The 103,626-nt window shown below is 61.0% G+C and carries 98 protein-coding genes (1 of these 98 running past the window's edge); 53 read left to right on the top strand and 45 right to left on the bottom strand.

Annotated elements, in window-relative coordinates:
* Nucleotides 1–136: 136 nt before the first annotated feature.
* The 5 genes from glmU to F568_RS25425 form a co-directional block, all read right to left on the bottom strand.
* Complete coding sequence (glmU, locus tag F568_RS0112370; protein ID WP_019019049.1) at nucleotides 137–1,516, bottom strand: bifunctional UDP-N-acetylglucosamine diphosphorylase/glucosamine-1-phosphate N-acetyltransferase GlmU; 1,380 nt, start codon at nucleotides 1,514–1,516, stop codon at nucleotides 137–139.
* A 618-nt stretch (nucleotides 1,517–2,134) separates the two neighbouring features.
* Nucleotides 2,135–2,878 (bottom strand): hypothetical protein, encoded by a 744-nt coding sequence (locus tag F568_RS0112365; RefSeq protein ID WP_019019048.1) that lies wholly within the window; start codon nucleotides 2,876–2,878, stop codon nucleotides 2,135–2,137.
* Between the two features lie 81 nt (nucleotides 2,879–2,959).
* The gene (locus F568_RS0112360) at nucleotides 2,960–5,071 is read right to left on the bottom strand and encodes an adenosylcobalamin-dependent ribonucleoside-diphosphate reductase (RefSeq protein ID WP_019019047.1); all 2,112 of its coding nucleotides are present in this window, start codon (nucleotides 5,069–5,071) and stop codon (nucleotides 2,960–2,962) included.
* A gap of 478 nt (nucleotides 5,072–5,549) precedes the next feature.
* Entirely contained in the window at nucleotides 5,550–7,493 is a 1,944-nt protein-coding gene (locus F568_RS0112355; protein WP_019019046.1) for an aconitate hydratase, read from the bottom strand.
* Nucleotides 7,486–7,929, bottom strand: a complete 444-nt coding sequence (locus F568_RS25425; RefSeq protein ID WP_211213441.1) for a hypothetical protein — start codon at nucleotides 7,927–7,929, stop codon at nucleotides 7,486–7,488. The genes F568_RS0112355 and F568_RS25425 overlap by 8 nt, the downstream gene beginning before the upstream one ends.
* Between F568_RS25425 and F568_RS0112345 the strand changes: the two genes are divergently transcribed.
* Nucleotides 7,906–8,295 carry a SirB2 family protein gene (locus F568_RS0112345; RefSeq protein WP_019019044.1) on the top strand — a complete coding sequence of 130 codons (390 nt, stop codon included), beginning with the start codon at nucleotides 7,906–7,908 and terminating at the stop codon, nucleotides 8,293–8,295. The genes F568_RS25425 and F568_RS0112345 overlap by 24 nt on opposite strands.
* 111 nt (nucleotides 8,296–8,406) lie before the next feature.
* Complete coding sequence (locus tag F568_RS0112340) at nucleotides 8,407–9,321, top strand: MBL fold metallo-hydrolase (protein ID WP_019019043.1); 915 nt, start codon at nucleotides 8,407–8,409, stop codon at nucleotides 9,319–9,321.
* Nucleotides 9,322–9,418: 97 nt separating this feature from the next.
* On the opposite strand, the gene cysK is transcribed toward F568_RS0112340, so the two are convergent.
* The 4 genes from cysK to treF form a co-directional block, all read right to left on the bottom strand.
* Nucleotides 9,419–10,375, bottom strand: coding sequence for a cysteine synthase A (gene cysK / locus F568_RS0112335; RefSeq protein ID WP_019019042.1), 957 nt, complete (start codon nucleotides 10,373–10,375; stop codon nucleotides 9,419–9,421).
* 123 nt (nucleotides 10,376–10,498) lie between these two features.
* Nucleotides 10,499–11,614 carry an ion channel gene (locus tag F568_RS0112330; RefSeq protein ID WP_019019041.1) on the bottom strand — a complete coding sequence of 372 codons (1,116 nt, stop codon included), beginning with the start codon at nucleotides 11,612–11,614 and terminating at the stop codon, nucleotides 10,499–10,501.
* 123 nt (nucleotides 11,615–11,737) lie between these two features.
* Entirely contained in the window at nucleotides 11,738–13,270 is a 1,533-nt protein-coding gene (zwf, locus tag F568_RS0112325; RefSeq protein ID WP_019019040.1) for a glucose-6-phosphate dehydrogenase, read from the bottom strand.
* 76 nt (nucleotides 13,271–13,346) lie between these two features.
* A complete protein-coding gene (treF, locus tag F568_RS0112320; protein ID WP_019019039.1) occupies nucleotides 13,347–14,930 on the bottom strand; it encodes an alpha,alpha-trehalase TreF in 1,584 nt (527 codons plus the stop codon).
* Nucleotides 14,931–15,187: 257 nt separating this feature from the next.
* On the opposite strand from treF, the gene F568_RS22860 reads away from it, so the two are divergent.
* Both F568_RS22860 and F568_RS0112310 read left to right on the top strand, forming a co-directional pair.
* Nucleotides 15,188–16,030, top strand: a complete 843-nt coding sequence (locus F568_RS22860) for an HAD-IIB family hydrolase (protein WP_019019038.1) — start codon at nucleotides 15,188–15,190, stop codon at nucleotides 16,028–16,030.
* Nucleotides 16,031–16,088: 58 nt separating this feature from the next.
* The gene (locus F568_RS0112310) at nucleotides 16,089–17,744 is read left to right on the top strand and encodes a methyl-accepting chemotaxis protein (protein WP_019019037.1); all 1,656 of its coding nucleotides are present in this window, start codon (nucleotides 16,089–16,091) and stop codon (nucleotides 17,742–17,744) included.
* Nucleotides 17,745–17,899: 155 nt separating this feature from the next.
* Here F568_RS0112310 and F568_RS0112305 read toward each other — a convergent pair whose 3' ends face one another.
* Both F568_RS0112305 and F568_RS0112300 read right to left on the bottom strand, forming a co-directional pair.
* Nucleotides 17,900–18,670: a TSUP family transporter gene (locus tag F568_RS0112305; RefSeq protein WP_019019036.1), complete on the bottom strand. Its 771-nt coding sequence runs from the start codon at nucleotides 18,668–18,670 to the stop codon at nucleotides 17,900–17,902.
* 139 nt (nucleotides 18,671–18,809) lie between these two features.
* Nucleotides 18,810–20,429 (bottom strand): Na+/H+ antiporter, encoded by a 1,620-nt coding sequence (locus F568_RS0112300; protein WP_019019035.1) that lies wholly within the window; start codon nucleotides 20,427–20,429, stop codon nucleotides 18,810–18,812.
* A 267-nt stretch (nucleotides 20,430–20,696) separates the two neighbouring features.
* On the opposite strand from F568_RS0112300, the gene F568_RS26085 reads away from it, so the two are divergent.
* The 5 genes from F568_RS26085 to F568_RS0112275 all read left to right on the top strand — a co-directional run bounded on the left by F568_RS26085 (nucleotide 20,697) and on the right by F568_RS0112275 (nucleotide 26,568).
* Nucleotides 20,697–22,457 carry a methyl-accepting chemotaxis protein gene (locus F568_RS26085; protein ID WP_019019034.1) on the top strand — a complete coding sequence of 587 codons (1,761 nt, stop codon included), beginning with the start codon at nucleotides 20,697–20,699 and terminating at the stop codon, nucleotides 22,455–22,457.
* A 75-nt stretch (nucleotides 22,458–22,532) separates the two neighbouring features.
* Entirely contained in the window at nucleotides 22,533–22,925 is a 393-nt protein-coding gene (locus F568_RS0112290) for an MAPEG family protein (protein WP_019019033.1), read from the top strand.
* A 105-nt stretch (nucleotides 22,926–23,030) separates the two neighbouring features.
* Nucleotides 23,031–23,717: a DNA-binding transcriptional regulator CsiR gene (gene csiR / locus F568_RS0112285; protein WP_019019032.1), complete on the top strand. Its 687-nt coding sequence runs from the start codon at nucleotides 23,031–23,033 to the stop codon at nucleotides 23,715–23,717.
* A 207-nt stretch (nucleotides 23,718–23,924) separates the two neighbouring features.
* Nucleotides 23,925–25,364 carry an APC family permease gene (locus F568_RS0112280; RefSeq protein WP_019019031.1) on the top strand — a complete coding sequence of 480 codons (1,440 nt, stop codon included), beginning with the start codon at nucleotides 23,925–23,927 and terminating at the stop codon, nucleotides 25,362–25,364.
* A 184-nt stretch (nucleotides 25,365–25,548) separates the two neighbouring features.
* On the top strand, nucleotides 25,549–26,568 hold the full coding sequence (locus tag F568_RS0112275; RefSeq protein ID WP_019019030.1) for an Ldh family oxidoreductase: 1,020 nt from the start codon (nucleotides 25,549–25,551) through the stop codon (nucleotides 26,566–26,568).
* Nucleotides 26,569–26,576: 8 nt separating this feature from the next.
* On the opposite strand, the gene pdxR is transcribed toward F568_RS0112275, so the two are convergent.
* A complete protein-coding gene (gene pdxR / locus F568_RS0112270) occupies nucleotides 26,577–28,055 on the bottom strand; it encodes a MocR-like pyridoxine biosynthesis transcription factor PdxR (RefSeq protein ID WP_019019029.1) in 1,479 nt (492 codons plus the stop codon).
* 91 nt (nucleotides 28,056–28,146) lie between these two features.
* Here pdxR and F568_RS0112265 point away from each other — a divergent pair, with 91 nt between their 5' ends.
* The 11 genes from F568_RS0112265 (at nucleotide 28,147) to F568_RS0112215 (ending at nucleotide 38,218) form a co-directional block, all read left to right on the top strand.
* A complete protein-coding gene (locus F568_RS0112265; RefSeq protein WP_026300514.1) occupies nucleotides 28,147–28,596 on the top strand; it encodes a GNAT family N-acetyltransferase in 450 nt (149 codons plus the stop codon).
* A 12-nt stretch (nucleotides 28,597–28,608) separates the two neighbouring features.
* Nucleotides 28,609–29,064, top strand: a complete 456-nt coding sequence (locus F568_RS0112260) for a rhodanese-like domain-containing protein (protein WP_019019027.1) — start codon at nucleotides 28,609–28,611, stop codon at nucleotides 29,062–29,064.
* 9 nt (nucleotides 29,065–29,073) lie between these two features.
* Complete coding sequence (locus tag F568_RS0112255) at nucleotides 29,074–29,832, top strand: GNAT family N-acetyltransferase (protein WP_019019026.1); 759 nt, start codon at nucleotides 29,074–29,076, stop codon at nucleotides 29,830–29,832.
* 23 nt (nucleotides 29,833–29,855) lie between these two features.
* Complete coding sequence (locus F568_RS0112250) at nucleotides 29,856–30,488, top strand: FMN-binding negative transcriptional regulator (protein ID WP_019019025.1); 633 nt, start codon at nucleotides 29,856–29,858, stop codon at nucleotides 30,486–30,488.
* Between the two features lie 133 nt (nucleotides 30,489–30,621).
* Nucleotides 30,622–31,986 (top strand): Na+/H+ antiporter family protein, encoded by a 1,365-nt coding sequence (locus F568_RS0112245; protein WP_019019024.1) that lies wholly within the window; start codon nucleotides 30,622–30,624, stop codon nucleotides 31,984–31,986.
* Nucleotides 31,987–32,084: 98 nt separating this feature from the next.
* Entirely contained in the window at nucleotides 32,085–32,408 is a 324-nt protein-coding gene (locus F568_RS0112240; RefSeq protein ID WP_019019023.1) for a hypothetical protein, read from the top strand.
* 339 nt (nucleotides 32,409–32,747) lie between these two features.
* Nucleotides 32,748–34,523 (top strand): glyoxylate carboligase, encoded by a 1,776-nt coding sequence (gcl, locus tag F568_RS0112235; protein WP_019019022.1) that lies wholly within the window; start codon nucleotides 32,748–32,750, stop codon nucleotides 34,521–34,523.
* A 37-nt stretch (nucleotides 34,524–34,560) separates the two neighbouring features.
* Nucleotides 34,561–35,340 (top strand): hydroxypyruvate isomerase, encoded by a 780-nt coding sequence (hyi, locus tag F568_RS0112230; protein WP_019019021.1) that lies wholly within the window; start codon nucleotides 34,561–34,563, stop codon nucleotides 35,338–35,340.
* Between the two features lie 38 nt (nucleotides 35,341–35,378).
* Nucleotides 35,379–36,269, top strand: coding sequence for a 2-hydroxy-3-oxopropionate reductase (locus F568_RS0112225; RefSeq protein WP_019019020.1), 891 nt, complete (start codon nucleotides 35,379–35,381; stop codon nucleotides 36,267–36,269).
* Nucleotides 36,270–36,389: 120 nt separating this feature from the next.
* On the top strand, nucleotides 36,390–37,700 hold the full coding sequence (locus F568_RS0112220; RefSeq protein ID WP_019019019.1) for a glycerate kinase type-2 family protein: 1,311 nt from the start codon (nucleotides 36,390–36,392) through the stop codon (nucleotides 37,698–37,700).
* Between the two features lie 251 nt (nucleotides 37,701–37,951).
* The gene (locus F568_RS0112215; protein ID WP_019019018.1) at nucleotides 37,952–38,218 is read left to right on the top strand and encodes a hypothetical protein; all 267 of its coding nucleotides are present in this window, start codon (nucleotides 37,952–37,954) and stop codon (nucleotides 38,216–38,218) included.
* Nucleotides 38,219–38,293: 75 nt separating this feature from the next.
* Here F568_RS0112215 and F568_RS0112210 read toward each other — a convergent pair whose 3' ends face one another.
* Both F568_RS0112210 and F568_RS0112205 read right to left on the bottom strand, forming a co-directional pair.
* Complete coding sequence (locus F568_RS0112210; RefSeq protein ID WP_019019017.1) at nucleotides 38,294–38,848, bottom strand: CAP domain-containing protein; 555 nt, start codon at nucleotides 38,846–38,848, stop codon at nucleotides 38,294–38,296.
* Nucleotides 38,841–39,329, bottom strand: coding sequence for a pyridoxamine 5'-phosphate oxidase family protein (locus F568_RS0112205; RefSeq protein ID WP_019019016.1), 489 nt, complete (start codon nucleotides 39,327–39,329; stop codon nucleotides 38,841–38,843). Before F568_RS0112205 ends, F568_RS0112210 begins: the two co-directional genes overlap by 8 nt.
* Nucleotides 39,330–39,567: 238 nt before the next feature.
* Between F568_RS0112205 and F568_RS0112200 the strand changes: the two genes are divergently transcribed.
* The 4 genes from F568_RS0112200 (at nucleotide 39,568) to F568_RS0112185 (ending at nucleotide 42,848) form a co-directional block, all read left to right on the top strand.
* Nucleotides 39,568–40,557 (top strand): GlxA family transcriptional regulator, encoded by a 990-nt coding sequence (locus tag F568_RS0112200; protein WP_019019015.1) that lies wholly within the window; start codon nucleotides 39,568–39,570, stop codon nucleotides 40,555–40,557.
* Between the two features lie 59 nt (nucleotides 40,558–40,616).
* Nucleotides 40,617–41,837, top strand: a complete 1,221-nt coding sequence (locus F568_RS0112195; protein ID WP_019019014.1) for an MFS transporter — start codon at nucleotides 40,617–40,619, stop codon at nucleotides 41,835–41,837.
* A gap of 81 nt (nucleotides 41,838–41,918) precedes the next feature.
* Nucleotides 41,919–42,548 (top strand): LysE family translocator, encoded by a 630-nt coding sequence (locus F568_RS0112190; RefSeq protein WP_019019013.1) that lies wholly within the window; start codon nucleotides 41,919–41,921, stop codon nucleotides 42,546–42,548.
* 69 nt (nucleotides 42,549–42,617) lie between these two features.
* Nucleotides 42,618–42,848: a YMGG-like glycine zipper-containing protein gene (locus F568_RS0112185; RefSeq protein ID WP_019019012.1), complete on the top strand. Its 231-nt coding sequence runs from the start codon at nucleotides 42,618–42,620 to the stop codon at nucleotides 42,846–42,848.
* 31 nt (nucleotides 42,849–42,879) lie between these two features.
* Here the strand turns inward: F568_RS0112185 and F568_RS0112180 are convergent, their stop codons facing one another.
* Complete coding sequence (locus tag F568_RS0112180) at nucleotides 42,880–43,917, bottom strand: LacI family DNA-binding transcriptional regulator (RefSeq protein ID WP_026300513.1); 1,038 nt, start codon at nucleotides 43,915–43,917, stop codon at nucleotides 42,880–42,882.
* A 261-nt stretch (nucleotides 43,918–44,178) separates the two neighbouring features.
* On the opposite strand from F568_RS0112180, the gene F568_RS0112175 reads away from it, so the two are divergent.
* From F568_RS0112175 to F568_RS0112155, 5 genes are all read left to right on the top strand, one after another.
* Nucleotides 44,179–45,156 (top strand): TRAP transporter substrate-binding protein, encoded by a 978-nt coding sequence (locus tag F568_RS0112175; RefSeq protein ID WP_019019010.1) that lies wholly within the window; start codon nucleotides 44,179–44,181, stop codon nucleotides 45,154–45,156.
* Between the two features lie 65 nt (nucleotides 45,157–45,221).
* Nucleotides 45,222–45,737 carry a TRAP transporter small permease gene (locus F568_RS0112170; protein WP_019019009.1) on the top strand — a complete coding sequence of 172 codons (516 nt, stop codon included), beginning with the start codon at nucleotides 45,222–45,224 and terminating at the stop codon, nucleotides 45,735–45,737.
* 2 nt (nucleotides 45,738–45,739) lie between these two features.
* The gene (locus F568_RS0112165; protein WP_019019008.1) at nucleotides 45,740–47,032 is read left to right on the top strand and encodes a TRAP transporter large permease; all 1,293 of its coding nucleotides are present in this window, start codon (nucleotides 45,740–45,742) and stop codon (nucleotides 47,030–47,032) included.
* Nucleotides 47,033–47,097: 65 nt separating this feature from the next.
* Nucleotides 47,098–48,042, top strand: coding sequence for an NAD-dependent epimerase/dehydratase family protein (locus F568_RS0112160; RefSeq protein WP_019019007.1), 945 nt, complete (start codon nucleotides 47,098–47,100; stop codon nucleotides 48,040–48,042).
* Between the two features lie 117 nt (nucleotides 48,043–48,159).
* Nucleotides 48,160–48,900, top strand: a complete 741-nt coding sequence (locus F568_RS0112155; RefSeq protein WP_019019006.1) for a ParA family protein — start codon at nucleotides 48,160–48,162, stop codon at nucleotides 48,898–48,900.
* Nucleotides 48,901–48,905: 5 nt separating this feature from the next.
* Here the strand turns inward: F568_RS0112155 and F568_RS0112150 are convergent, their stop codons facing one another.
* Nucleotides 48,906–49,694: a sulfite exporter TauE/SafE family protein gene (locus F568_RS0112150; RefSeq protein WP_019019005.1), complete on the bottom strand. Its 789-nt coding sequence runs from the start codon at nucleotides 49,692–49,694 to the stop codon at nucleotides 48,906–48,908.
* Nucleotides 49,695–49,742: 48 nt separating this feature from the next.
* Complete coding sequence (locus F568_RS0112145; RefSeq protein ID WP_019019004.1) at nucleotides 49,743–50,420, bottom strand: GntR family transcriptional regulator; 678 nt, start codon at nucleotides 50,418–50,420, stop codon at nucleotides 49,743–49,745.
* A 152-nt stretch (nucleotides 50,421–50,572) separates the two neighbouring features.
* Here F568_RS0112145 and F568_RS0112140 point away from each other — a divergent pair, with 152 nt between their 5' ends.
* From F568_RS0112140 to gpgF, 7 genes are all read left to right on the top strand, one after another.
* Nucleotides 50,573–51,571, top strand: a complete 999-nt coding sequence (locus tag F568_RS0112140) for a TRAP transporter substrate-binding protein (protein ID WP_019019003.1) — start codon at nucleotides 50,573–50,575, stop codon at nucleotides 51,569–51,571.
* 88 nt (nucleotides 51,572–51,659) lie between these two features.
* Nucleotides 51,660–52,199, top strand: a complete 540-nt coding sequence (locus tag F568_RS0112135) for a TRAP transporter small permease subunit (RefSeq protein ID WP_040476282.1) — start codon at nucleotides 51,660–51,662, stop codon at nucleotides 52,197–52,199.
* Nucleotides 52,183–53,511 carry a TRAP transporter large permease gene (locus tag F568_RS0112130; RefSeq protein ID WP_019019001.1) on the top strand — a complete coding sequence of 443 codons (1,329 nt, stop codon included), beginning with the start codon at nucleotides 52,183–52,185 and terminating at the stop codon, nucleotides 53,509–53,511. The genes F568_RS0112135 and F568_RS0112130 overlap by 17 nt, the downstream gene beginning before the upstream one ends.
* 23 nt (nucleotides 53,512–53,534) lie before the next feature.
* The gene (locus F568_RS0112125) at nucleotides 53,535–54,893 is read left to right on the top strand and encodes a malonyl-CoA decarboxylase (protein ID WP_019019000.1); all 1,359 of its coding nucleotides are present in this window, start codon (nucleotides 53,535–53,537) and stop codon (nucleotides 54,891–54,893) included.
* Complete coding sequence (locus F568_RS0112120; protein ID WP_019018999.1) at nucleotides 54,890–56,422, top strand: malonate--CoA ligase; 1,533 nt, start codon at nucleotides 54,890–54,892, stop codon at nucleotides 56,420–56,422. Before F568_RS0112125 ends, F568_RS0112120 begins: the two co-directional genes overlap by 4 nt.
* A 135-nt stretch (nucleotides 56,423–56,557) precedes the next feature.
* A complete protein-coding gene (gene gpgS, locus F568_RS0112115; RefSeq protein WP_019018998.1) occupies nucleotides 56,558–57,676 on the top strand; it encodes an N-acetylglucosaminyl phosphatidylglycerol synthase in 1,119 nt (372 codons plus the stop codon).
* 4 nt (nucleotides 57,677–57,680) lie between these two features.
* Entirely contained in the window at nucleotides 57,681–58,679 is a 999-nt protein-coding gene (gpgF, locus tag F568_RS0112110; RefSeq protein ID WP_019018997.1) for a glucosaminyl phosphatidylglycerol flippase, read from the top strand.
* Here gpgF and F568_RS0112105 read toward each other — a convergent pair whose 3' ends face one another.
* Both F568_RS0112105 and F568_RS0112100 read right to left on the bottom strand, forming a co-directional pair.
* Complete coding sequence (locus F568_RS0112105) at nucleotides 58,680–59,246, bottom strand: phosphatase PAP2 family protein (RefSeq protein ID WP_019018996.1); 567 nt, start codon at nucleotides 59,244–59,246, stop codon at nucleotides 58,680–58,682.
* Entirely contained in the window at nucleotides 59,218–60,372 is a 1,155-nt protein-coding gene (locus F568_RS0112100) for a glycosyltransferase family 4 protein (protein WP_019018995.1), read from the bottom strand. The genes F568_RS0112105 and F568_RS0112100 overlap by 29 nt, the downstream gene beginning before the upstream one ends.
* Nucleotides 60,373–60,723: 351 nt before the next feature.
* Between F568_RS0112100 and F568_RS0112095 the strand changes: the two genes are divergently transcribed.
* Nucleotides 60,724–60,939, top strand: a complete 216-nt coding sequence (locus F568_RS0112095; protein ID WP_019018994.1) for a hypothetical protein — start codon at nucleotides 60,724–60,726, stop codon at nucleotides 60,937–60,939.
* A gap of 24 nt (nucleotides 60,940–60,963) precedes the next feature.
* On the opposite strand, the gene F568_RS0112090 is transcribed toward F568_RS0112095, so the two are convergent.
* From F568_RS0112090 to mntR, 5 genes are all read right to left on the bottom strand, one after another.
* Nucleotides 60,964–62,094 (bottom strand): metal ABC transporter permease, encoded by a 1,131-nt coding sequence (locus tag F568_RS0112090; RefSeq protein WP_019018993.1) that lies wholly within the window; start codon nucleotides 62,092–62,094, stop codon nucleotides 60,964–60,966.
* Complete coding sequence (locus tag F568_RS0112085) at nucleotides 62,094–63,239, bottom strand: metal ABC transporter permease (RefSeq protein ID WP_019018992.1); 1,146 nt, start codon at nucleotides 63,237–63,239, stop codon at nucleotides 62,094–62,096. The genes F568_RS0112090 and F568_RS0112085 overlap by 1 nt, the downstream gene beginning before the upstream one ends.
* Nucleotides 63,236–64,036 carry a metal ABC transporter ATP-binding protein gene (locus tag F568_RS22855; protein ID WP_019018991.1) on the bottom strand — a complete coding sequence of 267 codons (801 nt, stop codon included), beginning with the start codon at nucleotides 64,034–64,036 and terminating at the stop codon, nucleotides 63,236–63,238. Before F568_RS22855 ends, F568_RS0112085 begins: the two co-directional genes overlap by 4 nt.
* A 10-nt stretch (nucleotides 64,037–64,046) precedes the next feature.
* Entirely contained in the window at nucleotides 64,047–65,075 is a 1,029-nt protein-coding gene (locus F568_RS22850) for a metal ABC transporter solute-binding protein, Zn/Mn family (RefSeq protein WP_019018990.1), read from the bottom strand.
* Nucleotides 65,076–65,182: 107 nt separating this feature from the next.
* Nucleotides 65,183–65,629 carry a manganese-binding transcriptional regulator MntR gene (mntR, locus tag F568_RS0112070; RefSeq protein WP_019018989.1) on the bottom strand — a complete coding sequence of 149 codons (447 nt, stop codon included), beginning with the start codon at nucleotides 65,627–65,629 and terminating at the stop codon, nucleotides 65,183–65,185.
* Between the two features lie 203 nt (nucleotides 65,630–65,832).
* Between mntR and F568_RS24450 the strand changes: the two genes are divergently transcribed.
* The 4 genes from F568_RS24450 to F568_RS0112050 all read left to right on the top strand — a co-directional run bounded on the left by F568_RS24450 (nucleotide 65,833) and on the right by F568_RS0112050 (nucleotide 69,507).
* On the top strand, nucleotides 65,833–66,228 hold the full coding sequence (locus tag F568_RS24450) for a DUF2946 domain-containing protein (protein WP_083933030.1): 396 nt from the start codon (nucleotides 65,833–65,835) through the stop codon (nucleotides 66,226–66,228).
* A 127-nt stretch (nucleotides 66,229–66,355) separates the two neighbouring features.
* Nucleotides 66,356–67,699 carry a PepSY-associated TM helix domain-containing protein gene (locus F568_RS0112060; protein ID WP_019018987.1) on the top strand — a complete coding sequence of 448 codons (1,344 nt, stop codon included), beginning with the start codon at nucleotides 66,356–66,358 and terminating at the stop codon, nucleotides 67,697–67,699.
* Nucleotides 67,700–67,810: 111 nt separating this feature from the next.
* On the top strand, nucleotides 67,811–68,473 hold the full coding sequence (locus tag F568_RS0112055) for a DUF1007 family protein (protein WP_019018986.1): 663 nt from the start codon (nucleotides 67,811–67,813) through the stop codon (nucleotides 68,471–68,473).
* A complete protein-coding gene (locus F568_RS0112050) occupies nucleotides 68,458–69,507 on the top strand; it encodes a nickel/cobalt transporter (RefSeq protein WP_019018985.1) in 1,050 nt (349 codons plus the stop codon). The genes F568_RS0112055 and F568_RS0112050 overlap by 16 nt, the downstream gene beginning before the upstream one ends.
* 54 nt (nucleotides 69,508–69,561) lie before the next feature.
* Here the strand turns inward: F568_RS0112050 and F568_RS24990 are convergent, their stop codons facing one another.
* Nucleotides 69,562–69,873 (bottom strand): hypothetical protein, encoded by a 312-nt coding sequence (locus tag F568_RS24990; protein WP_156817433.1) that lies wholly within the window; start codon nucleotides 69,871–69,873, stop codon nucleotides 69,562–69,564.
* A 448-nt stretch (nucleotides 69,874–70,321) separates the two neighbouring features.
* On the opposite strand from F568_RS24990, the gene F568_RS0112045 reads away from it, so the two are divergent.
* Nucleotides 70,322–70,681, top strand: coding sequence for a hypothetical protein (locus F568_RS0112045; protein WP_019018984.1), 360 nt, complete (start codon nucleotides 70,322–70,324; stop codon nucleotides 70,679–70,681).
* A 249-nt stretch (nucleotides 70,682–70,930) separates the two neighbouring features.
* Here the strand turns inward: F568_RS0112045 and F568_RS0112040 are convergent, their stop codons facing one another.
* Nucleotides 70,931–71,311, bottom strand: a complete 381-nt coding sequence (locus tag F568_RS0112040) for a histone-like nucleoid-structuring protein, MvaT/MvaU family (RefSeq protein ID WP_026300511.1) — start codon at nucleotides 71,309–71,311, stop codon at nucleotides 70,931–70,933.
* A 391-nt stretch (nucleotides 71,312–71,702) separates the two neighbouring features.
* On the opposite strand from F568_RS0112040, the gene F568_RS0112035 reads away from it, so the two are divergent.
* The 3 genes from F568_RS0112035 to F568_RS0112025 all read left to right on the top strand — a co-directional run bounded on the left by F568_RS0112035 (nucleotide 71,703) and on the right by F568_RS0112025 (nucleotide 73,686).
* The gene (locus F568_RS0112035) at nucleotides 71,703–71,909 is read left to right on the top strand and encodes a DUF3820 family protein (protein WP_019018982.1); all 207 of its coding nucleotides are present in this window, start codon (nucleotides 71,703–71,705) and stop codon (nucleotides 71,907–71,909) included.
* Nucleotides 71,910–72,011: 102 nt separating this feature from the next.
* On the top strand, nucleotides 72,012–72,263 hold the full coding sequence (locus tag F568_RS0112030; RefSeq protein WP_019018981.1) for a hypothetical protein: 252 nt from the start codon (nucleotides 72,012–72,014) through the stop codon (nucleotides 72,261–72,263).
* A gap of 886 nt (nucleotides 72,264–73,149) precedes the next feature.
* Nucleotides 73,150–73,686 (top strand): cytochrome b, encoded by a 537-nt coding sequence (locus F568_RS0112025; RefSeq protein ID WP_019018980.1) that lies wholly within the window; start codon nucleotides 73,150–73,152, stop codon nucleotides 73,684–73,686.
* A 207-nt stretch (nucleotides 73,687–73,893) separates the two neighbouring features.
* Here the strand turns inward: F568_RS0112025 and F568_RS0112020 are convergent, their stop codons facing one another.
* The 10 genes from F568_RS0112020 to F568_RS0111970 all read right to left on the bottom strand — a co-directional run bounded on the left by F568_RS0112020 (nucleotide 73,894) and on the right by F568_RS0111970 (nucleotide 86,375).
* The gene (locus F568_RS0112020) at nucleotides 73,894–74,961 is read right to left on the bottom strand and encodes a tartrate dehydrogenase (RefSeq protein WP_019018979.1); all 1,068 of its coding nucleotides are present in this window, start codon (nucleotides 74,959–74,961) and stop codon (nucleotides 73,894–73,896) included.
* Nucleotides 74,962–74,991: 30 nt separating this feature from the next.
* A complete protein-coding gene (locus tag F568_RS0112015; RefSeq protein WP_019018978.1) occupies nucleotides 74,992–76,155 on the bottom strand; it encodes a mandelate racemase/muconate lactonizing enzyme family protein in 1,164 nt (387 codons plus the stop codon).
* Between the two features lie 39 nt (nucleotides 76,156–76,194).
* Complete coding sequence (locus tag F568_RS0112010; RefSeq protein ID WP_019018977.1) at nucleotides 76,195–76,650, bottom strand: tripartite tricarboxylate transporter TctB family protein; 456 nt, start codon at nucleotides 76,648–76,650, stop codon at nucleotides 76,195–76,197.
* Nucleotides 76,647–78,188, bottom strand: a complete 1,542-nt coding sequence (locus tag F568_RS22845) for a tripartite tricarboxylate transporter permease (RefSeq protein ID WP_019018976.1) — start codon at nucleotides 78,186–78,188, stop codon at nucleotides 76,647–76,649. Before F568_RS22845 ends, F568_RS0112010 begins: the two co-directional genes overlap by 4 nt.
* 104 nt (nucleotides 78,189–78,292) lie before the next feature.
* The gene (locus tag F568_RS0112000; protein ID WP_019018975.1) at nucleotides 78,293–79,252 is read right to left on the bottom strand and encodes a Bug family tripartite tricarboxylate transporter substrate binding protein; all 960 of its coding nucleotides are present in this window, start codon (nucleotides 79,250–79,252) and stop codon (nucleotides 78,293–78,295) included.
* Nucleotides 79,253–79,586: 334 nt separating this feature from the next.
* Nucleotides 79,587–80,348 carry a FadR/GntR family transcriptional regulator gene (locus F568_RS22840; RefSeq protein ID WP_156817432.1) on the bottom strand — a complete coding sequence of 254 codons (762 nt, stop codon included), beginning with the start codon at nucleotides 80,346–80,348 and terminating at the stop codon, nucleotides 79,587–79,589.
* A 753-nt stretch (nucleotides 80,349–81,101) separates the two neighbouring features.
* A complete protein-coding gene (locus tag F568_RS0111985) occupies nucleotides 81,102–81,560 on the bottom strand; it encodes a hypothetical protein (protein ID WP_019018972.1) in 459 nt (152 codons plus the stop codon).
* A 158-nt stretch (nucleotides 81,561–81,718) separates the two neighbouring features.
* A complete protein-coding gene (iadA, locus tag F568_RS0111980; RefSeq protein WP_019018971.1) occupies nucleotides 81,719–82,888 on the bottom strand; it encodes a beta-aspartyl-peptidase in 1,170 nt (389 codons plus the stop codon).
* A complete protein-coding gene (cphA, locus tag F568_RS0111975) occupies nucleotides 82,885–85,524 on the bottom strand; it encodes a cyanophycin synthetase (RefSeq protein WP_019018970.1) in 2,640 nt (879 codons plus the stop codon). Before cphA ends, iadA begins: the two co-directional genes overlap by 4 nt.
* Entirely contained in the window at nucleotides 85,521–86,375 is an 855-nt protein-coding gene (locus F568_RS0111970) for a cyanophycinase (RefSeq protein ID WP_040476278.1), read from the bottom strand. Before F568_RS0111970 ends, cphA begins: the two co-directional genes overlap by 4 nt.
* A gap of 353 nt (nucleotides 86,376–86,728) precedes the next feature.
* Between F568_RS0111970 and F568_RS0111965 the strand changes: the two genes are divergently transcribed.
* Both F568_RS0111965 and F568_RS0111960 read left to right on the top strand, forming a co-directional pair.
* A complete protein-coding gene (locus tag F568_RS0111965) occupies nucleotides 86,729–88,030 on the top strand; it encodes an ATP-grasp domain-containing protein (RefSeq protein ID WP_019018968.1) in 1,302 nt (433 codons plus the stop codon).
* A gap of 59 nt (nucleotides 88,031–88,089) precedes the next feature.
* On the top strand, nucleotides 88,090–90,132 hold the full coding sequence (locus F568_RS0111960) for a CocE/NonD family hydrolase (protein WP_019018967.1): 2,043 nt from the start codon (nucleotides 88,090–88,092) through the stop codon (nucleotides 90,130–90,132).
* A gap of 50 nt (nucleotides 90,133–90,182) precedes the next feature.
* Here F568_RS0111960 and hglS read toward each other — a convergent pair whose 3' ends face one another.
* Entirely contained in the window at nucleotides 90,183–91,544 is a 1,362-nt protein-coding gene (gene hglS / locus F568_RS0111955) for a 2-oxoadipate dioxygenase/decarboxylase HglS (RefSeq protein ID WP_019018966.1), read from the bottom strand.
* 44 nt (nucleotides 91,545–91,588) lie between these two features.
* A complete protein-coding gene (locus F568_RS0111950) occupies nucleotides 91,589–92,509 on the bottom strand; it encodes a LysR family transcriptional regulator (protein ID WP_019018965.1) in 921 nt (306 codons plus the stop codon).
* 168 nt (nucleotides 92,510–92,677) lie between these two features.
* Here F568_RS0111950 and aptA point away from each other — a divergent pair, with 168 nt between their 5' ends.
* From aptA to F568_RS0111935, 3 genes are all read left to right on the top strand, one after another.
* Nucleotides 92,678–94,021, top strand: coding sequence for an omega-aminotransferase AptA (gene aptA, locus F568_RS0111945; protein ID WP_026300509.1), 1,344 nt, complete (start codon nucleotides 92,678–92,680; stop codon nucleotides 94,019–94,021).
* Between the two features lie 33 nt (nucleotides 94,022–94,054).
* Nucleotides 94,055–95,545, top strand: coding sequence for a CoA-acylating methylmalonate-semialdehyde dehydrogenase (locus F568_RS0111940; protein ID WP_019018963.1), 1,491 nt, complete (start codon nucleotides 94,055–94,057; stop codon nucleotides 95,543–95,545).
* A gap of 253 nt (nucleotides 95,546–95,798) precedes the next feature.
* Nucleotides 95,799–96,050: a hypothetical protein gene (locus F568_RS0111935; protein ID WP_019018962.1), complete on the top strand. Its 252-nt coding sequence runs from the start codon at nucleotides 95,799–95,801 to the stop codon at nucleotides 96,048–96,050.
* A 37-nt stretch (nucleotides 96,051–96,087) separates the two neighbouring features.
* Here the strand turns inward: F568_RS0111935 and F568_RS0111930 are convergent, their stop codons facing one another.
* Nucleotides 96,088–96,987 carry a LysR family transcriptional regulator gene (locus F568_RS0111930; RefSeq protein ID WP_026300508.1) on the bottom strand — a complete coding sequence of 300 codons (900 nt, stop codon included), beginning with the start codon at nucleotides 96,985–96,987 and terminating at the stop codon, nucleotides 96,088–96,090.
* 157 nt (nucleotides 96,988–97,144) lie between these two features.
* On the opposite strand from F568_RS0111930, the gene F568_RS22835 reads away from it, so the two are divergent.
* Nucleotides 97,145–97,480 carry a DUF1127 domain-containing protein gene (locus F568_RS22835; protein WP_156817431.1) on the top strand — a complete coding sequence of 112 codons (336 nt, stop codon included), beginning with the start codon at nucleotides 97,145–97,147 and terminating at the stop codon, nucleotides 97,478–97,480.
* A 200-nt stretch (nucleotides 97,481–97,680) separates the two neighbouring features.
* Here the strand turns inward: F568_RS22835 and F568_RS0111920 are convergent, their stop codons facing one another.
* Both F568_RS0111920 and F568_RS0111915 read right to left on the bottom strand, forming a co-directional pair.
* A complete protein-coding gene (locus F568_RS0111920) occupies nucleotides 97,681–97,884 on the bottom strand; it encodes a cold-shock protein (protein ID WP_019018876.1) in 204 nt (67 codons plus the stop codon).
* 364 nt (nucleotides 97,885–98,248) lie between these two features.
* Entirely contained in the window at nucleotides 98,249–99,214 is a 966-nt protein-coding gene (locus tag F568_RS0111915) for a zinc-binding metallopeptidase family protein (RefSeq protein WP_019018959.1), read from the bottom strand.
* Between the two features lie 227 nt (nucleotides 99,215–99,441).
* Here F568_RS0111915 and F568_RS0111910 point away from each other — a divergent pair, with 227 nt between their 5' ends.
* A complete protein-coding gene (locus F568_RS0111910; RefSeq protein WP_019018958.1) occupies nucleotides 99,442–100,185 on the top strand; it encodes a Crp/Fnr family transcriptional regulator in 744 nt (247 codons plus the stop codon).
* A gap of 377 nt (nucleotides 100,186–100,562) precedes the next feature.
* Here the strand turns inward: F568_RS0111910 and F568_RS0111905 are convergent, their stop codons facing one another.
* Together F568_RS0111905 and F568_RS0111900 are read right to left on the bottom strand one after the other, a co-directional pair.
* Nucleotides 100,563–100,922: a hypothetical protein gene (locus F568_RS0111905; RefSeq protein ID WP_019018957.1), complete on the bottom strand. Its 360-nt coding sequence runs from the start codon at nucleotides 100,920–100,922 to the stop codon at nucleotides 100,563–100,565.
* 168 nt (nucleotides 100,923–101,090) lie between these two features.
* Nucleotides 101,091–101,630, bottom strand: coding sequence for an isochorismatase family protein (locus F568_RS0111900; protein WP_019018956.1), 540 nt, complete (start codon nucleotides 101,628–101,630; stop codon nucleotides 101,091–101,093).
* A 245-nt stretch (nucleotides 101,631–101,875) separates the two neighbouring features.
* On the opposite strand from F568_RS0111900, the gene F568_RS0111895 reads away from it, so the two are divergent.
* A complete protein-coding gene (locus tag F568_RS0111895; protein WP_019018955.1) occupies nucleotides 101,876–102,235 on the top strand; it encodes a hypothetical protein in 360 nt (119 codons plus the stop codon).
* 695 nt (nucleotides 102,236–102,930) lie between these two features.
* Here F568_RS0111895 and F568_RS0111890 read toward each other — a convergent pair.
* Nucleotides 102,931–103,188: a formate dehydrogenase subunit delta gene (locus F568_RS0111890; protein WP_026300507.1), complete on the bottom strand. Its 258-nt coding sequence runs from the start codon at nucleotides 103,186–103,188 to the stop codon at nucleotides 102,931–102,933.
* A gap of 90 nt (nucleotides 103,189–103,278) precedes the next feature.
* Nucleotides 103,279–103,626 carry the final stretch of a formate dehydrogenase subunit alpha gene (fdhF, locus tag F568_RS0111885; RefSeq protein ID WP_019018953.1) on the bottom strand. Its footprint extends 2,541 nt past the window's final position, so 348 of the gene's 2,889 nt are visible here — the last part of the coding sequence; the start codon falls outside the window, past its right edge; it ends in the stop codon at nucleotides 103,279–103,281.

Raw genomic sequence — 103,626 nt, 5'->3', positions numbered from 1 at the left:
TTGAGGCGTGCATCGTTCGAGAGCACGGCCATGCCGGCCGAGTCATAGCCCCGGTATTCGAGGCGCCTGAGCCCCTCGAGCAGAATGTTCTGAACGTTGCGTTCGGCCACCGCCCCCACGATTCCACACATCGTCTTTACTCCTTGGGTTCCGACTTGGGCTGTTTCCGCGGGCGCGGCCAGTCCGCCTTGGTGATCTGCCGGCCGCGGGCCACGCCCAGCGCCCCGGCCTCGACATCCCGGCTGATCGTGGAGCCGGCACCGATGGTGGCCCTCTCTCCGACCCGGACCGGCGCGACCAGCGCCGTATTGGAGCCGATGAACGCCGCGTCGCCGATCTCGGTGTGGTGCTTGTTCGCGCCGTCGTAGTTGCAGGTGATGGTACCGGCCCCGACGTTGACGTCGCGTCCCAGCCGGGCATCGCCGACATAGCTGAGATGGTTGATCTTGCTGCCCTCGCCGATCCGGGCATTCTTGGTCTCGACGAAGTTGCCGACCTTGGCCTGGCGGGCCAGGTGCGTGCCGGGGCGCAGGCGGGCGAAGGGACCGACCTGGCACTCGCCGTCGAGGATCGCGCCATCGAGCAGGCTGTGCGCCTCGATGACACAGCCAGGCCCGATGCGGCTGTCACGGATAATGCTGTAGGGCCCGACGCGCACCCCCTCGGCCAGTTCGACCTCGCCTTCGAAGACGCAGCCGACATCGATCTCGACATCCTGCCCGCAGCGCAGGCGACCGCGCACGTCGAGCCGCGCCGGATCGGCCAGCGTCACGCCCCCGGTCATCAGCCGCTCGGCCTCGGCCAGCTGATGGGCGCGCTCCAGGCGGGCCAGCTGCAGGCGGTTGTTGACGCCCTCGACCTCGGTGGCGGAGGCCGGCTGGGCGGTGGCAATGGCAGTACCTTCTTCGGCGGCCATGGCGATGACATCGGTCAGGTAGTACTCGCCTTGGGCATTGTCCGAAGAGAGGCGCGGCAGCCAACGGCGCAACTGGTCGGCGGTCATGGCCATGATCCCGGTATTGCACTCGGTGATGGCCCGCTCGGCCTCGGAGGCATCCTTGTGCTCGACGATCGCCGCCGCCTCGCCCCGGGCGTTGCGCTTGATGCGCCCGTAGCCCGTCGGATCGGCCAGGGCCACGGTCAGCAGCGCCATGCGTCGTTCATCGACCGCGTCGAGCAGGGCGCTCAGCGTGTCGCGCCGGATCAGCGGCACGTCGCCATACAGCACCAGCACCTTGCCATCGCCGAGCCCGTCCAGGGCCTGGGCCACGGCGTGGCCGGTGCCTTTCTGCTCGGTCTGTTCCGCGAACTGTAATGGGCATTCCGCCAGGCTATCTCGGACCTGTTGTGCCCCATGCCCGATCACCACATGCAAACGATCTGCCCCCAACCCCATGGCAGTATCGATTACATGGCGCACCATCGGTTTTCCGGCCAAGGGATGCAGAACCTTCGGCTTGGCCGAACGCATGCGGGTTCCCTGCCCCGCGGCGAGGATCACTACGTCGAGCGTCATGCCTTATCCTTAATGGATTCGATGAGTGGGCCGGATTCTAAAACCCGCTGGCATGAATAACTATCGCTGTTCTAGCGAACTCGACCAATACCTGTTATACGCTCGGATATAACCATTAACCTATTTACCCACAACGAGCGGAAACACATGAAATGAACAATATTTCTCACTGGATTTTTCTAATCTATAAACGGGGAATAATATAAATACACGAACAAACTACCCCACCGGACTCATGTGGCGTCAAGAACCGATACCTTTTTATTTATCAGACAAGACGAAAAACGAAAAAATCTTTATCGCTTTTTTCTACGACCTCAACCCTACCAAAATTGAGAACCCCAACTCGGCAAAGCTAGCCAGCGTTCAACCCCCATCTCTTCTCCACTTGGTCTTGGCAGTTATCGGGATACCTAACTTAGCAAGCACTACATAATATTTTAAAACCTGCCATCATGTGCTCTGACACTTATCAAGTCAGTACAGTACAAACATGCAGAACCATGGACAACCTCAGATAAAAAGGGCTGCCGCGCTTGATAATAGAGCCCCCTGAGCAAGAGCGCGAAAGGGGGCATAAAGTTACGTGTTAACGCTAGCTGTACGCAGTCCAGATGGTTAAGAGCACTTGGACCAGCCACAGCCGGTACAGGTCGGGCAGCCATCCATCATCACCAGCTCGCTACGACATTCGGGGCAGTGGCCGACGGTGGCTGACGCTTCACTCCCGCTAGTCGGCGTCGGCGTGCCCTTGCTGGTGATCTCGTCCTGGGCCGGCGGCTGCCAGGGGTGTCCATGGGTCATGCGATGTGCGTAGCGGCGTACCAGCTCGTCGACCGGCACCTGATTGCCGTCGATATCTAGAAAGCCGCGCCGATAAAGGATCTGCTGGATCGACCAGGCAATTGCCGCCACTTCGGAATCGTGGAACATGGGCTTGCCCCAGCGGTTCATGCCACAACGCACCAGGCCCTTGTCCCAGGCCACCTTGCGCAGGTCTGCCACCGCCTGGGTCACATAGCCGCCGCGTGCAGCCAGCGACAGGCTGCGCATGGTGGCGGTGATCCACTGGTGCTCGCTGGAGAGCTGGCCGGAAGGAAAGAAGAATTCCACCGGGCGCTCGATGACGACCCGCTTGCCGTTGATCACCCCCTCCACCGGCATGAACGACACCAGTAGATAGACCTTGCGCCGCCCCTCGGCACCGACATAGGAGATCTTTTCCGATACCGCTTCCAGCGTACCCTCGGGGCGCGAAGGGATGCGTACCGTGAGCGGGTCCTCGTCCGGCACCGGCGACGGCTCGGGAGCCGCCTGCTTGACGCTGCAGGCGACGATCCTGGAGGTTATTTCGACAGCCATGAGGCGACTCCTTGAGTTCGGGAAATCGGGGAACTCACGTTCGCGGGCAACACCGCCTCGCCAAACGCAGCAGGTCGTGGCTCACCACTTGCCATACGTCCCCTCCTTCAGCGCATCGTAGAGATTGGCCGCGTTATGCTCCTCGCCGTCGTAGATCACCGTCTCGTCGCCCTTGAGCTCCAGCCTCTCGCCATTTTCCAGTTCGAAAACGTAGGTGGTGTTCTTGAGATCCTCCTCGCGCACCAGCACGCCTTGGAAGGCCTCGGGGTTGAAGCGGAAGGTGGTGCAGCCCTTGAGCTTGCTGGCGTAGGCGTCCAGGTAAAGATCCTTGAACTGCTCAAAGGGGAACTCGGTGGGCACATTGACCGTCTTGGATATCGCCGAATCGACCCAGGTCTGCGCCGCGGCCTGCACCGCCACGTGTTGCTGCGGGGTCACCGCATCGGCGGTAATGAAGTAATCCGGCAGGTCGCTCTCCACCGCGTCCGCTGCGATAAAATGGCGATAGGCGGCCAGCTCGAAGGACACCACCTCGACCTGCTCCTTGGTCTTGCGTCCCGCCTGGATGACATTGCGGTAGTAGCGGTGCGAGAACGACGGCTCAATGCCGTTGGAGGCATTGTTGCCCAGGGACAGGCTGATGGTACCGGTGGGCGCGATCGACGAGTGATGGGTGAAGCGTGCGCCATGCTCGGCCAGCGCCGCGACCAGCTCCGGCTCGATCTCGGCGAGTTTCTGCATGTAGCGGCTATAGCGGGCGTGCAGGATACGCCCCGGCACCCTGTCGCCGACCTCGTAGCCGTCCTTGCCCAGTTCCGGCCGCTCGCGCAGCATCTTGGGGGTAATCTCGAATTCCTCGGCGAGGATCGGCGCCATGCCCTTCTCACGGGAGAGCTCCAGTGCCTGCTTCCAACCCTCCACGGCCAGCACCCGGCTGACCTCCTCGGTAAAGGCCAGCGATTCCGGCGAGCCATAGGGCATCTTGAGCATGGTCATTGTCGACCCCAGGCCCAGGAAGCCCATGCCGTGGCGACGCTTGGCCTCGATCTCGCGGCGTTGTCCCGGCAGCGGCAGGCCACTGATCTCGACCACGTTGTCGAGCATGCGCGTGAAGATCGATACTACTTGGCGATAGCGCTCCCAGTCAAAGCGTGGATTGTCGCCGAACGGATCGATCACGAAGCGAGTCAGGTTGACCGAACCCAGCAGACACGCGCCTTCGGGCGGAAGTGGCTGTTCGCCGCAGGGGTTGGTCGCGCGGATTTCCTCACAGAACCAGTTGTTGTTCATGCGGTTGACCTGATCGATCAGGATGAACCCCGGTTCAGCGAAGTCGTAGGTGGAGCGCATGATGGTGTCCCACAGCGCACGGGCGCGGATGCGCTCGACGACGCGGCATGCCACGCGGCCCTCGGCGTCGACGGTGTAGCCATCCTCGATCACCGGCCAGTCACGGTAGATGATCTCCTCGGGGCCGACGTCCTCCTTCTCGCCCGGATGCAGCGGAAAAACCAGCGGCCATTCGGCATCGTGCTTCACTGCCTCCATGAACTCGTCAGTAATCAGCAGGCTGAGGTTGAACTGACGCAGGCGGCCGGCCTCACGCTTGGCCTCGATGAACTCGCGCACGTCGGGATGGCCGACGTCGAAGGTGCCCATCTGTGCCCCGCGACGTCCGCCCGCCGACGCCACCGTGAAGCACATCTTGTCGTAGATATCCATGAACGCCAGCGGACCGTTGGTGCCCGCCCCGGCGCCAAAGACGAAGGCACCCTTGTGGCGCAGGGTGGAGAACTCGTAACCGATGCCGCAACCGGCCTTGAGGGTCATGCCGGCATCCACTACCGCCCCGAGGATGTCACGCATCGAATCGCGAATGGTGCGTGATACCGTGCAATTGATCAGGCTCACCGCCGGCTTGTAATCCTCCGCGCCAGCGTTGGACATGATCCGCCCCGCCGGGATGGCGCCGTTTTCCAGCGCCCAGCGGAACTTGGGCAGCCAGGCCTCGGCGTGGTCGCCCTCGACCTCGGCCAGGGCACGCGCCACCCGCTCCCAGGTATCGGCCACGTCCTTGTCCACTGGCGTGCCGTGGCGATCCTTGAGCCGGTACTTGGCATCCCAGATGGCTTGAGAGGGCGTTTGCATCGGCACCTCGTTGGACGTTTTGATGGCCTCGGCAGGCGAGTTCATGGTTGGTCTCCTGATAAGAAACATGGCTCATGGACCAGCGATTAGCCAAGCGTTCGAGGGGTGAAAGCCAGTCCTCCATCCAACTCCGGGCAATGCCTCCGTCCAGCCCGTTCAGCAGCCCCTTGGCCGTCATCCCCAGTTCGGCGTCACCCTCAATGCGCGCCGCCTGCTCATCGTGCTACCGAAAAGGCAACTCGAGCCTGGCATACTTCGAGGAAATCGCATTTTCAATTAACGACACCACACAATATATAGTGCACCCGCCACAGTATTACTGGCACATATAGTTAATTTTGTTTTCCGAACGGCAAGAGAAAAATACAGGGTGGCCACCTGGCCATCCTGTATCCGTGACAGAGCCTGGACAACACTCAGCTCACTCGGTGAGCGGCACGATACTGAAAAGATGGCTCGCCGCTTGATCGCCCGGCATCGGGGCGACCTCAACGATATCCGCACGAGCCGGGGGGCAAGGTACTCATGAGCGGCCTTCCATGTTCAGCCAGTTGATAACGCCGCCCTGTGAGAGAATCGCCTGTTGCCGCTGGCTGAGCTCATGGCACAGGTACAGCGTGCCGACGTCGTTGAGCGTGGCGACGATCCGCTGCCCCGCGGCGAGCTGCTGGCGCAGCCCGGCAATGTGCAGACGGTCGCCCTGCTGCAGCCGGTCGAGATCCGCCGGGTCCTCGAAAGTCAGCGGCAACACACCGAAGCATGGCAAGTTCTGCCAGTGGATACGCGCAATGCTCCTGGCGATGACCACCTGCAAGCCCAGGAAACGCGGCACCAGTGCGGCATTCTCGCGACTCGAGCCCTGCCCGTAATTGTCGCCAGCGACGATGATGTGCCCCGCGTTGCCGCGCTCCCGGGCGCGGTACACATAATCGGGGTCCACCGTCTCGAAGGTGAACTCGGCCGAGGCATGGATATTGCTCCAGATCGGCAGCACCCGGGCACCAGCCGGCATGATGTCGTCGGTGGAAATGTTGTCACCGGCCTTGAGCAGCACCGGGGCATCGATCGACTCGGGCAGTGGATCGAGTGCGGGCAACGGCGGAGTATTGTCGGTGGCGAGCAGCGACACGCCTCGCGCCTGCTCCGGCGGCAGCGGTGGCACGAACATCTGCTCGTTGGCGGTCATGTCCTCGGGTTCGCGGATCCGGGGATAGGCCATGCCCAACGTGCGAGGATCGGTGATCACGCCGTGCAGCGCCGAGGCGGCGGCCGTCTCCGGACTGCACAGGAACACGCTGTCCTCACGCGTGCCGGAGCGTCCCGGAAAATTGCGCGGCACGGTGCGCAGACTGTTGCGCCCCGCCGCGGGTGCCTGGCCCATGCCAATGCAGCCGTTGCAGCCCGGCTGGTGCAGGCGTGCGCCGGCAGCGACGAGGGATGACAGGTGTCCTTCGTCGATGAGCGCCGAAAGGATCTGCCGCGTGGATGGATTGATGTCCAGCGAGACGCCGTTGGCAACGTTGCGCCCCCTGACGATCTCGGCGACCACCGCGAAGTCGCGGTACCCCGGATTGCCCGAGGAGCCGATATAGGCCTGGTAGACCGGCTCGCCGGCGACCTCGCTGACCGACACGACCTTGTCGGGGCTCGATGGCAACGCAATCAGCGGCTGGAGTTGCGACAGGTCGATACGCTCATCGATGTCATAGGCGCATCCTGGATCGGCGGCCAGGGGGATCCATTCGGCCTCACGCCCCCGTGAGGCCATGAAGCGGCGGGTGACATCATCGCTGGGAAAGACGCTGGTGGTCGCGCCCATCTCGGTGCCCATGTTGGCCAGCACGTGACGGTCCATGGCATCCAGCCCGTCCAGGCCGGGACCGTAGTATTCGAGGATGCAGTTGCGCGCCCCGGCCACGCCATGCCGACGCAGCAGTTCGAGGACGATGTCCTTGGCACTCACCCAGACGGGCAGCTTCCCAACCAGCTCAACGCCGACGATGCGCGGCATGGGCAGGTACAGCGGCTCGCCGGCCATGGCCATGGCCACCTCGATGCCGCCGGCGCCGATCGCCAGCATGCCCAACGCGCCGGCGGCGGTGGTATGGCTATCACAGCCCACCAGGCTGTCGCCGGGCTTGCCGAAGCGCTCCATGTGCATCGGATGGCTGATGCCGTTGCCAGGACCGCTATACCAGACCCCGAGCCGTTCACAGGCGCTCTTCAGGAAAAGGTGGGCATCGGCATTGATGTTGTCCTGCTGGATCAGGGTATGGTCGATGTACTGCACGCTGGGCGAGGTCTTCACCCGCTCGATGCCCATGGCGTCGAGTTCGAGCATGACCAGTGTACCGAGGATGTCTTGCAGCAGGGCCTGGTCCATTCGCAGGGCGATTTCCCGGCCCGGCACCATGTCGCCCTCGATGAGGTGAGCGCCAATCAACTTGTGGCTGAGTGTCTCAGGCATGCGAGGTCTCCTTGCCTGCGGCGGGGTGGACGAGGCGGTAAGCGGCCTGGCAGGTTTCGATCAGAAATTGCAGGGCCAGCGCGCCAAAGCCGATCGGCAACAGCGCGTAGGGATAGACCATGGGCGTACCGACCACGGCGAGGTAGACCAGCAGTAAGGAGTTTATCTCCAGGCTCCAACTGGTCGGCGCGGCAAAGAAATAGCGCATGATGGCGTCGTAGCAGGCGCCGAGCTGTTCATGGGGGCTGCGTCCATGGAAGTCTGTTTCGTCGTCACGGGCCGCACCAGTTGCATACAATTTCAGCATAGAAGTGGAATGAATGCGGCGCGCATAGCGCTTTGGTCGCAAAAGTTGTATGCAATTCTTGCGATATGTGTTGACGGATTCTGCACAAGCCACCGGGAGAACGGCGTGGGCTACTTCTTCATCAAACACATCCACATGACCGCCGCAGGCCTCAGCCTGGCGCTATTCAGCCTGCGCGCCTGGTGGTCTGTGCGGGAGTCGCCGCAACTTCAGCGGCGTTGGGTGAAGATATTGCCGCACCTGATCGATACGGTACTTCTGGCTGCGGGGGTCACGCTGATGTTCATGCTGCGCGCCTGGCCAACGCAGCATCCGTGGCTGGCGGCCAAACTGGTCGGCCTGGTGGCCTACATTGTCATCGGCACGCTGGCGATCAAGCGCGGAAAGACATCCTCTATCCGAGCCGTAGCATCACTCGTCGCGATTGCCATCTTCCTGTATATCGTCGGGGCGGCGCTATCGCATCACCCCTGGTCGTGGTGGATGCGGTTTTAGCAGCATGGCCATTCAACGAAAGTGCCATTTCCGGCAAGGAGTCGCCTGCTAGGCTAAACGAACCAGTGCACGAATAGCGCACGCTTGTTCGCAAAACGAGATACCTACCCAATGACAAAACGCTACTCCTTCCTTGCGCTACCTCTCTCTACCCTATTGATGGCCTTCGCCCATCCCACCTTGGCAGACACCCAGGTTGTCATGCTCGGTACGGGCACTCCGGTGCCCAACGGTGAACGTGCTGGCGCCGGTGTTGCAGTCATTCATGACGGTGAAGCTTATCTCTTCGACCTGGGTGCCGGTGTCGTCGAGCGCGCTACACAAGCGGCCGAGAGGCTCGGCATCGATTCGCTATACCCTACTAATATTGAGCATTTGTTTCTGACCCACCTACATAGCGATCACGTGCTGGACTACCCGGAGCTGCTAGGCACCTATTGGTGGCGACGCGAAAATCCACTGCAGGTCATTGGCCCCAAGGGAACGCAGGGAATGAGTGAAGGCATATACACCATGCTGGCGGCGGATACCGAGACCCGCCTGAAGGACAAGAGTCCTATCACCAACCCCGATACCGCCTATGCTGAAGTGACCGAAATTTCCCAGCCCGGCACAGTCTATGAGACGGACGATATCCAGGTGGAGGCATTCCCCGTTTCCCACGGTGACTGGGACCTGGCCTATGGATACAGGATCACTACCCCTGACAAGACCGTGGTAATTTCCGGTGACACCTCGATCAACAAGGAAGTGGAGAAACAGGCAGCAGGCGCCGACATTCTGATCCACGAAGTCATCAGCCGCACCGGCTGGAAGGATCTTCCGAAGCAGTGGCAGGACTACCATCAGTACGCTCATACGCTGACGGATGAACTGGCCGAGCTCGCCAACCGGGCCCAGCCGGACCTGTTGGTGCTCACCCACGTACTGCATTACGGTGCGCCCATCGAGACGGTAGTGGAGGAGATCCAGCGCGACTACGCTGGTGAGGTTCAGCTGGCCGATGATCTGGACGTCTACGAGTAGCGCGGGCTTCAGATAGCGACCGTCAGCGTCTCAGTTTCTGCTACCGCCCGCCATCCACCAAGGCGGGCGGTAACTCGGCAGGCTCAGGCGGGCCGGGTTACGGGGCGTCAAACATGCCGGCGAACAGGGCGCTGGACAGGTAGCGCTCGCCGGAGTCGGGCAGGATGACCACGATGGTTTTATCCTTCATCTCGGGCTCGTCGGCCACACGCAGTGCGGCAGCTACGGCGGCCCCTCCGGAGATACCAGCCAGGATGCCCTCTTCCCGCATGAGACGGTGCGCCATGGCAATGGCCGCGTCGTTGTCGACCTGTTCGACACGATCGACAAGACTCAGGTCGAGATTCTTCGGCACGAAGCCGGCACCGATGCCCTGGATCTTGTGCGGGCTCGGCGTCGGCTCCTCGCCGGTCATTGTCTGGCGGATCACCGGCGAATCGGTGGGCTCCACCGCCACGCTGACAACCGATTTACCCTGGGTGTGCTTGAGGTATCGGCTCACCCCGGTGATGGTACCGCCAGTACCGACACCAGCCACGAACACGTCGACGTTGCCGTCAGTGTCGTTCCAGATTTCCGGCCCCGTGGTGCTTTCATGAATGGCCGGGTTCGCCGGGTTATCGAATTGCTGCAGCATCACGTAGCGTTCAGGGTCGCTGTCACGGATCTCTTCAGCCTTGGCAATCGCACCTTTCATGCCCTTGGCGGCCTCGGTCAGCACCAGGTTGGCCCCCAGCGCCTTGAGGATCTTGCGCCGTTCGAGGCTCATGCTCTCGGGCATGGTCAGCGTCACCGGGTAGCCGCGCGATGCGCCGACGAACGCCAGCGCAATGCCGGTGTTGCCACTGGTGGGCTCGATGATTTCCTTACCGGCACCGAGCAGGCCCTGCCGCTCGGCCTCCCAGACCATGCTCGCGCCGATGCGGCACTTCACCGAGTAGGCGGGATTGCGCCCTTCGGTCTTGACCAGAACATTGCCGTAGCCCAACCGGCCCAAGCGCACCAAGGGTGTGTTGCCGATAGAGAGAGAATTGTCATCGTAGATGCGTGCCATGCAGCCTCCTGCCATATGTTTTTTAATAATCGTGGTAAGGGGACGATAGCGTTGCTGCCTTCGCCTGTCAGCCTCAGTGTTTCGCCGACTCACGCCCTCTCTGCAACCGACATTAGCCGGACGTCACGTTTTCGCCTCATCCTGGCGAATACAGCGCTCGATGTCCTCGGTGGACGGCACGAATTCCTCCCGCACCATCAGGATCAACGCTTTGGCGCTGAACCTGTGATCATGAGCGGGATGACAGATAATGTCTCCATCCTCAGCGACGTAAGCCATGAGCGTGCCCATGCCTGCTGCCATGAGCCGGCAGGTCACGTCGGCCCATACGGCATTTTCCAACTGCACCGGATAGCGCATGGCGTGATCGTCATGGTGGGTGAACAGGTTCTCCAGGATTTTCTCCGCGCCTGGCGCTACCAGAGAACGAACGAGCATTTCGGGATAGGCGCGGATGGGGCGCAGGGTCGTACTTGCCCCAGCCAGTTCGGTACGGCGACGATTTCCCTCATGGACGCACTCCGCCACCGTGTAAGGCTGGGCATCGCCACAGCTGCCCTGCAGCTGCATCAGCACATCCAGCGTGATGCTGTCGGACACCCGGCTGTATTCATCGCGAGCCAGGATAATGATCGCCCGGGCCTGTGCAGGCGTGACGGCCTCCAGCGCCTGGGGGTCGGCAGGCTCACCATGGTGATGCACGACGCCCATCTCGCGCAGGCTCTCCGGCAGCCCATCGGGAAACGCATCGGTGAGAATCTGCACAGGCACGTCCCCAAGCTGCTCGGTCGTCCTCAGTTGCGCCACTAGCCGCTCGAAATAGACAGCCGCGTTATTGTTGGGGCTGTTTATGATCAGTACATGGTCTTGCATCTTCCACCTCCAGCGGCCCTTGATCATGGATTCCTTACGTTTGAGGCGGTAATCGATGTAGTCACTGGCCAGCTGTGCCAGCAATGTGATGCCCGCGACATAGAGCAACACGACGGTTGCAGTGCGGCCCAAAGGCGTCGCAGCCGAAAAATCGCCGTAGCCCACCGTAGTCATGGTGGTGAGCGTCAGCCAGAGTGCATCTCCCCAACCCAAGCCTTCGAAGGCCACCATCGCGATGGTATGCAAGCCGGTGAGTGTCATTAACCAGTAGAACGCGCGGCGCAGACGCGAGCGCATGTTAATGTCGAGCTGCTGGGAGAGCTGATTGCAGGTCTGGCGTCGGCGCAGTACACGAAGAAATAGCATGATGAGCGCACCCGGTAAGGTGCTGAGACTCCATGGGATGGGCAAGCCAGAACGGCGAAGTTGCCCCGATGCTACCCCACCGCCTGTGGGTTAGCCAATCAAGGGCATGCCACCCCGCGGGTATCAGCGTGGCTTCCGGGATGCTCCCAGCGTGTGCCATTGGCAGCCACCCCGCTCAATCAGCGCGTCGGCACTGGCTGGGCCATCCTGGCCGGCCTCGTAACCATCGACGCGGCTACCTTCTTGCCAGGCATCCAGAAACGGCTGCACCGCCCGCCAACCGTTCTCGATGGTATCGGCACGCTGAAAGAGCATCTGGTCGCCGATCAGGCAGTCATAGAGCAGCGTTTCGTAGCCTGTCGATGAGGGAAGATCGAAAAAGTCCTTGTAGGCGAAGCCTAACTGGATGGTCTCCATCTCTCGCATGAGCCCAGGGCGTTTAGCCTCGAAGTCCAGCCAGATCCCTTCATCCGGCTGAATCTGGATGATCAGGTAATTGGACTTGAGGTGATCCACCTCGGTATCACGGAACGGCGCATAGGGCGCCGGCTTGAAACAGATGGCGATTTCCGTATCCCGGGCTGACATCCGCTTGCCAGTGCGCAGATAGAAAGGGACACCCATCCAACGCCAGTTATCGATCATCAGCTTCAACGCGACATAGGTCTCGGTAGTACTGGCAGCGTCGACATCCGGTTCGTCGCGGTATCCCGGGACCGGCTTATCCTTGTAGCGCCCTGCCTGATACTGGCCGCGTACTGAGTTGTGCCGGGCCTCTTCCTTCGACCAGGGACGAATGGCACCCAGAAGCTTGGATTTCTCGCTACGCAGGGCATCGGCGGTAAAGGCAGCGGGAGGCTCTATCGCGACCATCGCCAGTAGCTGGAACAGGTGGTTGGGAACCATGTCCCGTAGCGCACCGTTCTTTTCGTAGAAACTGCCGCGCTGTTCGACACCGACGGTTTCGGCAGCGGTAATCTGAACATGGTCGATGTAATGGTTGTTCCAGAGCGGTTCGAACAGGACGTTGGCAAAACGGGCGACCAGTATGTTCTGAACCGTTTCCTTGCCAAGAAAGTGATCGATACGGTAGAGCTGGCTTTCCGACATGGCGGACAGCAGCCGGGCGTTGAGGGCCTGCGCCGAGGCGAGGTCATGCCCAAACGGCTTTTCCACCACGACGCGTCGAAACTGCGTATCGCTCTCGCGCAGTAGCCCAGCGGTCCCGAGCTGCTCGGCAATATCGGCAAAGAAACGCGGCGCGGTGGCAAGATAGAACAGCGCGTTGGCTGTCGTACTCGCCTGTATCGTCTCATCAATCGCCCGATAGGTCGCAGCTTGCGTGAAGTCGCCTTCGATATAGTGCAGACGCTGGGCGAAGTCCGGCCACTGCTCGAGATCGATCCCGCCCGCTTCCGCATCGGAGTCATCCGCCTGGTTAGCAAGAAAATCAGCGAGATTCTGGCGGAAACTGTCGTCACTGCCGGGTACGATATCGATGCCCACGATACGCAGTGCGGGATCGAGCAGCCCCATGCGTGAGAGCGAAAAGAGAGAAGGAATCAATAAGCGCTTGACCAGATCGCCACTGGCGCCGAACAGGAACAGCGTGGCTGGCGGTGCCGTAGATGTCTGTGGAGACTGGGATTGAGCCATGATGTCTTTCCTTACTGAAGGGCTTGGATAGCGTAACCGTCCCATTGGCTAGGGAACGGCGTCTGCCTGGGCGTGTCTACGGGCTCGCGGATCGGCTTTGGTTCGAGGGATGCTGGGGGTTGTCGCGAAGCAGCTTGCGTGTCACGCCGTTAGTCCAGCCGAAACCATCCTGCAGCGGATATTCCCCCCCGCCACCGCCAGCAGCCCCCGCCTGCAGCGGGGTGAGTACATACTTTTCGATGAGCTTGCTCTTACGCTCGAAGAGCCTGCCGACCATCGTCAGCCAGCGATCCGAGATATCCTGCGCCAGCGACGTTTCGCCATAACGCTTGAACCCGCGTATCGCCATCCACTGCAAGGGGGCCCAGCCATTCGGGTGGTCCCACTGCTGTTCGGTGCCAATCTCGGTAGTGGCGATGCCACCCGCGCTGAGTAGCCGCTGACGAACCGCCTGGGCAACGCGCTGTGCCTGCTCCCGGTCAGCGAGGCCTACGTAGAGTGGTGTGACGGTCGCCGCATTCAGCATCGTGCACAGCCGATCGCGCTGCCAATCGAAATCGAAAAAAGCACCCACGCGTTCGTTCCAGAATAGACGCCTGATTGCCTGGCTGCGCTCTTCTGCCTTGCGCTGGAACGCTTTGGCAGTTTCGATATCCCCGCTCATGGCACTGAGACTCGCAATCTGGGTTTCCAGCTTGAGCATGAAGCTGTTGAGATCGACCGGAAGCAAAGCCGTGGTGCGAATGCTTGCCAGCTGATGCGGATCGTCGAGCCAGCGAGAGCTGAAATCCCACCCCGAGGCTGCACCCGCGCGTAGATCTCGATAAACCTCCCGGGCCGGGCGGGTCGATTGCTGTCCCGTCAAGATATCCTCGAGGTAAGCCTCCTCGCGTGGCGTGTCCCGCTCATCCCAATAGCGGTTGAGTAATGTGCCGTCATTCAGTCGGACGCAGCAGCGGTGTGCCTCGCCGCGCTGTAGCGTTTCCGCGCCTGACATCCAGTAGGCGTGCTCCTTGCGTAGCTGCGGCAAATAACTGCGCGCACGTGTGATCACCCCGTAGCGTGTGAACAGGTCGACCATCAGTGCGAACACGGGGGGTTGGGAGCGGCTGAGATAGTAAGTGCGGTTACCGTTGGGCACGTGCCCGTAGGTGTCGATCAGGTAAGCGAAATTGCGCGCCATGGTACGCATGAGGTGCGGACGGCCGCTCTCGGCAAGACCGAGCATCGTGAAATACGAGTCCCAGTAATAAAGCTCTCGAAAGCGTCCGCCAGGCACGACATAGGCATACGGCAGCGGGAGCAGCGATGAGTAACGTGGGTGCTGTTGCGGACGGCGCGTGAGCACATCCCACAGGCCATCAATATGCGTGATCAGCCCTTGCTGGGGAGGCGAGACATAGTTGCTGACCGGCTCGCATTCCGGCGTGAAGTGATCGAGGACAAAAGCCGTCAGGTCGAAGCGCGGGTCATCCTTGCGTGCCCGGTAGGCCGACAGGATAGCATCAGGTTCCTGGCGAGGGATGCAATCGACGAAGGTCTTACTGTCATCGAAAACCCGGCCGCACTGCACATCGACGAATAGCTCTGCGTAACGGTCTGCAGGGGTCAATGAGTCGGCGGGTGCAACCTGTGCCGCCTGGGCCTGAGAATCGTCCATGCTGCCTCCTGCACGTTTCTGCCTTGTATGGCCGGCGGCATCCGGCAGAGTTCGAACCCCATCAATCAGCTGCTATTCAGGATAGCCACTTCGCTGGCAGCGTAGCACGTAAGGCAGCCTACCCAAGTGTAGAAAGGCCAATAGGCTTTCCTGCGCACGTTGCCTTTCGTAAATAAACCATGGGTAATATCAACGACTGCCAGCCCAGCCTCCCAGAGATAGGGAGCCTGACCTTACCCATTACCCCAGGGGGCGCTATGTCGGGCACCATGCCGCCATTTTCCACTATCGACAGCAATACCCTTCGCGACGTTGACGTCGTACTGACCGATGTTGACGACACCCTGACCAGGCATGGCAAGCTCTGTGCCAGCACGCTCAACGCCATGGAGCGTCTGGCAGCAGCAGGCATTCGCCTCGTCCCGGTGACGGGTGGCTGTGCTGGCTGGTGCGATCATATCGTCCGTGCCTGGCCCGTGGCGGCTGTCATCGGTGAAAGCGGCGCCTTCCGGTTCATCAAGCGGAGCGATGGCAGCCTGGATCAGCGCTTCGTGAGGCCCCGTGAACATTTGCGTGAAGAACAGCGGCGCCTGCTGCAACTCGCCGAGACAGCGATCTCGGCGGTCCCGGCCGCACGCCTGGCCGCCGACCAACCCTACCGGCTGGCCGATGTTGCCATTGACCATAGCCAGGACGTCGGCCCTCTGGGTAGTGCTGACATTGACCGCTTGATCGGCTACATGCGCAACGGTGGCGCTCGGGCCCGTGCCAGCTCGATCCATGTCAACGCCTGGTTCGGCGATCACGACAAGGCCAGCATGGCTGTCAGCCTGCTTGAAGAGGACTTCGGTTTTTCGGCACGCGAGCAGGAACGCCGCGTACTGTTCATTGGCGACGCCCCCAATGACGAATCGCTGTTTGCACGCTTTCCACTCAGTATGGGGGTGGCCAACATTTCTCAGCATCTTTCCACAATGCAATCCCACCCCAGGTGGATCTGCCAGGCCAGTCACGGTGCCGGCTTCGAGGAAATGGCAGAGCGATTGCTTGCTGCACGCAACTGCCTGGGACCAAGCCCGGAAAACAATACTTCAGCCTAATTGAATCCAGCCGATATCCAGTTACGCACGAAAACACACTGGTTATGGGAGATGCATCATGCTGTCTCGCTTCAGAATAGGCACGCGGCTTGGTGCTGCCTTTGGAATCATTACCTTACTGTTGCTGGGCACCTTTAGTGCAGGGTGGCTGGGACTGAGCGCAGTCAGGGATACGGCCCTTGGCATGCTCAACACCGACGTGAAGTTGGCACTCAATGCGTCAGACATACAGCGGCTTGCGCTGGAAGAGCGGCGGTACGAGAAGGACAGCTTCATCAACATTGGCAATGCCGAGAAGGTCAGCTCCTATCTGGAGAAGTGGCACCGAACCCGTGAAGAACTCGCCCATGCTCTACAGGCCGGAAAAGCGGTGGCTGGCACTGAGGAGCTTAAAAATCTCTATGCCGAGGCGGAAGATGCCCTGAAGGAATATGCCACGGGCTACCAGTCAGTCGTGGAAGGCGTTCAGGGCGGACAATTCACCGACGCTGCACAGGCCAACAAGGCGCTGAGCATTTATAAGGATTCCATCTATCGCCTGGAAGAGAAGGCCAACGCCATCGAGACTCTCGCCTTGGCCCAGACCGACAAGGCCAGCGAGATCATCGATGCGAATTATCACTATGCCTTGTCAGGCCTGCTGGGCTTCGCGGCCTTGGCTCTGGTGTTTTCGCTGACCCTGGCATACGTCATTACGAAGAGCATCGTTCTTCCGCTACGGCGCGCGCTTCAGGCAGCCCAACAGGTTGCCGATGGCGACTTGCGCCAGAAGATCGATGTCTCCGGAAAAGATGAGATCAGCGAGCTGCTCACCGCAATGGCCACCATGAGCCGCTCCCTCACCCAGCTTGTCATCTCCTTGCGCCATGCCGGTGAGAGCGTCTCGGTGGGCGCGAGAGAAATGTCACAGGGCAGTCAGGATCTTTCATCACGCACGGAGGAGCAGGCCAGCGCCCTGCAGGAAACGGCCTCCAGCATGGAGGAAATGGCTTCTACCGTCCGCCAGAACACCGAATCGGCTGTCACCGCTGATCGATTGTCGGCCAGTGCTTCCAAATCTGCCGAGGCTGGCGGGCAGAACGTAGAGCAGACTGCGCAACTCATGCGCAACATTGCCGACAGCTCAAAAAAGGTCAATGCCATCATTGGCGTGATCGATTCCATCGCGTTCCAGACCAATATTCTTGCCCTGAATGCCTCGGTCGAAGCGGCCCGTGCCGGCGAGCAGGGGCGCGGGTTTGCGGTAGTGGCCAACGAGGTTCGGTCACTGGCCAGTCGCAGTGCCGCATCCGCCAAGGAAATCCGCGCCATGATCGAGGAAACGACCATGCAGATCACGGCCGGCGCCGATCAAGCGGAACGAAGCGGAAAGACCATGAATGAGACTGTCGATGCCATTCGTCAGGTATCACTGCTGATCTCGGAAGTTGCCACGGCAACACGGGAGCAGAACGGCGGCATCGAGCAGATCAACGTTGCCATCACTCAGATGGATTCAGTAACACAGCAGAATGCCTCGCTGGTGGAACAAGCCAGTGCCGCTGCTGCCTCACTGGAAGAACAGGCGCAACAGTTGGCGGCGCTTATCGCCACCTTCAAGATCGACGAAGCCGAAGCAGACCGCGCCGCGCTACCGAGCTTGCCTGGCACGACTCGTCACGAGTCGGCCAGTCCTGCCAAGAAAGCGCTTACCGAGGAATGGGCGGCGTTCTGACATCTTGCTGCCATCGCCTTGAACAACGCCCCGCCTATGCGGGGCGTTTTACTGTTGCTCGCGTCATGTACCCGACCGCTCTATTGGCGGTGCGTGCCAGCCTGCATCTGCCCTGACAGGCTCGGCCAACAGGCAATCTTCTCGGCCCAGAGTTGCTACGACAACAACCCGACGACGCTGATCACAATCAGCACCACACCCAGTACACGGAAGAACACCTGCGAGTCGGCAGTAACTATGTAACGATGTACGCGTTCGCCAAGCAGATGGCCGACGAAGGCACATGGCAGCAGCCAGAGGTGATGAATCAGCTGCAGGTCGATCCCGGCGATGACGAACGACACCATTTTGATCACCACCAGGATGAACCACAGCACGAACAGGGTATCGCGCAGTTGATGCTTGGCAACGTGGTTGGCGAACACTGCCACGATCAGCGGTGCTCCGATCAGTGACGTGCCGCTGACGTAACCGCCCAGAATCAGCAGGACATAATCCACGTACCTGCTCTTGCTCCTGAACGGCTTGTTCAGTGCGTACCCCAAGGCATAGACGATAACGATTCCGAAGATAATCTTGGTCATCAGCTCGGATGGCAGACTGAGCAGCCCCACCACACCGACCAGCTTGGGGATGATCATGATCTTCAGCGCCCTGGCCAGATAACGCCAATCGATATTGCCCTGCCCCGGCGCTTCGCCACCGGCAGCCAGGGATTGTCGATGTCCGCGCCAGGCAATCCAGCTGGAAAAGATCAATAGATGAACGGCAATCAGCGGCAGGAAAACCAGCGGCTTGTTCAGCACCAGCAGCAGGAACGGCAACGCAAGGACTGCCCCGCCGAACCCCAGACTGGTTCGAACGAACCCGCTCCAGGCAAAGATCAACCCGATGAGAGCGTACTGATACCAAAATAGATCGGCCATGGGTCAGGCTGCGCCTCCTGATTGCTCGAATGACGGGAACGCTCAAGAATAACGCATCCAGCTTCACGCTAATGGTTTGCGCTGTAATAATGAAAGGCCACGCCATGCGGCGTAGCTCAAAAACATCGCAATCAAATGCTCACTGCAACGCCGCTTCGTCGTAGTCCAGCTCGCGAATCAGCGTCTGCAGCATCTGCTCGTCAATATGGCGGCGCTTGCGCAACCGGTAGAGCTCCTTGCGCTGGACCTGGATGGCTTGCAGCCGCAGGTCGGTCTCCAGCGCATAGCGCTTGCGGGCGTGGTCGGCCTGGTTGTCCCGTTCCAGCGCCATCGCCTGCAACTCCTGGCGGTAGGACTCGATGATTCGGGCAGTGACCGCCCCCTTCATTTCGGCGTCGTCGTCACCATGGCGGCTCATCCACTCTTCCAGCCACGTGACGGCTGCCTGGGTAGCGGCCTGGCGCGCCTTGAGCAACTCGCGTTCGTGCTCCTCCAGATCGTTGAGCGACAGGAACTTCATGAAGTACGGGATGCCCAGCGCACCGAGGATCAGTGAGAGAACGATCACCGCAGCGGACAGGAAGATCATCAGATCGCGACCGGGAAACGGCATCCCATCGACGAGCAGCGGCACCGACAGTACACCAGCCAGGGTAATCGCACCGCGCACGCCAGCTACCGAGCTCAGTGTCGTGATCAGCAGCAATGGCTGGCTTTCGCCCCCCTTGCCGCGCAGCTTGAGCAGGCGGGTCTCGATCCAGTGGTAGGCATAGATGAAGACAAAGCGGATCGCCAGCAGCAACGCCATGATTACCACGGCGTAGAACACCAGCGTGCTCATCTCGTAGCTCTGGGTGGCGGAGGCCTCCCAGACGCGCCCGATGATGCCGGGGAACTGCAACCCGAGAAGCAGGAACACCACGCCATTGAAGCTGAAATCGAGCATTTCCCAAATGCTGCGGCTGAGAATTCGGGTACTGGTCTTCACCGGCAACATGTCGACGCGACTCTGTACCATACCGGCGGCCACTGCCGAGAGGATGCCCGACATGCCGGCATGCTCGGCAAGGAAGAACGCCGCGAACGGCAACAGCAAGATGGTAACCACATAGGTCGCCGGATCGTAGAGGTTGCGTGCGGTCATCCACTGTTTGATCTTGCCAACCGTCCAGCTCAGCCCACCGCCGATCAGTAGCCCACCCAGCGCTACGAGCAGAAACTCGCCGGAGACCGAGAGCAGGGAGAAGCTGCCGGTCATGACGGCGGCGATGGCGATCTTGAATGAGACCAGGCCCGTGGCGTCATTCATCATCGCCTCGCCTTCCAACTGGTGAGACATGTGGCGTGGCAGACGACCTTGGGCGATGGCGATTACCGACAGCGCATCGGTGGGTGACAGGATCGCGGCCAGCGCGAAGCTGGCAGCCAGCGGGATCGACGGAATTAGCCAGTGGATGAAATAGCCCACCCCCACCACCGTGACCAGCACCAGCAGCAGCGACATGGCAGCGATCTGCCCGCCGTGCTCGGTGAACTCCTTCTTGGGAATCTTCCAGCCGTCGTAGAACAGCAGCGGCGGGATGAACAGCATCATGAAGATCTCGGGGTCGAGCTCGACCTCCATGCCGAACGGCGGCAGGGCAAGCAGGCTGCCGATAATGATCTGCAGGATGGGAAGAGGGAGCGGGATGATGTTGGCGACGATACGGCTAGCGCCAACGGCCAGGGTCAGCAGGAAGACGAGGTTGAGTATGTCCATGATGGTGGCAGGACCGGATAGGTGGCGAAAGAATCTTGTTACCAGTAGCTATCGGCGGCGACCCGGGTCTCTGTAATCTTTCCGAAGCGCTGTGGCGAGGCTTGTGGCCGCTCGAACACACGTCAACAGCTGGCGACCTACAGGTGGAGCGTTTCAGTGATGTGACGGAACGATGAATTAAAACCAAAGTTGCATCCAGTCACGCCAGAGCGGGCCGATAGTACAACGATAAGAAGCATTCACTTCTCTACGCAGGAGATCCGCTTGATGGCCAAAACAAGACACAAGACACGCCGCGGTGGTTCACTCAGTCTGCAGGGCAAGGTCCTGCTGCTGGTGCTGGCCCCGTTACTGCTGGTAACCATCGCCCTGATCGGGGTGGTCGCCTATGACCTCGTCCAGGCGTCGCGCTCCGCCCTGGCCGAACAACGCACCATGCTGATCGAGTCGCGCCAGGCCGCCGTACAGAACGTGATCGAGACCGCCAAGTCGGCTATCGAACCTATCGTCGCCGAGGCCGGCCCCAACGACACCGAAGCCCAGGCTCGCGCCAAGGAAATTCTCAGTGGCCTGCGATTCGACGGCAGCAACTATGTCTTCGTCTACGACTATCAGGGCACCACGCTGGTACAGCCAGTGAAGCCGGAAAGCATCGGCAAGAACGCCATCGAGACAAAGGACAAGCACGGCAACCTGCTGATCCGCGACATGATCACCCTCGCCAAGCAGGGCGGCGGTCATTACCAGTACGCCTGGCCGCATCCGGCCAGCGGCGAGGTCGAAACCAAGTATTCCTATGCTACCGGCATCGACACGTGGGGCTGGATGCTGGGTGCCGGTACTTACATGACTGAAATCGACGAGGCCATGGCCACCGTCGAAGCCACCAAAGCTGCAGAACTGCGCAGCGTCATGACCATCACCATCCTTATCGGCGCCGTACTGTTCATCGGTGTGGCCCTCGTCGCTTTCTGGCTGACCCGGCGCACCATCCAGCCCATTCGTCGTACCGCCAGCGCCATGCAGGATATTGCCCAAGGCAAGGGCGACCTGACCCGCCGCCTTGCAGTGGAAAGCCGCGACGAGGTCGGTGAGCTGGCGGCCCAGTTCAATGCCTTCGTGGAGCGCATGCAGGAGACCCTGCGTGAAGTGCGTGCCAGCACCGTACATGTCTCCCGCGCCTCGGGCGAGATTGCCCGCGGCAGCGAGGAATTGGCGGCACGAACCGACCAGGCCGCCGCCAGCCTGCAGGAAACCTCGGCCTCGATGGAGGAAATCACTTCCACTGTCGCGCATAGTGCCGAGTCGGCCCAGCAGGCCAATCAGCTGGCCCAGGCCACGGCCGACGTGGCACGCCGCGGCGAGGCCTCGATGAGCCAGGTCGAACGCACCATGAACGACATCAACGCCTCGGCGGCCAAGATCGGCGAGATCATCACCATGATCGACTCGATCGCCTTTCAAACCAATATCCTGGCGCTCAACGCCTCGGTAGAAGCGGCCCGAGCCGGTGAGCACGGTCGTGGCTTCGCCGTGGTCGCCCAGGAAGTGCGCACGTTGGCCAGCCGATCCAGCGAGGCCTCGCGGGAGATTCGCGAGCTGATCGATACCTCCGTCTCGCATACCCGCTCGGGCACCGAGCTGGTGCGCAGCGCGGGCGAGACCATGCACGAGATCGTCTCCAGCGTTGCCCGCGTCACCGATGTAATCGGCGAGATCAGCGCCGGCGCCCGAGAGCAGAGCAGTGGTATCGGGCAGGTCAACGTGGCAGTGACGGAAATGGACACCATGACCCAGCAGAACGCGGTCATGGTTCAGCAGACGTCAGCCGCCGCCGGCGCCATGCGCGAGCACGCCCAGCGCCTGAGCCAACTGATCAACGCGTTCGTACTCGGTGATGACGGAAGATCGTCGGCAGCCGCATCGCATGCGTTGCCCTCGCAACCAGCAGCGCGGCCGGCACCGACGCGCATCGAGAAAACCAGATCGCCGGTTCCCAGCGATGGCGATGACTGGGAAGCGTTCTAATCACGGCTGATGCATGCACCTGCGTGCGAAAAGACCGACTACGGTAAAGGCTCCCATCACAGGAGCCTTTATCTTATGCCCACCGAACTGACGTTACTCGGCTGGACACTGGTCCTGGCCATCGTCCAGATCCTGCTGCCCGCGATGTGGCGCAACCGGGAAGCCGGCATCGACTACAATGCCGGACCGCGCGATGGACCCGGCCCGCCGATGGGCAAGATCACCGCACGGCTGTTCCGGGCCCAGCACAACCTGTTCGAGACCTTGCCGCTGTTCATCGGCGCTATCCTGATCGCCCATGTCGGCGGCCAGACCGGGGCGCTGACGCTATGGGGCGCCTGGCTCTACTTCCTGGCCCGTGCCGCCTACATCCCGCTGTATGCACTGGGCATCCCGTGGATCCGTTCGCTGGTGTGGATGGTCGCCCTGTTCGGGCTTTGCCTGGTGCTGCTGGCGATCCTTTTCTAGCTTCCTGCTACGCCCTGCCCTGCGGGGCGTATTGCACACGCTGACGATTTCGTTCGCTCGGGCCCCTTTAGGTATGATGGGCATGTCTTCGTTTTGGATACCGACATGCACACCCCTCCCCGCCAGAACCTGGGAATGAGCGCCTACGCCTGGCTCAAGCGCGACATTATCCGCGGCACTCACCTGCCCGGCACCAAGCTACTGATGAGCGGGCTGAAGGAACGTTACGGGCTGGGTACGGGCCCACTGCGAGAAGCGCTTTCGCAACTGGTGGCCGAGCGATTGGTGACGGCCGAAAGCCAGCGCGGCTATCGCGTCGCGCCGATGTCGGTCGAGGAACTGAAGGATATCTACGATGCCCGCGCGCAACTCGAAGGCTTGGTCGTGCACTTGGCGATCGAACGTGGCGACGACGCCTGGGAGGCCGAAATCCTGGCCCGGGCACACACGCTGAACAAGGTCGTCGACGTCAGCGGGCCGGATGAGGTACTGGCTGTGTGGGACCAGCGCCACAAGGCGTTCCATGCCGCCATTGCCGCCGGTTGTGGGACGCACCATCTGCTGCAGGTGCGCGAGTCGCTATTCGACCAGGCCGAGCGTTACCGTCACCTGTGGCTCTGCGAGACCGTCTTTTCCAGCGCGGCGATCGAGCAGAAGCGCGGCGAACATGACGCCCTGGCCGATGCCATCCTGTCACGCGATGTCTCGCGTGCCGTGCCCTTGATGCGCGATCATCTCATGACGCCGGTTCCGATCATCATCGATGTCATGCGTTCGCGCGGCCTGGCCTGAACTGCAACGTGAAACTCCTCGATCCTCTCCTGGTGACATCTCTCGGCACCGCGCCGGCGAGCTATACCTGAAGCCGCCTTCACATATTGCGCTCCGCCTCGTCGTGGCGCTTGTTCCCCGCACCTCAGTAAATTATATTGGCCGCTCGTTAGTTATATAAAACAATTACTTAACACCCTAACAATCCCACCATAACAGGAAAATCAAATGGCCAATTCGCATTCGACGAGCCAGTTGGCGCGTGTGCTGGCACGCAAGGATGTTCTCGCCCTGGCGTTCGGAGCCATGATCGGCTGGGGCTGGATCGTCATGACCGGAAGCTGGATCCAGTCGGCCGGTAGCCTGGGGGCGATTACTGCATTTCTGATTGGTGGCGTGGCCATCATTCTGGTCGGCCTGACCTACGCCGAGCTGGCCTCCGCCATGCCGCAGGTCGGTGGCGAGCATGTCTACAGCTATCGGGCCCTGGGACACTTTGCCTCGTTCATCTGTACCTGGACCATCGTGCTGGGCTATATCAGCGTGGTCTCCTTCGAGGCCGTGGCGCTGCCTACGGTGGTCGATCACCTCTTCCCCGGGTATTCCGTCGGTTACCTGTGGACCGTGGCCGGCTGGGACGTGGAAGCCACCTGGGTGGCGGTCGGCGTGCTCGGCTCGCTGATGATGATGGGTATCAACTATCTCGGTATCCGCACCGCCGCGCTGGTCCAGAAGCTAGTGACGGTGCTGATCCTGGTGGTCGGCATCATGTTCATTACCGGGGCGCTGTTCACCGGCGAGACGACTACCATGGACCCGCTGTTCAATGTCGATAATGGCGTGGTCGGCGGCATCATGATGGTCATGATCATGGTCCCCTTCATGTTCGTCGGCTTCGATGTCATTCCGCAGGCCGCCGAAGAGATCAACCTGCCGTTCCGCGAGATTGGCCGCGTGCTGATGTTCTCGGTAATCCTTGCCGTATTCTGGTATGCGCTGATCATTCTCGGCACTTCCCTGATGCTCGACCCGCAGGCACTGTCGGCCAGCTCGCTGGCCGTGCCGGATGCCATGCAGGCCGTATTCGGTGCACCGTGGGCCGGCAAGCTGATGGTGCTGGCCGGTATCGCCGGGATCATCACAAGCTGGAACGCGTTCTACATCGGCGGCTCACGGGCCATCTATGCGCTGGCCGAGGCCGGCATGCTGCCCGCCTTCCTGGCCAAGCTGCACCCTCGCCACAAGACGCCGGTCAATGCAGTCCTGATGATCGGGATCATCTCGAGCCTGGCGCCCTTCTTTGGTCGCCCGGCACTGGTCTGGCTGGTAGATGCCGGTGGTCTGGGCATCGTCATCGCCTACCTGTTCGTGGCGCTGTCGTTCCTGGTTCTGCGCAAGCGCGAGCCCGATATGGAGCGTCCGTTCAAGGTCGGTTACGGCAAACTCGTCGGTGGCCTTGCCGTAGCCTTGTCGCTGGGCATGGTGTTCCTGTACATGCCGGGTAGCCCGTCTGCCCTGTTGCCGGTGGAATGGGCGGTGTTCGGTGGCTGGATGATTCTGGGGTTGGCCATGTATGCCTGGTCACGCGCTCGCTACGGGGTGGATTACACCGCGAAAGCCATGCGGCGTGAACTGGCTGGCCACTCGCCGGCCGACAATATGCCCTGATCTTCCTCCCCTTTTCGTGCTTAACAACCCCGGCCATGTGCCGGGGTTTTTGGTTTGGTACCGATACGCCTGCCCGTTATCAGTCGTTGGCCAACAGGCAGGCTATGGTCGTAAACTCAAAAATGCTATGTATGACAAAAACCGCCATTCAGGGATAGCCCCGCATACAGGAGACCAACACCCCATGGCCGAGGAAGTCACTCTCTCCCTGGCAGACGCCGAGACATTGAGCCGCCAAGTACTTACCAACAACGGCTTCAACCCGTCCCATGCGGCAGCGATCACCCGCAGCGTCGTGGCCGCCCAGCGCGATGAATGTCACTCTCACGGTCTGTATCGGCTGATTGGCTGTGCACAGACGGCGCAATACCGGGGCATTGACCCAGGCGCCGAGCCCGAAATCATCGACCAGGCGCCAGGTGTCGTAAGGGTCGACGCAAAGCAAGGGTCATCATTGCTGGCCTTCGAGATGGGCTTGCCGCTGCTCGTGGAAAAGGCCAATCGTAACGGCATTGCCGTGCTCGGCATCAATAACAGCTTTCATTTTTCGGCGCTCTGGCAGGAAGTCGAAGCCCTGTCGGAACAGGGCCTGGCAGGCATCGCGATGACCCCCAGCCATGCCTATGTGGCGCCAGCCGGTGGAAAATCCCCGTTGTTCGGCACCAATCCCTTTGCCTTTTCCTGGCCGCGGCCGGGCAAGACGCCCTATACGTTCGACTTTGCCACCAGTGTGGTGGCACGGGGAGAAATCGAACTCCACAAGCGCGCCGGCAAATCCCTTCCGCAGGGCTGGGCCATCGACCGTGAAGGCAACCCGACGACCGACCCGCAAGCGGCACTCGATGGTGCCCTGCTGCCTTTCGGTGGCTACAAGGGGTCGGCGCTATCGACCATGATCGAGTTACTGGCCGGCCCGTTGATTGGCGATCTGCTCGGTCACGAAACCCAGGCAGCCACGCCGGATGGTGAGGGAAAGCCTTTCCACGGAGAGCTGATCATTGCCTTCTCGCTGGAGGCGTTCTTGGGTAGCGACAAGGAAAGACATCAGCAGCATGCCGAGGCGCTATTCGACGGTATCCTCAGCCAGGGGGCGCGGCTTCCGTCGCAACGACGCTTCGAAGCCCGAGAAAGGAGCCGAGTCCATGGCGTGACCATCCCCCAGGCTCTATATGACGAACTCAAGGCACTGGCCACGCCGGGCTGAGCAGATCTTCAGATTTTCTCCAACCACGCCCGGCTCAGCCAACCGCCAGCCCGGGCAATCTCGGCCTCGTCGGCACCGGCATAGCCCAGTACCAGGCCGGGCTCGCCGGGGCCCTGCAGGTAATAGCGCGATAACGGCGAAAGTGTGATGCCCTGGGTTCGCGCGGCCTCGACCAGGCGGCGCTCCTCATCGTGCGAGTCCAGCCGGGCCACAAGATGCATCCCGGCCTGGCCTCGCGACAGCTCAAGCCCTTGCGCCAGGGCCGATGCCAGCGCTTCGCGCAGGGCCGCCTGGCGCTGCCGGTAGCAGGTACGCATACGTGCCACATGGCGGGCGAAGTGGCCCTCGGTGATGAATTCGGCGAGGGCCGACTGGACGACGTACTGCCCTTCGCGATGCAGGCGAGCATTGGCCCGCCGGAAGTCGTCGATCAGCGCCTCGGGCAAAACCAGGTAACCGAGCCGAAGCCCCGGATAGAGTACCTTGCTGAAGGTTCCGACATAGATCACCGGCGTATGCGGTGCCAGGCCCTGCAGCGAAGCCACCGGCGCCGTGGTATAGCGGAACTCGCTGTCGTAATCGTCCTCGACGACCCAGGCGCCATGGCGCTCGGCGGCGGCCAACAGCGCGAGGCGTCGTGCCTGGGGCATGGTCACGCCGCTGGGGTACTGGTGCGACGGGGTGACGTAGATCAGCCGCGGCGACGGCGATCCTGGCGGGACCGCCTCGGGTTGTAGGCCATCGTCGTCCACCGCAACGGGTACGACATTCAGGCCCGCCGCAATAAAACACGCCTGGGCGCCGCCATAACCGGGCTCCTCGATCCAGGCCGACTCACCAGGGTCGGCCAGTAGCCGGGCGATCAGCTCGAAGCCCTGCTGCGCCCCCTGGGTGATCAGGATCTGCTCGGGACGACAGTTCACCGAGCGGGACAGGCGCAGATAATCGCAAAGCGCCTCACGGAGCGCCGGCACGCCGCCCAAGGACGAGTAGTCGAACCAGCGCGTGTCGGCCCGGTGCTGATGCCGGCGCAGCAGGCGCTGCCAGCGCTCGCGGGGAAACCGGTCCAGCGCCGGCACGCCGGGAGCGAAGGCCCGATGTCCGGTGCTCAGCGTAGCGCAGAAATCGAGCAGCCGTTGGCCGCGCCGGGATAACCGCACCGCCGCGGGCGACAAGGGCGTGTCGCTCAGCGTCTGTGGCGGCGAGGGCAACGCAGCGACGAACAGCCCGGCCCCCTGCCGCGCGACGACGAAGCCCTCCGCCACCAGTCGATCCATTGCGGCCAACACCGTATTGCGTCCCAGTGCCAGCGACTGGGCCAGCCGGCGCGATGAAGGAAGAGCACTTCCCGAGGCCAGTTCGCCGTGCTGAATCCAACCGCGCAGGGCCTCGTACAGACACTGCGCCCGTGGCTGGGTCTCGGATGCCTCGAGACGCATGGCCAGTGCCTCGACGATCCATTCGCTGCGTGCCCGTGTTGCGCTCACTGGCTCCCCTCAATTGGCTTTAACTGGTTCTTACAGGGGAACCACTATGTCGCCAGACTGGGATCCTGTCATCGCTTTTTTGGGGATTCTCATGGCCTGCCTTCGTCCTGCGAGCACTGCCGATCTCGATGCCTTGAGCCTTCTGCTCGATGGCTATCGGCAATTCTATGCCCAACCCGGGGATACCCACGCCGCTCGTGCCTTTCTCGTTCAGCGCCTGGGGCTCAGCGATTCGCACCTGCTGGTCTACGAGGACGACGCGAACCAGCTTATGGGCTTCGTCCAGCTCTACCCGGTGCTATCGACCGTCAGCCTCGCTCCACGCTGGATACTCAACGATCTGTTCGTCGACCCCAAAGCACGTGGCCAAGGTATTGGCCGAGCCTTGATGCAGGCCGCTGCCGAACTGGCTAGGGACCATGGCGTGCCACGCCTGAGCCTGAGCACCCAGACCGGCAATGGCGCTGCCCAACGGCTCTACGAATCGCTGGGCTGGCAGCGCAACGACGCCTTCTATGGCTACATCCTTGATATCGACTGACTGGAGACTGACATGCCGAACCCGACTTCCGTCGTGCTTGCCTTTCCGCCGGACACGCCCGAATCGACCGCCAATGCCATGGCCGCCAAGCTCAGCCATCATACCGATGCCTGGGATCTGTCCGTGGACCTGGCCAACGACATCCGTGAACTCGTCGTCATCGATACCCGCAGTTCGGCAAAGTACCTGGCGGGCCATATTCCCGGGGCAATCAGCCTGCCGCATCGCGACATGACACCCGAGCGCCTGGCCGAGCTGGCCACAGAGCGCGTCTATATCACTTACTGCGATGGCATCGGCTGTAACGCCTCGACCAAGGGCGCCTGGAAGCTCGCCCGACATGGGCTGCGAGTCAAGGAGCTGCTGGGCGGGCTCGACTTCTGGAAACGCGATGGCCACCCCGTCGCCAGCGGTGATACGCCCGGCAGCCTGGTCGGCGACATGCCGGACGACTGCGGCTGTGCTTGAGGCTTGCCGATGACCACGACTACCAACCAATTCGGTCAGCCCGTTGGCTTCCCGGTCGCTGACTGGCGACCGCCAATGCTGCCGGGCAATACCGCACTTCAAGGGCGCTTTTGCCGTCTCGAGCCACTCTCCGCTGAGCGGCATGCCGATGCGCTCTGGGCGGCCTGGCAGCAGCCCGATCCGGCAACCCCCGGCGACGGGAGCGGCAAAGCCCGCTGGACCTATCTGGGCGGTCGGCCCTTCAACGATGCGGCAAGCTGCCATGCCTGGCTACAGCAGTGTAGTGATGCGCAGGACCCTCGTTTCATGACGGTAGTGGCAACCGGTTCCGGTGATGCTTTGGGCGTGGCGGCCTGGCTCAACATCCAGCCGGAGCACGGCAGCGTCGAGCTGGGCCATCTCAACTTCTCGCCCCGCCTGGCTCGCACCCCGGTGGCTACCGAGGCGCTGGTCCTGATGATGCGTCATGTCTTCGACTTGGGTTATCGACGCCTGGAGTGGAAATGCGATGCCCTCAATACCCCTTCGCGACAGGCGGCGCAACGCCTCGGCCTTCGCTTCGAGGGCATCTTTCATCAGCACCGTGTGGTGAACGGGCACAACCGCGACAGCGCCTGGTACGCCTTGCTCGATCACGAGTGGCGCCGGCTCGCGCCGGTCTTCGAATGCTGGCTGTCCCCGGATAACTTCGATGTTGATGGCCGGCAACGCCAGGCATTGTCGACGCTGACCACAGCGGTGCTGACGCCACGCCCCGAACCCACCTGATGCAACGACAGTCGAGGAGTCCCATGTACCTGCCCCGCCACTTCGCCATGACCGAACACGCTGCCTTGCGGGCCGTCATCGATGAGCATCCCTTCGCCACGCTGGCCCTTGTCACGGGCTGCGGCGTCATGGCAGATCATCTCCCTCTGCTTTTCGATTCCGAAGGTGGGGAACATGGCGTGCTGCGCGGTCACATCGCCCGTGCCAATCCTCTCTGGCGAGAAGGCGAGGCCGATGCGTTGGCGATCTTCCATGGTCCGCAGGCCTACATCACACCGAACTGGTACCCGGACAAGCGTGAGCACGGCCGAGTGGTTCCCACCTGGAACTATCAGGTCGTTCACGCACACGGCCGACTGCGCTTTATTCACGATCCCGCCTGGCTCCTGGGACTAGTGACCGACCTGAGCGAGCGTTTCGAGCGAACGCAGGCCATGCCCTGGTCGGTCGAAGACGCCCCAGCCGACTACATCGAGGGGTTGTGCCGGGTCATCGTCGGCGTCGAACTGACCATCACTCAACTGACTGGCAAGCACAAGGCCAGCCAGCACAAGTCCGACGCCGAACGTGAGGCTATTTACCGGGGGCTGCAGGCGGAGGAGGGGCTTGGAGCGGCCACTGCGGCGTGCCTGAGCGGCGACGGGCTGCCAGATTAGCCAGCCGAATAGCGCTCTGCCGGGCATCGCATGGCCGGGTGCGGTATCATGCCCGGCTTCTCGCCCCGCAGTGCGCCAGCGTGACGGGGCGGTACGCTGATTCCTCCGCCATTCAAGCCGTTCAGGAATACCGATGAATGCAATCGTCCTGGCCATCCTGGTGATGGTCGCCCTGAGTCTTGCCCGCGTTTCCGTGGTCTTCGCACTAATTGTCGCCGCCCTGGTCGGTGGCCTGTACAGCGGCATGGATATTTCCGACGTGCTCGTCGCCTTCAATGACGGCCTCGGTAACGGCGCTACCATTGCCCTGGCCTACGCCACGCTGGGCGCCTTTGCCGTTGCCCTGTCGCGTTCGGGCATCACCGAGCTACTATCCGCCAAGGCTATCGACAAGCTGCAATTGGATCGGGGCACCCCGCCCCGCACCGGGATCTATTTCGCCCTGCTGGGCATTCTGCTGATCGCCGCGATCTTCTCGCAGAACCTGATTCCCGTGCACATTGCCTTCATCCCCATTCTGGTGCCGCCCCTGCTCAAGCTGATGAACCATCTGCGCATGGATCGTCGTGCCGCAGCCTGCGCCATCACATTCGGCATCACGGCACCCTACATGCTGCTGCCGGTCGGATTCGGCGCGATCTTTCTCAACGATATCCTGCTGAGCAACCTCAACGAGGCCGGAGCGTCCTTGGGTCTCAACGTGACGCCCGACATCGTGCCGATGGCGATGCTGCTACCCATCGCGGGCATGGCGCTCGGCCTGGTTTTCGCGCTGACTGTCAGCTATCGCCGTCGGCGCGCCTATGAGGACCGCGACCTGTCGCATGCAGACCAGCGCCATGCGCAGGTCGCGTCCAAGGTCGAAACGGCCAAGCGCCTCGCGCCCTGGCAGAAAGCCGTACTGATCATCGCCATCGTCGGCGCCCTGGCTACCCAGTTGGTCTTCGATTCCATGATGCTGGGCGGCATTCTTGGTTTCGCCATCCTCTCGGTCAGCGGCGTGTTTCGCTGGCGTGAGCAGGACGACATCTTTACCGAGGGCATGCGCATGCTCGCCCTGGTGGGCTTCATCATGATCACCGCTTCCGGATTCGCCGGTGTGATGCAGGCCACCGGCGACGTCGAGACACTGGTACAGAGCTCGGTGGAGGTGATCGGCGACAATCGCGGACTAGCGGCCCTGATCATGCTGCTGGTGGGCCTGTTCATCACCATGGGCATCGGCTCGTCATTCTCGACCATACCCATCATCGCCTCGCTGTATGTGCCGCTGGCCATCAGCTTCGGCTTCTCACCGATGGCCACGGTCGCCCTGGTCGGCACGGCGGCCGCACTCGGCGATGCCGGGTCTCCCGCCTCGGACTCGACCCTCGGCCCCACCGCCGGGCTCAACGCCGACGGCCAGCACGATCATATCTGGGACACCTGCGTGCCCACCTTCCTGCACTACAACCTTCCGCTGATCGCCTTCGGCTGGGTTGCCGCAATGATCCTGTAAGCCGGTCCTCGACACGCCCGGCCATCAGGCCGGGTTTGCTTCATCCGCCACCGGCACTACAGTGAATAAGGACGCATCCATTCAGGGAGGAAACACGCATGCAACGTCACTGGATTACGCTCATGGCAGGATCGGCGCTGGCCCTGTCATTCGCCGTTGCGGCCCACGCCCAGGAAAGCGATGGCAGTGATTTCGCCTTCTGGGACACCGATGCCTCGGGCGACATCAGCCAAGAGGAGTGGGATGGCGGCATCGCCAACATCCGCACCGGCATGCAGGCCGAGGAAGGCGGCAATGCGAACGAGGATGATCGTGCCATCTACAACATGTACCGGGACTATAACGAGGTCGACCTGAACAGCGACGAACGCATCGATGAAACCGAGTTCGAGCGGATTCAGGACAGCCTCGAGAACGAATGATACCTGCCGGGGCGGGACTATCCCCGCCCTCGCCTCTCTCCCCTACCCTCACTCGCTCAGCCTGAGCTCGATCTGGCAACCCTCCTCTTCTTCATCGATGCCTCCTGCGCTTGAGTGTAGGCATGGCATGGGTCCGGCTTGTTAATTGTGCACTCGGGCTGAATCAAACCGTATTCACAAAAAGCGCTTACAGACCAACTCCTTGAGCGCCTGCCTTCCAAGGCTGTCAGAGCACCATACTTCCAAAAAAATATAATGGAAATACTTTCCATAAAAATTGACAGCCACAAAATGCCAGCCTAGATTTTGTATACAACAACCACAAAGGAGAACCCGGCCATGGCCAAGATGACCGCTGCCGAAGCTGCCGTGCATGTACTGCGCAAGGAAGGGATCGACGTGGCCTTCGGTGTCCCTGGCGCCGCCATCAACCCGTTCTACGCCGCGATGCGCAAGATCGGTGGTGTGGACCACGTGCTGGCCCGTCACGTCGAGGGCGCATCGCACATGGCCGAGGGTTATACACGCACTCGGGCCGGCAACATCGGGGTCTGCATCGGCACCTCCGGCCCGGCCGGGACCGACATGATCACGGGACTCTACTCGGCGCTGGGAGACTCCATCCCCATCCTGTGCATCACCGGCCAGGCACCGCGCGCCCGGCTGCACAAGGAGGATTTCCAGGCGGTGGACATCCAGGCCATCGCCGGCCCGGTAACCAAGTGGGCGGTTACCGTGCTGGAGCCGGCCCAGGTGCCACGCGTCTTTCAGCAGGCCTTTCACCTGATGCGCTCCGGCCGCCCCGGGCCGGTACTGATCGACCTGCCGCTTGATGTGCAGATGAGCGAGATCGAGTTCGATCCCGAGACCTACGAGCCGCTGCCCGCCTACAAGCCCGCCGCCTCGCGCGCCCAGATCGAGAAGGCGTTGAACATGCTCAATGCGGCCGAGCGGCCCCTGCTGGTTGCCGGGGGCGGCATCGTCAATGCCGATGCCAGTGAGTTGCTCACTGAATTCGCCGAAATCACCGGCGTGCCGGTGGTGCCAACCCTCATGGGCTGGGGCACCATCGCCGACGATCACCCGCTGATGGCCGGCATGGTCGGGCTGCAGACTTCGCATCGCTACGGCAACGCCACCCTGCTGGCCTCAGACTTCGTGCTCGGCATCGGCAACCGCTGGGCCAACCGCCATACCGGCTCGGTGGAGACCTATACCCGCGGGCGTACCTTCGTGCATGTGGATATCGAGCCGACCCAGATCGGACGCGTGTTCGGTCCCGATTACGGCATCGTCTCGGATGCCGGTGCAGCGTTGGCGCTGTTCGTCGAGGTGGCACGCGAGTGGCAGGTGGCGGGCAAGCTCAGGGACCGCAGCGCCTGGGCCGAGGAGTGCCGCGCGCGCAAGCGCAGCCTGCTGCGCAAGACCCACTTCGACAACGTGCCGATCAAGCCGCAACGCGTCTACGAAGAGATGAACAAGGCATTCGGCAGGAACACCCGCTACGTCAGCACCATCGGCCTGTCGCAGATAGCCGGCGCCCAGTTCCTGCACGTCTACAAGCCGCGCCAATGGATCAACTGCGGCCAGGCCGGCCCCCTGGGCTGGACGATTCCCGCCGCGCTCGGCGTGCGCCGCGCCGACCCTGTGGCCGAAGTCGTGGCACTGTCCGGTGACTACGACTTCCAGTTCATGGTCGAGGAGCTCGCCGCCGGTGCGCAGTTCAAGTTGCCCTACATCCATGTGCTGGTGAACAACGCCTACCTGGGGCTGATCCGCCAGGCCCAGCGTGGCTTCGACATGGATTACTGCGTGCAATTGTCGTTCGAGAACGTCAACTGTCCCGAGATCAACGACTATGGCGTCGATCACGTGTCAGTGGTCGAGGGGCTGGGCTGCAAGGCGCTGCGCGTGACGCGCCCCGAGGAGATCGCCGGTGCCTTCACCCAGGCCCGCGAGCTGATGCGAGAGCACCGGGTACCGGTGGTGGTCGAGATCATCCTCGAGAGGGTGACCGACATCGCCATGGGCACTGAGCTAGACGGCGTCAACGAGTTCGAGGCGCTCGCCGAGAATGCAACCGATGCGCCGACGTCGATCGCCTCGCTGACCTGACAACAACGAACCAGCGCAAGAAGACAAGGAGACTGACATGCCCAAGTTCGCCGCCAACCTCAGCATGCTGTTCACCGAGGAGGATTTCCTCGACCGCTTCAAGGCCGCCGCACAGGCCGGTTACCGGGGCGTCGAGTACCTGTTTCCCTACGACTACGCCCCGGCGCAGCTCAAGGAGCGCCTGGATACCCATGGCCTGACCCAGGTGCTGCACAACCTGCCGGCGGGCGACTGGAGCGCCGGCGAGCGCGGTATCGCCTGCCACCCTGACCGGATCGAGGAATTCCGCACAGGCGTCGACCGCGCCATCGAGTACGCCACGGCGCTGGGCTGCAAGCAGGTCAACTGTCTGGCCGGCATCAAGCCCGAAGGCGTGAGCGACGCCGACGCCCGCCAGACGTTGATCGACAACCTGCGCTTCGCCGCGCACAAGCTCGAGGCGGCAGGCATTCTGCTGCTTGCCGAGCCGATCAATACCCGTGATATCCCGGGATTCTTTCTCAACCGCACCGAACAGGCGCTGGCCTTGTTCGATGAGGTCGGTTCGGACAACCTGAAACTGCAGTACGACATCTATCACATGCAGGTCATGGAGGGGAATCTGGCCGCCACCCTCGAGACGCACCTGCCGCGGGTTGCGCATATCCAGCTGGCCGATAATCCGGGGCGTCACGAACCAGGTACCGGCGAGATCAACTATCCCTTCCTGTTCCGCCACTTGGAGCGGCTGGGCTACGACGGCTGGATCGGTTGCGAATACAAGCCGGCGGCCACGACCCGGGAAGGGCTGGGCTGGATGGATGGCGTAGGCGTCTGAGACAACCCGAGAACAAGATTGCGAGAAGGAGTCACGACATGAGCAAGATTGGATTCATCGGACTCGGCATCATGGGCCGCCCCATGGCCGGCCACCTGCTGAATGCCGGCCACACCCTGGTCACCGTCAAGCGCGACAAGCCGCTGGACGCCACCCTGGCTGACAAGGGCATGCGCGAGCTCGACTCACCGGCGGCCGTGGCCGAAGCCAGCGAGGTGATCATCACCATGGTGCCGGACACGCCGGACGTCGAGCAGGTGCTGTTCGGTGATCGGGGCGTCATCGAAGGGCTTCAGCCCGGCACGCTGGTCATCGACATGAGCTCCATCGCCCCGCTGGCGACCCAGCAATTCGCCAGGCGCATCCATGATGCCGGCGGCGAATATGTCGATGCGCCGGTCTCCGGGGGCGAAGGCGGCGCCATCAACGCCGCGCTGACCATCATGGTAGGCGCCACCGAAGAAGGCTTTGCCAGAGCCAGGCCGCTGCTCGAGATCATGGGCAAGACCATCACCCATATTGGTGGCCACGGCGACGGCCAGACCTGCAAGGTGGCCAACCAGATCGTCGTCGCCCTGACCATCGAGGCGGTCTCCGAGGGCCTGCTGTTCGCCTCCCGGGCCGGTGCCGATGTCGCCAAGGTGCGCGAGGCCCTGCTTGGCGGTCTGGCCCAATCGAAGATTCTCGACGTGCATGGCGAGCGCATGATCCAGCGTACCTTCGACCCGGGCTTCAAGATCCGCCTGCACCAGAAGGATCTCAACCTGGCACTGGAAGGCGCGCGCAGCCTTAACCTCGCCCTGCCGGGAACGGCCAACGCTCAGCAGCTGTTCCAGGCCTGCACCGCCCATGATGGCGGAGATTGGGACCATGCCGGAATGGTACGTGCCCTGGAAGCGCTTGCCGACCACGAGATCACCAGCAAGTAACCCTACCGAGCGCTGCATCGCCGGAGATTGCCGACCGGCGATTTCCGGTAGCCGCCATCCTCTGTGCGGTTACCGGTTTTTTATGTGGGTCTTCGTCGCCGTTTGCCGAGAGGTCATGTCATGGATGCCTTAACGCCCTTTACCAGCCGCGATACCACGCGGGCCTGGCTGTACCGCCTCGCCCAGGTCGCCGTTTCGGCGGTCCATCCCGCCAGCCTGCTTCCCGATCGCCTCCCCGAGCCGCCCGCCGGCCGCACCGTCGTGGTGGGCGCCGGCAAGGCGGCCGCGGCCATGGCGCAAACGCTGGAGATCGCTTGGCAGGCCTCGCATCCCGATGCGCCGTTGTCCGGGCTCGTGGTCACCCGCTATGGCCATGCCGAGGTGTGCCGACGGATCGAGGTGCTGGAAGCCTCGCACCCCATGCCCGACGAGCTCGGCGAGCAGGCGGCCCAGCGCATGCTGGGGTCTGTCCGCGACCTGGGCGAGGATGATCTAGTGATCGCGCTGATCTCGGGTGGAGGCTCGTCACTGATGTCACTACCGGCCCCAGGCCTGACCCTGCGTCAAAAACAGACACTGACCAAGGCGCTACTTCACAGCGGAGCGCCGATCCGCGAAATCAACACCGTGCGACGCCACCTATCGGCTATCAAGGGTGGCCGACTGGCTGCCGCCGCTCATCCGGCCCGGGTGGTTACTTACCTGATCTCCGATGTGCCCGGCGACGAGCCCAGCCTCATTGCCTCGGGCCCGACCCTGCCCGACGACGCCACGCCCGCCGATGCGCTGGCGATTCTCGAAACTCGCGGTATCGCGGTTCCCGATAGTGTGCGCCGTCACCTGGTTACCGACAGCAGCGCGCCGCGCCGCGACGATCCTGACTTTGCCCGAGACGAGGCCTTCGTGCTTGCCCGGGCAGCCGACGCCCTGGATGCTGCACGAGGGCACGCCGAGCGCGCTGGTATCGAGGTTTGCCTGCTCGGCGATGATCTGGAAGGCGAGGCACGCGACCTGGGCCGCGCACAGGGCCGCTTGGCGTTGAGCCTGCAAAGCGAACGCTCACATCCACTGCTGCTTCTCTCGGGAGGCGAGACCAGCGTCACCGTCAAGGGCGAGGGTCGCGGCGGTCGCAACGTCGAGTACCTGCTGGGCGTGTTCGAGACGCTCAAGGGCAGCGAAGGCATTCACGCCCTGGCCATCGATACCGACGGCATCGACGGCTCCGAGAGCAACGCCGGCGCCATCATTTCTCCCGATGGCTGGCAGCGGGCCAGGGCTGCCCGGCTTTCGGTAGCGGACTATCTGACCCGCAACGATGCCTACACGTTTTTCAACGCCCTGGACGACCTGGTCGTCACCGGCCCCACCCGCACCAACGTCAACGACTTTCGAGCCATCCTGATCCTGCCCCTGGATCGCCCAGTGGCATGAAACGCTGAGGGCGTCACGATATCGCAAAGCCCTTTCATCCTTTGGTCATCCGCACATGTGATGCTGGTCGGTAATTTCCCTCGTTACGGTATGACCAGAACGGGACATGATTTCTCATGAGAGAAAATTCGCTTGAGCCCCAACAGGCGACGGTCTACGTTTAAGTCACCAACCTTAACCAAACATTACCTATCGAGCATATAGAATCGCACGCCGATACACGTGATGGCATATAAAGAGGAGAGGACCGCATGGATCGCAGTCTGACCATCAACGAGGCAGTGGACTACGCGCGCAAGACTTTTGCCCCGTATCCGGTGGCAACGTTGATCGATGAAAAGGACGAGGTGGAAGTGACCGTTCAGGTGGATGGCTATGCCGTTCGCGTGGCGCACCTGGACAGTGGCTCGACTCCGACCCGCGAAGCCTATCTCGACGCGATTCGTAACGTACGCACCCGCATGCGAGGCATCGGCGCCCGCTTCGAAGACAGCGAACCTCACCAGGATAGCCGCTGAGTCTAGCTGTACTGATACTTCATATAAGCAAAAAGGCCTGCATGTCGGTGCAGGCCTTTTCTCGTCATGGTGAATTCAGCGTGGCTGGGCCAATACCTGCGTCCAGTAGGGTGAGTACATCGATCCCGGATCATCAGCCTTGGCCATACCCATCTCGGTGAAGGCCTCATTCATGATGTTGCGGCAATGTCCCGGGCTCTCCATCCAGCCATCGACCACGGCAACGATCGACGCCTGACCAGCGGCAATGTTCTCGCCTACCGCCCGCCACACGTAGCCTCTGCTACTGACGCGCTGTTGAATACCCACACCATCCGGGCCGGTATGGCTGAAATAGTCCTTCTTGGCCATATCCCGGGAGTGCGCCTGGGCAGCAGCCTCGAGGGTGCAATTCCAGGTCAGCGGTTCGGCCGCAGCAAAACGCTGGTTTCCGCACTGCCGAGCCTGGCTGCGCGCCTCGTTAACTCTCGACAGCATCTCTCGCTTGCGATCGGTCAGCTCGCAGTCGCCCTTGACTACCGTGTTGCCCTCCGGCGCGCCTTCGGCGGCCCAGGCTGCACTGCAAGCCATAAGCCCCAGCATGCCGGCCAGTACCCAGGTGACGGGCCATGTCGGTGCGAGACTAGCCACCGAACTTTTCATTTTCGCCCATATTCGGAGTAGCGTCTTTCTTGACGTTGGCTTTGGCGATCTCGTAAAGCTGGAAAGTCTTGCTTTCCTTGGCCTTCCAGTGCTCGCCCATCTGTACCTTGACTTCCAGCAGCGCCACATCCGGGTCGTCCTTGCCTTCAGGGAACCAGGCCGCGATGAAAGGATTCCAGTATTTCTCGATCAGCTCATGGTTATCAGTCAGGTTGGCCTTGCCCGAGAGCGACACGTATACCCCCTCCTCCTGATCGGAGAAGCTGAGACAGACGTCATGATCGACGGCGGTTTCAAAGACCTTCTCGGCACTGCGACGGGTGTAGAACCACAGGGTACCGTCGTATTCGTCCTGAACCAGGTGCATCGGCCGGGCACGAGGCATGTCACCGTCCAGCGTGACCAGCATGCCGACTTTGATGTCCTTGATCATCTTCCAGATCTTCTGCTTGTGCTCGGGGCTGGACATGGTTTCAACCTCCTGTCGAAAACGTATGGCGTAAGAGGATGACGACGTCGCTGCATCGTCATATAGCCAGAATCAGCCTAGCTACCCCCGCCGACCTCGGCAAACGGGCCATCCGACAACGGCGACAAGGGGTATCGATCCGAGTCGCTGCCATCTGGCAAGAAATGTGGGGCTTTTGTCATTGTGCCAATTCCTGGGCAAGCCCAGACTGGCGATACCTGCCTGACGGAGCGTACCGATGCTCACCCGCACCATTGCCTGCCTGCTTTACCCCGATGTGATGAGCCTGGACGTGACCGGCCCCATGCAGGTCTTCGCCTCGGCCAATGTCGAACGCGAACGGCTAGGCCTGCCGCCCCTGTATCGCCTGCTGCTGGTTGGCAAGCGCGCGGGGCCGATAGCCACATCCAGCGGTATCAGACTGCATGCCGATGAAAGCTGGCAGGCGATAGATGGCGGCACGCTCGACACCCTGCTGGTGCCGGGCGGCCAGGGCGTCGATGCACAGCGTCGCGACACGGCACTGGTCGCCTGGCTGCGTGCCGTCGAGCCCAGGATACGCCGCCTTGGCTCGGTCTGCTCGGGGGCTCTACTGTTGGCCGAAGCTGGCTTGCTGAATGGCCGCCAGGCCACTACCCACTGGGCAGACTTGGAAACTCTTGCCGACGAATATCCATCCGTCCAAGTTCAGGGGGATCGCTTACATACCTACGACCCGAACGTCGCCGATGCTGCCCACTTATTTACCTCGGCCGGTGTAACGGCGGGTATCGACCTGGCACTGGCTCTGGTCGAGGCGGATCTCGGCCGCCCCTTGGCTCTGGCGGTCGCTCAGCGCTTGGTGATGTTCCTGCACCGCCCAGGCGGGCAGGCGCAATTCAGCCCCCTGCTGATCTTATCCGCCAACGGTTCACAGCGTCTGGCCGGGCTACTGAACTGGATTCCTGCGCATCTTTCAGAAGACCTGTCCATTGAGGCACTGGCCGAGCGCGCCAACCTGTCGACACGCACGCTGTGTCGTCTGTTCAAGCAAGACGTCGGCATGGCCCCCGGACAATACGTAGAGCGGGTACGTCTCGAGGCCGCACGCAGCCTGCTGCTCGGCGCCCAGGCCTCGGTGGCCAGCGTGGCGCGACTGACCGGCTTCGGGCACCCGGAAAACTTGCGACGCACGTTTCAGAAACACCACGCGATCAGCCCCCAGGCTTTCATCGAACGTTTCGGCTGACGCCTGTCGCGTTGGGGTATCGCTCTCGTCTCTATCGCCTCTGCCTGGAGCCTTCCGCCATGTCATTATTGCTACGCCATCCACCAATTCTGCGCCTGTTCCTCGCTCAGGCGCTCTATTGGTCCTGCGCCATGATCGGCATTCTGCTGACTTCTCTCGCCGGGCTGGCCCTAGCCCCGCGAGAGAGCCTGGCTACCCTGCCGCTCGCCCTGCTGATGCTGGGCAATCTGCTCGCCATTCAGCCCCTTTCGCAACTGATGCAACGCCAAGGGCGTCGCCGGGGCTTTCAGTTCGGTGCGCTCGCGGGTGTCATCGGCGGGCTCATTTGCGCGCTGGGTATCGGGCAGGCCAGCTTTCTTCTGCTGTGCCTGGGAAGCATGACGCTGGGGATCTACCAAGCCTCGGCCATGTATTACCGCTTCGCCGCCGTCGAGTCAGTAGATGTCGCCTTCCAAGGGCGGGCAACGGCTTACGTGATCGGTGGCGGTGTCGTTGCCGCACTCATCGCACCCTCTCTGGGCTCGCTGTCGCGCCATGCGCTGGCCACGCCCTATCTCGGCGCCTACCTGTTGATCGCAATCTTGGCATTGATTGCCCTAGGCATTCTCAGTGGCATTCCGGGCAACCCTGTCTCCTCTGTCTCCTCTGTCTCCTCTGCCACCTCGGCGCCTCGCGTATCAAGGCGCCAATTGTTGAGCCGGCCCATTGTCCGGGCAGCCATCCTGACCACGGCCATCGGCCATGGCTTGATGATTCTGGTCATGAATGCGACACCGCTGGCCATGAGCCTGCATGGGCTAAGCCTCGATGCCAGTGGTCAGGTCATCCAATGGCACATGCTCGGCATGTTCCTGCCGGCATTCATCGCCGGCCCGCTCACCGATCGCCTGGGCAGTCGCCGGGTCGCCTGCATTGGGGCATGCCTACTGGCGTGCAGTGCCGCCATCGCCTTGGCGGGCCTGGATTGGGCACACTTCCTGCTGAGCAGTTGCCTGCTGGGGGTCGGATGGAACCTGATGCTAGTCGCCGGCATCACCCTGCTGGGGCGTGGGCATACGCTCGCTGAACGTGCCAGCGCCCAAGGCTTGATGGAGTTGAGCAACGGTAGCGTCGCCGCCGTCATGTCGTTCGCCTCGGGGGCCCTGGTGACGACACTGGGCTGGACAGCAGTCAATGTCGGCCTACTGCCTTTTGTGGCTCTGGCCCTGATAGTGCAGCTTGGCAGTACCAACCGCGTACCGGCCAGCGGCTCGGCCTCTCGTCCGGATCCAGCCGAGTGAGTTTGACACCCGTCGCGCCTAGACAAGCGACGAGGCCTGGCTCAAAGTATTTCTCCTCTTACCAGCTTTCAGGGAAGACGCATGGCTCTCACGACCTGGTTGCTTTTCGTAGCCATCGCTGCGGTCAGTATCCTCAGCCCCGGCCCGGCCTTTCTGGTGGCGGTACGCAACGGCATGGCCGGCGGCATGCGTCGCGTGGCGCTCTCGTCGCTGGGCAACATCAGCGGCCTGCTGTTGCTCGCCAGCGCCGCCGTGCTGGGCCTGGGTGTCGTGCTGACTACCTCTGAAGTGCTGTTTACAGCACTCAAGCTGTGTGGCGCCGGTTACCTGATTTACCTCGGCGTGCGCCAGTGGCGTCAACCGAGCCTGGTCGTTACTCGCCCCACCGCACCGACACACGGCCGCGCTCGAGCTCGCGTCTTCAGCGAGGGGCTGTTAGTCGCCATCAGCAACCCCAAGGCAATCCTGTTCTTCACCGCCCTGTTCCCGCAGTTTCTTGATCCTCAGTTACCGCTCGTACCGCAATTCACCCTCATGGTTGGTACTTTCATGGCGCTGTCGTTCGTCACGCTGATGACCTATGGCAGCCTGGCCAGGCAGATTGCCCGCTGGCTTGGCTCCGCGAAGCAGGCGCGCTGGGTCAATCGCTTCGTGGGCAGCGCCTTCATCGGCCTCGGTGTTTCGCTGTTGCGTCTACGCCAGCCTGTGTAAGTCTCGCCGCTTTGTGCGGCTGTGCTCTACGCTGATATTGGTATGACACGCCAGGCAAGGAGACAAACCATGCGTACCATGATGCTGGGCCTAATCATCGCGCTGCTGCTCGGCCTGGCCGGCTGCGGCTCGACCACCAAGGACAGGGCCCTGAGCGGCGCGGGCATTGGCGCCGCCGCCGGAGCGGGTGCGGCTGCCGTAACCGGCGGCAGCATGACCAAAGGCGCTGTATTGGGCGCAGGCGCCGGCGCGGCCACGGGAGCCATGACCGACGAAGACGATGTCAATTTGGATGATTGAGGATGGTAGTGAGGTCTGAGAGGTCGAGGCGTTATGTGCTGTCCCGCACGATCAGTTCGAAGCCGATATCGCAGCGTAATGCCTCGCCCTGCTCCCCATCCAGGCGTGCCAGCAGAAACTTGGCCGCCTGGACGCCCATCTCGAAGCGCGGCACCGATACCGTGGTCAGCGCAGGCGTCAGGCATTCACTGAGCGGCAGGCCCAGATAACCGGCAACGGCGATATCGTCGGGCACCCGTATACCCCGCCGGTTGGCCTCCAGGATGGCGCCGGCCGCCAGGTTGTCATTGGTGAAGTGAATAGCGTCGAGATCCGGGTAGCTCGCCATGGCTTCCATGAACAGCCTGCCTCCGGTCTTGTAGGAAGCCGCCTCGTCATTCTGTAACAAGCGACTGCCATCGATGCCTGCCAACTCCAGCATCTCGCGATGGCCCTCGTAGCGCTGGATGGTCCGATAGTCCCGGTCCATGCGCGACCCCACGTAGGCGATGCGACGATAGCCCCGTTCGACGAGATGCCGGGCCATGCAGCGCCCCACCTCGGCGTTGTCGACACCGACATTGCTATCGATGCAGGACGCGCCATATTCCATGATTTCGACCACCGGGCGCTGGCACGCCTCGAGACGCTGGATCGCCCGCTCGCGATGACGTAGCCCGGCAATGATGATGCCTGACGGTGAATAGCCCAAGACCGTGTCGATCAGGGCCGCCTCGCGATCCAGATCGAAGTCGGTCGAGCCCAGCAACAGTTGGTAGCCGGTATCTTCCAGGGTTTGTTGGATGCCATGGATCACGTCGATGTAGGTCAGAATCGACAGCGAGGGCACAATCACCGGGATCACCCGGGTGCCTGCCGAGGCGAGGCCACCGGCGATCAGGTTGGGCACATAGCCCAGCGCATCCACGGCCTGCTCGACACGCTTGCGCAATTTCTCCGAGACCTGGTCTGGGTTGTTCATTACCCGCGAGACGGTAATCGGCGCCACGCCGGCATGCTTGGCAACGTCGCCCAGCGTCACGCGCCCCACTCCCTTGTGGCGTCGGCGGCCGCGTTCTGTTTTTCCCATGGGCTGTTTCGTCCTCGCTCATCCATGCATGTCGCAGTGTACCCTACGACTAAAGTTTTGGTAGCGCTACCATCGTTTTGGTAGCGCTACCAAAAATGCCCTGCTAGCTTTTTCCTAGTGCCTCTCCCCGTCGTCGTACCGACAACAACAAGAGACAGGAGGACGCCATGCCAGCCCCTGAATCTCCTCTATCGGCGACTCATGTCACCAAGACCGCTCCCTGCGGTCCCTAGCCTGCCAAAGCACCTGGAGATAGCCCACATGAAGATAACAACCACCAAAAAATTCGTACTTGCCAGTGTGATGACGTTGGGGGTGGCCATGTCCGCCTCTGCCCAGGAAATCGCCATCGCCATTCACGTTGACCCGGCACATGCCATGTTCAAGGTTGGCGAACGCCTGAAACAGTCAATCGAGGAGCAGACGGACGGTGAGATGAGCGTCACTCTGCTCGGCACCGAAGTCGGTGGCGAACGCGACCATCTGGAAGGCGTCAGCTACGGGGAATATGACATCGCCCTGGGCGGCTCCATGCCCATGACACTTTATGCTCCCAAGTTCGCGGCCGCCGACCTGCCCTTCGTCTACGACTCGAGTGACGAAGCCCGCCAGGTTTATGAAGGCGAAACTGGGGAAGCCATCAACAAGCAACTCGTGGCCAACGGCAACATGCGCTTGGTAGGCCTGTCGGCACGCAACCCGCGCAACCTGACCTCCAACATGCCAGTGAAGTCACCCGAGGATATCCAGGGTGTGCGTATGCGTGTCCCGGAAATCGCGCCTTGGGTGAAGGTCTGGGAGCAGATAGGCGCCCTGCCCAGTCCCATCGCTTGGCCGGAAGTGTACACCTCGCTGCAGACGGGCGTGATCGAGATGCAGGAAAACCCGGTCGACCTGATCTATGCCGGCAAGCTGCATGAGGTGCAGGACTACATCAATCGTACGGAACACGTGTACTCCTTCTTCCATTGGTTAATGAACGAGGACTTCTACCAGGGCCTGTCCGAAGAGAACCGCGACATGCTGCTCTCGGCCATCGATGAGGCCACCCAGTGGGGCAACGACCTCGTCGCTCAAGGCCAGGAAGAGGTGTACCAGAAGCTGAAGGATGAGGGCATGGAGGTCGTCGAGCCGGATGTCGCGGCCTTCCGCGAAGCGGCCAAGCCGGCCGTCGAGGAAATCGCCCAAGGCTACGACCCCGCCGTGCGCGACTACGTCATGTCGCTGCTCAACCAGTAGCCTCGTACCGGCCCGCATCGCGTCTGAGCGATGCGGGCCCATCCGCCTTCGCAAGGGAGGTTCACGTGAGTCCCCGATCCTTCGTCTCGAGTGCGCTGGCTATCTTCTGGTCCCTGCTGACCACCGTCGTGGTCACGGCCTTCTGCCTGATGCTCGTGGTCATGGCCATACAAGTCATTTCACGCTATACGCTGGGCCTCGCCGTGCCGTGGACTGATGAGGTGTCGCGCTACCTGTTTCTCGCCGAAATCTTTCTCGGCTCCGTGCTGGCGCTGCGCTATCAGGAACATATCCGCGTGACGATCGTGACCGATCGGCTCCCTCCCAAGATCGCACATCTCGTCGCGGCCCTCGCCGATCTGATCGGGATTGTGGTGCTGATCATGATCATGGGGGGCGCCTGGAACATGATGGAACGTACCGCCGGCGTGTTTGCCAGCACATTCCAGATGAGCTTCTCGTACGTCTATCTGGTGCAGTTCATTGCCGCTCTGCTGATGGTGATCCTGCTGACCAGCCAATGTCAGCGCCACCTCCGTGGCAAGACTGCCACTCCCCCTGCCAAACCCTGGAGCGACTGAGCATGGAAGTCTTCATCATCATGTTCGTAGGCCTGATCAGTCTGCTGATGCTGGGGCTGCCGGTAGCCTTCGCGATGATTGCCTCATCAGCCTTGGTGCTGGGTTATACCCGTGGCTTCGACGCCATCCCGCTCGAGATGATCGCCCAGCGCACCCTCTACGGAGTGAATAGCTTCACTCTGTTGGCCATCCCGGCCTTTTTGCTGATTGGCCGGCTGATGAATGCCGCCGGTATTTCCGATCGGGTATTCGACATCGCACGCTGCGCCGTAGGTCACTTCAAGGGCGGCCTGGGTCACGTCAATGTGTTAGCCAGCATGCTATTTGCCGGCATGTCCGGCTCGGCCGTGGCCGATGCCGGAGGGTTGGGCGCCGTCGAGATCAAGGCGATGCAGGACGACGGTTTCCCCACGGATTTCAGTGCCGCCGTCACTGCCAGCTCGGCCACGATCGGCCCGATCATCCCACCAAGCATCCCTGCGGTGATCTATGGCGCCCTGGCCAACACCTCGATCGCCGCCATCTTCCTGGGTTCGATACTGCCAGGCCTGTTCATGGGGCTGGGACTGATGATCATGGTCGGTGTGATTTCCCATCGCCGTGGCTATCCGACCCGGGCCCGAGCCACCTTGCAGGAATTCCTGCGAGCCCTGTCGCGGGGCCTGCTGCCAATGCTGACGCCGCTGATCATTATCGTCGGCATCCTGTCCGGCCTATTCACGCCGACTGAAGCCTCGGTCGTTGCGCTGCTCTACTGTCTGATCATCTCGTTTGGCGTCTATCGCTCAATCAATCTGCGTGAGTTCTACGACATACTGCGCGCCACCGCCATCGACACCGCCGCGCTATTACTGATCATTGCTGGCAGCGCCCTCTACAGTTGGGTCCTGGCGCGCTATCAGGTCACGGCGCTGGTCGCCGACTTCCTGCTGGCCACGATCACCGACCCATTGATGCTGTTGCTGCTGCTGAGCCTGTTCATCCTTTTGATCGGGCTCTTCGTCGACTCCGTCCCGGCGCTGTTCCTACTAACACCGCTACTGGTTCCCGTAGTCGTGCAATACGGTATCGACCCGGTGCACTTTGGTGTGCTGATGATCTTCAACCTGATGATCGGGCTGATTACACCACCGGTAGGCACCGTCCTGTTCACCATCCAGAAGATCACCAACCTGCCGCTTATGGATCTGATCCGGGCCACGCTGCCCTTCTACATTCCACTGCTGGCGGTACTGATCCTGATCACCTGCTTCCCGTCGATCGTCATGTTCTTGCCGGATCTGGTGCTGCGATAGCAAGGGAGCAAACCGAACACGCAAGGCCAAATGTTCTTCGGGACTCATCATGAAGGAGACACACCATGGCGGTATTGATTACGGGTGGCCTGGGTCATGTAGGTTCTTGGGTAGCCCAGATGCTGGCCAGCCAGGGCAAGAAAGTCATCATATGCGACATGGCGGCGAAGCAATTCGACAGCCTGGGATTGGATTACCTAGAAGCGGTGCGCGACAAGCTGGTACTGGAAGCAATCGATGTGCTGGATTACCACACCCTGTTCGAGACGTTATTGGCCTACCGCGACGAACTCGAGGGAGTCATTCATGGCGTCTCGGTCATTGCCGGCCCCAGCTTCCAACAACGTCCTTTCCGCAACATTTCTATCAACACGCTGGGGACGCTCAACGTCTATGAGACCTGCCGCATCCTCGGCATTCGCAAGATCGTCAACATGAGTTCGGGTGCCGTCTACGGCGATGCTTCAGGCCCTCAGCATGAAACGACTCCCTACAAGGCCACAGACCTTTACGGTGCCACCAAGATCTCCGGTGAGCTTTTCGGCGACCAGTACACTGAGACCTACGGCATGGATATCCGTCATGCACGTCTTTTCTTCGTCTACGGGCCCGGCAAGCGACCGTCGCATATGCATCAGGTTTATCAGGCGTTATTCGGGCCGCTCGAAGGGCTCAGTGATGTTCAGGCGCCCAACGGGAGGGACCAGGCCCTGGACTGGACGCACGTCCACGACACTGCGAGAGGCATCGTGTTGCTGTTCGAAAAAGAGACCGTCCAAGCGAGACATTTCAATATCTCCAGTGGCGTGACGGTGGATCATCAGGCTATCGTCGATGAAGTCGAACAGCTCCTGGGCAAGCCGAGCAACATGCAGCTGGGTCCAGGGCCGTTCGTAGTGCGCGGGTCACCACTGGATATTTCGCTAGCCCGGGACGAGCTGGGTTTCCAACCAGTTTATGTAGATATCAGAAAGGGACTTCATGACTATTGGCAATGGCTCAGGCAATAAGCCATGTGGCAGGATGCCAGAGGACACCCCGCCGCTTGGCATCTGTCACCTTTTTGACATCTTGTAACGCCAAGCTACCCACATGCAGGCCACACACGATAATAACGGAGAATGCGCATGCAAATGCTGGCCCTTTACAGCATCAAGGGCGGCGTGGGCAAGACCGCTTCCGCTGTCAATCTGGCAGCGGAAGCCTCTCTTGCCGGCAAGCGTGTCCTGCTGTGGGATCTCGATCCGCAGGCGGCCACCACGTTCTACCTGAAGAGCAAGGCCAAGGTACGGGGTGGCGTCGACAAGCTGGTCAAGGGTAAGGCGACGCTTGATAAAGTGATCCGCGCCACAGAGATCGATCGCCTCGACCTGCTGCCCGCCTCGTTCGGCTCGCGGGAGATGGATCGTCTGCTGGAAGACCGCAAGCCGAGCCGACTGCGTAAGATTCTCAAGCCAGTCAGTGACGATTACGATCTGGTGCTGCTGGATTGCCCACCGAGCCTATCCGCCTTGTCCGGCCAGGTTTTTTCCAGTGTCGACGCCTTGCTGGTACCGGTCATTCCCACCACCTTGTCCCTGCGTACCCTCACCATGCTGCGCGAGCATCTGGATGCCGAGGACCATACGTGTCCAATGTGGCCGTTCGCCACGCTGGTCGATCGCCGCAAGCGGCTGCATCGCGACATGCTGGAAGCGCTTTCCGAGCAGTGGCCGCTGCGGCTATCCGCCGCGATCCCGTATGCCAGCGTGATTGAACACATGGGGCTGGAACAGGCGCCGGTAGCCAGCTTCGCCCGACGCACCCGTGCGGCACAGGCCTACACCGCGCTATGGGAGGAAGTAGCCGGGCGGCTCGGCAATGCCTGAGCGTGTTACAGCAGGATTTTGATTCCCACCAGCAGGATGACCAGGGCGAACAGCTTCCTGAGCAGGCCGGCCGGCAGGTGATGGGCCACGGCGACGCCCAGCCTGGCCGATGGCACGCTCCATAGCACCATGCCCAAAAAGGCCGGCCAGTAGAGATAGCCCGAGGCGTAGTCGGGCAGTCCGGCATGTCGGTAGCCCGTCACCACGAAGGTTAGCGCCCCGAAGGCAGCAATGGGAATGCCGCAGGCCGCGGATGTCCCTACGGCGCGGGTCATGCTTGCTCCGCTGCGCAACAGCCAGGGCACGCTGAGCACACCGCCACCGATCCCGAACAGCGAGGAAAACGTGCCGATCACCGTACCGGCGCCAAGCGTCTGGAGCGTGCCGGCCCCCTCATCCGATGGGCGGGGCATGCGTGACAGCAGAAACCTCAGCGACAGCAGAATCAGGAACACCCCGAATAGCCACTGCAGTTGCTCTGCCGGCAGCACGCTCGCCAGCACTCCGCCGAGAATCGCCCCGGCAATCAACCCTGGCAGCAGCCGGACCAGCAGCCCCTTGGCGACCGCGCCCCGCCGCCAATGACCGAAAGCCGATGACGACCCCGTCACTGCAATGGTGGCCAAAGATGTGCCGATGGCCATGTGCGTCATGAACGCCGGGTCCATGCCCTGCTGGGCGAAGGCAAACAGCAGGGCCGGGACGATCACGACCCCGCCGCCGATGCCAAACAGGCCGGCGACGAAGCCGGCGACGATGCCTACCAGGGAGAAGAAAAGAAAAGCGAGCAGCATGAACGATGACTCAGGTCAGCATTTGTATTTTGGTAAAGGGTGCGCGGGTCAGGACCATTCGGGCTCCCTGGCGCGATTCAGGTCCTTGACGCTCGCCACCAGATCACTGAACCGCTCGCCCTGCACGAGCACGTGGGACCGCAAGGTCTGCTCGGCCGCCTCGATATCCCCCGTCTCGATCGCCGCCACGATACGCCGATGCTCTTCCAGCGACGATTGCATGCGATGACGTACCTTGAGCTGCAAACGCCGATAGGGTTTCAGGCGCATCTTCAGCTGGCGGGCCTCATCGGCTAGAAACGCGTTGTGGCTGGCGATATAGATGCAGTTATGGAAACTCTCGTTCTCGTAATAGTACTCGTCAGTATCACCGTTGAGCGCCGCTTGTTCACAGCGCTCCAGGGCCGCCTGCAGCTCGGCAAGCTCCTGTGGTGAGATACGCCGGGCAGCGAGTCGGCCACACATGCCCTCCAGTTCCGCCATGACCTCGAACATCTCGATCAGCCGGTCGATGCCGACCTGGGCCACGAACGTGCCTTTCTTGGGCTGCACGATAACCAGCCCACTGGCCACTAACTGCTGGATGGCTTCACGGACCGGGGTACGCGAGACGTTGAACTCCTGCCCCAGGGCCTCGGGATCGAGGCGTTCTCCCGGTGCGCGATGGCCATTGAGAATGTCGTTTTCCAGCGCGTCCCTGAGCCGCTGCGCATTGGATGGCTTCATGCCGCTCACGCTCTACCTCCCGATCCGATCGCCTGCCACTAACGTCTAGTGGTCAAGAAATTGACATAAATATATCAGCGCCGCTATTAAAGTATATATCAGCTCGTCTGATATATACCTAGCACAAAAACAATCGAATCGGAGACGCCAACATGAAACCCACTGCACTTGTGGCCATGGCCTCGCTCGGCCTGGCCGTTGCCTTTAGTTCCGCCGCCTCAGCCGAGACCGTCCTGCGTGCCTCCCACCAGTTCCCCGGTGGCAAGGGCGACGTTCGCGACGAGATGGTTCAGCTCATGGCCAAGGAGGTCGAGGCCGCGAACGTCGACTTGAAGATCCAGGTCTACCCGGGACAGTCGCTGTTCGATGCCAAGGAGCAATGGGGTGCTCTGGTCCGCGGTCGTCTGGATATGACCGCACTGCCGTTGGATTACGCCAGTGGCCGTCACCCGGAGTTCTCCGCCACGTTGATGCCGGGCCTGGTCCGCAACCATGAACGCGCCCAACGGCTCAACGACTCCGAATTCATGGACATGATCAAACAGGTGATCAACGACGCCGGCGCTAAGGTGCTAGCCGATGCCTGGCTCGCCGGCGGTTTCGCCTCGAGCAAGCAATGCATCACCTCACCGGATACCGTCCAGGGCCAGGCCATGCGCGCCGCCGGTCCCGCTTTCGATGAAATGCTGGCCACCGCAGGCGCGTCGATCGCCTCGATGCCGTCCTCGGAAATCTACACCGCCATGCAGACCGGCGTGCTCGACGGCGCCAACACCTCATCCGGCTCGTTCGTTTCCTACCGTATCTACGAACAGGTCGACTGCCTGACCGCCCCCGGGGAGAACGCCCTGTGGTTCATGTACGAGCCCATCCTGATCTCACAGCAGAGCTGGGACCGCCTCAACGAAGAGCAGCAGAAGGCCCTGACCGAGGCCGGTCAGAAGGCTGAGGAGTATTTTGCCGGTGAGGCGGCCGCCCTCGACCAGAAGATGATCGACGTGTTCAAGGAGAACGGCGTCGAGGTCGTTTCCATGTCGCAGGAAGACTATGAGGCCTGGCTGAAGATCGCCAAGGAAAGCTCCTACAAGACCTTTGCCGAGAACGTGCCCAACGGACAAGCCCTGATCGATGCGGCCCTGGCCGTGGAGTGAATGCGGTGCCCGACCACGCCTGTCGGGCCGTCGTCCTTTGGAACCGCCTTGCATGGCGGTTCTCCCACTCACCGATGAGGGAGGCATCATGGCCCATACCTCGAGCCACACGTTGCTGCCCAACCGTGGCGTGATCGGCGCATACATCCGCATGATGGACGTCATTTCCGGCGCCACGGCCGTCCTCGCCTCCGTGGCCCTGGCTGCCGGTGTGCTCGCTGTTTGTCACATGATCTTCGTGCGCTACGCGCTAGGCCAGAGCACCACCTGGCAAACGGAGTTCACCGTGTTCACCATCACCGGCGCCATGTTGCTCGGCGCCCCCTATGTCCTGATGACCGGTGGCCATGTCGCCGTGACCGTGCTGCCCGATGCCATAGGCGGCTGGTTGAGAAAGGCCATGCTGCTGGCCGCATCGCTGGTTGGCCTGGGCTTTTGTATCGCCCTGTCCTATGGCGCCTGGCTATACGTGCTCGAGGCCTGGCACGGCGGCTGGACCACAGGCACGGTTTGGAACCCACCCTTGTGGCCGGCGCTGCTGCCCATGGCTATCGGCGCCAGTCTGCTCTCGCTGCAGTACATCGCGGAAATTATTCGTGGGGAGGCCAACCATGGATCCAGTCACTAGCGGCATCCTTATCGTGGTCGCGCTGATGGTCCTGATGGCCATCGGTACGCCCATTGCCTTCGCCCTGGGCAGCGTGTCCCTCGGTGCCCTGGTGCTCAATCGGGGCATGGGCGAACTGACCTACTTCGGGGAAACCTTCTATGGCAGTCTCGCCTCGTTCAGTTTCGTGGCGATTCCCATGTTCATACTGATGGGTGCAGCCGTGGCATCGTCACCCACCGGGCGCGACCTGTATCGCTCGCTCGATCTCTGGCTGGGTCGCGTTCCCGGCGGACTGGCAATCTCGAACATCGGCGCCTGCTCGATCTTCGCCGCACTGTCCGGCTCCTCGCCGGCGACCAGTGCGGCAATCGGCAAGCTGGGTATCCCCGAGATGCGCAAGCGTGGCTATCCGGATGGCGTGGCCGCCGGCTGCATCGCTGCCGGCGGCACGCTGGGCATCCTGATTCCGCCCTCGGTGACCATGATCGTCTACGGCATTTCCACCGAGACCTCCATTGGCCGGCTGTTCATCGCCGGTGCCGTGCCCGGTGTCATGCTGGCCCTGCTGTTCATGGCCTGGACATTGATCGCCTGCAAGCTGGCCGGCGGTTATAACGCGCCGAACCCGGTGGCGGAGGCGGCGGCCCAGGTAAAACAGAATGTCGAGGGCAACCTCAAGGCCCTGGTGCGGGTGCTGCCGTTTCTGGTGGTAGTCACCGGCATCCTGTTTGCCCTGTATGGTGGGGTCGCGACACCCTCGGAAGCCGCAGGTGCCGGCGCTTTCCTGTGCCTGGCGCTGGCCATCGTGGTCTACCGCATGTGGCGCGCGAAACCACTCAAGATCATCATGCGCGACGCACTGCGCGAGAGCGTAATGATCATGCTGATCATCGCCGCAGCGGAGATCTTCGCCTATGCGCTGTCGTCGATGTTCATCACCCAGACCGTGGCCGGCGCCATCGCCGATCTCGAGGTCAACCGCTGGGTACTGATGGGCATCATCAACGTGTTCTTGCTGGTGGCCGGCTTCTTCCTGCCACCGGTGGCGGTGATCGTGATGACCGCTCCTATCCTACTGCCAATCATTCTCGCGGCGGATTTCGATCCCTACTGGTTCGCGGTGGTTTTGACCATCAATCTGGAGATCGGGCTGATCACGCCGCCGGTTGGCCTGAACCTTTTCATAATCAAGGGTATTGCCCCGGACATCGCCCTGCGCGACGTGCTGCTGGGCAGTCTGCCCTACGCATTGTGCATGGTGCTGGGCATCGTGCTGCTGTGCTTCTTCCCCGGCATCGCCACCTGGCTACCCGATCTGCTGATGAACTGACCGTCACCACAAGAGAAGCGACCATGAACATGAGCTTTCTGCAGGAACTGTTCAGTACCATCACCCAGCGGGATGCCCTTCGCTGGCAGCGCTCCGAGGCCCGCGTCCCGGTCGATAACGAGCGGGTGATCGCGGCGTGCCGGGCGCTGCTGGAAAGCGATGGCGAGGCTTCCAGCATCACCCTGGCCAGCCGTGCCCTCGACCTCTACACGCGTCTCGACGAGACCGAGAAACTGCGCTTCTTCGAGCGCCTGACCAGCGAGTTCTCGGCGGACCCCGAGCGTATCGACGAGGCGTACCAGCGTTACCAGGCGTCCCGCAACGACGGCGACCTCCAGGCATTGTTCAATGTCTGCGAGCCGAGCCGTCAGGAAGTATTGAGGCGGCTTAACCTGACCACCGGCGGCACTCACAAGTTGGTGGGCATGCGTGAAGACCTGCTGAACGTGCTCAAGGCGCATCCCGACCTGCTGCCTTTGAACGACGACTTCGCCCACCTGTTCGCCTCGTGGTTCAACCGGGGGTTCCTGGTGCTGAGGCGCATCGACTGGAACACGCCGGCGGCGATCCTCGAGCGCATCATTCACTACGAGGCGGTGCATGAGATCCAGGACTGGAATGATCTGCGGCGTCGCCTGGATGCTCGCGACCGGCGATGTTTCGCCTTCTTCCACCCGGCCATCGGCGACGAGCCGTTGATTTTCGTCGAGGTGGCGCTCTACAAGGGCCTGCCCGACCAGATCCAGCCGATTCTCAGCGGGACACACGGCGTGATCGAGGATCCCGACGTCGCCGATACCGCGGCGTTCTTTGGGATCAGCAACTGCCAGGTCGGCCTGCGCGGCATCTCGTTCGGCAATTTCCTGATCAAGCAGGTCGTTCAGGAGCTGAAGCAGGAGTTGCCCAACCTGCGCCACTTCGTGACGCTGTCGCCGGTACCCGGTTTCCGCCAGTGGCTGGATAGCCTGCACGAGAGCGAAGACCACCTGGACGATGGGGCCAGCGAGACGCTGACCCTGCTCGACGACCCCGACTGGCACAGCGACCCGGCAAAGGCCGACCGCCTGCGGGAAGTGATCAAGCCACTGGCGGCCCATTACCTGTTGCAGGAAAAGAACGGCAAGGGCCTGCCGCTGAATCCGGTCGCCCGCTTCCATCTCGGCAATGGCGCGGAGCTGCATCGCATCAACTGGCTGGGGGACATCTCGGCCAAGGGCATCCATCAGGCCGCGGGCCTGATGGTCAATTATCTCTACGTGCTCGAGGACATCGAGCGCAATCACGAGCAATACACGACCAACGGCACGATCGCGTGCTCCTCGAGCGTACGCGACCTGAAGCGGCGTGCCCGAAAACTGCTCACGGGAGAAACGGAAAAATGAGCGACAATCTGTTCGAGACGTTTGCGGCGCGCATGCACGCCCGTGGAGACGCCACTTTCATCACCACCCGTGATGGCAGCCACTACGCCTACCGCGAGGCGCTAGATCACACGGCGCGCATTGCAGGCGCCCTGCGGGCCCTGGGCGTGCGCCCCGGGGATCGTGTAGCGGTACAGGTCGACAAGAGTCCCGAGACGGTCCTGCTGTACCTGGCCTGCCTGCGCCTGGGCGGCGTCTATCTGCCGCTCAACACGGGCTACACCGCCGAGGAGATACGCTACTTTCTCGGCGATGCCGAGCCGGCCCTGTTTGTCTGTCGCCCCGAGGATCTCGGGCCCGCCCAAGGCGTCGCCGAGGATACCGGCTGCCCGCAGGTCGCCACCCTGGGTACCGGGGGCGATGGCAGCCTGCTGGAGCAGGCTAGACAGGCCACACCGCTCGAGACCATCGAGCCTCGCGACGCCAACGATCTGGCAGCGATCCTCTATACCTCGGGCACCACCGGGCGCTCCAAGGGCGCCATGCTGACGCACCGCAACCTGGCTTCCAACGCGGCGTCGCTGGTCGAGGCCTGGCGTTTCAGCGAGACCGACCGATTGATTCACGCCCTGCCGATCTTCCACACCCACGGCCTGTTCGTGGCCTGCAACGTCATACTCATGGCCGGTGCCAGCATGCTGTTTCTGCCGCGCTTCGATGTCGACACGATCATTGAGGAACTGCCCAACGGCACGACAATGATGGGTGTGCCGACCTTTTATACGCGTCTGCTCCAGGATAGCCGCCTGACTCGCGAACTCACCGCCAACATGCGCCTGTTCACCTCCGGCTCCGCCCCGCTCACCGCCGAGACGCACCAGGCGTTCGAACAGCGCACCGGGCATGCCATCCTTGAACGTTACGGCATGACCGAAACCAACATGAATACCTCCAACCCCTACGAGGGCGACCGCATTGCCGGTACCGTGGGCACGCCGCTGCCGGGGGTGGAGATTCGTATCACCGACCGCGAGACCCACCAGCCGGTGGCACAGGGCGAGATCGGCATGCTTGAGGTGCGCGGCCCCAATGTGTTCATCGGCTACTGGCGCATGCCCGAAAAGACCCGCGAGGAACTGCTCGAGGACGGCTTTTTCATCACCGGCGACCTGGCCATGATCGACGAGCGCGGCTACGTGCATATCGTCGGGCGCGACAAGGACCTGGTGATTTCGGGCGGCTATAACGTCTATCCCAAGGAAGTCGAACAGGTCATCGACGAGCTCGACGGCGTGGTCGAGTCCGCGGTGATCGGCGTGCCTCACCCCGATTTTGGCGAGGGCGTGACTGCCGTGGTGGTGCCTCAGTCAGGTGCGCAGCTCGACGAGGCCCAGATCCTCGCCTCGCTCTCCGGGCGCTTGGCCAAGTACAAGCAGCCCAAACGAGTATTCTTCGCCGATATTCTGCCGCGCAACACCATGGGCAAGGTACAGAAGAACCAGCTGCGCCAGCAGTACCAGGACATCTACGCACCGGCGCAGGTTCGCTGAGCGGGCCATGTCCCCCCAGCCCTCGCTCTGGAGCCATGCCGGCGCCAGGGCGAGTGGCTGCCATACTGCGTTGTCATCGGACTGCCGCATTTGGACACTAGCCTGAAGGCATCATGTCCTCCAGGAGACCGGCCCTTGCACATCGCCGACGTGACCATGTTTCATGCGCCGACCAGCGGCGGCGTCAGGACCTATCTACAAGCCAAGCATCGTCGCCTGGCCCAGTTGCCCGGCGTGCAGGCCAGCCTGCTCGTGCCCGGCGCCGAGGCCATGCAGCTCGGCAACCTGCATACACTGCCGGCGATGCATCTGCCTTTCGGGCAGGGCTATCGCTTTCCCTTGCACCGGCGTCGCTGGGCACAGGCGCTGACACGGCTGCGTCCGGATCTGATCGAGGCGGGCGACCCCTACATGACCGCCTGGTCCGCGCTGGATGCCGGGCAGCATCTGGGAGTGCCGGTAATCGGTTTCTATCATTCCGACCTGCCCCGCCTGATGGGGGATCGACTCGGCCCCGGTGTGGCGCGTCGTCTGGAACGCTATGTCGCTGATCTCTATAGCCGCTTCGACCGCGTGCTGGCCCCCTGCCGCTCGATGGCCGAGCGCCTCGGGCAATGGGGTGTACCCAACGTGCACCTGCAGCCGCTGGGCGTGGACCTGGATACCTTTCACCCCCGGCGCCGCGATCCTCTGCTGCGCGATATGCTGGGCCTGTCGCCGAACACCCGCTTGCTGGTGTTTGCCGGTCGAAACTCACGCGAAAAGAACATTCCTGAGCTGCTGGCCACTGCACAGCGTCTGGGCAGTCGCTATCACCTGCTGATTATGGGCCCGCACATGCCACGGCGCGTGCCGGACAACGTCACCGTCTTCAATCGCTACTGCGACAGCGATGAAGTGGCCCGCTGGTTCGCCAGTGCCGATGCGCTTGTCCACGCCGGCACCCGGGAAACATTCGGGTTAGTAGCGCTGGAAGCCATGGCCAGCGGCTTGCCGGTCGTAGGTGTTCGCGCCGGCGCGCTGCAGGAGAACATTCCGCTGGGTTGCGGTATCTTGTGTACACCCCACTCCCCCGATGCCATGGTCCAGGCGACCCAGGAGCTATTCTTGAACGACGCCAAGTCGATGGGGCGTCATGCCCGCCGCCATGTCGAGCGCCACTACCACTGGCACGCCGTCGTCGATACGCTGCTTGGGCACTATCGCAGCGTGCTCGGTGATAGCGTGATGCCCTCCGTCCAGCAACACGGCTGACGCCATGCGGCATGCCTTGTGGCTGCTGCCCGTCTCGCTGGCCCTGGCCCTGGCCATCCCTTTTGTGGTCGTAGGCCCGGCGCTGATGGGCACGTTGCTAGCCTTCCCGGGCGGCTACCTGACGTTCATGTTGGGTATGATCGGGCTGTGCTGGATCATCAATGCCTGGCGTCTGCGGCTGTTGCTGGCGGGACATGCACATGCCGTGAGCCCACCCCAGGCCTTGGCGACTGTCATGGCCACCGAGTTCGCCTTTTGCGCCACGCCCGGTGGCAGCGGTGGGCCGATCACCCTATACGGCTTGCTGGTCCGTCGCGGTGTTCCGGCATCCCGCGCCACGGCGGTCTTCGCCGCCGATCAGTTGACCGACCTGGTATTTTTCCTTGTCGCCCTGCTGTTCGTTGCCGTGTATGCCACGGTGGCTCTGCTCGATTCCCGCCTCGACTGGCTGATCGGCACCTCTATCGCCCTGCTCAGCATCGTGCTGGCCTTGGCATGGCTATGGCTGCGCCATACGTCGCGCTTTCTGGCCATCAGCGGCCAGTGGCTGGCAGGGCTACGGCTGCCCTGGCGCCTGCGCTTCGGCCTGGCCCGCCGTCTGTTGCGCTTTCGTCGTGCCCTGCTTGCCACGCTCGGCCTGTCACGCCGCCGGCTGGCGCTGGTCTTCATGCTTTGCTGTAGCCACTGGCTCCTGCGCTACAGCGTGCTTTACCTGGTCATCGAGGGGCTCGGTCACGACGTGGCCTGGGCGTGGACGTTTCTGGTCCAGATGCTATCGATGGCGGCGGGTCAGGTCAGCATGCTGCCGGGCGGCCTGGGCGGCGCCGAGCTGGCCTCGACGGCCCTGCTGACCCCATTGATCGGCCTGTCACAGGCCTCCGTGGCGGTATTGATCTGGCGCTTCGTGACCTTCCACTTCTATCTTCTGGCCGGCGCCCCCGTGTTCGTCTGCCTGTTCCACCGCCAGTTTCTTCTCCGCCGGCGCCTGTCGTGGCGCCGCTAGTCACGGCAGCACAGCGGTTACCAGCGTGGCCGGATACAGCCACAGGCTGGCCTTGGCCAACAGCAGGCCGAGCAGGGCGCCCGCAGCCACGTCACTCATGTAGTGCAATCCCAGCCCCACCCGTGAAGCGGCAATCAGCAGCGCCAGCGGGGCGATGATCGCCAGCAGCCAGGGTGCCGTCGCTGCAGTCAGGGTGGCAAAGCTCACCGCATGCATCGTGTGCCCGCTGGGAAAGCTATAGCGGTCCATTGGCGGCATCGTGCAGGGAATCGCCGTAAAGGTAATGAAGGGGCGCTCGCGGCACAGGCGCGTCTTGAGCAGGCGATAGACCATGATCCCGACCACGGCCGTCGTCGCGAACTGCACGACGACATGCCAGCCGGCATGGCCATGAATCAGTGGCTGACAGGCGATCAGCAACACCCATGCCGGCCAGTCACCCAAGCGGCTGGCCAGCCGCAGCAGGGCCAGCAATGGGCGGTAGTGGCAGAACAGGGCCAGACGTCGGCAGGCCTGCCACTCGACCAGATCGAGGCGTTCAAATACGGGAAAGCTGCGGTTTACCATCGGCCGTCTCCAGAAGCTGGCGCAGGATATCCAGGTACTGGTCGGCAATGTGCGACCAGCGTTGGCTTTCGACGCGCAGCCGCGCGGCGTTACCCAATTGGGAATAGCGCACCGGCTGCTGACACAGCGCAACGGCGGCATCGATGAAAGCCCGGTCGTCGCCGAACGGCACAACCAGCCCATTACGGCCGTTCTCGATCATCTCGGCAGCAGCAGCGTAGTCGAAGGCGACGATGCCCAGTGCGCTTGCCATGGCTTCGTTGACCACGTTGCCGTAGGTTTCCGATAGCGACGGGAATACGAACATATCGGCACTGGCGTAATGGCGGGCCAGGCTGTCGGCGTCGACGAAGCCGGTGAAGATGGCATTGGGCAGGCGCTTTTGCAGCGCGGCGCGCTGGGGGCCGTCACCGACCAGGACCGGCAGAAGATCGGGCTGGCAACGCTGCATGGCCTCGAAGGTTTCCGCCAGCAGGGTGAGGTTTTTCTCCTGGGCCAGACGGCCGACATGCAGCGCCACGGGTTGATGTTCGGTCACGCCCCAGGCACGGCGCAGTTCGCTGTCTCGTCGGTGCGGTCCAAAATGGTCGGCGTCAATCCCGCGCCCGAGGACATGCACGTTCTTGAAACCAATCGCGCTCAGCTCGGCAGCGCGTTGTGCGGTGGGCACCAGCGTGGCCTGGGTGCGGTTGTGAAAGTGGCGCAGGACCGTACATACCGGCCGTTTCATCCAGCCCACCCCATAATCACCGGCGTAGTGATCGAAGTTGGTATGGAAACCGCTGACCACCGGGATGCCGAGATGCCGGGCCAGGTTGAGTGCCGACCAGCCCAGCGGGCCTTCGGTGGCGATATAGAGAATATCAGGCCGGGCCTTGCGCCATAGCGCGGCCATGGCCCGGCGTGACGGTACGCCGAGTTGCACGTCCGTATAGCGCGGCACGCGAATTCCCCGAACCTGTAGCTCGTGCTCAATGCCTTCTGCCCGGGAGGGCACCTGCGGCGCTGGACGAATCAGCTGAACCTGCATGCCTCGCCGGATCAATTCCTGACTGATGTGGCCCAGTGTATGGGCTACGCCGTTGATATCCGGGGCCCAGGTTTCGCTGACCATGGCGATGCGCATGCCGTGTCCTCACGTCGTTGGCTGTGCTTACCACCCAGCTTCGCGGGACTTCATGACGAGGAAACGACAGTCGGTTGAACAGTCGATGACGCTTGCTCTGTCGGCGCCTATTTCATTGAGGCGCCAAATATGCCGCGGTCATCGATTCGACATCCGGAGCAGTTACGCTGCAGAGGTAGATAAAGGAAAACGGACATGCACAGCTTTCGACGCCCAGCAACAAATCATTGGTTAATTTCCAGGCAAGTCGGCCGATAACGGGAAATATCATTTGCTGGTCTCGGCAGCCGGATCCGGTTCGCTGCCCCGTCGGCCTACCACCCTGCCAACACCAAAGAGGCATGAAGCATCATGAGCGTGTTGCCCATACTTCTCGTCTGGGCCCATATCGGCTTCGTCATCACCCGGGGGCTACGTGCCCGACGCCGTATCGCCCATCTCTGCCGAACGTGGACAGGCCTGCCCATTCTGGTTGCAGCGGGCCCGCTCGTCTGGCTACTGGCGCTCGGCGAAGCACGCCGCAACAAGCTGCGCCCGGCATCCTGTGCGCGTGGCAAGCCCATGTGAGCAGTCGAACACCTGTTACGACCATTACAACTGCGTAGGTTCGAGGATTTCTCGAGCAATGGCACGTCCGGCCGGGGTCAGGTACAACCACTCCCCGTTCTGCAGGATGTGGCCCTGCTCGCGACTCCTCTGAACCACGCGTCGCGCCTTGGCGGCATCCCAGTGCAGGTGCTCGCGCAACGCCCGGGTGACATTTTCCACCGCCTGTTCCGGGCCGCTCTCATGGTTATACAGGTGGACGGCGAGGGTGCGATTCTCATTCATACGCCGTTGCTCCCGCCGCCTCGCCATTTGGGCAAGCAGGCCGTAATGGGGCCCGACCAGAAAGGCCAGCAGCAGGAACACCCCGGTCATGACTGCCATCATGCCGCCGATCGATACATCCCACATCACCGCCAGATAGTAGCCGGATACACTCGAAAGCACCGAGACCAGCGCGCCGTAAACGAACATCAGCCATAGTCGGTTGGTCAGCAGATAGGCTGTCGAGGGAGGGACGATGACGAAGGCCACGAACAGCACGGCGCCCACAGCATCGAACGCCGCCACGGCCGTACTACTGGTCAGCATGAGCAGCGCATAGAACAGCACCCCGGGTGCGAAGCCCAGCGCCTTCGCCAGCGGAGCGTCGAAAGTGGCAAGCTTGAGCTCTTTGTAAAACAGCAGCACGAAAAGGCCGTTGATCAGGGTCATGCCACCCATGGAGAGCAATGATATCGGCACGCGAAAGTCGCCGAGGGTCACGGTGTCGAGCCACACGAAGCCGATTTCGCCCAGCAGCACGGTATGGGTATCGATATGCACGTCGCGGGCGTACAGGTTGAGCAACAACACCCCGATAGAGAACAGCACCGGGAAGACCAGGCCGATGGCGGCATCCTCCTTCACGCGCTGCGTATTGATGAGCAGCTCGGTCAGAAACACCGTAAGAATGCCGGTGAGTGCCGCCCCCACGATCTGTATGGGGCCGCTTTGCTGATGAGTTAGTAGCCAGACGATCACGATGCCGAACACGATGGAATGGCCGATGGCATCCGAAAGCATGCTGGAACCGCGCAGGACCAGAAACGTGCCGACCAATGACGAGGCGATGCCCACCAGCATGCCGACCAGCATGATCATCAGCGGAATGTTATCGAAGAAGGCGGCCAGCATCAGAGCTCCTCCCGCCCCAGCGACTCGAGGATACGCTCGGCTTCGCTGAGCCCCGCCGGCGTCAGTACCCACTGCCCCGCCGTATTCGGTTCTTCGGGGGGAGGCGCATGATGCACGACGTAGCCCCGGCGGTGCAGCTTGTGCAGGGCTCGCTGGGTGCTGATGCCATGATAGGTATCGATCATGCCCTGTCCGGACCGGTAGGTGGAGTCGGCATGGGCGGCGGCGAGCTGGTAGAGCGTAGTCAGCACCTGCTGGTAGCGCAGACGCCGGCGGCTGCGCCGAAGCCGTACGGCCTCCCAAACGAAGCCGCGCTCCGGCGCGAACAGTAGTGAGACAAGAACTACGCTCGACACGCTGAGAATGATCAACGGTCCGGTGGCCAGCCCGCGTGACAGGGCGCTCAGCAAGGCGCCAAAGATCCCGCCACTCACACCGATGACTGCCGCCAGCGTGACCATGCCCTCCAGTCTGTGACTCCACTGACGCGCTGCGACTGCCGGCGCGATGACCATGGCCGCCATCAGCACGACACCGACCATTTGTAGCCCTACCACCACGGCCAAGGCGATCATTACCGTCAACAGGACATCCAGCCAGACCACGGGCAGGCCCAGCGAGGCCGCGAAACCGGGGTCGAAGGAAACCAGCTTGAACTCCTTCCACAGCAACGCCACCAACCCCAGGGCAGCAACGGTAATGCCCCCCATGATCCACAGGTCGCTACGCAGGGTCGCTGCAGCCTGGCCGAACAGAAAGGAATCGAGGCCGCCCTGCGAGGCATTGTTCATGCCTTGGATGTAAGTCAGCAGCACCACGCCAAGGGCGAAGAAGGTACTCAGCGTAATGCCCAGCCCGGCATCGGTCTTGAGCCGGCTGTTGCGGGTCAGAACCAGCATCAAAAGCGCCGCCAGCGCCCCGGAGACAAGTGCACCAAGCAGAATGCTGCCCATATTCCGGGTACCGGCAATGATAAAGCCAATGCACACCCCGGGAAGTGCCGCATGCGAGAGGGTATCGCCAAGCAGGCTCTGCTTGCGCAGCACGGCAAAGCTACCCAGCACCCCACTGATCAAGCCCAGCAGGGCCGCTCCGATCACGACGTTCTGGATGGTGTAGTCCTGCAACCAGTCGAGCATTGTCATGGCAGCTTCTCGGTCACCGGCACGTCACGCTCCTGCGGCGGCAGGAATGCACTCTCGTCGAGCAGGGCAATCTGGCCACCATAGGCCTTGCGCAGATTGGCCGCGGTATAGACATCACCGACCTCGCCCTGGGCGACGACACGTACGTTGAGTAGCAGCAGCCAGTCGAAGTAGGTCCGCACGGTCTGCAGATCATGGTGTACCACGATCACGGTCTTGCCCTCGTCACGCAGCCGCCGCAGGATGTCGACGATGGCCTTTTCGGTAGTGGCATCGACCCCCGCCATGGGCTCATCGAGGAAGTAGACATCCGCATTCTGCACCAGTGCCCGGGCGAGAAACACGCGCTGCTGCTGCCCGCCGGACAGCTGACTGATCTGCCGCTGCGCGAAGTCCTGCATGCCTACCTTTTCCAGCGCCTGCATGGCTTCCTGGCGCTCACGCCGCCCCGGCCGTTTCAGCCACCCCAGGCGGCCATAAAGCCCCATGGTGACCACGTCCAATGCGGTGGTGGGAAAGTCCCAGTCGACGCTGGAACGCTGCGGCACGTACCCTACACGACGGCGCTGGTCCTTGTAGGGCCGACCGAACAGCGTGACATGTCCTGCAACCACGGGAACCAGCCCCAGCACGCTCTTGATCAGCGTGCTCTTGCCGGCGCCGTTGGGGCCGACGATGGCGGCCATCACACCGGGCGGAACATCGAAGTCGATGTCCCACAATACCGGCTTGCTCTGGTAACTGACGGTCAGGTCTTCGACGTGCAACGCCAGATTCGGCTCGTGCAGCTCTGCCATGTTCACGGTCCTATGAATGCGCCCCGTTCGTGCCGCCAGGTCCTGAGGCGTTCTCATGTGTTTGATCGGTGGCGATATCCCACCGCTGCGCCCAGCCATTCAGGGCGTCGGGCAACGGAGGCAGCTTGCCGCCCAGTGCCTCGACGATGTGGCGGGTATTGAAATAGAGCATGCCAAGGTAGGTCCCGCCGGCCGTACCGGCTTCCCCCATGGCGTCCGAGTAGAGCTGCCCCCCGATCGATACCGGCTGGCCCTGCTGTCTCGCCGCGTTGATCACGGCCTGGACGGTCCGCGGATTGATGGTGCTTTCGACGAATATGGCCGGCACCTTGCGCTCGACGACGACATTGGCCATTTCGCGGATGTCCGCAATCCCGGTCTCGGCTTCCGTGCTGATGCCCTGGATGCCGGCCACCTCGATACCGTAGGCGCGCCCGTAGTAGTTGAAGGCGTCATGGGCGGTAACCAGAATGCGTTGCTCGTCGGGAATGGTCGCGATGCTACGGCGGATCCAGTCATGCAGGGCCTCGAGCTGGGAAGCATAATCCTCGGCGTTCTGCTGGATCGTATCTGCGCAGCCCGGGCGCTGCTCGATCAGCGCCTCGGTTATGGTCGGAATGGTCTGTGCCCACAGATCGGCGGCCATCCACAGGTGGGGATCGATGCCGTAGCTGTCCTGGACGGTAATCAAGGTATCTCTGTCAATGGAGGCGGGGGCTACGGCAAGCGTGGGCTTGATCTCACCAAAGCGCTCCAGCACCTCACCGAGCTGGCCTTCCAGGGAATAGCCTGAATAGAGAATGAGATCGGCTTTCTGCAGGGTATTCACATCCCTGGCACTCGCCTGATAAAGGTGTGGATCGACACCCGGGCCCATGAGGGCCATCACCTCGGCGCAATCACCACCAACATGTTCGACGACGTCGCCAAGCATGCCAATGGTGGTCACAACCTTGAGTGGCGCTACCGGCTTCGCCTGACTCGGCAGTGCCCCCAGCAGCAGGGCCACCAATACCCCCCCTACCAAACCTTGTCTCATCTTTCCTCCAGCTGACCCCGGCTAAACTATATAGCCTTTGCTATATAGCTAGGCAAAACCTCGCCTCGCGTCAAGGCCTCTCCGTCCAGCAGCGCGGCTTGGTATCTTCAGGATTTTTTCAGGAATTGCTCGAATGCGGCGAGAGTCTCGCTACTGACATGGTGCTCGATGCCCTCGGCATCGATACGGGCAGTATCCGCGCTCACCCCCATTCGACACAACACGGCTTCGACGATCATGTGGCGACGGCGGCTCGCCGCTGCCAGCCTTTCTCCCTCTTTGGTCAGGAAGAGTCCGCGATAGGGGCGCTTGATGATCAGCCCCTCCTCGACGAGACGATTGAGCATCTTGGCGACCGTCGGCTGTGTCACACCGAGACGCCGAGCGATATCGACCTGACGTGCCTCGCCTTCATCGCTGATCAGGTCATCGATCAGCTCGACGTAGTCCTCGAAAAGCTCTGTACGACGGGCATCCCGAGCTTTGCGGAACCCCTCGACATGACTGTCGGGCGCCATCAGGGATTCACGACTGGCATCGAAGTGGGAGGTCATTGGCTACCAGCAACCTTGAACAGGGAAAGAACGGTCGAACTCCATCATGCCCATGAGGAAGAGGATTGCAACTTCAAAGGGTAGGTTGAAGCGTATCGTGGTTACCAGCCGATCGCTCGGAATGCGTCAAACTGACGCGGCCAGGCATACGCCAAACCCCGCCTGGGATAGCATGGCGCTTTCTTCTATCGCGTTGGTTGCTCATGCCGCGTCGTCGCCATGCTCGGACTTACCGACACGCTGTCTCACTGGCGCTGATCGCCATGCTGCTGCTGGTGACCGGCCCGGTCATTGGCCAGCTCAGCGCTTTCGATGACCTGGGGCATCATCTTCACTCAGATGCCTCGAGGTCAGCCATGACATCAGCGACAACATCTGCGCAGCATCCTCCCCTTTCGGAAGCAATCGGCTGGCACGCGCAGTGCGGCTATTGTTCATTATTTCAGCACTTTCCCGTTCTTCCCGGTGCGCTGACGCCAGCGGCACGCCTCGCCCTCTGGGCCGCCGGGCAGCCTCTGGCCTCACCGCAGGCCGCACATGGGCACCTTGCGGTCTTCCCCAATGCCTTGTCCCGGGCGCCGCCAGCCATTTTTCGTTGAGCTGCGACGATGACCCGCCGCTGTCGGTGTGTGAGGCCTCTGTCTGCCTGCGCACAGGTCCCATGGCTGCGGCACCCATACCTACCCGCTAGGCGACAGGCCCAGCGTGTCTTGTGAGAAAAATTTTATGTCCCGTACCCGACGTGACGCCAACGATCTTTACCGCGCCGTCTGGCGCTGGCATTTCTATGCCGGGCTGGTCGCCCTTCCCTTTTTGATACTGCTGGCAGCCACCGGCGCGCTGTACCTGTTCAAGGACGAGGTCGAGCAGTGGTGGTATGCTGACATGCTGCAGGTGGAAGCGCAGTCGACAGCGCCCGTCTCGGCCCAGGCCCAGTTGGATGCGGCACTCACGGCCCAGCCGGGCGAGGCGTTCCGCTATGTCACACCTGCCGCCCCTGACTTGGCTACCGAGGTCGACATCCGAACTGCCGACGGCGGCAAGCGAGCCGTCTATGTCGACCCTTACACCGGCGACGTGACCGGCACCCTGCCCTATCGAGGCAGCGTAATGTGGACGATACGCCACCTGCATAGCCTCAACTATTTCGGCTCTGCCGCGAGCATGATCATCGAGATCGTGGCCGGCTGGTCGATTCTGCTGGTGTTGACCGGTATCTACCTGTGGTGGCCGCGCGGCCAACGCGGCGGTGTGGTCACGGTACGCTCGCGCCCGACGAAGCGCCTGTTCTGGCGCGACCTGCATGCGGTCACGGGTCTGTTCGTCGGGGGCTTCATCCTGTTCCTGGCCGTGACCGGCATGCCCTGGTCGACGGTATGGGGCAGCAAGGTCAACGAAATCGCCAACGGCAATAATTTCGGTTACCCCGACGGGGTTCGCGTCAACGTGCCGATGTCGGATACCCGGCTGGCCGAGCGTGAGCTGACTCCGTGGTCGCTGGAACAGGCGCAACTGCCCGCTTCAACAGCGAGTCACGCCCCGGCCATGGGACTCGACCGTGCGATTGCCCGGTTCGATACGCTGGGCCTGGCTCCAGGCTATGCGGTCAGCCTACCCAATGGCGCCGACGACGCGATCACCGGCTCGATCTACCCCGACGACCTCAGCCAGCAGCGGGTCGTTCATATCGACCAGTACACAGGCGAACCGCTGCTCGATATGAGTTATGCCGACTATGGCCCGCTGGGCCGTACCCTCGAATGGGGCGTCAATGTCCATCTGGGTCAGGAATTCGGGGTCGTCAACCAGGTCGTGCTGGCGTTGGCCTGCGCCGGAATCGTACTGCTGTGCGTGGCCTCGGGCGTCATGTGGTGGATGCGCCGGCCCAGCGGACGGCTCGGTGTACCGCCGGCACCGCAGGATCCACGCAAGCTGCGTGGCGTCCTGGCATTGCTCGCCATCGGTGGGGTGATCTTTCCGCTGGTAGGCGCCTCGATGATCGTGATGGCGTTGATCGATGCGGGAATCCGTCACCGGGCGGCGCGCCCCGCTGCCGGAACTACAAGTTAACGATTCGGGGATAGCCCATCGGCACATACGAACGTAAAGTATGACGCGCCCGGGCCGCCCGCAGCGAGCGGCCCGGGCCTGCTTCATTGGCATTGCCTGGAGAACGTCCCCATGCTGTCTCGTCTGTTTAGATATATCGCACCCTGGCTTACCCTCATTGGCTTCGTGCCCATGACAGCACTGGCCCACCCGCATGGCTGGGTGGATTACCGCGTGATCCTGCATTTCGATGACCAAGCGCACGTTATCGCCCTGGAGCAGGTCTGGAAGATGGACCCGTTCTACAGCCTGACGCTGACCGAAGAACTGGCCCAGGCGGAAGGCGATGAGAGCATGGAAGAACGGCTGGACATGCTCGGCGAGGAAATCGCCAACAACCTGCGTGGCGAGCATTACCTGACTCATGTCACGCATGCTGGAGACAACGTCGCGCTGGGAAACCTGCGTGACTACACCATTCGCCAGGGTGAGGACCACCGCCTGACATTCCGCTTCGTGGTACCACTGGCCGAACCACTGGCGCTTGAGGGTTCGCCGCTTACCTGGCAGATCTACGACGACACCTATTACATCGAGTTTCTGTACGACCAGGACATCGGTACACCGATTGACCTGTACAACGCCCCCACCGACTGCACCAGCCGCGTCATCGCCGCGGCCCCTGACCCGCAGCGGGTCGCCGACGCGGCAGCGCTGGACAGGGACGCCACCGCCCCAAGCGGGCTGGGGCATTTCTTTGCGGAAACCGGAGAAGTGACATGTCCCGCCCGCTAGCCGTACTGATCGCCCTTCTGCCCCTGCTGGGGGTGGCTCTGCTGACCATGACCGACACCGGGCAGGTTCTGGCTCAGGCCATCATGGCACAGACACACGATTGGCAGCGTGAGCTGCATCGCGGCCTGACACTCTCGACGATGGCGTTGTCGCGTCAGCCATCGCTCGATACCAGCCTGAGCCTGATGGCGCTCAGCCTGGGCTATGGCGTGTTTCATGCCCTTGGCCCGGGTCACGGCAAGGCCGTGATCACCGCCTACCTGCTGTCGCATCCCACCGCTCTGCGCCGTGGCCTGGTGCTGACCGTGGCCGCCGCGCTGTTGCAGGGCCTGGTGGCGATTCTACTCGTCGGTGTCATGGTATGGGGGATGGGCCTGCTGACCCGTGAAGCCATGGCCCAGACGGGGCTTCTCGAACAGGCTAGCTTCGTCGTCCTGGCCGGGCTTGGCGCCTGGCTGACCTGGCGCGCCCTGACCCGGCTCAAGCGCAGCCTCGACCGATTACCGCGCAAGTCTGACGCCGCCGAACCTCGTGCGTCTTCCCTGGCATTTGATGGCATGGCTTTCAAAGGCATGGACAGCGCCTCCCATGCTGCCCCAATGCTGACGTCTACTGCCCCCCATGCCGACACGGCATGCAAGCATTGTGGTGGTCATCACCATATCGATCCTGGGGTTACCCGCGATGCCAGGGAAAGCCTGGGCGCCCTGTTGGCCATTGGCCTTCGGCCCTGTAGCGGTGCGGTCATGGTACTCGGCGTGTCCAGCCTGCTGGGGTACTGGTGGGCCGGCGTGTTGGCGGTGCTCGCCATGTCGGTGGGCACGGCCGTGACCACGTCGTGCCTGGCCGTGTTCGCCGTCTTCGCCCGACAGCGGGCGACGCGCCTGCTGTCGCGTACGACACCGCATTGGCAAGCCCTGGCCGGCCATGGGTTCGCACTTTGCGGGGGTATTCTCATACTGGCGCTGGGTCTCGGCCTGCTGCTCAGTACTCCAGAAATGACCGGACCGGGGTTGCAGGGCGCGCTGAGATAAGCCTTAACGACACAGCCTGCCCAAGCTACTACCTGATAAGTAACATGTTGCTCTTCAGGTATCCCGCTCCGAACCGTCTCCGGTATCGGAGCGCTCGGGCGGCTCACGCGACTCCGAAGGAAACACATGATTCCTTGCAGGCTCACGCGCATCCGGCCTACGCCACCGTGAATCAGGCAACGCGTCGGAGCGAGGACCGTAACGCCGGCTATCGGCTTCGGGACCATACCGCCGCTCATCGTACTGGGGGCCATAGCGGCGCACCCCGGGGCGCGATGAGTCGTCATCCTTGAAACCAGCAGACGGTTGTTCCGGGCCAGCCTGAGCGACTGTTATCATGGCGTCAAAGCCGGTCAGGACGAACACGCATACGGCCACCTTTACCAAAAGACTGGAATACGAAAAGACACGCAAGACCTTGGCGCTATGTTTTAGTCGACAGCCGCCTGTCGTATGGTCTGCCTTATATGCTATCCGCTGTTGATCGTCTCGCATGTTCGGCCCTCTTACCAGCGCTGGCATCATGCATCGGGATATTGCAGAACAGACGGGCAAGACGCAGTTGTCAATGTTCCCGGGAGCAGGCGGTATAAACGAACGAAGCCGGCCAAAGGCCGGCTTCAACGTCCACTTGCCCTGTTGTGCGAAGGTCAGTCGAGCAAGTGAATGAAGCATAACGTTGGCATATTGCTAATGTATGACACACAGTATCGATGAGTACTGTAAGCCTTACCATTACGCGCGAACCCGATATCGTTCACGCTGTCAAAATAGCTGCTAGAATGGCTTGCCCAGAGCCATCGCAGGAGAGCCCATGAGCGAAAACTTCAAAGACTTCGAAGATGCCCTGATCTCGTCACGGGATGACTTTATTGTCCGTCAGAATAAAGCCGTTGAGCACGCCAGGGAGCAGTTTGGAAAAAGGAACGTGAAGGAAAAGAAACTCGAGCGGCCTAGGCTTTCTCGCTCTCAACCAGTCTCTTCTTCCGACAGTTTCAAGACCGGCCATATCGTACGCTTGGCGGTGCGCAGGAAACAAATTGCTCTTGATGAAATGTTTGAGTACAAGTCCGATAAGCTATCGAAGCTAGAAGCCCGCCTAGATGCCGAGAAAGCAGCCAAGAAGGCCGGCTATCCGATCATTGGGTACGTCTATTCTATAGATAAACTATAGTTAGCGATTTTGCGTTATGTCCGCGCGTTGAGCCCCAGATTGGAAGGATCCGCGCTCTAACGTTTCGTGTCGCATGCTTGGATAATCCCTTCGAGGTCAGGCAATCCCTCAGGCAGCACCCAGCGCGATCAAGAATGCTTGATATGCTTACGTTACCGTTGCCAGACTATTATGGGGTTAAACTAAGCTAATAAAAAACGACCGATCCTGTTAGGACCGGTCGCTGCTTATCGCTTAGTAGCGACAGACTTATTCTTCAATACGAACCAACCAGGACTCGACTGTCTCGTCGCCGTGCTCTTCTTTCCACGCCTTGAGAGTCTTCTGATTGCCGCCGCGGGTCTCCACGACTTCACCAGTGTTAGGATTCTTGTAGATCTTCAGTCGACGCTTGCGGCGTCCGCCGCCGTTTGCCGGCTGGGATACTTTAGTTTCCGCCGGCTTGCCGGGCTGAAGCAGCTCGATAACGTCGGCAGCACTCTTGTCGAAATCTTTCATCAGTGCTTCGAGCTTGTTCTTGAATTCAAGCTCACGCTGGAAGCCCTGATCGCCTTCAAGCTGCTTGAGCTCTTCGCTCAGTTGCTTCAATAGACGTTCTTTCTCAACATACTTCTGCAAAGTCGATGACATTTACTTACCCTTTGATGAATTCAAATCAGTTGCGGGAAATATAACAGATAAACAATAACGCAGCCAACAAGAAAAGCACTTCAGAGTCTTTGCCTATTCTAGGTAGCCGTATCACTTGATCCCAGCCCCGCCCGTTGGCTGAAAACTATCCTTTCAATGAATAAACGCAATTTGCTCGTTAGCATTCTAAGCAGCAGCTACGACAGGTGATTTCCGGCAGGGCTTTTACCCATGTTAACGTTGCGCCTTAACCTAACATCCTGTGGTTACCGCATCTGGCGGTGGGTTAACTGCCAATTGCACTACGCATTGATATATTGCAGGCAAGTCTCCTCGGCAGGCTAACGAGTGCGGTATCGTTGCAGCCACGTTTAACCCCAAAGTGAGCCCGATGAATCCCAACGACCTCAAGAAGCTGGTGGAATGGAGAATGCCGTTCGGCAAGTACCAGGGGCGCCTGTTGGCCGACCTGCCCGGCCCCTACCTCAATTGGTTCGCTCGCGAGGGTTTTCCCACGGGAGAGCTCGGCAAGTTGCTGGCCTTGATGCATGAGATCGATCATAACGGCCTGAATGATCTACTAGAGCCGTTGCGCTAAAGAGCATCAGAGGAGTACTTCCAGTAGATAGGCATGCCGTACCCCATCCTTGTGCTACCTTGTAGATAAACAAAACCAACAAGCCAGCGAACGGAGGAGCCCATGTTCGAGGCCTTCGAATTCTCCGCTACAAGTCAGCGCGGCGAGCCTGTCACATTGGTCGCTTTTCTTCAGTTTACAGAAGATGCCCAGCCAGATGGTGAGACCGCCTATCGACTCGGGCCGATCCAACTCTCGACGACGGATGGGCGTCCCGTGAATTATGTCAGCGGCCAGTTTCAATTCGTCTGCCAGGATGGCTGCGATGCATTCACGACCGATGATGAAGACGTCCTGAACCTACTCATGATGTAACTTCTTGCGGCTCCGAGGCACAGTCAAGGCTGGCCTCGGGCCAATGTATGTTTCCCCGCACATCGATCAGTCCAGCCGCTGTCCCCGCAGGTCTATATCCTGCGATGGCTATCGCTTGTTCGCTAGCCAGGTCGATAACGCCAAGCCCTTGTCGGCGGCACTTTTGTGATCCAATAAAACTGTTTATTTCTTTATTTTTCAGAAAAGGCCGTCATGTAAGTATATGGAGACACAGCAAATGACTGTTTTCCATTAATAGTTTCTTAAAATCTTATATTAGCGTAACCAAATGGCGACACTAATTGCCGATCTCGATAGCAGCATACTCAGGATCTTTCCCGGCGCCATTCCGCTAAATTACATAACCAACTGATTTTACTATTAATTCACTAATTCGGCATGATTCTGGCTAAAACCCAAACGTAACCGACTGGCGGCTACTCACTTTCCGTTATTGAGTGGCTCTCGCCAACGGAAATGCTTGGTCAAAACGGATGCAGTTCGGGTAAGGATACCCGGCAAGCCCTGCCAGGGAGCAGGCAGACTCGAGAAGGCATTTCGAGGGGCTTGTGTTTCCATGGACCGGCTGAGCGTGATGTTCGATAAGCATTCCTTGCCTCGATGAGGCGACCCCAGTTCCCCTTGTACCTTGGGCCACCCGATGTGGCCCATTTTCTTGTCACCACGTGATGCAACAGCGCTTCCCATTGGCCGAGCGATAGGCGCCCACCGAAACCGGCCCTCAGAAAGATGCAAATAGTGTGGCTTTCGCTTTGGCCCACCTCAAACGGCAATCCCTTGGAGTAGGCTGGCAGTACACAACTTGGGTATAAAAGACGTAGGTGACCAGCCAGGGCCAGACCGGCCTGCTTGAGGAGGAAATGTCATGCAGCTACGTGATTCGGGGGATCGCTACGGCACAGTCAGCCGTGCTCTGCATTGGGGTATGGCGTTGTTGATTGCCTGGCAGTTCGCCACAGCGGGCGCGCGGGTGCTCTTCGAAGACTCACCGCTCGACAGTTTTCTGTGGGCCACGCATAAACCGCTTGGGCTGCTGCTTCTCGTTCTGGTCGCTATTCGTGCCGCCTGGTCGCTCAGCAATGCCGGCCATCGGCCGGCTCCGCTGAGCGCAGCAGCCAAGATCGGCCATTTGGCCATGTATGCGTTAATCGTCGTTATCCCCGTCATCGCCCTGATGCGGCAATACGGCTCCGGGCGTGAGTTTTCTCCCTTCGGCCTGCCTCTCATGCCCGGCTTCGATGGAGAAGCCATCGAATGGATGGAAGCCCCAGCCAGCCTCTTCCATGGTTGGTTGGGCTGGTTATTGCTCGCCCTGATTCTGGGCCACATCCTCATGACGTTGGTTCATCGTCGGCGTCCCGGCGATGAAGACGTGTTGCGCAGGATGATTGGCAAACGATAGAGGCGGTGGCTTTCGTCAAATGAAACCGATCAAGCCTGCCGCCTGGCAGGCTTGATCGTGATGAGCTGATAGTCAGAAGCCTGTTCATTGAACAGGTTGTAGACCGCCGGACCATTGCCGAAGCTACCTGTCAGCCCGGGACATCTCCAACATCGCTGGTCGTTACGCCGGCCGGGGGCATGCCACCTTCACCAAGCGAGCCATCCGTTAACCATCCTGCTGTCGTATATCGTCACAAATGGCCTGGGTCAGCGCCCGGGTTGTTGCAGTGCCGCCCAGGTCCTGAGAATGAACACCGGAACGGGTCAACCGCTCAATGGCCGCCATGAGCCGCTCGGCTGCGGTAGTCTCGCCCAGATGCTCCAGCATCATCACGGCCGTCCAGAAGGCCCCGACTGGGTTGGCGATACCCTGCCCGGCGATATCGAAGGCCGAGCCATGAATGGGCTCGAACATGGAGGGAAAGGTTCGCTCGGGGTTCAGATTGGCGGTGGGCGCGATCCCCAGGCTGCCCGTAAGCGCCGCGGCCAGGTCCGAAATGATGTCAGCATGCAGATTGGTCGCCACGACGGTATCCAGCGTGTCCGGCTTGAGTACCATGCGTGTGGTCACCGCATCGACCAGTTCCCGGTCGGTCTCGACCTCGGGGTAGTCTCTGGCAACCTCGAAGAACACCTCATCCCACAGCACCATGCCGTGTCGCTGGGCATTGGACTTGGTGACCAGGGTCAGCTTCTTGCGCGGGCGACTCTGGGCCATCTCGAAGGCGAAGCGATGGATGCGCTCCACACCCTTTCGCGAGAAGATCGACACTTCGGTGCCGATTTCCTCCGGCAGGCCACGATGAACCCGGCCACCATTGCCGGAATACTCGCCTTCGCTGTTCTCGCGAATGATCACCCAGTCGATCTTGTCTGCGCCCTGCAGCCGGCTATTGACCCCAGGCAACAGCCGGGCCGGACGAACATTGGCGTACTGGTCGAAGCCTTGGCATATCGCCAAGCGCAAGTCCCAGAGCGAGACATGATCCGGAACCTGCTGGCTGCCTACCGCGCCGAAGTAGATGGCATCGAACCGGGCCAACTCGTCCAGTCCGCCTTCGGGAATATAGTGACCGTGCTCCAGGTAATACTCGGAACTCCAAGGGAAGTCGGTGAAGGCGAAGTTTAGCTCTCCGCTTCTATCCGCCAACGCCTGCAAGACTTGCTTGCCCGCTTCGATGACTTCGACGCCGATGCCATCGCCAGGGATCACGGCGATCTTGTGGTGTCGCATGGTAAATATCCTTTACCGTTGGGCCCTGACTCAAAGATGGGCGTGGAAGATTTTCATGAGTTCGGCCTTGTCCTCGAAACCGATACCCGGCATGTCCGGGATGGCGACGAACCCTTCTTCGACCGGTGTGGAGTCGGCAAAACCGCCGAAAGGCGCAAAGACGCGCGGGTAGGATTCGTTGCCGCCCAGTTTGAGGCCGGCTGCGATGTTCAGGGCGAACTGGTGGCCCCCATGGGGAATACACTGACGGGTCGACCAGCCCCGAATACGCAGCTCGTCGAGCATCCGCAAGTATTCGACCAACCCGTAGGACAGTACCGGGTCCATCTGCAGGATGTCGCGATCGGGGCGCATGCCGCCATGACGCAACAGGTTGCGCACGTCCTGATGGGAAAACAGGTTTTCCCCCGTGGCGGTCGGACCGGCATAGTGTTCGCATAGCTGGCGCTGCAGTGCATAGTCGAGAGGATCACCAGCCTCCTCATACCAACGCACCCCATAGGGGGCCAGGCCATCGGCGAACTGCAGCGCAGTCTGCATATCGAAGCGCCCGTTGGCATCCACCGCCAGGCGCGAGGCATCCCCCACCACGTCGAGCGCCGCCTCGACACGCGGCAGGTCCTCTTCCAGCGGCACACCGCCGATCTTCATCTTGGTGGCCACGTAACCCATCGCCAGATAGTCGCGCATCTCTTCCTGAAGGCCACGGATCTCCTTGCCGGGATGGTAATATCCTCCGGCGGCATAGACCGAGACGCGGCGGTCCGCCTCGCCATCGCCGAAGCGTTCGGCCAATAGCTGCGCCAGCGGCTTGTTCTCGACCTTGGCGACGATGTCCCAGATCGCCATGTCGATGACACCCACCGCCACCGAGCGCTCGCCGTGGCCGCCCGGCTTTTCGTTGGCCATTACCGTCGCCCAGACCTTGAACGGATCGAGGTTGCGGCCGCTCTCGTCCAGCAGCGAGGCGGAATCGGCCTCCTGCAGGCGAGGCAGGAAGCGCTCCCGAAGCAGACCGCTCTGGGCATAACGCCCGTTCGAATTGAAGCCGTACCCCACCACCTGCCGCCCATCGACCTTGACGTCGGTGTAGATCGCCAGGATGGAAACATCCATCTTGGCAAAGGAAATGTAGGCATTGGCGATATCGGACGCGATCGAGACCCGCGCCTCCTTGATGTCGGTAATTCGCATGTTTGTTCCTTGTCTTGAGGCATTGTTGTTATTGAACGATCACGACCAGATGCCGGACGGCAACCTGACGTTCAACACCTGGGTGAATGCCAGGTAGAACACTCCGATCAGGACGGCAACAATCGGCACCCACTGGGCGAGACGGCGCGCCGGTACCGGCCCTTCGATGCGCGCCAGGTACCAGACGAGGCCGAAAAAGACGATGACCGTGGCCAGCAGGAAACCCAGCAGGCCGATGGCGTACCACCAGGCGAACAGCACGACCACCATGACGGCCAGGCGGCGCATGCTGCCTTCGATATGCACTTCACGTGCCGCCGGCTTGGTAAAGGCCTTGATTATCAGGGCCAGGGAAATCACCACGGTGATGACCAGAATGGCGCGGGGAAAGATGATGCTCAGTCGTCCCATACCCTCGCGGGGAAACCACAACAGGGCGGCGAACAGCAGGCCGAACAGGCCCGACGCAAGATCGGTATTGAGTCGCAGGGTCATGGCGATTGCTCCTCGTCGCGGTCGACCTTGGCCATGCGCCCACTGCGCTCCAGCCAGCCAGGCAACAAGGTGGTCGCAACACTCAGCACTACCAGGCAGGCCAGGACGATGGACAAGGGGTTGGACACCAGCCGCAGCCAAGGAATCGGGTCCACGACCGCTGCCAGCATGGTCTGCACATAGCCTTTCTCGGCGATGACGCCGAGTATCATGCCCAGCACGATGGGAGCGGCCTGGATGCCGATCAGGCGCAGGAAATACCCCACTGTGCCCAGCAGCAGCATGATGAATACATCGACCATGCTGTTGCGCAGCGCATAGGTTCCCAGAATGGTGACCATGGCGATGCTGGGCAGCAGGAAATAGAACGGCGTCTTGACCACGATGCGGTGAATCAACCGGCCGCCCATCAAGCCGACCGGTAGCAGGAACAGCGCCGCAAAGCCCATCGAGAGGATGAAGCCGTTGGTCAGCACCCCGGTTTGGGTGAACAGATCGAGCCCCGGACGCAAGCCATGCATGAGCAACACCCCGAGAATGATGGCATCCGGTGGCGCCCCCGGAATGCCCAGGGTAAGCAGGGGCACCATGCTGCCGGCCACCATGACGTTATTGCTTGATTCCGAGGCGATCACCCCGTCGACGTTGCCTTTGCCGAACGACGCCGGGTCCTTCGAAAAACGCCGGGCCTCGTTATACGCCACCAGGCTGGTGACGTTACCCCCCGCGCCGGGGATGATGGCGATGATCTGGCCAATGATGCAGGAGCGAATCAGGTTGATGGGCTTGCTGAAGACATGCTTGCCCATCCGCATGACGGCGGAGCCGGCGCCGCCCTGCAGCTTGCCGCTCTCGGGCAGGGCGCCCCGTCCCTGGGCCGCCATCGAGATCAACTCGGGAATCACGAACAGCCCAATCAAGGCCACGATCAGCTCGATCCCACCCTGCAGGGCCGGCATGCCGAAGATGAAGCGGGTTTCGCCACCGATCGGCGAGACCCCGATGGTACTCAACAACATGCCGATACAACCGCCAAGCAACCCCTTGAGTAGCGAACCGCTGGACAGGCTGGCAACCAGGGTCAGGCCCAGCATTGCCACCCAGAACATCTCCGCCGGCCCGAACACCACGGCCATTCGCGCCAGCGGCGGCGCTAACAGCAATAGAAAAGTTACCCCAACGATACCGCCAACGACCGAGGCGATGGTGGCAGCGGCCAGTGCCTCGTAGGCACGTCCTTGGCGAGCCATGGGATAGCCGTCGAAGGTCGTGGCAATCGACGATGGCGTCCCCGGCGTGTTGATCAGGATGGCGGTAAAGGCCCCGCCGTAGATGGCGCCCATATAGACCGCCCCCAGCGCCATCAACCCCTGCAGGGGCGACATCGTGAAGGTGAACGGCAACAGTACCGCCAGGGCCATGGTCGCCGTGAGACCGGGCAGGGCACCGATGAATAGCCCCGCCGTTACCCCGGCCAGAATCGTGACCAGCCCTTCGAGCGTCAGGATCGAAAGCAGCGCTTCGAGAAGCATGTCCATAAGCCAACTCCACTGAATGCATGAGGGGTCGCGTCAGATGACCGGTCAGCACCCGACCCTGCAGCCCGGACGGACCACAGGGTCGCATGACGCGTCACGCTGCGTTACTGGTTGGCTTTGGCTTCTTCGAGAATGGGCTGGTAGGCCGACTTGAGTTGCTGGATGATCTTATCCACCTCCTCGTCGGTGATGTCGGTCATGACGAAGCCGAGCGGCTCCTGTTTTTCAGCGATACGCTGGTTGGTCTGCGCAAATGCCTCTTCCAGCTTATTGACGATCTCGTCGGGGGTATCCTTGGGCACAGCGACACCGCGGTAGGCTCCGCCGACGATGTCATAGCCCAACTCCTTGAAGGTCGGCACGTCCGGCAGGGCCGGCACACGCTCTTCCGAGGCCACGGCCAGCACGCGGGCGTTATCCTGCATCTGTACGCCAAGCATGGAGTAGTTGAAGATGCCCGAGACGTGACCGCCCTGGACCGCCGCCGGTAACGGCCCCGTGCCGGTGAATGGAATGTAGGTCACGTCGATGTCAGCTTCACGCTCCAGGCGCAAGGCACCCAGATGGTTGGCACTGAACGTCCCGCTGCCGCCCAGCGTCACCGCCTGGGGATTCTCCTTGGCATACTGGACCAGATCATCCAGCGACTCGAAGGGACTATCCTTGGGCACGATCAGCGCGTTGGGTGTCGTGTGGAAGAAGGTCACGATCTTCCAGTTGTCAGTTTCGTAGCCGGCATTCTCACGCATGATGGGCTGCGCAATGATATGCGGAATATTTACCCCGATCATTTCATAGCCCGTCGGCTCGGCGTTGTTCTGGAATTCGCTCCAGCCGACGGCGCCACCGCCCCCGGGTCGATGATTCACGTTGACGTCGACTCCCAGAATCTCTTCCAGATGGGGTTCCTGGAAGCGCGCCGTGACATCGGATTCGCCGCCCGGATCGAAAGGAATCGTGTAGGTAATGGGCTGTTCAGGGTACTCGGCAAAGGCGATGCCGGGCATGCCCAAGGCGGCCAGCATAGACAGCGAGCCTACCCAGCGGGTCGTGGCGAGTTTCATTGGCGTACTCCTTGGTATTCTTGTGGTCTGGCGACTTCGTCCGCTCGATTGTTCTTGTCACCGGCATGGTTTGAGCGGACAAAACGATATACGCATTCCCGACAGGACAGCCTGAACACGTACCTCACCTTTTAAAGCTAGCCAACTTGTAAAACCTGTCCACTCAGAGTGTATAGACATTAGTCGGAGCGGCAGGAGTAAGCCTAAAAAATACGGTCTATATACATAGCTATATAATTGATTATGAGTATTTTATTGTTCTATTAAATGTCGGCGAATCAGCAACGAAACTTGTCATACCGGATATCAGACAACAGGCCTGAGTACCGTCGGTTTACCCTTCGAATACTCGACGTCGAGAATTTCCGATGTGCTGACGCATGCGTTGGCACGCGCGTTCAGGATCGCCCTCGCGAATGGCCTGAAGAATTTTAACGTGCTCCTGCTGGACTTCGGGCAAATGCTGCCCGGGGCGACGCAACCCCAGGTTGCGCGCCAGGTTCTGACCGAAATTGATCTGCGGCTTCAGGGACAGCAGCGTATCGGTGAAAAAGCGATTGTTGGTCGCTTCGGCAATGGCCAGATGAAAGCCGAAGTCTGCATCGACACCGAGCTCGCCGGCCTGGATGCATTCCTCGAGACGTTGCAGTGCCCGTTCGATCTCCTTGAGAGAGGAGGGAGAAACGTGCTGTGCTGCCAGGCGTGCCGATTCCCCCTCCAGTGCCGCGCGGAATTCAAAACAGCGCTGCATATCCGCCAGGCTTTCCAGCGGGGCGAAGTCCAGCATGGCGCGATCCGGACGGCACTCGACGTAGCTTCCCGCGCCCCGTTGCGAACGCACCAGCCCATCCTCCCTGAGGCGGGACAGGGCCTCACGGACAATGGGGCGGGAGACCCGGTTCATCTCGGCCAGCTTCGTCTCGGAAGGCAACCGATCACCCTCGCCGTACTCACCCTGAAGAATGCGTTCGACGATGTCGCCATAAACGCGATCGCTGAGCTTGGTGGGGCGCGCCTGCGTCTTCGAGGCGTCGTCAGACTGAGGTAAGGCTGCGGTGTTCGAGCAGGCGTGGTCAGGGCGTGGTTTGCTTGTCATGTAGCGACTCGGCAACGAAAGCACTCTACCAACATAACGCATTTCGCCTTGCTTGAGCGATTGCCGTCGCGCCAGCCTGAAACACCAAAAAGCCCCGAGCTTCTCAGCTGGGGGCAATTTCATAGGACGTATCATTACAGCCAGCAGTACCGTACCGGCTACTCCATCCATGGAATAGTGCTGGAACGGGAACTGCCATGGCGGTATCGGTCTGCTGGCTTACTTGTAATCTAGAATCAGTCCTGGCCGGCCGGCAAGCGAGCCCAAGCATGATTCTCGTCATTGTTTTGAGGGTTGCCACCTTCATGCCCAGGCACATCAATGGAGGAGGCCCCGCTTTCAATCGAGACAAGCCATGCGCGAGGTGAGGTGTCGAAACAGCAACGGACTCGTGGCCGGCGTGGAGGCACTTCGCATAGTGAAATCCGAAGGTGTGGCCAAGATGGCCATACGTACGGAGGAGGCATCCTGAGCGTGAAACATCGTCGTGCCCAAGCTCATGGGTTCATCCCGGCACGCCTGCCCTGCCAACTGGAATCCCGCCGTATCGTCGTGCGGACGCTGGTATGAGGCACACCCCGTAACCATAAGGATCAAAAACGCCGCACCAAGCTGCCTGTTCATTGCCGCCTCCAACGAGACGAAGCTACCTACAGCATAGAACCCCGCTTGATGCAGTGGCGTAACGGCCTCGTTAGTCTTTAGTCCATGGGGATGGTGGCTTGGCGAGCCTTCGCATGCCTCATGCAGAAACTAACCGCCTTGCCCTTGTGCCGAAGGACGAGACAGCCGCTCGGCGACGGTAGGCACGCTCTCCCCAAGCGGCACGATACCCTCATCATCCAGATGGCGCAGGCACATGAGCAGCACGAGCCCGGCATGGCCCATCGAATCGAACTCGGCGCGAAGATCCTCGCGCTGGCTATCGCTTGGTGTCTCCGGCTGGCTTCCGCTCCCGTCCTGAAGGACACGCTGGTAATCAGGCTTCAGCCCGACATAGTTCAAGGACTCGGTCACGGCCTTCCCATACTCGCCGTCCGCCAGCGCAATACACTCCGCTTGTGAACCGGCCAGGGCGATCCGAGCGTCGGTGACAGCAGCTTGGCGATGCATGCTATCGATGTTGGGTTGCTCGGGATTTTCCTTATTGGGAAACCAAGCGAATAACGCAACGGCAAGCCCGACAAGAACCACCAGTACTGCAGCTTTCATAACAGCCTCTCAAGGACACCATCACAATAAGCTAACAGAGGTTCCGAGCCTTTTACGATCCGCCCTGCATCGATTCTTCAGTAACTAGCCATGTTGGCGAGGCATGGCCACTGCATCAGGAAAGACACTGCGAACCCTGGATTGTGGTTTTATCCTGACTAGCGCTTGATTGTCTTGAAAACGGATTTCCCAGATACAAACGTCTGCTGTGGCTGAAGTTCGCTGTCGAGTAGGGCCACATCGGCATCGAAACCAACAGCCAAGCGCCCCTTGCTGGCGTGTAACCCGAGTACCCGGGCCACGTTCGTGGAAATCAGTCCCAAGGCCGTTTCGAGAGGCAGCACACCTTCATGGACGAGACGTTGCCAATCCGCAATCAGGGTAGTGTTCCTGGCTACCTTCATTCCCAGGTACGCACCTTCAGCGTCGAATTCAGGCAAGCTGCCGTTGCAATCGGAGCTCAGGGTGATGCGCGCCGGAGGAACGCCGAGCTCAAGTAACCGGGACACGGCATCAAAGCTGGAAAGGCCGTCACCGGCATCTTCAAAGGCGGTTACGTCCACACTTGCGTTGAACGTTAACGCGTAATCTGCAGCCTCCTCGAGCAACTCACGCCGGCGATTCACATGGGTCGGGATCACCTGGTCGGCGGGAATCTCGGTCTCGGTCAGCAATCTACGCAGCGGCTCCAGCCCCCGCTTTCCATCCCCGATATGGAAATGGCAGATTCCCCGCTTGCCTGCCAGCATGGCGCCGACGCGTGTATCGCTGACGATCCGTTCGATTTCATCCTGGCGTGGCTGGCTCGACCGATGGTCCGAAATGGCGATTTCGCCCAGGCCGATGACCTCGGGGATCCAGGCCAGGTCGCGTTGAATGTCGCCGGTCAACGTGGGAGGCGGTACGCGATACGCGCCGGTATACATGTAGGCACAAATACCTTCGGCACCAAGCCCGCGTACCTTGGCCAGCAGGTCTGCCGGGGAGCGACTGATGCCATCCGTGCCAAGTACACCCACAACCGTACCAATTCCCATCGACGCGATTTCCTGGGCCGAAATTTCCGGACAGCGAGTACCGCAACCACCTTCGCCCCCGCCGCCGGTGACATGGACATGTTGATCGATGAAGGCGGGAACGGCGATAAGATGGCGCGCCTCCTCCACGTGGATAGGCCAGCCCCCGGGAACGTCGAGGTCGCTTCCCAGCGCGATAATCTTCCCCCCCGCCATGAGGATGTCGGTCGCCTCGAGCCGATCGGGTGAAAAAATACCGCCAACGCGCAACAAGGTCATGAGCCCGGGAGTACACGCATTGCGGGGCATCATGATCGGCCACCTGCGTCGCTGTCCGTCGTCGTATCCGGCAGGAACCGGCGGCCACGCAGGCGCTCGGTGGCGTGGTCGATGTCCTCGATCAGCAATACCAGCAGATCGCCTTCCCTGGCCTCATCGAACGCTCTGTCGACCGCGTGGCGTTCTTTCATGATCACCTCGACTCGGCAGGTACCAGGCTCCGACTCCGCGCCAGCGCGCAACAGGTTGACGGTTTCACCGTCGGGGCGGCCACGCGGGTCGGTCTCGCAGAGAAAGACGAAGTCATGCATGCTGGCGAGCTGACCCCCCAGGCTGAACAGGTCCTCGTCGCGGCGATTGCCCGGGGCGCTGGCCACGCAAATGCGCCGGTGCGCGGGGATACGGCTTACGAGCTCGCTCAAGGCTTCGAGCGCCGGCACGTTATGGCCGTAATCGATCAACACTTTCATGTCGCCGGCATCGATCAGATTGGTACGCCCCGGGTTCTGCCCCGGCGAGGGATGGAACGTCTGCAAACCCAACTGGATGTCGGCGATGCTTAGCCCCAGGGCATAAGCGGCGGCGCTGGCGGCCAGGGCATTGGCAATATTGAAACGCGCATGCCCTTCAAACGTAATGGGAGCATCCACGACGGGGATGACTGTGGCTTCGACATGGCCCTGGCGCATCACGATGGCCCCATCATGTACCGTGAAAGCGACCCCATGGTGATGCACATGCTGACGGACAGGTTGGGAGTCGGGGTTCAGGGAAAAGTAAATCACATCCCCTCTGGCCCATTCCCGACTCGCCAGTACGCGGGGATCATCGGCATTGAGCACGGCCGTCCCTTCCTGGCGGACCGCATCGATGACCACGCTCTTGCAACGTGCCAGCTCATCCAGAGTGCGGATGTCGTTTTCCCCCAGATGGTCGCTCGCAATGTTCAGCAGTACGCCAACCTGACACTCATCAAACCCCAACCCGCGCCGCATGATGCCGCCTCGTGCGACCTCGAGCACGGCATACTCGACGGTGGGCTCGCGGAGTACGGTCGCGGCCGCCTGCGGCCCACTGTAATCCCCACGCAGGATGGTGTGGTTGTCGATCTCGATGGCCCCCGTGCAAGCCGTGCCGACGCTGCGTCCCGCCTGGCGGAGCAAGTGCGAGATCAGGCGCACCGTGGTGGTTTTTCCGTTGGTCCCGGTCACCGCAACGATGGGTATCCGTCCGGTGTCCTCGCTATCGGGGAAAAGCATCTCTATCACGTGTTGGCCGACATCGCGGCCCGTGCCATGGGTCGGTGAAAGATGCATGCGAAACCCCGGTCCGGCGTTGACTTCGACCACCGCGGCAGACTGCTCTTCCAAGGGGCGCGTCAGGGTCTCGGCGAGCAGGTCGATGCCAATGATATCGAGTCCGACCAGGCGAGCGATGCGCTCCGCCGTGTACTTCACATCAGGGTGGACATCATCGGTGACATCCGTCGCCGTGCCCCCGGTGCTGAGGTTTGCCGTGGGCTTCAGGTAGACGATCTCATCCTTGGGGATGACGCTCTCGAGGGTCAGCTTCTGCTGAGCGATCAGTCGATGCGACTGCTCGTCCACCTGTATCTGTGTCAGCAGGTTTTCATGGCCGATTCCGCGACGCGGGTCCTGGTTCTCCCTGTCGATCAGTGCCTGCAGCGTCGACTGTCCATCGCCGACCACATGCGCCGGGCGCCGCCGGGCGGCGGCCACAAGCTTGCCATCGATCACCAGCAGTCGATGGTCCTCTCCCTTGACGTACCTCTCGACGATGACCGAGGAATTCCGGCGGGATGCGATAGCGAACGCTTCCTGCAGAGCCTGTTCGTCGTGTATATCCGTGCTGACGCCCCGGCCGTGGTTCCCGATCAGCGGTTTTACGACGACGGGATAGCCGATATCGAGGGCGGCCTCGAGCGCTTCATCGATCGAGTGGCAAACGCACCCACGCGGCACGGGAATACCGGCTTCGCCGAGCACTTGCTTGGTCCAGTGCTTGTCGTCGGCGATACCGTAGCTGATCAGGTTCGTGCGGCCGGTCACCGTCGCCTGGATCCGCTGCTGACGACAACCATGGCCCAACTGAACATAACTGCTGTTCTCGTCAAGGCGAGCACAGGGAATCCCGCGGCGCATGGCGGCATCCACGATGGACGCGGTAGACGGCCCCAGCATATGCGCGTCGCGGACGTGCTTGAGGCGAGTGATGACTGATGAGATATCAATATCGTCGCCGTTGAAGAGCCGGGCGACGATATCGACGGCTTCCACTCCGGCCGCCAGGCCGCAGGCCTCGTCCCGGTAGCGATAGACGACGTTATAGATGCCGGTGTCGTAGGAGTCGACCGTCTTGCCGTAACCCACCGAGAAGCCGATCAGGTTCTGCAATTCGATCGCGACATGCTCTACCACATGTCCGGCCCAGGTGCCCCGCTCGAGACGCTCCAGAAACCCACCTGCCCGCCCTACCGAACAGCGATGTTCGTACAGGGTGGGTAGAAGCTCGGTGACGCGTTCGACGATGCCGGGAATGGTATCGCTCGGCCGATCCTCAAGCTCACCGATGTCCAGGCGCATGAAGATGGCCGGATAGCGGCTGTAGTAATTAGGGCCGCGTAGCGCCCGATGCTCGAGGATATTCATCGTACGTGTTTCTCCGCCAGGATGGCGTTGAGCTCGTCGGCAACGAGATAGCGCCGCGCATCGATGTCGTACCCATGGCCACTGACCATGGCATGCAGGATCATGTTCTCGATGGCAACCGGCTCGCCCATGGCCAGCTCCGCAATATTGGAACTCGCCAGATCCCGGCTATCGATGATGATGACGTGCCCAGGCCCGATGGTTTCCAGGATGCGGCTAGGATGGATGATGACCGCCGCATCCTCGCCGAGGCCGACGCCCAGCTGCTCGGGGTTGCTGGCGCCCACTTCCATGAGCCGAGTGAATCGACCGCGCTCGAGAAAATGACTGTCGATGATCATCCCGCGGACGAAGCCCAGACCGAAGGTCATGTTGACCGCGCCCTTGCGCAAGGCGTCTGCCGCCGCACCGTTGTAGATCATGGTGCTAGGCATGGCTGCAGCCCCCGCACTGGTCCCCGCCACGACGGCACCCGCCCTCAAACGCTCACGAATGGCCCGGAGTGTGGCTGAACCGCCAAAGATATTGGTCAGGCGAAGCTGATCCCCTCCAGTAAAGAAAATCACGCCACTTCGCTGGATCAACCGGACGTTGTCGGCATCGGCGGCTTGCTTGCGATCCTGGATGTCCAGGGCGTGGACCTGGCTTGCACCCAGGCGAGAGAAGGCCGTCTCGTAGGTAGGCAAGAGCTGTTCAGGAATGCTGCTGGCCGTGGTGATGATGGCCACTTCGTCACTGTCTTCGGGAGCAAGCTCGAAAACCCGTCGAAGAATGGCGAGTTCGGAGGTCTTGTCCTCGGCACCGCCGATGGCCACGATATGACCGGAAACGGTGGGGGGGTGTGAAGCCATATCCCATTCGCCGCCCAGCGACGCTTTTGAGGAACGCTGAATCATTACCGATACCGGTAATGTCGTGTCGCCTGATGCTTAACCCGTGTCTTCACTTATAACAGCCGGATACCACCCTAGCCAGATTAATAACGAACCCCGGGCCTGACTAACCCCCTCCTGAAGAGCAATGAAAATTCCTGCTTTCTCGCGTAGTGCCCCAGCGCAGCAACGATAAACCGCTATGCTTCGATAATTGGCCGTTCCCATGCCTGGCTTGAATGCCAAGGCGGACAAGTGTCTTTCCCTGCCTGCGATCTGCTGCACCTCAGCGGCGGGAACTGCGACAGCCGAGCTTGCGCCAGGAGGCGATCATGAGCGTTCGGAACGTGTTTGTTGTCGGGCTGGATGAACACAATCGTAAACGGCTAGAGCATTTACGTGGAGCTGAGAATTACCAGTTCCATGGCGTGATCGAGCCAACGGAAGTCTATGATACGGAAATCTTTCCTATCGAAGACATGTTGGCCCGAGCCGAAACCCAGTTGAAAGAATTTAGTGAGCCTATCGATGCCATCGTTGGCTACATGGATTTTCCCGTCTCGACCATGTTGCCGCTGCTTTGCGAGCGATTTGGCACACGCTCTACCAGTCTGGAAAGCTTGCTCAAATGCGAGCACAAGTATTGGAGTCGGCTCGTCCAACGCGAGGTGATCGCCGAGTATATTCCGCGTTTTACCGCCTTCGATCCCTTCGATGTCCAGGCACTGCAGCATATCGGCGAAGCTGGTCTGTATTTCCCCTTCTTCGTCAAACCCATCAAGTCATCAGGCTCGCGACTGGGTTTCCGCATCGAGAGCCCCGAGGACTTTTCCTATGCCGTAGCGCGCTTATGCGAAGGCATAGGGACGATTTCGGAGCCGTTCAATTACGTGCTGGAGCACGCCAATCTGCCAGACGGCGTACGCTCGGTCGATGGTGGCCACTGTATGGCGGAGGAGATTATCGGTGGCTGGCAATGTACGGTCGAAGGCTACGTGTTCCAAGGCGACGTCGTTCCTTATGGCATCGTCGATTCGATTCGCTATCCGCAAGTCTTGAGCTTCTTCTCTTATCGCTATCCGTCCCGCCTGCCCTCTTCCATTCAGACAAGGATGCAAGAGCTAACTCGCCAAGTCATGGCCCATATCGGGTACGACAATGCCGCCTTCAATATCGAATACTTCTGGGACGAAGTGCAAGACCGTATCTGGTTATTGGAAATCAATACTCGTATCGCACAGTCGCATTGCGACCTGTTCGAAAAGGTCGATGGGGTCAGCCATCAGCAAGTGACCGTGGACCTGGCTCTGGGACAGTTGCCAGACATGCCTTACCGCCAAGGGGCATTCAAGGTCGCAGCGAAATTCTTCTATCGGGTGTTCTTCGTCGATGCCACCGTCAGCAAAGTGCCGAGTATCGAGGAGATCGAGACACTGCAGCGAGCGTTCCCCGGCACCTTTATCGCGGTACAGGTCGACGTGGGCACGCGCTTGTCATCCCTGCCTGAGCAGGACAGCTACAGCTTCGCCCTGGCCTACGTGTGGATGGGCGCAGACGATGACGTTGCACTGGAAGAGAACTACGCAAGACTCGCCGAGCAGCTACATTTCGAGTTCGATGACATCGTAGGCTGAGCGTTCTCGCCACGGGCACGAAACGTGAGACATCCGGTTACGGTAAAGGGAGCAGGGTCATGCATATCGTCAGCGATTTTCCCCGCGACGTTCAGGAGGAAGAAGGCTGGATCACGCTGGCCGATGGTTGCCGGCTGGGCATGCGTATCTGGCGCCCGGTGGATGCCGAGAGCGATCCGGTGCCGGCGATTCTCGAGTACCTGCCTTATCGCAAGCGAGACCTGACGGCAATGCGCGATGCTCAGACGCACGCTTACTGGGCCGGTCATGGCTACGCCGGAGTCCGTGTAGATATCCGCGGCAGCGGCGAGTCGGACGGCGTGCTGACTGATGAATATCTGCAGCAGGAACTGGACGATGGCGTCGAAATCCTGCGCTGGCTAGGTGAGCAACCCTGGTGCACCGGCGATGTCGGCATGGTCGGTATTTCCTGGGGCGGGTTCAACGGCCTGCAGATCGCGGCCCTGCAGCCGCCCGAGCTGAAAGCCGTCATCACGCTGTGTTCGACCGATGATCGCTACGCCGATGATATCCACCACATGGGCGGCTGCCTGCTCGGCGACAACCTGTCATGGGCCTCGACCATGTTCGATGCCAATACCTGCCCACCCGACCCGTTACTGGTCGGCGAGCGCTGGCGGGACATGTGGCGGGAGCGCCTTGAGGATAGCGGCCTCTGGCTGGCTACCTGGCTCCAGCATCAGCGGCGCGACGACTACTGGAAGCATGGCTCGGTCTGCGAGGATTTCTCACGCATTCACTGCCCCGTCTATGCCATCAGCGGTTGGGCTGACGGTTACTGCAATGCCGTGTTCCGGTTGCTCGCGGGGCTCGACGTGCCACGCAAGGGCCTGGTTGGCCCGTGGGCGCACAAGTACCCCCACCTTGGCGTTCCAGGCCCGGCCATCGGCTTTTTACAGGAGTCGCTGCGCTGGTGGGATCATTGGTTGAAGGGCAAGGAAACGAGCATCATGGACGAGCCGATGCTGCGCGTATGGATGCAGGAATCGGTTCCACCGTCGGCCCGCTATGAATTTCGACCGGGGCGCTGGGTTGCCGAACCGAGCTGGCCTTCACCGCGGATCGAGCCGAAGCATTTCCGTCTCACCAGCGGGCATGACCTCGTGCCTGCCCCGCAGGATCCTGCGACTGCCGTAACGGGCGACGATACTCCCCTCTCTGTGCGCTCGCCGCTGTCGGTAGGGTTATATGCCGGCAAGTGGTGTTCCTACAATGCCCCGCCGGATCTGCCTCACGATCAACGCGACGAGGATGGCGGTGCGCTGATATTCCAGACGGCACGACTCGATCACGACATCGAAATTTGCGGACAACCCGTGGTCGAGCTCGACATCGAGGCCGACCAACCGGTAGCCATGGTGGCGCTACGGCTCAGCGACATTGCGGAAGACGACAAGGCGACCCGGATATCCTATGGCCTGCTCAACCTGACTCACCGTGACAGTGACGAATTTCCCCAGCCACTGGAACCCGGCAAGCGTTATCGCGTGCGTGTACCGCTTAAACACATCGCGCAGAAGTTTCCGGTGGGTAACGCCATCCGGCTCTCGCTCTCGACCAGTTACTGGCCGCTGGCCTGGCCATCGCCGGTTCCCGTCAAGCTGACAGTACACCCTGCCGGCTGCCGGCTGATCCTGCCATGCCGCGAGCCCCGGCCCCAGGAAGAAGCGGCCCTGCCCCACTTCGGCCCGCCGGAGGGCGCGCCGCCGCTAGCGGTGACCCTGATACAGCCAAGCCAAGAAGCATGGCGGGTGATACGAGACCTGGCCAAGGATCAGACCACACTCGAAGTCATCAATGACGAGGGCACCTTCCGTCTCGATGATATCGATCTCCAACTCTCGTCACGTGTTGTCGAGCGCTATACCTATGCCTACGGCAACTACGACAGCCTGAGCGGCTGGACCGAATGGGAGCGCAGTTTCCGACGTGGCGACTGGGAAGTACGAAGTGTGACCCGTACATTGATGACGTCCAATGCAGAAAGCTTTCGCTTGCGGGCGACACTGGATGCCTACGAAGGCGATAGCCGGGTCTTTGCCAAGAGTTGGGACGAGGAAATCCCGCGCGACCTCGTCTGAAAACGGCCCTCGCCTCAAGGAAGGCAAGGGCCGCGGGTGAACGGACCGGATTAGCCTTGCAATGCCTGCAGCACCGCCCGGCAAGATGCGCTCTCGCGCTCGGCGTAGAGCGTCAGCTCATCAAGGACCTTGCCTTCCAGGGAGGCCTCGAAGGCGTCCCGGTTCGCGTTGCCGGCATAGGCCTCGTTGTTATCGCCGCCGAGGTTCGATTGGAAGATGCCTGCCGCACTGATCGGGAGAAAGTCCTCGTAGGTAATCGGCCGGGCCTCTACGAGGCCCTGCTCGATCAATGCTTCGAGATTCGTATCGCTCACCTTGCCTGAGTTGCGGCCTGCCTCGGTCAATCGGTATTCGAAGAATGCCAGCTTTTGGCGGCGCAGCTCCGCTTCCGTATCGGGAAAGTCGGTAAAGATCTCGGTCAGGACGCGCTGGTGTTCGGTATTGTCCAGCCCCGCCGTTTGTCGGCGCGACTCGCCGAGCAGCCGATCATAGAGTTCACGGCCTTTCGCGGTCAGTGCCACACCGCGCTGTTCAATCTCGCCGAAGCGAGCCGTGTGGGTGCCCTGGCGTTCGCCGACGAAGCGGGTCGATTCTTCCAGCGCCTTGAAACTGGTCTGGCGCAGCAGGATCGGGCAGTCACGACGCGGCGGCCCCTCGATGACCTCCTTGGGATTCATTCCCGCCTGCGGCATGCGCCGCTGAACCTCATCGATATCCAGGGTGCGCGGTGTCAGGTGATTGATGTGCGGCCCCCGGAAGCAGACCACATCCGCTATCAGTCGGTGCTCGGCGTGTAGCGCCTCGTAGGTGTCCAGGTCCACCGTGGCATCCTGGTGCCAACGGAAGGTTTCCAGCGCCTCGCTCACGAAGCGATCGGCCTCTTCATCGGTGAGCCCGCCCTGCGATTCATGACAAGAAATCAGCTCACGCGCTCCGGGGGTAAAGATGTCGCGCTCGGCCAGGATCGTCGCGGCTCGCTCACGCAGGGTGTCGCTCTCGATCAGCTCGAGACGCAGCAGGGACGTAAACACCCGGAAGGGGTTGTAGGCCAGGGCGTCATCATTAATAGGACGAAAGGCCGTCGAGTGTACGGGCACACCGGCTTCCGACAGGTCGTAATATCCGACCGGGACCATGCCCATCACGGCAAAGAGCCGACGCAGCGTTGCCAGTTCCGAGGCGGTACCCACGCGAATGGCACCATGGCGCTCGACCCCCAGGCGGTTCAGTTCATCATGGGTCGCCAGACGCTCGGCCAATGCCGAGTCACGCTCAAGCGTTTCTTTATTGACCTGATCGACCAGCTCGAGCAGGGTTTCGTATTGGGGCACCTCGGCTTGGTACATGGCCGACATGGCCTTGGAAAAGCGATCGCGGATCTCGTTCGGGGAAACGAATGCCTGGCGACTCATGGATTATGCCTCCCTGGTTTCTTGTTCATGGTTTCAGGGCCTGGCTACGCCTGGAGTAGCTGAGCCAGTTCCTCGAGATAAGTATTCAATACCCGATTGGGTGGCCCTCCCTTGCGAGTGATGACGCTATACCGGGTGACATACTGGCAAGCTCGGGGGTTCAGTGCGCGCATGCGGCCATCGCGTATCCAGCCCTGAGCATAGTGGGTCGGCAGGTAGCCGATGTAGCGCCCGGAGAGGATCAGGAAAGCCACGCCTTCCCGGTCCGTCGCCGAGGCAGCTGCCTTCAGCGGTTCATGCTTTGATCGGATCTCGGGGGACTGGGCATATGCGGGTATTACGGCATCCCAGCGCCCCAGGCAGTTCTGGTCTACCTTCTCGGCCTCGAACAGGGGATGATTCGAAGCACAATAAAGCTGCGAGGTTTCTTCGTATAGCGACCGGTAATGCAAACCGGCCAACGTCTCCAGGGCCGGCACGACACCGGTATGCAGGCGCCCATCCATGACGGCCAGCTCGATATCGCGGGGCGGCATCATGCGGATGTTGATACGCACCTCAGGGCCTCGCTCCTTGAGCGCGCTGAGGGCATGAGTGATGTGCATTTCCGGCATGGTAACCAGATTGTCGGTAATGCCAATGTTGAGCTCGCCCTTGAGACATTCATGCAGGCTGTTGACCCGCGTACGAAAGCCCTCGATTGCCGCCAGGAGCTGCAGCGAGGACTCATAGACCTCCTTGCCTTCGTCGGTCAGGGCGAAACCGCTTCGGCCTCGCTGGCACAGCCGCAGGGAGAGCCGCGCCTCCAACGTGTTAATAGCCATACTGATGGCGGCACGACTGATGTTCAGGTCGACTTCCGCCGCCGAGAAGCCGCCACACTCCACTACCTTCTTATAGATTCTGAGCAAGCGCAGGTCCGCATCGCTGAGCTGACCCGACAACGTCTCCTTACGGGGCGGCATGGCCGGCCTCTCCTCATATGCCGTAACATTTCGAGACTAGGGCCTGCCGTGCAAAAAGTTAAGTTTTTGCTTACCTGAAATTAATCATCCATGGATTTAACGTCGTGAAAGTCACGCCTAGCATGCTGAAAGAACCTCTTACAACGAGAAATCAACGAGGGCGACATCATGTCAGAGTCAATGTCTCATCACGCCGCAGGTTTGACCCCAGACCAATTGGACGCCTACTGGATGCCCTATACGGGTAACCGTCAATTCAAACGTGATCCACGGATCATTGTCGGTGCCGAAGGTAGCTATTTTACTGATGCTGATGGACGTCACATCTATGATGGCCTGTCCGGGCTGTGGACCTGTGGTGCCGGGCATGGCCGCCCCGAGATTGCCGAGGCCGTTGCGCAGCAGCTCCGGCAACTGGACTATGCGCCGGCATTCCAATACGGCCATCCCAAGGCCTTCGAACTGGCTCACCGTATACGCGGGCTGACTCCGCAAGGGCTGGATTACGTCTTCTTCACGGGCTCAGGCTCCGAGAGTGCCGATACCTCGCTCAAGATTGCTCGCGCTTACTGGCGAAAGAAGGGCAAGCCCACCAAGACCAAGCTCCTCGGCCGGGCCAAGGGCTATCACGGCGTCAATTTCGGTGGCTTCAGTCTGGGCGGTATCGGGGCTAACCGCACCCTCTTCGGCCAAGGAGTCGATGCGGATCATCTGCCCCACACTCTGCTGAAGGAAAATGCCTTCACGAGGGGCATGCCCGAGCGGGGCGTCGAGCGTGCCGAGGAGCTTCTGGAGCTGATCGCGCTACATGATGCCTCCAACATTGCCGCCGTAATCGTCGAGCCCATGGCCGGCTCGGCCGGGGTGCTCCCGCCGCCCAAGGGATACTTGCAGCGCCTGCGCGAGATCTGCGACCAGCACGACATCCTGCTGATCTTCGATGAAGTCATTACTGGCTTCGGCCGTATGGGATCCATGACAGGCGCCGAGGAGTTTGGCGTGGTGCCGGACATCATGAACGTCGCCAAGCAGCTGACCAATGGTGCCGTGCCCATGGGTGGGGTTATCGTGCAACGAGACATCTATCAGACCTTCATGGAACAAGGGGGAGCCGACTATATGCTGGAGCTTCCCCATGGCTATACCTATTCGGGGCACCCGGTGGCCTGTGCCGCGGCACTTGCCGCGCTGGACGTGCTGGAGAATGATCGCCTGGTCGATCGCGTCAAGGAGGTGAGCCCTGTTTTCGAGGATGCGCTACATAGCCTCAAGGGCACCCGCTATATCAGCGATATCCGCAACTACGGCCTTGCCGGCGCCCTGCAGATCGAGAGCTACCCTGGCGAGCCGGCCCGCCGGCCGTACGAAATTGCCATGAAGTGCTGGGAAAAGGGTTTCTACGTTCGCTACGGTGGCGACACCATCCAGCTCGGCCTGCCTTTCATTGTCGAGCGCGAGGAGATCGACCGGCTCATCAATGCGCTTGGCGACGCCATCACCGAACTCGACTGACCATTTCTAAACAACGCCAATTAGAGGTATCACATGACGATTCTCGGCCATCTGATCAACGGCACCCGCAACGATAGCGAAGGCCGCACACAAGACATTTTCAATCCCTCTACCGGTGAGGTCGCCGGCCAGGTGCGCCTGGCCAGCAAGGCCACCGTCGAAGAAGCCGTCGCGGCAGCCCAAGCTGCTTACCCGGCCTGGCGCAACACCCCACCGGCCAAGCGCGCGCGCATCATGTATCGCTTCAGGGAACTTCTGGAGCAGCATGCCGACGAAATCTGTCGCCTGATCGGCCTCGAGCACGGCAAGATCTGCCACGATGCCAAGGGCGAGTTGCAGCGTGGCATTGAAAACGTGGAGTATGCCTGCGGCGTGCCGGAACTGCTCAAGGGCGAGTACAGCAAGAACACCGGCCCCGGCATCGATTCTTGGAGTGAGTTCCAGCCGCTGGGCGTGGTCGCCGGTATCACCCCCTTTAACTTCCCGGCTATGGTCCCGCTGTGGATGTACCCCATGGCTATCGCCTGTGGTAATACGTTCGTGCTCAAGCCCTCCGAACGTGATCCGACCTCGACGCTTTATATTGCCGAGCTGGCTCTGGAGGCAGGCCTGCCCGCCGGCGTGCTGAACGTGGTCAATGGCGACAAGGAAGCCGTCGATACCCTGCTGGATGACTCGCGTGTCCAGGCCGTAAGCTTCGTGGGTTCCACACCGATCGCCGAGTACATCTACACGCGCGCGAGCGCCAATGGCAAACGCTGCCAGGCACTGGGCGGGGCCAAGAACCACGCTATCGTGATGCCCGACGCCGACATGGACTATGCGGTCAACTCCCTCACTGGCGCCGCCTTCGGCTCTTCCGGCGAACGCTGCATGGCGCTGTCCGTGGCGGTAGCCGTGGGTGATGAAGCCGCCGATGCCCTCGTCGGCAAGATGAAGGCCCAAATGGAAAGCCTCAAGGTCGGCGTGTTCTCGGACGAGGCTAATGACTTTGGTCCGCTGATCACCGGGGCCCACCGCGACAAGGTGGTGGGCTACATCGACAGTGCCGAAGCGCAGGGAGCCGAGGTCGTGGTGGACGGGCGCCGGCCCAAGGTAGACGGCGCCGAGAACGGCTTTTTCGTTGGTGGCACCTTGCTCGACCGCGTGACACCCGAGATGACCTGCTACAAGGAAGAGATCTTCGGACCGGTCCTGCTGGTAGTCCGTGCCAATTCCATGGAGGAGGCCATGAAGCTGATCGACGATCACGAGTATGGTAACGGTACCTGTATCTACACTCGCGACGGCGAGGCGGCCCGCTACTTCAGCGACAATATCCAAGTAGGCATGGTCGGTATCAACGTGCCGCTGCCGGTGCCTGTGTCGTATCACAGCTTTGGTGGCTGGAAGCGCTCGTTGTTCGGCGACCTGGCTGCCTACGGCCCGGATGCCGTGCGCTTCTATACCAAGCGCAAGACCATCACCCAGCGCTGGCCATCCGCAGGCGTCCGCGAGAATGCCCAGTTCTCCTTTCCTTCCTAAACGCCGAAGGGAGTGACGAGAGGTCGCTGAGCCAGCCTAGCTGGTTCGGCGGCAGGCCCCGCGGATAGCGAGACTAAAATCTGAACTACCTAAATGCTCCCTTATTGACCAGGCTCTAATTTTTTGGAAATTGATTCCACATATACTGGACAACGAAAGATGGACCAATTAGCTTAGCTAGTATGCCTGGACACAGGATAGTCATAAGCAGACGCTACCTTGAAAGACAATAAGAGCAAGGTTGGAGGTGGATATGATCGAGGCCTTCGAGTTTTCAGCAATGGACCGAAGTGGCGAGGCTGCTACATTGATCGCCTTTGTTCAGTTCGGCGCCGATGCCACGCCCGTTAACGGGGAAGCGGATTTCCTGCTGGGACCCATCGAGCTTTTCACTTCGGATGGCCGCGTCGTCAAGTATGATCACGGACAGCTCGTGAGCCTGGACGACAGCGATACATTCACGCCCAAGGACGACACGATACTCGATCTACTGGCCATGCAGTGACGAGGCTAGAATGCAGGGCGCTTTGAAGACTGCTTGCTCAGCGAAGCGCTTGAAAGGCATCTTTCACGTGCCCGGCAAGCGCCTCGCTAGCCGCTCCTGCCCCCGCCCTGCGAATCATCATGATCTGGTAATCGCCGAGCGTCGGCAGGCCTGACTCCGCTCCCAGCTTGCGCAGCGGCGACCGCACCATGCTGTGCGGGAAGGGAGCCACTGCCAGGTCGGACAATAGCGCCGCCTCTTGTGCAGTACAGTTCTCACTGGAGTAGGCAATACGATAGGGCAATCCCTGTTGATCCAGCGCGGACAGCGCCATGCTACGCCAGGCACACCCGTGGTTCGCCAAGGCCAGCGGCAAGGGCGAACGCCGCACAGCGGAACCACCCTCCAGCCCTGCCCAGACCAGCGGCTCCGAATGGACGATCTCGCCACGCTCCTCCGTCAATGCATCGTAGCCGGCCGTGAGTAGAATCAGGTCAAGCTCTTCCTGTGCCAACAGTTCAACCATGTCCACACTACGCCCGACAACGACATTGACCTGTACGGCAGGGTGCGAACGCGCAAACTGCGCGAGAACGCGGGGCAGAATGCGCGACCCTACGTCATCGGGCGTACCGAAGCACACCGTACCTTCCAGGGGTGGCGCGAGAAACTGGGTAACGGCCTCCTCGTTGAGCTTGAGCAGGCGCCGGCCATAGCTCAGCAAGACCTCACCCTCCGGCGTCAGCCTTACCCGTCGCGCTTCGCGTACGAACAGCGCCTGGCCGAGCGTTTCTTCGAGCCGCTTGACCTGCATGCTCAGTGCCGATGGCGTGCGGTACACCTGCCGTGCGGCTTGCGTGAAACTACCGCTATCGGCAATGGCGACGAACATGCGAAGCACGTCCGTATCCAGCAATGGCAGGGTACGTCGATTGACCGATGGAGAGGAGAGCGTCATGCCAGTACCGTTCAGTTTTACTGAACTGAGAGTGTAGTCCTTTTTGTTTGTCTGAACCATTCGCACCGCGCATCCTGTCAATGAGGTCGCGACCCTCAACGATTCCAAGCCGTTTCAACAGCGACACCATTCCTGGTCGTCGTTAGGAGATATCGTCATGTCCGATCTCGAACACGTTCGCCGTTCGTTACGCAAGTCACCGAACCCGCCCCCGCCAATGAGGGATTTCTACATGCCCGCCATGCCGCCATTGGGCCTGGCGGCGGCACTGAAAACCACATGGCAGGCCTGGCGTCGGCGGAGGCGTTTCCGCCAACACGTTCTGCCCCTGCTGACCCATGACGACACGATTCTTCGTGACATGGGCTACCAGCGCAGCGATATCGAATGGGCTCTTCGTCTACCCTTGCGCCAGGACGCTCTCAAGGCGCTGGAGCAGCTCCGCAATGCAACACCAGAGCTCAGAACTACGATCATGAACCAGGACAGATAGCACTTATAAGGGCCGCTATCGAAATGAAACGGGCCTGCTAGCGTAAGCAGGCCCTTGGTAGGTCAGGATGACAGTCGCGTCCTTGTGGCAGCCGATGGAAAAGAGCCACTCAGAAACCAGACATACAGATACACAAAAGCCCGCGTAAGCGGGCTTTTGTGCTCGAAGCCTTACGGCTCGAAAGCGCAGACTAACCGGAGTTAGAGAGGCTTAATGTTCGCAGCCTGAAGGCCTTTCTTGCCCTGGGTCACGTCAAAAGAGACTTGTTGACCGTCCTGCAGGGACTTGAAGCCGTCAGCCTGAATTTCAGAGAAGTGGGCAAACAGGTCATCACCGCCGTCAGAGGGAGAGATGAAACCGAAGCCTTTGGAGTCGTTGAACCACTTAACTGTGCCAGTTGCCATGTTCGAATTCCTTACGCGCTAGGCGCTTTATGCGATTGCCGGGTGCTACCCCAGATGAAGTGGGCAAAACAAGGGATATAACCAGGCTACCGAATGATTCGATTACAACTGACATATACATCTTGCTAACCAACTGAACGCATCATGCCACACCGAATTAAAGCAGTCAAGCAGACATACCGAAGAAAGCTCACCGAGGCGTTATGACGGATTTTATGGCGAGATGCGATCAGGGGGTCGAGACTGCCAATAAAGCGCCTGTCAGGGCTCTACGAGCGCTTATACAAGGATAACGCTCATGCTTGCTACTGGATTCATATCTATCGCACTACGCATCATTCGGCCAAGGCCAGCTACAGCCTTATCAACGTCCCTGGGCCCCCCGGCGCAGCCAGTCATGGACAAAGGCAAGCTTACGTCGCGAGATGTCTGACAACACGAAGGGATACAGGTCCGAGAGCCCCATCGAGCGATTGACATGATTGACGCCGACAGACAGTGAAGCAGCAACATAGATCAGGCGCTCGGCATCCGGCTCCGAGTAGGGATCCCAGTTCGGGCTCGGTAACTGGGGCGAGGACAGGCCCGCCGCAACGAAGCTATCAGCGATATCGGTCAGGTGCAGCAGGTGCGCTGTCGTCTCGGCCCAGTCTTCGTGTGGATGCGCGGAGGCGTACGTAGTCAGAAAACGTTGCTTCCAGTCGGGAGGTGGGCCGTCGTTATAATGCTGCTGGAGTGCGGCTGGGTAATCCGCCCGCTCGTCTCCGAACATGGCACGGAAGGCATCGAGGAAATCAGCACGCAAGCTGAGCCGCCACCAGATCATATGCGCTATTTCATGACGCATATGGCCAATCATGGTTCGGTAGGGCTCCTCAAGCGCCTGGCGACGGATAGTTCTCAGGACAGGATCCGCCTCGGCCACGCTGATAGTCACCACCCCCTCGACATGCCCCATGGGCACCGGGGTTGGCCCCTCGGCAAGCATATGGAACACGGGGGGAGCGCCCGGATCCTCCGGCCGGAACCAGCTCCAACGTCCCAGATTATCGAGTGCCCAGCGCTTGGCGGCCTCGGTCTGCGCCCAATTAGGGATAGCATTGGGAATAGAGGGATCTGGAGCCAGCGCCGTCATGGCGCAGGACCGGCAGAATGCGCCATGCTCGGGAGCGATCCAGTTACAACTGATCACGTCACGATTGGCGCAGAAGGGCGGCATGGGCAGGAAAGCCCGCGCCTGCGGGTCGTAAGCGACGGGAGTGCCATCTGCGGTAGCGAGGTTGTCGAACCAGAGTGAGCCGGAACCGACGGGATTGGAAAAAACGCGCATAACAGGTTTCCGTGAGAAGGGCCGCAAAGGACGACATGTCTTAAGAATAGAAGCCCTGCCCTTTAAAGCGAGCGCCAAATCCTCATCTATTGCGTATGAGACGCATGGAAAGCACATCCGGCTGTGCATCATAATTAGCGTCTGCAACTCGAAAATGGTGTTCAACCAGATGAGCAGGGACACTGTGGCCACGGGCTTCATTCCTGCCTCAGGCACGGAGCGCAAGCATGACCGCAGACCCCCACTTCCCCAACATTCTGATGATTCGCAAGCTGGAAAGCATCTTCACTCTCTCCGACGAGGAGAAGCAGGCGCTCCGGGACTTGCCAATACAGGTCATAAGCCTCAAGGATGATCAGGACATCGTGCGTATCGGCGACCGCCCGTCCCAGTGCTGCCTGGTCCTCGAGGGTTTCACCTGTGTCTACAAGCTGACTTCCGAGGGCAAGCGCCAGATCATGGCCCTGCATGTCCCCGGAGACATCCCGGACCTGCAAAGCCTGCACCTAAAGGTCATGGACAACAGCATTGCCTCGATCAGCCCCTGCACGGTCGGGTTCATCCAGCATGAGGATTTGCGCCGCGTGTGTGAACACTATCCTCGCCTTACCGCTGCCTTCTGGCGCGAGACGCTGGTAGACGCCTCGATCTTCCGTGAGTGGCTGCTCAATATCGGGCGGCGCGAGGCCTACACCCGGATGGCCCATCTTCTCTGCGAGTTCCTGATGCGCCTAGAGGCAGTAGGGCTTGTTGAGGACGGCTTCTTCGATTTGCCAATTACCCAGGCTGAACTGGCAGACGTGATTGGTACCAGCTCTGTCCATGTGAACCGAGTGCTACAGGCGCTTCGTGCCGATGGGCTGATCCAGACCAAGAGAACCCAGGTGACCATCCCTGATTGGGAGAAGTTGACGGTAGCGGGCGAGTTCGACCCTCTCTACCTTCATCTGGAAGGGGGCGATGCAGCATGAGTCTTACCTGATCGGGAGGTGAAGCTACTGGCCTCGAGGAGGAACGAGGGCCAGCCCAAGTTGACGCTCACCGACTCGTGCAAAGCATAGAGCGAAGTGAACCGGAAGCGGGTGCTGTGCAAAAAGAAAAGCCCGGCCACTCGGGCCGGGCTATCTTGCACTGCACTCCTTGCTACCACCACAGGCTTCCTGCCCGTGCATCCTTGGTGCCTTGAGTCATCCATGTACTCGGTCTTCCTTGCTTGAGCATCCTTGCTCTACAGGTCTCATGATACGCAGGTATTGTGACCCTCGTACTAACCTATGTGCCTCAAACGTGTAAGAGATTGCCGCCACGACGCATACGATTAAGACGAATGTTCAGTCGAGCCAGCCCATCAGTCCACCAGCGGCCCCTTGATAGCCTCCACACGCACGTCGTGGCCGGTTATCGATGCCATCGATCCAGCCCCTGACCGGGCTTCCGCCTCGGCGTCTTCCTGGTTCTCTGCCTTCAGTGCGTACTCGAATCGATCTACCGCCTGGCCATCTTCCACAACGACCAGCTCTGCTGCATACCCTCCGACCCGTCGAACCTCGTCAGCTTCACGGCGGGAGATCTCTCGGCCCACCTGATGTTCCTTTTCCAGCAGATCATCGGATGCGGATTCGGTACCGAACAGGTCTATTTCATCACCCAGTTCGTCATGCAAGACGCGCAGCTCGTCGAGAGACAGGTCTTCGTAGCGGTTGCTCATGGCTGGAACCTCAGAAAGTATCTTTGCGACCTTTGCAAGGGCAGCACAACGTCCCCCAGGGTCACTCACGCTTAACCATCATGGCTTGCATCCACTTTTCAGTTTAGCCTTGATGCCGGCATACCGACTGCACCAGGAAGCTGCTGGGCAGGAGGGGCACTGGTCGCCCTACTTCACCAACGCCAGCACTGACCGAAACGATGGATGACCGCTATGACGCATCCATTCGAAAATCACCATTTCGCTTGTCACCACTGTTGCACCGGCAGCGCCGGCTCTAGCTATCGCCACCTCCCTATCCGATGAACGCCGTGAGCCAATGGCATCTGCCACCAGCCTGACGCGGTAGCCGTGTTCGATCAGACTAAGGGTGGTCTGCAGCACACAAACATGAGCTTCGCAGCCAGCAATAATCAGTTCATCTCGGTGAGGCTCGAGGTAGGATAAAAAGCCGGGCTGGCTGCAGGCATCGAAATACGTCTTAGCGAAGGTTTGGTCGCTTAGCTGACGAATCTGAGGATGGTTAGCTCCGAGGCCTTCAGGATTCTGCTCGGTTCCCAGGATAGGGACTCCCAATTCTTTTCCCGCTTTCGCGAGCAGCACCGCGCGCTCGACAACAGCTTCGCCATCCTGAATGACAGGCAACAGGCCTTCCTGAAAGTCGACAAGGATTAGCACCGAGCGCGCAGCCCCACATAACCTTGACATAACATCTCCTGTTTATCGTTTAGCTAGTACGCCTGATAAGCGGTTTACATTGCTCGATGCTGGACTGGAAAGGTTAGGCAGGCACCAAAGTGCTGGAGGCGTCCCGAGACCGTGCTCACAAGCCTCCCCTGTGAGGCGATGCCGACATGCACACCTATCCTACCGCCTGTCCGCCTACCGCGACGAACGCATCATGCCTACCGTTATGGCATAGGCTTGAAACTTACACGCCTGGAGGCCCATCAATGACTAAATGCCCTGAAAGCTTGAGTGATGACGAACTGCGCGCCCTGGCAGATGACCTGAGCGACCGCATCGACATGCTGGATAACGATGGCGACGGCGCACCGGCTGAGCTAATCAACCAGTGGGCACAGGCTGACCGCGAGCTTAGCCGCCGTGCTGCCGTGGCGTGCCGAAAAGCGGGTGGCTACTCAGCGACCTTCAACGTGGACGGCGAAACCCTCGAATACGAATTGAAAGCACGCACGCTGGAAGACGCCGAAGCGGAAGCGAAAAGCGGAGCAACGGCCATGGCCCACATGAGCCACCACCGGGTCACCGTCGAACGCATCAATAACCCGATTGACGAGGAAGAGAGATAACAATCCTCCGCTTTATGCGCGATAACGCGCCTTACTCGCACTGATGCGGGAGGCAGAATGAAGGGCATCGGTAATTCTGTGATAACCCAGGAATCAGGCTATCTCGACCGGAAATAAATAAACCCGGCCAATGATGACCGGGTTTGCGCTTCTAGCGCCGTCTTCCTTGAATCAAACCATCGCCGGCTTCTTGCCCGCGCTTCCTTGGGTGACACCAGAGCCATCCTGGCCCATCTTCCTTGAGTCCCAACACAGACATCCTGTCCATGCATCCTTGGGGTGCTGCAGAGCCTTCCTGGCTCAATCTTCCTTGCTGAGCCTTCCTTTGCTCGACGAAAAGCAGTCTGGCAGACATGGCTGGCTTATTATTCAACCTATGTTATGTGGCCATGTAAGAGATCAACGATAGTAAGCGTAATCCGGCCTACCAGCGCAGTCCCGCCAAGTTGCCCCTGTGTTGCATACCACGCTGGCTCGGTTGATCGGGCGTCTACCTGGCTCAATAGCTGCCAACAGACATCAGCGGTGCAGTACAACCGTCAGCTCATGCAGGCCATCCTGCGCGGCAGGCTCAACATCGCCGAAATCGTCAATGCTCAGGTGATTTCACTGGAAGATGCAGCGCAATACCGGTCGATACCGGAATCAGCCCTCATGGCTATGGCCATGAGGGCTGATTCGACGCTAAAAGCTGGCTATGAACTTACCCGCTCAGGGTTGCGGCCCACCAGAAGCTCACGATGCTCCACGACTGCCTGCGCGACTAGCTCATTCAACTGAGGCTCCGATGCAGCCCCCTGGTCAAGGGAATCGACCAGGGTGCGCCGCATGGTGGGAGCCCAGAATTTCTTGATATGCTCAGCGATCTGCTGGCGGGCATGCTCCGGCTGCGGGTCAGCCTCGAAATAGGCGCCAATCTGGTTGGCCATACGGACAAGTTTTTCTGGGGTCACAGCCGTTCTCCTGTCACGCGACACAGAATGCGCGAACCATGTTGTTGATATCCTTCAGCCGTCCCTGGCCGGTACTCGTCCACTGCCGAATCAGGTAGGAAGCCGTACCCGGACACCACCCTCGGCGATAGCCTCCGCACTAGCCGCTCCAGGCAAGAAAGCCTGTTGTCGTGCCGTGAACTCACTGTACTCGCGCTGCCAGTCCGACGGCTGCATCACCTTCACCACCTCGACCGAGGTGACCTTGTACTCCGGACAGTTGGTCGCCCAGTCCGAATTATCCGTGGTGATGACGTTGGCCCCGGATTCGGGATGGTGAAACGTGGTGTAGACCACGCCCGGCTGCACCCGCTCCGTGACCAGCGCGCGCAGTGTCGTTTCCCCGCTGCGACTGGTGATCGCGACCCAGTCGTCATCGTGAATGCCGCGGTTTTCGGC

The sequence above is a fragment of the Modicisalibacter luteus DSM 23508 genome, assembly GCF_000378505.1.
Classification (GTDB): Bacteria; Pseudomonadota; Gammaproteobacteria; order Pseudomonadales; family Halomonadaceae; genus Modicisalibacter; species Modicisalibacter luteus.
This window is presented reverse-complemented; position numbering and strand designations above follow the sequence as displayed.

What these genes read in the sequence shown, in the direction of transcription:
- glmU (WP_019019049.1), bottom strand. Translation starts at nt 1,516, where the DNA reads ATGACGCTCGACGTAGTGATCCTCGCCGCGGGGCAGGGAACCCGCATG.
- F568_RS0112365 (WP_019019048.1), bottom strand. Translation starts at nt 2,878, where the DNA reads ATGGCTGTCGAAATAACCTCCAGGATCGTCGCCTGCAGCGTCAAGCAG.
- F568_RS0112360 (WP_019019047.1), bottom strand. Translation starts at nt 5,071, where the DNA reads ATGAACTCGCCTGCCGAGGCCATCAAAACGTCCAACGAGGTGCCGATG.
- F568_RS0112355 (WP_019019046.1), bottom strand. Translation starts at nt 7,493, where the DNA reads ATGCCTGAGACACTCAGCCACAAGTTGATTGGCGCTCACCTCATCGAG.
- F568_RS0112340 (WP_019019043.1), top strand. Translation starts at nt 8,407, where the DNA reads ATGACAAAACGCTACTCCTTCCTTGCGCTACCTCTCTCTACCCTATTG.
- cysK (WP_019019042.1), bottom strand. Translation starts at nt 10,375, where the DNA reads ATGGCACGCATCTACGATGACAATTCTCTCTCTATCGGCAACACACCC.
- F568_RS0112330 (WP_019019041.1), bottom strand. Translation starts at nt 11,614, where the DNA reads ATGCTATTTCTTCGTGTACTGCGCCGACGCCAGACCTGCAATCAGCTC.
- zwf (WP_019019040.1), bottom strand. Translation starts at nt 13,270, where the DNA reads ATGGCTCAATCCCAGTCTCCACAGACATCTACGGCACCGCCAGCCACG.
- treF (WP_019019039.1), bottom strand. Translation starts at nt 14,930, where the DNA reads ATGGACGATTCTCAGGCCCAGGCGGCACAGGTTGCACCCGCCGACTCA.
- F568_RS22860 (WP_019019038.1), top strand. Translation starts at nt 15,188, where the DNA reads ATGTCGGGCACCATGCCGCCATTTTCCACTATCGACAGCAATACCCTT.
- F568_RS0112310 (WP_019019037.1), top strand. Translation starts at nt 16,089, where the DNA reads ATGCTGTCTCGCTTCAGAATAGGCACGCGGCTTGGTGCTGCCTTTGGA.
- F568_RS0112305 (WP_019019036.1), bottom strand. Translation starts at nt 18,670, where the DNA reads ATGGCCGATCTATTTTGGTATCAGTACGCTCTCATCGGGTTGATCTTT.
- F568_RS0112300 (WP_019019035.1), bottom strand. Translation starts at nt 20,429, where the DNA reads ATGGACATACTCAACCTCGTCTTCCTGCTGACCCTGGCCGTTGGCGCT.
- F568_RS26085 (WP_019019034.1), top strand. Translation starts at nt 20,697, where the DNA reads ATGGCCAAAACAAGACACAAGACACGCCGCGGTGGTTCACTCAGTCTG.
- F568_RS0112290 (WP_019019033.1), top strand. Translation starts at nt 22,533, where the DNA reads ATGCCCACCGAACTGACGTTACTCGGCTGGACACTGGTCCTGGCCATC.
- csiR (WP_019019032.1), top strand. Translation starts at nt 23,031, where the DNA reads ATGCACACCCCTCCCCGCCAGAACCTGGGAATGAGCGCCTACGCCTGG.
- F568_RS0112280 (WP_019019031.1), top strand. Translation starts at nt 23,925, where the DNA reads ATGGCCAATTCGCATTCGACGAGCCAGTTGGCGCGTGTGCTGGCACGC.
- F568_RS0112275 (WP_019019030.1), top strand. Translation starts at nt 25,549, where the DNA reads ATGGCCGAGGAAGTCACTCTCTCCCTGGCAGACGCCGAGACATTGAGC.
- F568_RS0112265 (WP_026300514.1), top strand. Translation starts at nt 28,147, where the DNA reads ATGGCCTGCCTTCGTCCTGCGAGCACTGCCGATCTCGATGCCTTGAGC.
- F568_RS0112260 (WP_019019027.1), top strand. Translation starts at nt 28,609, where the DNA reads ATGCCGAACCCGACTTCCGTCGTGCTTGCCTTTCCGCCGGACACGCCC.
- F568_RS0112255 (WP_019019026.1), top strand. Translation starts at nt 29,074, where the DNA reads ATGACCACGACTACCAACCAATTCGGTCAGCCCGTTGGCTTCCCGGTC.
- F568_RS0112250 (WP_019019025.1), top strand. Translation starts at nt 29,856, where the DNA reads ATGTACCTGCCCCGCCACTTCGCCATGACCGAACACGCTGCCTTGCGG.
- F568_RS0112245 (WP_019019024.1), top strand. Translation starts at nt 30,622, where the DNA reads ATGAATGCAATCGTCCTGGCCATCCTGGTGATGGTCGCCCTGAGTCTT.
- F568_RS0112240 (WP_019019023.1), top strand. Translation starts at nt 32,085, where the DNA reads ATGCAACGTCACTGGATTACGCTCATGGCAGGATCGGCGCTGGCCCTG.
- gcl (WP_019019022.1), top strand. Translation starts at nt 32,748, where the DNA reads ATGGCCAAGATGACCGCTGCCGAAGCTGCCGTGCATGTACTGCGCAAG.
- hyi (WP_019019021.1), top strand. Translation starts at nt 34,561, where the DNA reads ATGCCCAAGTTCGCCGCCAACCTCAGCATGCTGTTCACCGAGGAGGAT.
- F568_RS0112225 (WP_019019020.1), top strand. Translation starts at nt 35,379, where the DNA reads ATGAGCAAGATTGGATTCATCGGACTCGGCATCATGGGCCGCCCCATG.
- F568_RS0112220 (WP_019019019.1), top strand. Translation starts at nt 36,390, where the DNA reads ATGGATGCCTTAACGCCCTTTACCAGCCGCGATACCACGCGGGCCTGG.
- F568_RS0112215 (WP_019019018.1), top strand. Translation starts at nt 37,952, where the DNA reads ATGGATCGCAGTCTGACCATCAACGAGGCAGTGGACTACGCGCGCAAG.
- F568_RS0112205 (WP_019019016.1), bottom strand. Translation starts at nt 39,329, where the DNA reads ATGTCCAGCCCCGAGCACAAGCAGAAGATCTGGAAGATGATCAAGGAC.
- F568_RS0112200 (WP_019019015.1), top strand. Translation starts at nt 39,568, where the DNA reads ATGCTCACCCGCACCATTGCCTGCCTGCTTTACCCCGATGTGATGAGC.
- F568_RS0112195 (WP_019019014.1), top strand. Translation starts at nt 40,617, where the DNA reads ATGTCATTATTGCTACGCCATCCACCAATTCTGCGCCTGTTCCTCGCT.
- F568_RS0112190 (WP_019019013.1), top strand. Translation starts at nt 41,919, where the DNA reads ATGGCTCTCACGACCTGGTTGCTTTTCGTAGCCATCGCTGCGGTCAGT.
- F568_RS0112185 (WP_019019012.1), top strand. Translation starts at nt 42,618, where the DNA reads ATGCGTACCATGATGCTGGGCCTAATCATCGCGCTGCTGCTCGGCCTG.
- F568_RS0112180 (WP_026300513.1), bottom strand. Translation starts at nt 43,917, where the DNA reads ATGGGAAAAACAGAACGCGGCCGCCGACGCCACAAGGGAGTGGGGCGC.
- F568_RS0112175 (WP_019019010.1), top strand. Translation starts at nt 44,179, where the DNA reads ATGAAGATAACAACCACCAAAAAATTCGTACTTGCCAGTGTGATGACG.
- F568_RS0112165 (WP_019019008.1), top strand. Translation starts at nt 45,740, where the DNA reads ATGGAAGTCTTCATCATCATGTTCGTAGGCCTGATCAGTCTGCTGATG.
- F568_RS0112160 (WP_019019007.1), top strand. Translation starts at nt 47,098, where the DNA reads ATGGCGGTATTGATTACGGGTGGCCTGGGTCATGTAGGTTCTTGGGTA.
- F568_RS0112155 (WP_019019006.1), top strand. Translation starts at nt 48,160, where the DNA reads ATGCAAATGCTGGCCCTTTACAGCATCAAGGGCGGCGTGGGCAAGACC.
- F568_RS0112150 (WP_019019005.1), bottom strand. Translation starts at nt 49,694, where the DNA reads ATGCTGCTCGCTTTTCTTTTCTTCTCCCTGGTAGGCATCGTCGCCGGC.
- F568_RS0112145 (WP_019019004.1), bottom strand. Translation starts at nt 50,420, where the DNA reads ATGAAGCCATCCAATGCGCAGCGGCTCAGGGACGCGCTGGAAAACGAC.
- F568_RS0112140 (WP_019019003.1), top strand. Translation starts at nt 50,573, where the DNA reads ATGAAACCCACTGCACTTGTGGCCATGGCCTCGCTCGGCCTGGCCGTT.
- F568_RS0112135 (WP_040476282.1), top strand. Translation starts at nt 51,660, where the DNA reads ATGGCCCATACCTCGAGCCACACGTTGCTGCCCAACCGTGGCGTGATC.
- F568_RS0112130 (WP_019019001.1), top strand. Translation starts at nt 52,183, where the DNA reads ATGGATCCAGTCACTAGCGGCATCCTTATCGTGGTCGCGCTGATGGTC.
- F568_RS0112125 (WP_019019000.1), top strand. Translation starts at nt 53,535, where the DNA reads ATGAACATGAGCTTTCTGCAGGAACTGTTCAGTACCATCACCCAGCGG.
- F568_RS0112120 (WP_019018999.1), top strand. Translation starts at nt 54,890, where the DNA reads ATGAGCGACAATCTGTTCGAGACGTTTGCGGCGCGCATGCACGCCCGT.
- gpgF (WP_019018997.1), top strand. Translation starts at nt 57,681, where the DNA reads ATGCGGCATGCCTTGTGGCTGCTGCCCGTCTCGCTGGCCCTGGCCCTG.
- F568_RS0112105 (WP_019018996.1), bottom strand. Translation starts at nt 59,246, where the DNA reads ATGGTAAACCGCAGCTTTCCCGTATTTGAACGCCTCGATCTGGTCGAG.
- F568_RS0112100 (WP_019018995.1), bottom strand. Translation starts at nt 60,372, where the DNA reads ATGCGCATCGCCATGGTCAGCGAAACCTGGGCCCCGGATATCAACGGC.
- F568_RS0112095 (WP_019018994.1), top strand. Translation starts at nt 60,724, where the DNA reads ATGAGCGTGTTGCCCATACTTCTCGTCTGGGCCCATATCGGCTTCGTC.
- F568_RS0112090 (WP_019018993.1), bottom strand. Translation starts at nt 62,094, where the DNA reads ATGCTGGCCGCCTTCTTCGATAACATTCCGCTGATGATCATGCTGGTC.
- F568_RS0112085 (WP_019018992.1), bottom strand. Translation starts at nt 63,239, where the DNA reads ATGACAATGCTCGACTGGTTGCAGGACTACACCATCCAGAACGTCGTG.
- F568_RS22855 (WP_019018991.1), bottom strand. Translation starts at nt 64,036, where the DNA reads ATGGCAGAGCTGCACGAGCCGAATCTGGCGTTGCACGTCGAAGACCTG.
- F568_RS22850 (WP_019018990.1), bottom strand. Translation starts at nt 65,075, where the DNA reads ATGAGACAAGGTTTGGTAGGGGGGGTATTGGTGGCCCTGCTGCTGGGG.
- mntR (WP_019018989.1), bottom strand. Translation starts at nt 65,629, where the DNA reads ATGACCTCCCACTTCGATGCCAGTCGTGAATCCCTGATGGCGCCCGAC.
- F568_RS24450 (WP_083933030.1), top strand. Translation starts at nt 65,833, where the DNA reads ATGCCGCGTCGTCGCCATGCTCGGACTTACCGACACGCTGTCTCACTG.
- F568_RS0112060 (WP_019018987.1), top strand. Translation starts at nt 66,356, where the DNA reads ATGTCCCGTACCCGACGTGACGCCAACGATCTTTACCGCGCCGTCTGG.
- F568_RS0112055 (WP_019018986.1), top strand. Translation starts at nt 67,811, where the DNA reads ATGCTGTCTCGTCTGTTTAGATATATCGCACCCTGGCTTACCCTCATT.
- F568_RS0112050 (WP_019018985.1), top strand. Translation starts at nt 68,458, where the DNA reads ATGTCCCGCCCGCTAGCCGTACTGATCGCCCTTCTGCCCCTGCTGGGG.
- F568_RS0112045 (WP_019018984.1), top strand. Translation starts at nt 70,322, where the DNA reads ATGAGCGAAAACTTCAAAGACTTCGAAGATGCCCTGATCTCGTCACGG.
- F568_RS0112040 (WP_026300511.1), bottom strand. Translation starts at nt 71,311, where the DNA reads ATGTCATCGACTTTGCAGAAGTATGTTGAGAAAGAACGTCTATTGAAG.
- F568_RS0112035 (WP_019018982.1), top strand. Translation starts at nt 71,703, where the DNA reads ATGAATCCCAACGACCTCAAGAAGCTGGTGGAATGGAGAATGCCGTTC.
- F568_RS0112030 (WP_019018981.1), top strand. Translation starts at nt 72,012, where the DNA reads ATGTTCGAGGCCTTCGAATTCTCCGCTACAAGTCAGCGCGGCGAGCCT.
- F568_RS0112025 (WP_019018980.1), top strand. Translation starts at nt 73,150, where the DNA reads ATGCAGCTACGTGATTCGGGGGATCGCTACGGCACAGTCAGCCGTGCT.
- F568_RS0112020 (WP_019018979.1), bottom strand. Translation starts at nt 74,961, where the DNA reads ATGCGACACCACAAGATCGCCGTGATCCCTGGCGATGGCATCGGCGTC.
- F568_RS0112015 (WP_019018978.1), bottom strand. Translation starts at nt 76,155, where the DNA reads ATGCGAATTACCGACATCAAGGAGGCGCGGGTCTCGATCGCGTCCGAT.
- F568_RS0112010 (WP_019018977.1), bottom strand. Translation starts at nt 76,650, where the DNA reads ATGACCCTGCGACTCAATACCGATCTTGCGTCGGGCCTGTTCGGCCTG.
- F568_RS22845 (WP_019018976.1), bottom strand. Translation starts at nt 78,188, where the DNA reads ATGGACATGCTTCTCGAAGCGCTGCTTTCGATCCTGACGCTCGAAGGG.
- F568_RS0112000 (WP_019018975.1), bottom strand. Translation starts at nt 79,252, where the DNA reads ATGAAACTCGCCACGACCCGCTGGGTAGGCTCGCTGTCTATGCTGGCC.
- F568_RS22840 (WP_156817432.1), bottom strand. Translation starts at nt 80,348, where the DNA reads ATGACAAGCAAACCACGCCCTGACCACGCCTGCTCGAACACCGCAGCC.
- F568_RS0111985 (WP_019018972.1), bottom strand. Translation starts at nt 81,560, where the DNA reads ATGAAAGCTGCAGTACTGGTGGTTCTTGTCGGGCTTGCCGTTGCGTTA.
- iadA (WP_019018971.1), bottom strand. Translation starts at nt 82,888, where the DNA reads ATGATGCCCCGCAATGCGTGTACTCCCGGGCTCATGACCTTGTTGCGC.
- cphA (WP_019018970.1), bottom strand. Translation starts at nt 85,524, where the DNA reads ATGAATATCCTCGAGCATCGGGCGCTACGCGGCCCTAATTACTACAGC.
- F568_RS0111970 (WP_040476278.1), bottom strand. Translation starts at nt 86,375, where the DNA reads ATGGCTTCACACCCCCCCACCGTTTCCGGTCATATCGTGGCCATCGGC.
- F568_RS0111965 (WP_019018968.1), top strand. Translation starts at nt 86,729, where the DNA reads ATGAGCGTTCGGAACGTGTTTGTTGTCGGGCTGGATGAACACAATCGT.
- F568_RS0111960 (WP_019018967.1), top strand. Translation starts at nt 88,090, where the DNA reads ATGCATATCGTCAGCGATTTTCCCCGCGACGTTCAGGAGGAAGAAGGC.
- hglS (WP_019018966.1), bottom strand. Translation starts at nt 91,544, where the DNA reads ATGAGTCGCCAGGCATTCGTTTCCCCGAACGAGATCCGCGATCGCTTT.
- F568_RS0111950 (WP_019018965.1), bottom strand. Translation starts at nt 92,509, where the DNA reads ATGCCGCCCCGTAAGGAGACGTTGTCGGGTCAGCTCAGCGATGCGGAC.
- aptA (WP_026300509.1), top strand. Translation starts at nt 92,678, where the DNA reads ATGTCAGAGTCAATGTCTCATCACGCCGCAGGTTTGACCCCAGACCAA.
- F568_RS0111940 (WP_019018963.1), top strand. Translation starts at nt 94,055, where the DNA reads ATGACGATTCTCGGCCATCTGATCAACGGCACCCGCAACGATAGCGAA.
- F568_RS0111935 (WP_019018962.1), top strand. Translation starts at nt 95,799, where the DNA reads ATGATCGAGGCCTTCGAGTTTTCAGCAATGGACCGAAGTGGCGAGGCT.
- F568_RS0111930 (WP_026300508.1), bottom strand. Translation starts at nt 96,987, where the DNA reads ATGACGCTCTCCTCTCCATCGGTCAATCGACGTACCCTGCCATTGCTG.
- F568_RS22835 (WP_156817431.1), top strand. Translation starts at nt 97,145, where the DNA reads ATGTCCGATCTCGAACACGTTCGCCGTTCGTTACGCAAGTCACCGAAC.
- F568_RS0111920 (WP_019018876.1), bottom strand. Translation starts at nt 97,884, where the DNA reads ATGGCAACTGGCACAGTTAAGTGGTTCAACGACTCCAAAGGCTTCGGT.
- F568_RS0111915 (WP_019018959.1), bottom strand. Translation starts at nt 99,214, where the DNA reads ATGCGCGTTTTTTCCAATCCCGTCGGTTCCGGCTCACTCTGGTTCGAC.
- F568_RS0111910 (WP_019018958.1), top strand. Translation starts at nt 99,442, where the DNA reads ATGACCGCAGACCCCCACTTCCCCAACATTCTGATGATTCGCAAGCTG.
- F568_RS0111905 (WP_019018957.1), bottom strand. Translation starts at nt 100,922, where the DNA reads ATGAGCAACCGCTACGAAGACCTGTCTCTCGACGAGCTGCGCGTCTTG.
- F568_RS0111900 (WP_019018956.1), bottom strand. Translation starts at nt 101,630, where the DNA reads ATGTCAAGGTTATGTGGGGCTGCGCGCTCGGTGCTAATCCTTGTCGAC.
- F568_RS0111895 (WP_019018955.1), top strand. Translation starts at nt 101,876, where the DNA reads ATGACTAAATGCCCTGAAAGCTTGAGTGATGACGAACTGCGCGCCCTG.